The following is a 115,343-nucleotide window of genomic DNA, read 5'->3' as shown; positions in this document are numbered from 1 at the left end:
GGCGTGGCGGCGGCGACCGCGGCCGCCTACCTGGACCTCGAGTGCGTGGTCTACATGGGTGAGCTCGACACCGAGCGCCAGGCGCTCAACGTGGCCCGCATGCGGATGCTCGGTGCCACGGTCATCCCGGTGACCAACGGCTCGCGGACGCTGAAGGACGCGCTCAACGAGGCCCTGCGGGACTGGGTCGCCTCGGTCGACGAGACCCACTACCTCCTGGGTACGGCGGCCGGCCCGCACCCCTTCCCGGAACTGGTCCGCGACTTCGTGGGCGGCATCGGCCGCGAGGCCCGCGCGCAGTCGCTCGAGCGGCTCGGCGGGCTGCCGGACGCCGTGGCCGCCTGCGTCGGCGGTGGGTCCAACGCCATCGGCATCTTCCACGCGTTCGTGCCCGACGAGGGCGTCCGGCTGTACGGCTTCGAGGCGGGCGGCGACGGCGTGTCGACCGGCCGGACGGCAGCGTCGATCACGGCCGGCTCGAAGGGCGTGCTGCACGGCGCCCGGACGTACGTGCTCCAGGACGCCGACGGCCAGACGCTGGAGTCGCACTCGATCTCGGCCGGCCTGGACTATCCGGCCGTCGGGCCCGAGCACGCCTGGCTCCACGACACCGGCCGCGCCGTCTACGAACCGGTGGACGATTCGGAGGCCATGGCGGCCTTCCAGCTGCTCTGCCGCACCGAGGGGATCATCCCGGCGATCGAGAGCGCGCACGCGCTGGCCGGTGCCCTGCGGATCATCCCCGCGCTGCGCGCGGAGCTCGGCCGGGAGCCGGTCATCGTGGTCAACCTGTCCGGCCGGGGCGACAAGGACGCGCACACCGCCGGCGAATACTTCGGGATCCTCTGATGACTATCGCTGTGGCGTTCGAGAAGGCCCGTGCCGAGGGCCGGGCGTTGCTGATCGGCTGCATGCCGGCCGGGTTCCCGACCGTCGACGGCAGCATCGCGGCGATGAAGGCCATGGTCGAGGCCGGCGTCGACGTCATCGAGCTGGAGATTCCCTACAGCGACCCGGTGATGGACGGCCCGGTGATCCAGAAGGCCAGTGACATCGCGCTGGCCAACGGGGTCCGGGTGGCCGACGCGATCAAGATCGTCGAGGCGGTCGCGGCCACGGGTGCCCCGGTGGTCACGATGACCTACTGGAACCCCATCGAGCAGTACGGCGTCGACCGGTTCGCCCGCGACTACGCGGCGGCCGGCGGCACCGGGCTGATCACGCCCGACCTGATCCCGGACGAGGCCCACGACTGGCTGGCGGCGTCCGACGCGCACGCGCTGGACCGCACGTTCCTCGTCTCGCCGTCGTCGACGGACGCCCGGCTCGCGATGACCCTGGCGCATTGCCGGGGCTTCGTCTACGCCACCGCGCTGATGGGCGTCACCGGCGCCCGCGAGCAGACCTCGACGGCCGCGCCGACCCTGGTCGCGCGGATCCGCGCGGTCGACCCTGACCTGCCGGTCGGGGTGGGTCTCGGCGTACGCGACGGCGCACAGGCCGCCGAGGTCGGCTCGTTCGCCGACGGGGTGATCGTCGGCAGCGCGTTGATCCGGTGCGTGCTGGACGCACCCGACGAGGAGTCGGGCTTGACGGCCCTGCGTGCCTTGTCGGCGGAGTTGGCCGCCGGCGTGCGGGCGGTTGATCGCTGAGCCGCCGGCGTGCGGGCGGTTGATCGCTGAGCCGCCGGCGTGCGGGCGGTTGATCGCTGAGCCGCCGGCGTGCGGGCGGTGCGGCGCCAGTTAGCCGGCGAGACCGACGACGACGTCCTGACTGCGGACGTCGGCGGTTTCGGCGGCGTCCGGATAGTCGGGCTCCGCGTCGCGGTCGACCCGGCTGAGCACGCCGGAGCGGCCGGCCAGCGCGTCGGCGATCGCCATGCGCGTGGTCGGCGTCATCGGCCCGGGCAGGTCGCCGGGGTCGTGGTAGCTGAGGCGACAGATCCGCCCGGGCGCGTTGTTCAGAGCCTCGCCGCGCGCGCGGCAGCGGAACACGTGCACCACGAGGTCGGGCAGACCCTGGCCGCACAGTTCGTAGAGACCGACCAGATCGACGATCTCCACATCCATGCCGGTCTCTTCGCGGATGTCGCGCACCGCGGCATGGATCGGGCTCTCGTTCTCACGGACCTTCCCGCCGGGCAGCCCCCACCGGCGGTGTCCCTGGCTCTGCTGACAGAGCAGCACGCGGCCGGCGTCGTCGGTGACGATCGCTCCGACCGCGGATGTGAGGGAGTTCATACCCCATCAAGCTACGCCGCTCGCGGGTTAACGTCAGCCATCGTGCGGTCGTCGAGCGGGATGCGTGCGGTGTCCGGATAGATCCGGGACGAACCCGGGGTGCCATCAGCACCATGCGCGACGGTACCGTGTTGTCCCGTGACCCTCGCCGCGATTCCGAGCCCCACTCACGCCGTGTGGCAGATCGGCCCGGTTCCGATCCGGGCATACGCCCTGTGCATCATCCTGGGCATCATCCTGGCCGCCGTCGTGACGGAATACCGGCTCCGGCAGCGCGGGGCGCACAAGTGGGCGATCCTCGACATCGCGGTCTGGGCCGTGCCGTTCGGCATCATCGGCGCCCGGATCTACCACGTGATCACCTCGCCCGGCGCCTACTTCGGTGAGGGCGGTGACCCGCTAGAGGCGTTCATGGTCTGGAAGGGCGGCCTGGGCATCTGGGGCGCGGTGGCCGGCGGTGCCGTCGGTGCGCTGTTCGCCGCCCGGCAGCTGGGCATGCCGCTGACCGTCGTCGCCGACGCGCTCGCACCCGGGCTGCCGCTGGCGCAGGCCGTCGGCCGGCTCGGCAACTGGTTCAACAACGAGCTCTACGGCCGGCAGACCACGCTGCCGTGGGGCCTGCAGGTGCACGAGATGGACTCGGCCGGCCAGCCGACCCTGGTCGACGGCGAGCCGGTGCTGCGGCCCGGCCTCTACCAGCCGACCTTCCTCTACGAGCTGATCTGGAACGTGCTGGTCGCCGGCGTCGTGCTCTGGCTGGACCGCAAGTTCAAGTTCGGCAGGGGCCGGGCCTTCGCCGTGTACGTGATGGGCTACACGCTGGGCCGGTTCTTCGTCGAGATGCTCCGCGACGACACGGCCACGCACATCCTCGGCGTCCGGATCAACGTCTTCGTCGCCGCGATCGTCTTCATCGGCGCGCTCGTCTACTTCCTGCGCGTCAGCGGCCCCCGCGAATACCTCGTCCCGGTCGGCGTCGACGCGCCGGTCCCGGCGCCGCGCGAAGGCGACATCTCCACCGTCGACGTCTCCGCGAAGCCGGCCGAGGCCGCCATCCCCAGCTCCTACCGGGTCGTCACCGAGGAGCAGTTCAAGGCGTACCAGGAGACCGGCGTCGTCCCCGACACGGACGAATCCGTCACCACCCCGGAGGAGGCTGGCGCTTCGACGGACGACGAGTCCGACGCCGTCTCCACCGGCGTCGCGGATGATGATGGCCACGACAGCGACACCACGGCCGCCGGCGCGGGCGGCCGCGCCGACGACCGCTGATCCGACCGACCACCCGGAGAGGCGGTACCGATGCGTACGGCCGTTGTGGTGGGCGCCGGGATCGGCGGCCTGGCGGCGGCCGGCGCGCTGGCCCGCGCGGGCTGGCAGGTCACCCTGTTGGAGCGCGCCGACCGGGTCCGGCCCGGCCGCACGGCGCTCGTGCTGTGGCCGAACGGCATCCGCGCACTGCGTGCCCTCGGCCTCGGTGACGGCCTCGACGCGATCGGCACGCCGCTCGGCGAGACCGGTGTCCGCCGCCCCGACGGCCACTGGCTGGTGCAGCCGCGCCCGGTCGCCGCACACCGCGGGCCGGTCGTCGTGCACCGGGAGGACCTGCACGACGCGCTGATCGCCGGGCTGGGTGACCGCGTCGACATCCGCACCGGCATCCGCGTCGACGACGTGCGCACCAGCGGCACCGAGCGTCCCGCGGTGAGCGCCGGCCGGCAGACGTTCGCCGCCGACCTGGTGGTCGCGGCCGACGGCACCGACAGTGCCGTCCGTGCCCGGCTCGCGCCGGAGTCGGCCGTGGTCAGCTCGGGCTGCACCGCCTGGCGCGCGGTCATCCCGTGGTACCGCGCGCCGCAGGATCTCGCGGGCCGGGTCGGTGGCGAGACGCTCGGCGCCGGCTACCGGTTCGTCGCCGCGTCGCTCGGCGAGCGCGGCTCGTCCGGCGCGTCCACCCGGGGCGGCGTCTACTGGGTCGCCACGGCGGCCGGCGCGCCCCGGCCGGAGCCGCCGGCCACCCAGCTCGCGCTGCTCCGCCGGTGGTACGCCGGCTGGCCCGCACCCATCGCCGACCTGCTCGCCGCGACCGAGCCCGAAGACCTCGTGCAGCAGGAGGTCCGCGAGCTGCGGCCGCTGCCGAGGGCGTACGCGTTCTCGTCGGGGCCGGGTGGAGTCGTGCTGCTCGGCGACGCCGCGCACGCCATGCCGCACCACCTCGGCCAGGGCGCCTGCCTCGCGTTCGAGGACGCCGCCACGCTGGCCGCCGCCGTCCGGGACGCGTCGACCGGCCTGCCGCTGCGCCGCGCCATCGAGGGCTACGACCGGGAGCGCCGGCCGCGCGCCGCGACGATGGTCCGCCAGACCCGGCGCATGTCCGCCGTCCTGCAGACCCGTGGCCGGCTCGCCCTGCGCGCCCGCGACGCGGCGCTCGGCCAGATCACGCCGCGGCTGCTCGGCAGCGCCGCGAGCACCGCCGCACAGTGGCGACCCCCCGCGTGACCGAGTGGTAAGCGGCCGAGCAACCCGATCGAGGGGGCCGAACGTGCCATGACCATCGGGCGGACGGGCGGGCAGACTACCGGCTACCGAACAGGGGGTCTTGCGTGGGCGACGACGGGTCGACGGCAGGCGGCGGGCAACGCCCGGTGCGCGCCGAGGCCTGCCTGCTCGGCCCTGTGCGGCTGCTCGCCGACGGTGTCCCGGTGCCACTGGAGCCGCCCGCCCGCGACCTGCTCGGCGTGCTCGCGCTCCGTCCAGGTGAGACGGTGCCCGACGACCAGATCGGCACGGCACTGTGGACGGTGCCCCGGCAGCGGGGTGCCGGCGCCGGCGACCGGCTCGCCGAGGCGACCGAGGCGCTCGCCGCGGCCCTGACCGGCGCGGGCTGCCCCCAGGCGCTCGGCCGGATGCCGGACGGGCTGGTGCTGCGGCTCCCCGGCCGGGCCGTCGACGCGAGCCGGTTCGCCCACCTGCTGCGCCGCGCCCGCGAGCTGATGACCGACGGCGACCTGGCCGGCGCGTCCGCCCGGTTCGCCACCGGGCTGCGGCTCTGGCAGGTCGACTTCGACGGCGACCCGCTGGCCGGCAGCACCGTCAACCCGCTGGGCTGGGTCCAGGCCGAGCGCACCCGGCTGGTGCAGATGCGGGCCGCCGCGACCGAGGACCGCTGGGAGTGCCTGCTGCGCCGGGTCGCCGCGGCGCTGACCGCCGCGGGCGCACCGGCCGCCGACCCCGACGCGGTCGCCGCCGGCACCGCCGCGCTGGCCGCCGCCGGGGAGGCGGTCGCCGAGCTCGAGCGCGCGGTGGGCCGCCACCCGCTGCGGGAGCGCCTCTGGGAGCTGCTCCTCACGGCTACGGCGTTCGCCGCCGGCCGGGGCGCGGCGGCCCAGGTCTACGACCGGGCGGTGCTGGCCATCGCCGACAACCTCGGCGCCACGCCCGGCCGGCGACTCGGCGAGATCGCCTCTCTGGTCCGCTCGGGCGGCCTGGCCACGTGGTGGGAGCAGCCGGAGCCATGCCCCCATCCGCCGCCGGCGACCACGCCGGCGCGGACCGGACTGCCCGTGCCCCTGACCCCGCTGATCGGCCGCGACGCGCTGGCGTCCCGGGTCGCCGGGCAGCTCACCGACCACCGGCTCGTGACGCTGACCGGGCCGGGCGGCAGCGGCAAGACCCGGCTCGCCGTCGCGGTGGCCGCCGGCCGCACCCCGGTCTGGTTCGTCGACCTGAGCGTCGTCGACGACCCGGCGGCCGTGGCCGTGGCCGTCGCCGGCGCGCTCGGCGTCCGTGACGAGCCGGGGCGTGCGATCGCCGACACCCTGGCCGACGCCCTCGGGACGGGCGAAGGCCTGCTGGTGCTCGACAACTGCGAGCACGTCCTCGGCGGCGCCGCCGAGCTCGTCACCGTGCTGCTCGAACGCTGCCCGGTGGGCGTCCTGACCACGAGCCGGGTCGCTCTCCGGCTGCCCGCCGAGGTGACCGTGCCGGTGCCACCGCTGCCCGGCCCGGCGCCGGACGGCGAGCACACGATCGCCGGGCTGGCCGCCCATCCCGCCAGCCGGCTGTTCCTGGAGCGCGCGCGGGCGCGGGCCGGCCGTCCGGTGCCGGAGTCCGACGCCGGCGCCGTGGCCCAGCTCTGCGCCGAGCTCGACGGGCTGCCGTTGGCCATCGAGCTGGCCGCCGCGCGTACCCCCGTGTTGTCGGTGCCGGAGATCGTGGCCCGGCTGCGGGCGGACCACAGCGTGCTGCGCAGCCCGGACCCGACCGCGCCGGCCCGGCACCGCACCGTCGCGGCCGCAGTCGAGTCCAGTGTGGACCAGCTCGACCCCGCCGCCCGGCGGCTGTTCGACCGCCTCGCGGTGTTCGCCGGCGGGTTCGACGTCGAGGCGGCCACCGCCGTCGCCGGCCCGACGGCGCCTGACGGCCTGGCCGCCCTGGTCGAGGCCTCGTTGGTCGAACGGCAGCGGCCCGGCGGCGACGCCCGCTACCGGATGCTGGTGCCGATCCACCGGCACGCCCTGGCCCGGCTGCGCGGGGCGGGCGACGAGAACGACGCCCGACAGACGCACGCCCAGCACTTCCTCGCGCTGGCGGAGCGGGCCGACGGCGGGCTGCGCGGCTCGGCGCAGGGCTGGTGGCTGGGTCGGCTCCGCCGCGAGGCGGCCAACCTGCGCGCCGCGATGAGCTGGCTGGCCGGGCCGGGCGCCGCCGCCGACCCGCACGGCGACCTGCGGCTGGCCGGCGCACTGGCCAACTACTGCCGGCTGGAGGGCTACTACCGCGACGGCCGCAGGTGGCTGGTGGACGCGCTCGCCCGGCACCCGGACGCACCCGCCGTGCTGCGCGCCCGCGCCCTGGCCGGTGCGGCGATGCTGGCCATGCTGCTCTGCGACTATCCGGCCGCGGCCGGCGACGCGGCGGCGGCCCGCAGCGCCTGTCGGGCCTCCGGCGACCCGCTGGGTGAGGCCCGGGTCGAGCTCACGCTGGGCTCCGTGGCGCGGGAGCGAGCGGAATACAAGGCATCCGCGGTGCATCTCGACGCGGCCGCCCGGTTGTACGACGTGCACGGCGACACCTGGGGCATCGCCCAGTCGGCCCTGCTGCGCGGCTTCACCGCCTGGCTGGCCACCGACCTCGACCGTGCGGAGGCGAAGCTGCGCCTGGCCCTGGACGGCTTCGAGCGGCTCGGCGACCCCGAGGCGGCGGCCACCGCGCTGATGAACCTCGGCGCGGTCGCCCTCTACCGGGGCGACGGCGACCGCGCGGCCTCGCTGCTCGACACCGCCCTCGACCGGTTCACCGCGCTGGGCTTCCCCGAGGGCCTCGGCTGGGCGCACAACCTGCGCGGCCTGGTCGAGCTGCGGGCCGGCCGGACCAGCCTGGCGGTGTCCCACCTGATCCGCAGCCTGGCGACCCACCGCCAGGTCGGCGACCGGTGGCGCACCGCCAGCGTGCTGGAGGCACTGGCCGAGGCGGCCCGCGTCGTCGGCGCCGCCGAGCGTGGCGCGGCGCTGCTCGGCGCCGCGGCGACGATCCGCACGGAGCTCGGCACGCCGGTGCCGGCCTGCGAGCTGTACGACCTGGCCGCGACCGCCGCCGGCCTGCGCACGCTGCTCGGTGTGGAGGCCTACGCGCAAGCCCACGGCGAGGGACAGACCGCGAGCCTGGACACCCTGGTCACGTCGCCGGTGGAGGCGTCCGTGCCGGCCCTGCCCAGCGCGGCTACGGCCGATCCCAGCTGAGCGCGGCAGTTTTGTCGAGGTCGCGCCTACGGCGCGGCGACTGGGGCGGGCTCGGCGATGCAGGCCGTCGCGATGCGGCGGAAGCCGACGCTCAGGTAGACCCGGGCCACGTCGTCGCTGCTGGCTGACAGGAAGACCAGGTCGGCGCCGGAGTCGACGGCATGCCGGGCCAGCGCCAGGGTAAGCGCCGCACCGAGGCCGCGGCGGCGGTACGCGGGCAGGGTCGCCACGCCGGCGATCTCCACCACGTCGCCCGCGCGCATGCCGATGCCGCTGGCGACCTGGCCGGCGTCGGCGACCTCGGCGACGGCGGTGAACCGGCGGCCCTCCCGGATCGCCTGGCGCTCGCCCTCGACCGAGCCCGGGTCGGCCTCCACCCGGGCGGCGTCGCGCTCGGCCGGGCCACCCGCGCCCTTGTCGGTGCCCGGTGTGCCGAAGCCCACGTGGGCGACCGCGCGGGACAGCTCCAGGTCGGCCTGGAAGGCGTCCGACGCAGGGTCCAGCAGCCGCACCCCGGCCGCCGGCAGCGTGGGCAGCGCGGCCGGGTCGAGCACCATCAGCGGCGCCTCCAGCACGGCCAGCCCGGCCGAGCGCGCCACCGCGAGCAGGTCGGGGGTGGTCTCGTGGACCCACTCGAACGCCTCGGGAAGGCCCAGGTCACGCTGCCGCTCGCGGGCGGCCATGACGTCGGCCGCCGACGGGGGCTCGCCGCCGTCGAGGCGCGGACGGGCGTAGAACGGCCAGCCCGCACCCTCGCGAACGAACAGGACGAGGCCGCCGAAATCCTCTGCTCGTGCCGAGAACCGGGGCAAGGCATCGTAGAAGGTCTCGAGGCGGCGCAGGAGGGCAGGATCGGGGGTGGTCATCGCGCGAGAGTACACATCTCAAAGTCTGGGCGTGTGATCAATACGTCCTGGCGGATGAGGGCCGGCATTCACGTAAACTCAGAAGACCCAGCAGGGCCGACGTCGTCCCGAACCCGAAACACGCGTGACTGAGACGACCGTGGAGGCCCCGTGGCATTTCCGCATCCCCAGGGTTTGTACGACCCGGAGAACGAGCGTGACTCCTGTGGCGTCGCGTTCGTAGCCGACCTCGCCGGCCGCCGCTCCCACGACGTCGTGGCGAAGGGGCTCTCGGCGCTCGTCCGGCTCGACCACCGGGGCGCGCGGGGCGCGGAGCCCAACACCGGTGACGGCGCCGGCATCATGATCCAGGTGCCCGACGAGTTCCTGCGGGCAGAGGTCGACTTCACGCTTCCGCCGGCGGGCTTCTACGCCACCGGCCTCGTGTTCCTCCCCACCGAGGACGCCGAGGCCGCCCAGGCGGTCACGGTGATCGAGAAGTACGCCATCGTCGAGGGCGCCGAGGTGCTCGGGTGGCGCGACGTGCCCGTCGAGCCGGAGGGCCTCGGCACGACCGCGGAGCTCGTACGGCCGCGGATCCGGCAGGTGTTCCTGGCCGCGCACCGGCTGCACGACGGCCCCGACGGTCCGGCCGGGACCCCGGTCAGCGACCTCGACCTCGACCGGGTCGCCTTCTGCGTGCGCAAGCAGGCCGAACGGGAGACCGCCGAGCGGGGCATACCGGCCTACTTCCCGAGCCTGTCCGCCCGCACCATGGTCTACAAGGGCATGCTCACGCCCGACCAGCTGCCGGCCTTCTTCCCGGACCTCACCAACCGTCGGGTACGCAGCGCGATCGCCCTGGTCCACTCGCGGTTCTCGACGAACACGTTCCCGTCGTGGCCGCTGGCCCACCCGTACCGTTTCATCGCCCACAACGGCGAGATCAACACCATCCGTGGCAACAAGAACTGGATGAACGCGCGCGAGGCGCTGCTGTCCTCGCCGAAGATCCCCGGCAACATCCGTCGGCTCTTCCCGGTGTGCACGCCGGCCGCCTCCGACTCGGCCAACTTCGACGAGGTGCTCGAGCTCCTGCACCTGGCCGGCCGCGAGCTGCCGCACGCCGTGCTGATGATGATCCCGGAGGCGTGGGAGAACGACACCGCGATGGACCCGGCCCGCCGGGCGTTCTACCGCTTCCACGCGAGCCTGCTCGAGCCCTGGGACGGCCCCGCCAGCGTCGCGTTCACCGACGGCACGCTGGTCGGCGCCGTGCTCGACCGCAACGGGCTGCGGCCGGGCCGCTGGTGGCGCACGGAGGACGGGCTGGTCGTGCTCGGCAGCGAGGCCGGTGTGCTCGACCTCGACCCGACCACGGTGGTCGCCAAGGGCCGGCTCCAGCCGGGCCGGATGTTCCTGGTCGACACCGCCGAGGGCCGGATCGTCGAGGACGACGAGATCAAGGCCGAGTTGGCCGCCGCGCACCCGTACGACGACTGGCTGCACGCCGGCCTGATCGACCTCGAGGACCTGCCCGCCCGCGAGCACATCGTGTTCACGCACGACTCGGTGCAGCGCCGGCAGCAGACCTTCGGCTACACCGAGGAAGAGCTCAAGATCCTGGTCGGGCCGATGGCGCGCAGCGGCGCCGAGCCGCTGGGCTCGATGGGCACCGACACCCCGATCGCGCCGTTGTCGACGCGGCCGCGGCTGCTCTACGACTACTTCCACCAGCTCTTCGCCCAGGTCACCAACCCGCCGCTCGACGCGATCCGCGAGGAGCTGGTCACCAGCCTCTCGTCGACCATCGGTCCCGAGGGCAACCTGCTCGACCCGAACGCGGCCAGCTGCCGGCAGATCGTGCTGCCCCGGCCGGTGCTCGACAACGACGAGCTCGCCAAGCTGCTGTCCATCGACGACGACGGCGACCTGCCGGGCTTCAAGGCGGTCCGGGTCTCCGGGCTCTACCCGCTGCGCAACGGCGCGGCCGGCATCAAGGCCCGGCTGACCGAGATCTGCCGGCACGTCTCCGAGGCGATCGAAGACGGCGTGCGGATCCTGGTGCTCTCCGACCGGGACTCGACGGCCGACCTCGCGCCGATCCCGTCGCTGCTGCTCACCGCCGCCGTGCACCAGCACCTGGTGCGCGAGCAGACCCGCACCCAGGTCGCCCTCGTGGTCGAGTCGGGCGACTGTCGCGAGGTGCACCACGCGGCACTGCTCATCGGGTACGGCGCCGCGGCGGTCAACCCTTATCTGGCCTTCGAGTCCGCCGAGGACCTGATCGCGACCGGTGCGCTGACCGGCGTGGCCCCGGCCGACGCGATCCGCAACTACGTCAAGGCGCTCAGCAAGGGCGTCCTGAAGATCATGTCCAAGATGGGCATCAGCACCGTCTCGTCGTACTGCGGTGCCCAGGTCTTCGAAGCGGTCGGCCTGGACGCCCGGGTGGTGCAGCGCTACTTCGCCGGCACGCCGGCCAAGATCGGCGGTGCGCGGCTGGCCGACATCCACACGGAGGTCGCGGCCCGGCACGCCCGCGCCTACCCGGCCAACGAGGCCGAGCGCAGCCACCGCAAGCTCGACGTGGGCGGCGAATACCAGTGGCGCCGCGAGGGCGAGCTGCACCTGTTCAACCCCGAGACGGTGTTCCTACTCCAGCACGCCACCCGCAGCCGGCGCGAGGACATCTTCGCCCGCTACACGTCCACCGTGGACAAGCTGGCTGCCGAGGCCGGTTCGCTGCGCGGGCTGTTCCAGCTGCGCGTCGGTGACCGGCCGGCCGTGCCGATCGAGGAGGTCGAGCCGGTCAGCGCCATCGTCCGGCGGTTCGCCACCGGTGCGATGTCCTACGGGTCGATCTCCGCCGAGGCGCACGAGACCCTCGCGGTCGCGATGAACCGGCTGGGCGGCAAGTCCAACACCGGTGAGGGCGGCGAGGACGTCGAGCGGCTCTACGACCCGGAGCGCCGGTCGGCCGTCAAGCAGGTGGCCAGCGGGCGGTTCGGCGTCACCGCCGAATACCTCGTCAACGCCGACGACATCCAGATCAAGATGGCGCAGGGCGCCAAGCCCGGCGAGGGCGGCCAGCTGCCCGGCAACAAGGTGTGGCCGTGGATCGCGAAGACCCGGCACGCCACGCCGGGCGTCGGGCTGATCTCGCCGCCGCCGCACCACGACATCTACTCGATCGAGGACCTGGCGCAGCTCGTACACGACCTCAAGATGGTCAATCCCGCCGCCCGGGTGCACGTCAAGCTGGTCTCCGAGGTCGGTGTCGGCACGGTCGCCGCCGGTGTCGCCAAGCTCAAGGCCGACGTCATCCTGATCTCCGGCCATGACGGGGGTACGGGCGCCAGCCCGCTCAACTCGCTCAAGCACGCCGGCACCCCGTGGGAGCTGGGGCTGGCCGAGACCCAGCAGACGTTGCTGCTCAACGGGTTGCGAGACCGGGTCACCGTGCAGGTCGACGGCCAGCTCAAGACCGGCCGCGACGTGATCGTCGCCGCGCTGCTCGGCGCCGAGGAGTTCGGCTTCGCCACCGCGCCGCTGATCGTCTCGGGCTGCGTGATGATGCGGGTCTGCCACCTCGACACGTGCCCGGTCGGCATCGCCACCCAGAACCCGAAGCTGCGGGAGAAGTTCACCGGCAAGCCGGAGTTCGTCGAGACGTTCTTCGAGTTCCTCGCCGAGGAGGTCCGCGGCTACCTGGCCGAGCTGGGCTTCCGCAGCATCGACGAGGCGATCGGCCACGCCGAGCTGCTCGACCTGGCGCCGGCGATCGACCACTGGAAGGCCAACGGGCTCGACCTGACGCCCGTGCTGCACGTGCCCGACCTGCCGTCCGACGCGGCCCGCCGCAAGATCCAGGAGCAGGACCACGGCCTGGCCAAGGCGCTCGACAACGAGCTGCTGAAGCTGGCCGAGCCGGCGCTCCGCGACGGCACGCCGGTGCGCGCCACCGTCGCGGCCCGCAACGACCAGCGCAGCGTCGGCGCGATGCTGGGCGGCGCGGTCGCCCGGAGGTACGGCGGCGAGGGCCTGCCCGAGGACACCATCGAGCTCGACCTCGTCGGCACCGGTGGCCAGTCGTTCGGCGCGTTCCTGCCGCGCGGCGTGACCATCCGGCTGCACGGCGACGCCAACGACTACGTCGCCAAGGGACTGTCCGGCGGCCGGGTCGTGGTGCGCCCGCACCTCGACGCGCCGTTCGTGGCGGAGCACCAGATCATCGCCGGCAACACCATCCTCTACGGCGCGACCGGCGGCGAGCTGTTCCTGCGCGGGCGGGTCGGCGAGCGGTTCGCCGTGCGCAACTCCGGCGCCACCACGGTGGTGGAGGGCGTCGGGGACCACGGTTGCGAATACATGACCGGCGGCACCGTCGTGGTGCTCGGCCCGACCGGCCGCAACTTCGCCGCGGGCATGTCCGGTGGCACCGCCTACCTGTGGCGCGCCGACCCCGCGCGGGTCAACCCCGAGCTGGTCGACCTGACCCCGCTCACCGACGACGAGCAGGTCACCGTGCAGGCGCTGGTGCAGCGCCACTTCGCGGAGACCGACTCGGCCGTCGCCGCTGACCTGCTCAAGCGCTGGCCGGAAGCGGCTCGCGAGTTCACCGCCGTCGTGCCGCGCGACTACAAGCGCGTCATGGCGGCCATCAGGGCCGCCGAGGCTGCCGGCCATGACGTCGACGAGGCGGTCATGGAGGTCGCACGTGCCTGATCCACAGGGTTTCCTGCACCACGAACGCCGGCTGCCGGAGCGGCGGCCGGTGCCGGTGCGCATCCAGGACTGGCGCGAGGTCTACCCGTCCGCCGACGACGGGCTGATCCGCGAGCAGGCCAGCCGCTGCATGGACTGCGGCGTCCCGTTCTGCCACCAGGGCTGCCCGCTCGGCAACCGGATCCCGGACTGGAACGACCTGGTCCGCACCGGTCAGTGGGCCTCCGCCGCGGAGTCGCTGCACGCCACCAACAACTTCCCGGAGTTCACCGGGCGGCTCTGCCCGGCGCCCTGCGAGGCCGCCTGCGTGCTGAGCATCGCCGGCGGCGCGCCCGTGACCATCAAGCAGGTCGAGGTGGAGATCGCCAACCGCGCGTTCGACCTCGGCCTGGTGATGCCGCAGCCGGCCGGGCACGCGTCCGGCAAGCGGGTCGCGGTGGTCGGCTCCGGCCCCGCGGGCCTGGCCGCGGCGCAGCAGCTCGCCCGGGCCGGGCACGCCGTCACCGTGTTCGAGCGGGACGACCGGATCGGCGGGCTGATGCGCTTCGGCATCCCCGACTTCAAGCTGGAGAAGTCCCACATCGACCGGCGCCTCGCGCAGCTAGAGGCCGAGGGCGTCGCCTTCGAGACCGGGGTCAACGTCGGTGTCGACGTGACCGCCGACCAGCTCCGGGCCGAGTACGACGCGGTCCTGCTCGCCTGCGGCGCCCTGCTGGGCCGCGACACCCCGGCGACTCCGGGGCGCGGGCTGCGTGGCGTACACCTGGCCATGGAGCACCTCGTGCCGGCCAACCGGGTCGCCGCCGGGCTGCAGTCGTCGACGCCGCTGGACGCGGCCGGCAAGCACGTCGTGATCATCGGTGGCGGCGACACCGCGGCCGACTGCCTCGGCGTCGCGCACCGGCAGGGCGCGGCGGCGGTCTACCAGCTCGACCTCTACCCGGAGCCGCCCGCGGTCCGCGACGAGGCCCGTGACCCGTGGCCCACCTGGCCGTGGATCCTGCGCAACTACCCGGCCCACGAGGAGGGTGGCAACCGCGACTTCGCCGTCGGCGTGCAGGAGTTCGTCCACGACGGCACCGGTGCGGTGCGGGCCGTGCGGATCGCCGAGGTCGAGGTGACCAAGGTCGACGGTCACCGGCGGATCCACGTGAAGCCGGGGTCCGAGCGCGAGCTGCCGGCCGACCTGGTGCTGCTGGCGATCGGCTTCGACGGCACCGAGCCGCAGCCGCTGCTGGACCAGCTCGGAGTGTCGCGCAACGCGCGCGGCGCGGTCGACGCCCGTTCCGACTGGCAGACCGGCACCGACGGCGTGTTCGTGGCCGGCGACATGCACCGCGGCGCGTCGCTGATCGTGTGGGCGATCGCCGAGGGCCGGGCGGCGGCCGCCGCGATCCACTCGTACCTGGGCGGGGAGGGCGAGCTGCCCACCCCCGTCGATCCGGCTGCCGTCCCGCTGGCGGCCTGAGCGCATTAACGGTGATCAACGGACAGGTGTTGCCAAGGGGCCTTTCCTATGCGAAATCCGTTAACAAGGGGCCCTTGCTTCGGGTTCCGCGCGGGCGCGAGTAGGCTCGCTCACGGCCCACTGGCGGGTGACAAGGCCGGTGGGCGGCAACTGTTCGGATTCCCGACAGAAGCCGGTTACGAGGACGATCCGGGAAAGAGACTAGCCTCATGGGCGTGACACGCCGCGCGAAGATTGTCTGCACTTTGGGCCCAGCCACCTCCTCGCCGGAGCGGATCCGTGGCCTCGTGGACGCCGGGATGGACGTGGCACGGCTCAACTTCAGCCACGGTGACCACGCGGACCACGAAGCGGTCTACAAGCTGGTCCGCGAGGCCGCTGACGCCGCCGGCCGGGCGGTCGCGATCCTGGCCGACCTGCAGGGCCCCAAGATCCGGCTCGGCCGGTTCGCGGACGGCCCGCACGAGTGGCGCACCGGCGACTCCGTGGTCATCACCAGCGACGACGTCGCCGGCACCGTCGACCGGGTCTCCTGCACGTACAAGAAGCTGCCGCAGGAGGTCAAGCCCGGCGACCGGCTGCTGATCGACGACGGCAAGGTCGCGGTCGAGGTCACCGAGGTCACCGGCAACGACATCCGCGTCCTGGTCATCGAGGGCGGCCCGGTCTCCAACAACAAGGGCGTCTCGCTGCCCAACGTCGCGGTGAGCGTGCCGGCGCTGTCCGAGAAGGACACCGAAGACCTGCGCTTCGCGCTGCGCCTCGGCGTCGACCTGGTGGCGCTGTCGTTCGTCCGCTCACCCGACGACGCCAAGCTGGTCCACCAGATCATGGACGAGGTCGGCGTGCGCCGCCCGGTGCTGGCCAAGGTGGAGAAGCCCGAGGCCGTCGAGCGGCTCGAAGAGATCGTCGACGCGTTCGACGGCATCATGGTCGCCCGCGGCGACCTGGGCGTGGAGCTTCCGCTCGACCAGGTGCCGCTGTGGCAGAAGCGCGCCGTGCAGATGTGCCGCGAAGACGCCAAGCCGGTCATCGTCGCCACCCAGATGCTCGACTCGATGATCGAGAACGCGCGCCCGACCCGCGCCGAGGCCTCCGACGTGGCCAACGCGGTGCTCGACGGCGCCGACGCCCTGATGCTCTCCGGTGAGACCAGCGTCGGTAAATACCCGGTGCTGACGGTCAGCACGATGGCGAAGATCATCTCGACGACCGAGGGCGGCGGCCTGCCGATCCCGCGGCTCCAGCACGACCCGCGCACGCACGGCGGCGCGCTCACCATCGCCGCCTCCAACGTCGCGCGCGCCGTCGGCGCCAAGGCGCTGGTCGCGTTCTCGCAGACCGGCGACACGGTCCGCCGGCTCGCCCGCCTGCACTGCGAGCTTCCGCTGCTGGCCTTCACCCCGGTCTCCGAGGTGCGTGCCCAGCTCGCGCTGAGCTGGGGTGTGGAGACCTTCCACATGCCGTTCGTGCAGCACACCGACGACATGTTCCGCCAGGTCGACCAGGCGCTGCTCGGCCTCGGCCGCGCGGAGCCCGGCGACTACGTGGTCGTCGTCGCGGGCAGCCCGCCCGGCACGCCGGGCTCGACCAACACGTTGCGGGTGCACCTGATCGGCTCGCTGGTCGACCCGGCCAGCGTGCCGCGCCAGACCCCGTGACCGCAGCCATGCCCGAGGGTGGGCAGTCGGCGGTCGACTATCTCGTCGAGATGCTCGACCTCGAGCGGCGTGACGAGAGCACGTTCGTCGGCACCACCCCGGTGGTCGGCCTGCAGCGCGTCTACGGCGGGCACGTGGCCGCCCAGGCGTTGGTGGCGGCCGGCCGCACGGTGGATCCGTCGCGCACGGTGCACTCGCTGCACGGCTACTTCGTGCGGCCCGGGGAGTCCGGCGCGCCGATCGAGTACCACGTCGAGAACATCCGCGACGGCCGGTCCTTCTCGGTGCGCCGCTCGGTGGCCGTACAGAACGAGAAGACCATCTTCTTCATGTCGGCGTCCTTCCACCGGCAGGAGGAGGGCCTCGACCACCAGGCACCGCTGCCGCCCGACGTGCCCGGCCCCGACGAGGTGCCGACGATGCGCGAGCGGCTGTCGGCCTACCCGGAGCGGCTCGGCATCTGGAAGTCCGTCCCGTGGTCGCTCGACGTGCGCTATGTCGGCGAGCCCGGCTGGGTGCCGCCCGGCGACCGGCGCGCGGACCCGCACCAGCGCGTGTGGATGCGCATCGACGGCAAGCTGCCGGACGACCCGCTGCTGCACGCCTGCGCGCTGACCTATGCCTCCGACATGACCCTGCTCGACTCGGTGCTGTCGGTGCACGGCGAGGTCTGGGGACCGGGCGGGGTGATCGGGGCGAGCCTCGACCACGCGCTCTGGTTCCACCGCCCGTTCCGGGCCGACGAGTGGTTCCTCTACGACTGCTGGAGCCCGACCGCCTCGGGCGGCCGCGGCCTGGCCACGGGCCGGATGTTCGCGGCCGACGGAGCCAACATCGCCACCGCGGTCCAGGAGGGCCTCCTCCGCCGCGTGGGTGCATGATCCTTTCGCGTCTACGTACCCGATAGGCTTAGTGGCATGCGACTGTCCGCACGGGTCGACTACGCACTACGCGCGATGGCTGAACTGGCCGCGGCCGCCGACCAGCACAGCGACGGCCCGGTGCCGATGACCGCCGAGCAGGTGGCCAAGGCACAGGACATCCCGCCGAAGTTCCTGGAGAGCATCCTGCTCCAGACGCGGCGGGCGGGCCTGGTCCACGCCCAGCGCGGCCCGGAGGGTGGCTACTGGCTGGCCCGCCCGGCCCGCGAGATCACCCTGGGGCAGGTGATAAGGGCGATCGACGGCCCGCTGGCCAACGTCCGCGGGCAGCGTCCGGAAGATCTGGGTTATCAGGGCGCCGCGGCGGCCCTGCAGGACGTGTGGATCGCGCTGCGCGCGAGCGAGCGCGAGATCCTCGACCTGGTCTCGATCCACGACGTGGCTACCGGCAAGCTCCCGGACCGCGTCCGCGACCTGACCGCGGACCCGGCCGCCTGGGCGTAAGGCCGCGTCGTCCACCACGGTGAGCCTCGTCCGCGGCCTGAGCGCGGATCAGGCCGCCTGGTCTTGGAGCCGCGGTGTAAGGCCCACGACGGTCCGGAGGTCGCATCTCGGACCGCCGCGGGTACGCACATCGAACCATCTTCGGCAGCGCTCCGATCCGGAACGGCCGCCTGCGCCTGATCGCCCGCTCTGCGCCGGACGTCCCCGGAGTCCGTTTGCTCTGCACCCGAATACACACCACCCCAGCTCGGAGGTGGTGCGTATGTGGGTGCAGAGCAAAGCATCCAAAGACTGTCGTCTTTCCGCGCATCCCCGAGCGCGGGGTGGCCGGTCGCGCGCCGGTGCTCGTGGGCGCGCCTGAGGTATCCGCCGCGCGGCCCCCAGTAGCGTGCACGCGTGGAACGCGCTGAACTGATCTCGCTTCTCGCCGACGAGGCGCCGGCCCAGCGGGCCTGCCGGGCTGCTCTGGAGGGCGGAGCGATCTTTCATGTCCAGCCGGGCGACGGGATCCCGGCCAACGAGCTCGCCCCCAGCTATCGCGTGCGTGAGGCGCACATCAGGAAGGTCGGCATCCCGTCGGTCGGGTTCGCCGAGGCCGTCGAGACGCTGGCCGCGCTCGAGGAGCGGCCGGTGCTGGTCGGCAGCGTCGCGCAGGAGGCCTCACCGCGAAGCTTCGTGGTCTTCCTCGCCGCCGACGCTACCGCGGTGCTCGCCTGCATCGGTGTCGGCTGAGCTAGTCAGCCAGGATCTCGGTGGCCGCCGCGGCCAGCACCGACCACGCCTCGTCCACATGGGACTCCGCCGTCTGGGGCGCGCCGACCGCGAGCCGCAGGACGTAGGCGCCGTTGACGCGCGTGTGGGTCAGATAGAAGCGGCCCGTGGCGTTGACCCGGGTCAGCAGCGCCTCCGACGCCGCGTCGCCCGCCTTCAGGCGGAAGCAGACCAGCGAGAACGGGTGCGGCGCCGCGATCTCGAAGCGGTCGTCGGCGGCCACGTGGGCCGCGAAGCGTTGGGCCAGGGCCACCCCCGACCGGATGTGCGCGCGGAGCCCCTCGGCGCCGTACCAGCGCAGCACGAACCACAGCTTCAGCGACCGGAAGCGGCGGCCGAGCGGTACGCCCCAGTCGCGGTAGTCGATCACCGCGCCGGACTCCGTCGCCACGTTGCGCAGGTATTCCGGCATGACAGTCAGGGCGGACACCAGCGCCTCGCGGTCGGCTACCCAGAAGGCGTCGCAGTCGAAGCCCGTCAGCAGCCACTTGTGCGGGTCGAAGCAGTAGGAGTCCGCGTGTTCCAGGCCCGCGTGGCTCCAACGCAGCTCAGGGCAGACCGCGGCCGCGCCGGCATAGGCCGCGTCGACGTGCAGCCACACCCCGAACTCCTGGCAGATCCGCCCGATCTCCGCGAGCGGGTCGACCGCCGTCGTCGAGGTGGTGCCGATCGTGGCCACGACGACGGCCGGCCGGGCACCGGCCGCGACGTCAGCGGCCAGAGCTGCCCGTAGCGCCGACGGGCGCATCGCCAGCGTCGAGGGGTCGACCTCGACCTGCCGCACCCCCGCGTCACCGATGCCGGCGATCCGGGCCGCCTTCTCGATCGACGAGTGGCCCTGGGTCGAGGTGTAGACCGTGTAGCGGGTGTCGCCGATGCCCGAGACGCGCCACGTCCCACTGCCGGCCCGGTGCAGGCCGGCCAGCGTGGCCACCAGCGCGGCCGAGGAGGCCGAGTCCTGGATGACGCCGCCGCCGGTCGAGGTGGACCGGAACCGCTGCGGCAGGTCCAGCAGCTCCGCCAGCCAGTCGAGCATGACGGTCTCGACCTCGGTCGCGGCCGGCCCGGTGGCCCACAGCATCCCCTGCACCCCGAGCCCGGCACCGACCAGGTCGCCGAGCACGCTCGGGCCCGAGGTGTTGGCCGGGAAGTACGCGAAGAAGCCCGGGTGCTGCCAGTGCGTCATGCCGGGCAGCACGACCTCGTCGAGGTCGGCCCGCAGGCCGGCGAAGCCGTCACCCTCGTCCGGCGGACCCGCCGGAAGGCGCGCGGCGACCGCACCGGGTGCGTCCGTCGGGCGCACCGGGAGCGAGCCGACCGACTCCCAGTAGTCGGCCACCCAGTCGACCAGATCGTGCCCGTGCCGGCGGAACTCGTCGGCGGTCATGTGCCCTGCCATGCCCTGAGTCGATCAACCACCACCCTCCGAGCGCAACACGCTCCCGAAGAACGCCGCTATGTCGCTCGCCACCAGGTCGGGCTCCTCGACGGCGGCGAAGTGCCCTCCCCGCGGGAACACCGTGCGCCGCCGCACGTCGTAGAGCCGCTCCGCCCACGACGCCGGCGGCACCCCCTCGGGCACGAACTCGTTGGCGAACACCGCCGTCGCGGTCGGCACGCGGACCCGGTCCGCGGGGCCAGGTGAGACGCCCTGCCAGCGGTTGTCGTAGTAGTCGCGGATCGACGTGGTGATCGACCCCGTCGCCCAGTAGACGGTCAGCAACGTGCACAGGAAGTCACGGCCGAAGCGGCCGTCGACGTCGCCGCCCGTGTCGCCCCAGGCCCGCCACTTCTCCACGATCCAGGCGGCCAGCCCGGCGGGGGAGTCGGTCAGCCCGTAGCCCAGCGTCTGCGGCCGGCTGCTCTGGATGGCCGTGTAGCCGCGCTCGGTGCTATCCCAGGCCGCCAGATGGTCGACGTAGGCCCGCTCCTCGGGCGTCAGCGGCGCCGAACCCGGCCCGAGGTAGGGCGAGACCTCCGGCGTGGTCAGATGGAGGCCGGTGACCCGCTCCGGGGCCGTCAGCGCCATCCAGGTGGCCACCCCGGCACCGAAGTCGCCGCCGCCCGTCCCGTAGCGGGGATAGCCCAGCGCGCTCATCAGCCCGTGCCACAACCCCGCCACGTAACGCGTGGTGACGCCGGTGTGCGCGGGACGCGGGGTGAAGCCGTAGCCCGGTAGGGAGGGCACCACCACGTCGAACGCCGGGCCATCGATGCCGTGTGCCGCCGGGTCGGTCAGCCGGGAGACCAGCGGCAGGAGCTCGACCCAGGCGCTCGGCCACCCGTGCGTCAGCACCAGCGGCACCCCGCCGCCACCGACCGCCCGAGCGTGCACGAAATGGACCGGAACCCCGTCGACCACCTCGACGAACTGGGGGTAGGTGTTGAGCCCGCGCTCCGCCGCCCGCCAGTCGAACCCGTCGGCCCAGAACGCGACCAGCTCGCGGAGATAGGCGAGATCGGTGCCCTGCTCCCACGCCGCCCCGGGCGCGGGCGACGGCCACCGGGTGGCCCGGAGACGGGCGCGCAGGTCGTCGAGCACAGCCGCGGGGACCTCGACGAGAAAAGGCCGACTCATGTCCGGGACGCTACGTCCGGGGTGTGACAATGCCACCCGTGAAGGTCACCATCGTTACCGGCGGATCGCGCGGCATCGGTGCCGCCACCTGCCGCCGCCTCGTCGCCTCCGGCCACGCTGTCGCGGTCGGCTACCGCAACGACGCCACCGCGGCGAAGACCGTCGTCGACGAGCTCACCGCGAAGGGCGGCACCGCACAGGCGTACGCCGTCGAGACGGCCGACTCGGCCCAGGTCGCGACGCTGTTCGCGCGGGTAGCCGAGGACCTCGGCCCGGTCACCGGCCTGGTCAACAACGCCGGGGTCGGCAGCCGGATCGGCCCCTTCGTCGACCTCGCCGACGACGACCTGCGCCGGGTCATCGAGGTCAACGTGGTCGGCGCGATCTTCTGCGCGCGCGAGGCCGCCCGGCGGATGACCGGGGGCGGCGCGATCGTCAACATCTCCTCGGCCGCCGCGACGCTGGGGGCGCCGTTCGAGTACCCCCATTACGCGGCCAGCAAGGCCGCGATCGACGCGCTGACGGTAGGACTGTCAAAAGAGCTCGGGCCTTCCGGAATTCGTGTCAACACGGTCCAGCCCGGCATTATCTACACGGATTTTCACGGCACACAAAGCGGCGAGGCCGGCCGCCCGGACCGGCTCGGGCCGAGCTCTCCGCTGGGTCGCTCGGGCCAGCCCGACGAGGTCGCCGCGGCCATCGCGTGGCTGCTCAGCGACGACGCGTCCTATGTCACCGGTGCCACGATCAGGGTCGCCGGTGGACGGTAGTTACTAAAACGTTATATGCAAATACGTCGCGCAAGACTTGTTTTTGCGTTGATCCACAAGAGTTAATCGTCTGGCAGCGATCATCCAACCTGGGCACTCGGTCTTCGGCGAGCCGAGAACCCGGGCCATTACCGCTTGCGGAGGAGTGCCTTCGTGTCCGTCCATCGCCGTGTCCAGACCAGACTCAAGACAAGACTCAAGACCAGCGTCAGACCCCTCATCACCCTCGCGTCCAGCCTCGCCCTCGTGCTCGGCGTGCTCGTGGCCGGCCCCACGCCCGCCGGCGCCGCGCCGGCAGCGCCGGGCGACCCGTACAACGTCCTCGTCTTCTCCAAGACCGCCGGCTTCCGGCACGACTCGATCCCGGCGGGCATCGCCGCGATCCAGCAGCTAAGCGAGGACCACGGCTTCTCGGTGACCGCCACCGAGGACGCGGCCGCGTTCACCGACGCCAACCTGGCCAACTTCGCCACCGTCGTCTGGCTCTCGACCACCGGTGACGTGCTCAACACCGACCAGCAGGCGGCCTTCGAGCGCTACGTCAAGGCCGGCGGCGGCTACGTGGGTGTGCACGCGGCGTCCGACACCGAGTACGACTGGGCCTGGTACGGCCAGCTCGTCGGCGCGTACTTCTCGGCGCACCCGAGCAACCAGAACGCCACGATCAAGGTCGAGGACCCGGCGCACCCGTCGACCGCGGGCCTGCCGGCTGAGTGGAACCGCTTCGACGAGTGGTACAACTTCCGCACCAACCCGCGCGCCAACGTGCACGTGCTGGCCAGCCTCGACGAGACCAGCTACTCGCCGGGCTCCGGCGCGATGGGTGCCGACCACCCGACCGCGTGGTGCCAGGACTTCGACGGCGGCCGCTCCTGGTACACGGGCAGCGGGCACACCCAGGAGTCGTACGCCGAGCCGAACTTCCTCAACCACCTGCTCGGCGGCATCGAGACCACCGCGGGCGTCGTCGACGCCGACTGCTCGGCCAGCAAGACGAGCAGCTTCGAGAAGGTGACGCTCGACAGCAACACGCAGAACCCGATGGAGCTCGACGTGGCGCCCGACGGCCGGGTGTTCTACGCGGAGCGCGACGGGCGGCTGCAGGTCATCTCGCCGACCACCGGCCTGACCACGACGGCGGCCACGCTGGACGTGTTCACCGGCAACGAGGACGGCCTGATCGGCGTACGCCTGGACCCGGACTTCGCCACCAACAACTGGATCTACCTGTACTACGCGCCCGACGGCGGAGCACCGCGCAACTACCTGTCGCGGTTCACCGTCAGCGGCAACACCGTCGACCTCGCCACCGAAAAGGTGATCCTGCAGGTCGACACCCAGCGCAACACGTGCTGCCACGCGGGCGGCAGCATGGTCTTCGACAGCGCCGGCAACATCTACCTGGCGACCGGAGACAACACCAACCCGTTCGAGTCCAACTCGTTCAACCCGATCGACGAGCGCCCGGGCCGGCAGGACTTCGACGCCCAGCGGTCGAGCGGCAACACCAACGACCTGCGCGGCAAGATCCTGAGGGTCCACCCCGAGGACGACGGCACGTACACGATCCCCTCGGGCAACCTGTTCGCACCGGGCACCGCGCTGACCCGTCCCGAGATCTTCGCGATGGGCTTCCGCAACCCGTTCCGGATCGGCATCGACCCGAAGACCGACACGCTGGTCGTCGGTGACTACGGTCCGGACGCCGGCGCCGCCGACCCCAACCGGGGTCCGGAGGGCACGGTCGAGTGGAACATCGTGGAGCGGCCCGGCTTCTACGGCTGGCCCTACTGCCACGGCAACAACTACGCCTACAACGACTACACGTTCCCGAGCGGACCGAGCGGGCCGAAGTTCGACTGCGCCGCGATCGTCAACAACTCGCCGAACAACACCGGCCTGCAAAACCTGCCGCCGGCGATCCCGGCCACCATCGACTACGACTACAGCGGCAACCCGCTGTTCCCGGAGATCGGTGGTGGTGGCGCCCCGATGGGCGGCCCGGTCTACCGCTACGACGCGGCCAGCACGTCGGACCGCAAGTGGCCCGCCTACTACGACGGCAAGGCCATCTTCGGTGAGTGGAACCAGAACAAGATGTACACGTTCCAGCTCGCCGCGGACGCGCACAGCGTGGTCGACATCAACCAGCTGCTGACCGGGATGAGCTTCCTGCGCCCGATGGACTTCGAATTCGGGAAGGACGGCGCCCTCTACCTCATCGAGTGGGGCAGCGGGTTCGGCGGCAACAACGACAACTCCGGGATCTACCGGATCGACTACGTGGCGGGCGACCGTGCCCCGATCGCGGTCGCCTCGGGCACGCCGACGAGTGGTCCGTCGCCATTGAGCGTCCAGTTCTCCAGCGCCGGGTCGCGTGACCCGGACGGCGAGGAGATCACCTACGCCTGGACGTTCGGCGACGGCGGCACCTCGACCGACGCCAACCCGAGTCACACGTACGCTGCCGCGGGCAACTACACCGCCCAGCTCACCGTGACCGACCCGGGCGGGCGCACCGCGGTGGCCAACGTGCCGATCACGGTGGGCAACACCGAGCCGACAGTGTCGATCTCGTTCCCGCCGGACGGTGGCTTCTTCAACTGGGGCGACCAGGTCGAGTACACGGTCACCGTGACCGACCCCGAGGACGGCGACATCGACTGTTCCCGGGTCAAGCTCCAGTACTACCTGGGCCACGACGAGCACGCCCACCCGCTGCAGAGCCAGCAGGGCTGCACGGGCAGCATCCAGACGTCGCTCGCCTCCGGCCACGGCGCTGACGCCAACGTGTTCGGCGTGTTCGAGGCGACCTACACCGACGACGGCGGTGCCGGCGGGTCCAACCCGCTGACCGGTCGCGACATCGAGCAGCTCCAGCCCAAGCGCAAGCAGGCGGAGTACTTCTCGGCGACCGGCCGCTCGCCCGACGGCGTCGGCGGCGGCGACCCGGGTGTGCAGCGGGAGACGACCGGCGACACGCAGGGCGGCTTCCAGAACATCGGCTTCATCGAGGACGGTGACTACTGGACGTTCGACCCGGCCAACCTGACCGGCATCACCAGCCTGCGCTTCCGGGCTGCCTCGGCGGTCAACGGCGGCCGGATCGAGGTGCGGTCCGGTGCGGTCGACGGTGCCGTGCTCGGCACGGTCGACGTGCCCGGCACGGGCGGATGGCAGTCCTACGTGGACGTCACGCTGCCGCTCGACAACCCGCCGACCACCAGCGGGCCGCTGTTCTTCATCGCCCGCAACCCGGCCGGCACCACCGGCCAGGGCTCGGTGTTCAACGTCAACTGGGTCGACTTCCTCGGCCGCGGCGTGACCGACAACGCGCCGCCGGTGGTCACCGCGTCCGGCAACCCGACGACCGGCACCACGCCGTTGGTCGTCGAGTTCAGCGGCACGGCGACCGACGAGGAAGGCGACGCGATCACGTACGCGTGGGACTTCGGTGACGGGTCCAGCGCCACGACGGCCAACGCGTCGCACACCTACACCACACCCGGCACGTTCACGGCGACCCTGACCGCGACCGACGCCCGGGGTGCGGCGGCGTACGCCACCGTGCCGATCCGGGTCGAGGCGCCGAACACGTCCTGCTTCGGGGCGCGCTCGGACAACTTCGACGGCACGGCGCTCGACCGTGAACGGTGGAGCACGATCATCCGGGAGAACCAGACGTACTCGGTCGCGAACGGCGCTCTGCGCCTGCCGACCCAGGCGGCTGACCTCTACGGCTCCCGTGCCGACGCCGGCAACCTCGTGCTCCAGCCGACACCGGCCGGTGCCTGGGAGGCCACCACCAAGGTGACCGTCCCGTTGACCGGCAACTACCAGCAGGCCGGCCTGATCCTCTACGGCGACGACGCCAACTGGGCCAAGCTCGACCTGCTGTTCGCCGACTACAAGCGGGTGGAGTTCATCCGCCAGACGGCCGGCACGCCACGCAACGAGGCGGCCGACAGCGTGCGGGCGGACACCGACACCGCGTTCCTGCGGCTCACGTCCGACGGCACGAACCTCACCGCGGCGTTCTCGACCGACGGTGTGACGTTCACGCCGGCCGGTCGTTCGGCCGCGCTGGCGGGGATCAACAACCCGAAGATCGGCCTGTACGCGGTCAACGGCGGCCAGTCGTCGCCGGTGGTCAACGCCGAGTTCGACTGGTTCCAGATCACGCCGGACGAGGCCAGTGGCGAGGTCGACCCGTCGGACGAGTTCGACGGCTCGGCGCTCGACAAGTGCCGGTGGGACGCGGTCGTCCGCGAGGACGCCACGGCCTACCAGGTCGGCGGCGGCTCGTTGACGATCGACGTGCCGAACGGCGACATCTACACCGGCAACAACACCGGACCGACCAACTTCATCCTGCAGAACGCTCCGGCGGGCGACTGGACGATCGAGACCAAGGTCGACGGCAGCCAGCTCAACGAGCAGTACCAGCAGGGTGGCCTGATGGTGTACCTCGATGACGACAACTACCTCAAGTTGGACTTCATCGCGGACAACACGGCGGGTCAGCCGGTCTCCCGGCGGATCGAGTTCCGCAGCGAGATCGCCAGCGTGGTGCAGAACCCGCAGCCGCAGGTCACCAACCTGACCAACGCGGTGTGGCACCTGCGGCTGGCCAAGGTGGGCGACACCTACACGGCGTCGTACTCCGCGGACGGCACCAGCTGGACCACGTTCCCGGAGACGCTGACCAACGCCGCGGTCGCGACCGACACCAAGGTCGGTCTGTTCAGCCTCGGCGCGGCACAGCAGGCGTCGAAGCCGATCTCGTTCGACTACTTCCGCCTGTCGACGGGCCCTGAGGAGCCCGACGACACCACGGCGCCGGTGACCACGTCCGTGGTCTCGGGCACCGCCGTCAACGGCTGGTACACCGGCCCGGCGACGGTCACGCTGACGGCGGCGGACGAGGCCGGCGGCAGCGGGGTGGCGAGCACCGAGTACCAGGTCGACGGTGCGACCACCTGGACGCCGTACACGGCGGCGGTTGTCGTGTCGGGTGACGGGTCGCACGAGGTGCGGTTCCGGTCGACCGACGAGGCCGGCAACGTCGAGGCGACCAAGTCGGTCGCGGTGAAGATCGACGCCACGGCGCCGGTCACCGCGGCGACGTTCGCTCCGGCGACCGACGACGGTTGGCACAACGGTGCCGTCCCGGTCACGCTGACCTCGACCGACGCGGGGTCGGGGGTGGCCAAGGTCGAGTACTCGCTCGACGGCGGCGCCTGGACCCCGTACACGGTGCCGGTCGACGTCTCCGGCAACGGCGAGCACGAGCTGCTCTACCGCGCGACCGACACGGCCGGCAACGTGGAGACGCTCAAGTCGGCGATCATCAAGATCGACGGTACGAAGCCGACGGTGATCATCGGCGGGCTGGCCGACGGCCAGCTCTACGGCGACAGCCAGGACGTCCGCGTGACGTACGAGGCGGTCGACCCCACCTCCGGCCTCAAGAGCGTCGTCGGCACCCTCGACGGCGCGGCGTACCCGGCCAACAAGCTGCAGGCCATGTTCGAGCTTCCGCTCGGCCTGCACGAGCTGACCGTGACCGCGACCGACAAGGCCGGCAACGTCACCGCCACTTCCGTGCGGTTCTACGTGACCACGTCGTTCCGCGACATGCAGTTCCTGCTGGACCGCTTCAAGGCGACCGGTTGGCTGACGCAACAGGCACACAAGCAGCTCGGAGCCAAGCTCCAGGCGGCGCGTGACGCCGAGGCGAAGGGCAACGACACCAAGGCGATCAAGCACCTGCGCGAGCTCGTCACCCTGGCCTCGAACACCACCCTGGTGCCGAACGCCGAGGTACGGGACGTCATGATCCGAGACGCCAACGCGATGATCGTCCGCCTCGGCGGCGAAGCCAGCGCGGCGGCGAAGACGGCCAACGAAGGCAAGCCGCTGAAGGGCACGGGCCGCGTGCCCGGCGACCCGGCGCGGCAGGTCTCCGGCGGACCGCTGAAGTAAGGGAGCTCCCGGGATGAGCGTCATTCGGTTCGTGGCGGCGGTGTTCGCCGCGGCACTGCTGGCGCTCGTCCCGGGCCTTCCGGCCTACGCACACGACGGACCCGTCACGCTCGACGTAGCCGGAGACGGCGCCGGGGGCGTGACGGTCCGGGCTGTCTACACGAAGGACAAACACCCGGTCGAGCAGGCTGTCGGGTTGGTTCTGACCGCGACGGGCGAGGGTGGGCGGTCCGTGGGGCCGATCCAGCTGCGGCCGTCCGCCGAGGGTCAGGGATTCTATTCCAGCGGACCGGTGCTCACGCCGGGGGAGTGGTCGGTCTCGGTGACGGCCCCGGACCCGCACCCGGGCACGGCAAAGGTCAAGGTCCAGGCGAAGACCGCGCAGCAGATGCCCCCGGTGGCCACGGAGCCGGAGTCCACGACGTTCACCGACCGCTTCAGCTGGCTGTGGTGGCTCGGCGGCGCGGTCCTGGTCATCGCCGTGCTCGGCGCCATCGTCCAGAAACGGGCTGCCCACCCAGCTGACCGATCCCGCTAGCCCAGCGGACGTCGGACTGTGCCCGCAGCCCTGACCGCGCGGGGGTTCTCCGCCAGATGGACGCCACCGACGGCCGGTGACGCGGGCGGAGGACCTCGTTTCACTCAGCCCAGTTGCCCAGGCTGAGCGGGCCGGTCATCGCGCCTCCGTCGACCGGCAGGACGATGCCCGTGATCCAAGCTGCGTCGTCCGACGCCAGGAAGGCGACCGCTGCCGCGACGTCTTCCGGCTCGCCCACGCGACCGGCCGGGTAGCGCCCCGCCAGCCGGTCGAGGACCTCCAATCCCTCGGGGCCGCTCATCGTCCACGCCCGCGTCCGGACTGTGCCTGGCGCGACCAGGTTGAAGCGGATCCCGCGCGACGACGAGCCCTGCCGGGCCAGCTCACGCCGCGAGTACAACACCGCCAGGTTCTGGTTGAGGCTCACCAGACCCGCCTTCGCCGTCGAGTAGACCACCTCGCCGAAGGCCGCCAGGCCGTTCACCGAGCCGATGCTGACCACGTTGCCGCCGACGGGCGAGGCCAGCAGGTGCGGCAGGGCCGCCTGGATGCAGCTGACCGCGCCGTGCAGGGTCGGGCCGGACTCGATCTTCCACGCCGCCTCGTCGATCTCGAGGAACGGTGTCGCGGCGGAGACGCCGACGTTGTTGACGAGGACGTCCAACCGGCCGTGCCGGTCGACCACCGCCGCGACCATGGCGTCCACCAAAGCGCGGTCCGTGACGTCACAGACCAAGGGCAGCCCGCCCACGTCGGCGGCGGTCGCCTCGACCGCGGAGGCGTCGACATCGGCCAGGGCCACCGCTGCTCCCTCGGCCGCGAGCCGGGCCGCGATGGCCCGGCCGATCCCCCGGGCCGCCCCGGTCACCAACGCCACGCGCCCGTCGAACCGCCGCATGACCACGATCATCGAGGGTGATCGGGACCGGCGCCAGTCACGGCAGCCGGCCGACTCCGGCCCACACGCACGACAGCCGCGGGTCGTCCGCGAAGTCGGTCGGGTCGTCGGGGGCCGGACGCCACGCCGCGGCGCACGAAGGCCCGGTTGGCCTTGGCCATCGCGGGCGCCGACGGCATCATCGCGACCACCTTCGCGGCGGCCTCGCGGTCGGCGGGGAAGTTGTGCACCCCGTCAACCAGGCGTACACCTATCCGGCGAACCCGGGGCAGGGTGCGACCGTCTACGTGCTCGACACCGGCCTCAACGCGAGCCACGTCGACTTCACCGGGCGGGTCAGGCAGGGCACCGACATGGTCGACAACGACAGCAACCCCGCGGACTGCCACGGCCACGGTACGCACGTCGCCGGCACCGCCGTCGGCACCAGCTACGGCGTGGCCAAGAAGGCGAGCGTGGTGGCCGTACGCGTGCTGAACTGCCAGGGCAGCGGCACCAACGACGACCTGATCGCCGGCATCAACTGGGTGCGCACCAACGCGCAGAAGCCGGCGGTCGTCAACTACAGCATCGGCTGCCAGAGCCGGTGCAGCAGCCAGGCGATGGACAGCGCGGTGTCGAGCCTGATCTCGTCCGGCGTGCAGTTCGTCCAGGCGGCGGGCAACTCGTCCGACGACGCCTGCTACTACAGCCCGCAAGCGGTAGCGGCGGCGGTCACTGTCGGCAACACCAACAGCTCCGACGCGCGCAACGGCAGCAGCAACTACGGCTCGTGCCTGGACATCTTCGCGCCGGGCACGAGCATCGTGTCGGCGTCGTACTCCAGCAACACCGGCAGCGCCACGATGACCGGCACCTCGATGGCCTCGCCCCACACGGCCGGGGCGGCGGCGGTCTATCTGAGACTCAACCCGTCGGCGACGCCGGCTCAGGTGCGGGACGCGCTCGTCAACAACGCCAGCACCGGCAAGGTGACGAGCCCGGGCAGCGGGTCGCCGAACCGCCTGCTCTACACGGGCTTCATGAACGGCGGGACCAACCCGAACAACCCGTCGGTCACGAACCCGGGCAACCAGAGTACGGCCGTCGGCGCGTCCGTGAACCTCCAGCTGCAGGCGTCCGGCGGGACGGTCGAGCCGCTTTCGAACTCGTACTCGATGAACGCCGTGTCTCCCTGCGCGAGCATCCGGTCGAAAATGATCTCCGCGGCCAGCAGCCCGGTGCCGGGATCGGACCGCACCCGCCCGACCCGGCAGTTCCGCCGTGGATGCACGCTGACGGGTGCGTGCGGGTCGTCGGTGTGGAAGATCCCGACGGTACGGGACACGCGGTCGACGTTGGCCCGGAGCACCTGCCGGCAGACGAGACCGCGCTCCTGCCGGTCAGCCCCGACCAGATAGAGGTCGTGCATGCTGACCCGGCTGAGCTCGTGGTACATCCACCGATCGAGCTCACTCATAATCTTGGCGACGCTGGCGCCGTTGGCGAACAGCCGGTCGATGTCGATGGTGCCCGGGGGTTGGTTGAGCCAACGGCCGCGCGGGCGGCGGGGGCCGAGCTGCGCGATGAGCGACTCGGCGGGCAGGTTCAGGATCTCCTCCATGAGCCGCACGGCGCGCATGGACTCCGGCCGCTTGGGCCTGCTGCGCCCGCGACGCCAGTAGCTGAGGGTCGCGAGGGAAACGCTGACCCCGGCGGCGGAGAGGCGGGCCTGGATCTCCTCGGGCCGGATGCCGCGGTCCTCGATGGCCAGGTGAAGGGCGGCGGAGAACGGCCCGGTACGCAGCGCGTGCGCGAGGTCGCGACCGAGAGTCCCGGATCGGGCCTTTTCCATGGCTGAGTATCACCACGTCTCGGCCCGTACGCCAGCGTATCGTGCCCTGAATGATCTTCGACCGAGGACAGACGATCATCCGCCGGAACTTGCTCCCCGACGGCCGGATCGGCTCGGTGCTGTGCGGCCGGGTCGTGAGCGACGACGAGCGCGGGCTGGCGATGTGGGTGGAAGCGGGCTCGCAGACACTGCGGCGGGTCGACGCCGCGGGCCGACCGACGCGGCACCTGTCGCTGCTGACGTCGCTGCGGATCACGACGACGCTGAGCCTGAGCACCTGGGAGCCGTTCCGAACCCTGATGCTGATGCCGCGGGGTGTGGCGCACTCGATCTGGTGGAGCTGGCTGCCGGGGGAGGGATTCAACGCCTGGTACGTCAACCTGGAACGCCCGGTCATCCGCTGGGCGGGCGGTGTCGACGTCTACGACCAGGAGCTGGATCTGCTCGTATATCCGGACGGCCACTGGTCCTGGAAGGACGAGGAGGCGTTCGCGGCCTACACGGGCCATCCGGCGTTCTGGGACGAGGCGGAGGCCGCGGCCGTCCGAGCCGAAGGCGAGCGCCTGCTGTCCCTGGCCCGCACGGGAGCGGCTCCCTTCGACGGCCAGTGGCTGGACTTCCAACCGGACCCGACCTGGCAACCGACCCGGATGCCGCACTGGTACGACGTGCCCGCGACCGCGACCTGCTGGGACCTCGAGTATTTCCAGCCCTGACCGGCTGTGGCACGGAGTAGGCCGACGCCCGGGCGTGAACGTCGGCGTTGGCGCTCGACGGCACAGGCTCACCGTCGTCGACGTCCTCAGGTTGAGAGGGTGCGGCTCAGGCCGCGGAACTCCGCCACCAGGCGCTCGCCGCAGCGGACGGTGACGTCGTAGATGCCGGACCTGCCCGCGCGGTGTCGCTCGGTGGCGGTCGCGGTCAGGCGTTCGCCCTCGCGGGCGGCCGAGACGAACACGATCTCGGCCGACGCCGCGACGGTGACCGCGCCCGGGTAGTTGCACGCGCCGGCGAAGGCCGAATCGGCCAGCAGGAACACGAAACCACCGTGGGCGATCCCGTGGCCGTTGACCATCTGGCCGGTCACCGTCATCTCCAGCACGGCATGGCCGGGATCGAGCTCCACGACCGACATCCCGAGCGACCGCGAAGCCTTGTCCCGGCCAAACATCGCAGCGGCACCGTCCATGCCCGCACCCTATGCGCATTCCGGCATCAAGGACAGGCCGGATAACGTTGTCGCCCAAGCGGCGGAGGAGCCGCAGGAACGCCGGTGGCGGCGTTCGTCGGCCCGCCAGGCCGCCTCGGGAGCTCGTCCGTCCGGCCGGCCTGGCGCCCGGTGATGGCCGTTCGTCGCGTTTCCGGTGATCAACGCGGTTGCCGGCGACGGGCCGGACAAGACTGCGGCCAACGCCGAGGCCACCTGCGATGACGTCACCACCCCGGGTGGACCATCCCCGACAGCGGCCCACCGCTGGCGGCGACACAGGCACGAAAGGCCGCCGCCCGCTCGCGACCAGTGAAGATTCGCTCGTCGTCACCGATATAAGCGATCCGCCGGTGACCGTGCACCGAGAGCTGCCCATACAGGACAACAGCTTCCCGAAGGTGTTCACCCAGGCGGCCCGGGTCGGCTACCCCGCGCAGAGCCTGATCGACAAGTTGAAGGCCCAGATCACCGCCAAGTCGGACCCGAACCTGCGGATCCGGGACCCGTGGCACGGGTTGGAGAAGTCCGGCGCCACCGAGGCGGTCAACAACCTGCTGCTCCAGAGCGACGACGGCGTCGTCCGGGTCTTCCCGGTCTGGCCGACGGCGAAGAACGCCAGCTTCGTCAACCTCCGCGAGAAGGACGCGTTCCTGCTCTCCAGCGCCCTGTCCGGCGGCTGGGTGTCCTATGTCGACGTCACCAGCGAGGCGGGCCGCCAGCTCCGCCTGCGCAACCCGTGGCCCGGCAGCCCGGTCACGGTGACCAGGGTCGGCGGCGGCACGGTCACGCCGTCGATCAGCGGCGACGTCATCTCGTTCGCACGCAGGCGGGAGCGACCTACACGGTCACCTCGCCGTAGGGCGTGTCTCGGGGATCACCACCGGTCCGGCTCCGTGCCGGGCCGGCGGTCCTGCGGCGACTCCTCGACGGCGGCGGCCACGTTGCGCCGCAGCTCGAGGGGGATCAGCTCGAGCAGCTGGTCCGGCCGCAGCGGCAGGTCGAGCAGGCTGAGCCGCACGCGGCTGCGGTTGGCGTAGTCCCGCGGGGACAGGCGGACGACCTGCGCCAGGTCGGGTCGCAGCGCGACCTCCAGGGCGTCGCCCTCGGCCAGCGGCAGCGCACCCGTGCCGTCGGGGTCGACGGTGAGCGTGCCCTGGGCGTGGAACGAGACGCGGTCGTCGCCGCCCAGCACCACCGGCCGGCTGATGCCCGACATCGGCGCGACCGGGGTCACCACCATCGCGTGCGACGACGGCGACAGCACCGGCCCGCCGGCGGAGTAGTTGTAAGCCGTGGAGCCGGTGGGCGTCGCGAGGATGACCGCGTCGGCGCGGTAGTAGCCGTAGTGCACCTCGTTGACCGTCAGGTCGACGTCCGTCGTCCGCCCCGCGCCGGTGCGGCCGAGGACGACGTCGTTGAACGCGCACCGGTGCGCCTCGCCGACCCGGAGCTCCAGGCCGGCGTGCTGCTCGATCGTGTAGTCGCCGGCACCCAGGCGGCGAAGGGCGTCCGGCAGGCCCGCCGGCGTGACCTCGACGAGGAAGCCGAGGTTGCCGTGGTTGACGCCGAGGATCGGCACCGGGCGGTCGACCATCAGGCGCATGGCGCCGAGCATCGTGCCGTCGCCTCCGAGCGCCACGATGCCGTCGACCCGGTCGTGAAACTCCTCGTCGGGGACGATCTCGACGCCGTCCGGGACGCGCGCGCGGTCGGACTCGCGTGCGGCGACCCGGACCTCGTCGTCGCGGGCGGAGCTGACGATCAGGCGGAGTGACTGCTCGATCGGCTTCGTCGGGTGGAGCACCAGACCGACGGTGATCACCTATCTACTTTATTGCCGGAAGTAGTCCCGCAGGTGGCTGATCAGGCCATCCCGGACCCGGAAGATCTGCACCAGCGACATCGTGGTGTCCGACATCAGGGTCGTGTCGATCTCGGCGACGAAGACGTCCGGGTCGGCGGTGGTGTGCAGCGTGAACGACGTGCGGATCGGGTCCACCGGGTCGTCCTCGGCAGCCGGCATGCGCGCGTACGCCGCCGCCATGCCGGCCCGGATGGCCGCGCGCCCGACCAGCCGGCGCGGGAACGGGTCGCCGGGACCGGCGAGCGGCGCCTCGTAGACGCCGTCCTCGGTGAACAGCGCGGCGAGCGCGTCAGGATCCCGGCTCAGCGCGCCCGCGTACACGTACCGCTGGAAGATCTCCTCTTGGGTGCTCACATCCGGAGATGGTCCCAGTCGAGAAGGCCCGCGCCAAGGTCACGGACGGTGGCCAGCAGGCCGAGGCGGGCGCGGCGCAGCTCAGGCTCCTCGGCCATCACGTACACCTCGTCGAAGAAGGTGTTGACCGGCTCGGTGACCCGACCGGCGGCCGCGAGGAAGTCGGCCAGGTCCGGACCCGGCACCTCGATGCCGCGGACCACCTCGCCCAGCCGGAGCTCGGCCGGCTCCACCAGGACGGACGCGTCGTACTCGGCGGGCGTGCCGGCCGGCACGATCCGCCGCGCCCGCTGGATCGCCTCGACCAGCGCGCGGAACCGCTCGTCCTTGTCGAGCTCGTCGAGCTGGTGCAGCAGCCGGTCGGCCAGGGCCGGGCGGTCCGCGTGCGGCAGGACGGCGCGTACGCGGTCGACCGGGTGGCCCTCCTCGACCAGCACCTGCTCCAGGCGGCGCGTCAGGAACTCGGCCGTGTCGGCCAGGACCTGGTCGGAGACGTCGACCGGCTGCAGCGCGGCCGCCGAGGCCAGGCCGTCGGTCAGGCTCGTCGGCACCAGGCCGGTGCGGTGCACGGCGAGCAGGCCCAGCACCGCCCGGCGCACGGCGAACGGGTCGCTGCTGCCGGTGGGGAGGCCGACGGTGGCGGCGAGGCCCGCGACCAGGTCGAGCCGGTCAGCCAGGGACAGCACGGCGCCGGGTGCGTGCGCGGGCACGGCGTCGCCGGTGTTGCGGGGAAGCTCGCTCTCGAAGACCGCCTCGGCGACCGCGGCGGGCTCGCCCGCGTGGGTGGCGTAGTCCCGCGCCATCACGCCGGCCAGGCTGGTCATCTCGGTGACGAGCTGCGCGCCGAGGTCGAACTTCACCAGCTCCGCGGCGCGGCCCAGGGTGTCGCGGTCGTGACCGCCCAACCCGATGTCGGACGCGAGGGTACGGGCCAGCGTGCTGATCCGGGTCGCCCGGTCGGCCATCGAGCCGAGCTTGTCGGTGAACGTCAGCCGCTCCAGCCGGTCGCGCATGGCGTCGAGCGGGGTGTCGCGGTCGGCGCGGTAGAAGAAGGCGGCGTCCTCGTAGCGGGCGCGCAGCACGGCCTCGTTGCCGGCCCGCACGAGGTCCTCGTCGATGGCGCCGTTGGCCACCGCGACGAAGCAGGGCAGCAGGTCGCCGTCGGCGTCGCGGACCGGCAGGTAGCGCTGGTGCTTGCGCATGACCGTGGCCAGGACCGCCTCCGGCAGGCGCAGGTAGCTCTCGTCGAACCGGCCCAGCAGCGCGTTCGGCTGCTCGACCAGGTAGCTGATCTGGTCGATCAGCGCCCGCTCGCCCTCCACGTCGACCTGCCCGCCGACCGCGGCGGCCAGCCGCTGTGCGGAGGCGACGATCTCGGCCCGGCGCTCGTCGGGGTCGGCCACGATGCCGTGCGCGCGGAGCGTGTCGAGGTGGATCTCGGCGCTGTTCACGGCGACGACCGGTGCCTCGGCGGTGCGGTGCACCCGGGTCTCGCGTCCCGAGGCCAGCGACGAGACCGCGAACGGCACGACCTCGTCGCCGCGCAGCGCGAGCAGCCAGCGGATCGGGCGGGTGAACGACAGCGAGGGGTCGTTCCAGCGCATGTTCTTGGCCGAGCGCAACGCGGTGACCACCTTGGCCAGCACGTCGCCCAGCACCTCGGCGGCGGGGCGGCCGTTCTCGTGCTTCACGACCGTCACGTGCGGCACGCCGTTGACGTCCTGCTGCTCCAGGTCGGCGAGCTCGACGCCCTGGCCCCGGGCGAAGCCGCGCACCGCCTGGGTGGGCTCGCCGGCGGCATCGTAGGCGGCGGAGACCCGCGGCCCCTTCACCGTGCGGACGTGGTCCTGCTCGCGGTCGGCGACGGCCTCGACCAGCGCGATGATCCGGCGCGGTGTGGCGAGCACCCGGACGTCGCCGTGCGCCATGCGGGTGGCGGCCAGCCGCTCGGTCAGCTCGCGGCGCACCTGCTCGCGGACCGCCCGGGCCTCGGCCGGCGGCATCTCCTCGGTGCCGATCTCGAAGACCAGCTGCCGGGTTCCCGCGCTTTCCCGCCCGGCGGGCGCGGTGGCCGGCTCGAGCGTGGGCGCGACGCCGAGCGGGTGGCCGAGCTCCTCGCGGCGGGCCATCCAGAGCTTGGCGACCTCGCCGGCCAGCCGGCGCATCCGGCCGAACTCGGCGGCCCGGTCCGAGGTGGAGACGGCGCCGCGCGAGTCGAGCACGTTGAACGCGTGCGAGCTCTTCAGCACGTACGTGTGCGCGGGCACCGGGAGCCCGGCGTCGAGCATCCGCTGCGCCTCGCCGGCGTAGAGCTCCAGCAGCTCGCGGTTGGCCGCGACGTCGGCGTCGTCGAGGTAGTAGCGGGACATCTCGTACTCGCCCTGGCCGAACACCTCGCCGTAGCTGACGCCGGGCGCGTACTCGATGTCCTTGAAGTGGCGGACGCCCTGGAGCGCCATGATGATGCGCTCCATGCCGTAGGTGATCTCCACCGACGGCGGGTCCAGGTTGATGCCGCCGGCCTGCTGGAAGTAGGTGAACTGGGTGATCTCCAGCCCGTCGAGCCAGACTTCCCAGCCCAGGCCCCAGGATCCGACGGCCGGCGCCGCCCAGTTGTCCTCGACGAACCGCACGTCGTGCGCGGCCACGTCGATGCCCAGGGCGGCCAGGCTGCCCAGGTAGAGCTCCTGCGCGTTGCCCGGGTCGGGCTTGAGGATCACCTGGAGCTGGGTGTGGGTCTGCAGCCGGTTGGGGTTCTCGCCGTAGCGCGAGTCGTCCGGGCGCACCGACGGCTCGACGTAGACGACCCGCCATGGCTCCGGGCCGAGCACCCGCAGGAACGTCGCGGGGTTGAGCGTGCCGGCGCCGACCTCGGTGTTCATCGGCTGGACCGTGAGGCAACCCTGCTCCACCCAGTAGGCGGTGAGTCGGGCCAGGGCGTCCTGCATGGTGAGCATCGATGACTCCTTGATGGTGATTTGTCCCGAGTCTACGCAGCGCTGCGTCTGCCCCTTACGGGGCGGGCGACCACCGGGACGCCTGGGGCGGGTGGTGCCCCCGGTCGGATTCGAACCGACACTGTCGGAGGTTTGAGCTCCGTGCCTCTGCCATTGGGCTACGGGGACCGCGGGTCCGAAGGCACCGCGAGGATGAAGCGCACTCAGCCTACCTACTACGCTAAGGAGCGCGACACCGGACAGGCCGGTCGCGGATTGCACACCTGGGGAGAGGCTTCGTGGGCGAGTCGTCGGAGACTGCCGAACGTCGGCGCGTGCTGATCGCCGAGGACGAGGCCCTGATCCGGCTCGATCTGTCGGAGATGCTCACGGAAGAGGGCTACGACGTCGTCGGCGAGGCCGCCGACGGTGAGACCGCGGTGCGGCTGGCCGAGGAGCTCAAGCCCGACCTGGTCATCCTCGACATCAAGATGCCGATCATGGATGGACTCGCCGCGGCCGAGCGGATCGCCGCCGGCCGGATCGCACCTGTCGTCATCCTGACCGCGTTCAGCCAGCGCGACCTGGTCGAGCGCGCCCGCGCCGCGGGGGCGATGGCCTACCTGGTCAAGCCGTTCCAGAAGAGCGACCTGGTGCCGGCGATCGAGATCGCGCTGTCGCGCTACGCCGAGATGGCCTCGCTCGAGTCGGAGGTCGCGGGCCTCGCGGACCGGCTCGAGACGCGCAAGAGCGTCGAGCGGGCCAAGGGCGCGCTGATGACCACCTACGGGATGACCGAGCCGCAGGCGTTCAAGTGGATCCAGCGCACCGCGATGGACCACCGGATGACCATGCGGGAGGTCGCCGACCGGATCGTCGCCGAGGGCGCCGGAGGCACTGCGCCCGAGACTCCGACCGACGCGGATTAGCCCGGCGCATGCGCACACCGACCAGGTTCGCGCTCGCGTTGCTTCTTCTTGCCCTGGCCGCCTGTGACTCCGGGCCGCCGGATCCGCCTCCGGTGCCGCCTCCCGTGCATCCACAGTGGAAGTCGGTCGAGCTGCCGTTGCCGCCAGGCCCGGCCGGCCGGGTGCTGGCGCGCGACGCGATCCGGTGCGGACAGCGGTGGTACGTCGGCGGCGGCGTCGGCACGCCGGCGGGTGACACGCGGCCCGCGCTCTGGTCGACCGCCGACGCGGCCGCCGCGAGCGGCTGGGCGCCGGTGCCCGTCGACACGGTGGACGACTACTACGCGATCCGCAGCGTCCTCTACGCGCTCGGCTGCCAGGACGGTCGGGTCGCCGCGATCGGTGCGAAGAGCGGCGGGGCGCACGGCAACCCCCGCGTGCGCACCTTCTACTCCCGCGCCGACGGCACGCTCGTCGCGGTGCCGTCCCGGGACTTCGAGCTCTACGGCGGTGCAAAGCAGGTCAGTGTCAACCGGATCGCGGCCGGGCCGGGCGGCTGGCTGATCGCCGGCAACCGGGCCGGCGGCGCGACGGTGTGGACCTCGCCGGACGCCACCGCGTTCACCATCCACGAAGACCTGCCGACGCTGGCCAACTCGCCGTCGCTCTACACCTTCGCGTCCGACCTCACCCGGTTGCCGGCCGGCTGGCTGGTGGTGGGCGGCGGGCGGTCGGCCGACCGAATTGACCGCGATCCCTATGTTTGGACCTCGGCGGATGCGAATGTCTGGAACCGCGTCCCACTACCTGGAACGGCGGACGACGAGACGGCGCAACGGTTGGCGCGTACCCCCGATGGCCTTGTTGCTCTAGGTGTCGCCGGCACGGCGTACGCGGCGTGGCACGGTGACGCCTCCGGTACGGCCGAATCCTGGTCCGGCGCGACGCGGTTCGGTGCAACGGGAACCGGTGCGGTGGCTTCTATCGACGGCGTTGCCGTGCTGTCAACCGTTTCCCGACTGGTGGTTTCGACCGTCGGGGCCGACGGCCATCGGTTGTGGACAGCTGATCTTGCCGGTAAGGGCTGGCAGAGCGTGGCCACCCCTGTCCAGGTCGGACCGGGCGGAAACACCGCTGTAACAGTCGGAGGAGCGGGCGACACGATGGTGTTGCTGACCGACGACGGCACAGCGGGTGGCCTGTGGGCCAGCCAATTTCCAAGAGGGTGACCTCGGCGGACGACCGTCGACTGTGACACCCACAGGGCCAATTCCGACACCCTAAGTAACGGTTGCGTCAACGCGCCTAGTGAGGCCTTACGTTGGTCGCTGTAGTGGGATAACGTCCCGGCCCAGACCGGGTGAACGGTCCGGTTCGTCGTTGCAACCTCCCGGCCCGCGACGACGGGCTGATGGACGGAGAGAGGGCTTCAGCCTTGAGGCAGATTTTCGTACGCGCTATCGGCGGGGTCGCGCTTGCGGCACTCGTCATGGGCGGCGCGGCCGCATGTAAGCAGGATGATGGCGGTTCCGGCGGCGACACGGCCGGCGCCAAGGTGTGCGACCTCAAGATCGGCTTCTTCGGCGCGCTCTCGGGCGCTGACGCCGGTCTGGTGACACCGGGCAAGCAGGCCGCCGACATGGCCATCAAGCAGTACAACGCCGAGCACAGCGACTGCAAGGTCTCCCTGCAGGAGTACGACTCGCAGGGCAAGCCGGAGCTGGCCGGCGGTCTCGCCACCAGCGCCGTCAACGACGCCAAGGTCGTCGCGATGGTCGGCCCCGCGTTCTCCGGCGAGTCGGAGACCGCGAACCCGACGTTCCAGCAGGCGGGTCTGCCCGTCATCAGCCAGTCGGCCACCCGGCCGAGCCTGTCCGAGCAGGGCTGGAAGATCTTCCACCGCGGCGTCGGCAACGACTTCTCGCAGGGTCCGGCGGCGGCCGCCTACATCAAGGGCCTCAACCCGGCCAAGGTCTTCGTCGTCGACGACCAGTCGGCCTACGGCGCGGGTCTCGCGGACGAGGTCAAGAAGGCCCTCGGCCCGCTGGTGAGCGCCTCCGACAAGGCGACCGACAACCAGCAGGACTTCAGCGCGATCGTCACCAAGGTGACCTCGAGCGGTGCCACGGCCCTCTTCTACGGTGGTTACACCGAGGAGGCCAGCCCGTTCCTCAAGCAGCTCCGCCAGGCCAACTGGAAGGGCACCTTCGTCGGCGGCGACGGCATCTACGACGCCAACATGCTGTCCGTGACCGGCAACGCCGACGTGGAGGGTGCGGTCGCGACCTGCCCCTGCGCCCCGGCGACCGCCGCCAAGGGCACCTTCGTCGAGGACTTCCAGAAGGAGTACAACGCCGCCCCCGGTGTGTACGCCGACGTTGCCTACGACCTCACCAAGATCTTCCTCGAGGCCATCGGCGAGGGTAAGTCCACCCGTGCCGACATCCAGGCGTTCCTGACCAGCTACAACAAGGCCGGCTCGGCCACCGGTGTCACCTACAAGTGGACCGACAAGGGCGAGCTCGACCCGTCCCAGGTCCGCGTCTGGGCCTACGTGGCCAAGAACGGCCAGTGGGCGCCCGACAAGGAGATCCCGAAGGCCTGATCGATCGGTTGAGCCGGCCCTCCGGGGCCGGCTTCTTCCATCAGGCACAACGGTCGCGTCAAACCCATGCCGGTGCGGCCGGGCGCACAACGAGCCCGGCCGCACCGGCCTTGACTGAGGGATCTCCCGGGAGAACCTGTTGCAATTCAACGATCTGATAAATGGTTTCCCGGTGCTGACGGTCACCGGGCTTACCCAGGGCGCGATCTACGCACTGATCGCCCTCGGATACACGCTCGTCTACGGCGTCCTGCGCCTGATCAACTTCGCCCACTCGGACGTCTTCATGATCGGCACCTTCGGTGCCATCTGGACCTGGTCGGCGTTCGGCTTCGACGCCAACTCTCCCCGGCCGTCCCTCGGTGAGGCCCTCGGCTTGATCGCCTTGGCGATCGTGGTCGCCGCACTCCTGTGTGGATTGTTCGCGATGCTCGTCGAGATAACCGCGTATCGACCTCTGCGAGCGCGCAACGCGCCACCCCTGGCCTTCCTGATCACCGCCATCGGTGCGTCGTTCGTGCTGTCCGAGGGCATGGGCGCGTTCACCAACCGCCGCCAGTTCGGCGTGCCGGCGATGCTGCCGACCGACCCGGTCGTCAGCCTCGGCGGGTGGTCGCTCACCCCGTTGCAGATCTCGACGCTCGCCGTCGCGGTCATCGCGATGGTCGCGCTGGACTGGTTCGTGCAGCGCACCCGGTTCGGCCGGGGCATCCGGGCGGTGGCGCAGGACTCGAACACCGCCGCGCTGATGGGTGTCAACAAGAACCGCGTCATCCTGCTGGTCTTCCTGATCGGCGGCCTGATGGCCGGCGTCGCCGCGGTCATGTCCGACATGAAGGCGGCCAGCACCCGCTTCAACGTCGGCTTCCTCATCGGCCTCAAGGCTTTCGCGGCCGCTGTCCTCGGCGGCATCGGCAACCTGCGTGGCGCCGCCCTCGGCGGCATCCTCCTCGGCCTGGTGGAGAACTACGGCTCGGCGGTGTTCGGCACGAACTTCCGTGACTTCATCGGCTTCCTCGTGCTGATCCTGCTTCTGATGTTCCGCCCGACCGGCCTGTTGGGCGAGTCGCTCGGGAGGGCACGCGCATGACCGACGTCCGTACCCGATGGCGGAACTTCCGCCACGGCGTGAGCCAGCGCTGGGACCGGCTGCCGAAGGCCAGCCGGATCGGCATCGTCCTGGTCTTCGTGGTGTTCCTTTACGCCCTGCCCAACAAGGGCTTCTACGAATACCTCGGCCTGCCGCTGGGTGAGTACATCCCGCTCTACACCACGCGCAACGACATGGCGACGGTGCTGTTCCAGTGCGGCTACTACATCCTGCTGGCGCTGGGCCTCAACATCGTGGTCGGCTACGCCGGCCTGCTCGACCTCGGCTTCTTCGGCTTCTTCGCCGTCGGCGCCTACACGGTCGCGACGCTCACGTCGCCGCAGAGCAAGATCTTCACGGAGTACAACTGGCTGGAGAGCCCGTGGCCCTGGTTGGCCGCGCTCCCGTTGGCGATCGCGCTGTCGTTCGCGGCGGGGGTGATCCTGGGCTTCCCTGTTCTGAGACTCCGCGGTGACTATCTCGCGATCGTGACACTCGGCTTCGCCGAGATGATCCGGATCGTCGCCCAGCAGAACGACTGGATCTTCAACGGTGACCGGGGCATCCCGAACATCGGCCGCCCGCCCGGCAGCAACGCAAACGGGTCGCCGATCTTCCAGTTCGACGCCAAGCCGTACTACTGGCTGATCCTGACCGTGATCATCGGAATGGTCTTCCTGATCCGGAACCTCGTGCGCAGCCGGGTCGGTCGGGCCTGGATCGCGATCCGCGAGGACGAGGACGCGGCCGAGCTCATGGGCGTGCCGACGTACAAGTTCAAGATCTGGGCGTTCGCGATGGGCGCCGGCATCGGCGGGTTCTCGGGTGCGCTGTGGGCGGGTCAGATCGGCTTCGTCAACGCGTCGACGTTCAAGCTGGAGCAGTCGATCCTGGTGCTCGCGGCGGTGCTGCTCGGCGGCGCCGGCAACATCTTCGGCGCGATCCTGGGTGGCTTCCTGGTCATCTACGTGCCCGAGTGGCTGCGGTCGGTCGGCGACGTGTTCGGCCTGCCGGAGCAGGTGCGGATCGGCGGCGAGCCGTACGACATCAGCGCGACCAACCTGCGTTACCTGTTCTTCGGCATCATCCTCATCGTGGTCATGATCTTCCGACCACAGGGGTTGTGGCCCAACCGGCGGCGTGCCGCCGAGCTCAAGGATCGTGAGAAGGAGGCGATGGTCGGTGCCTGAGACGCCTCCCGAGCCGCAGGACGCTCCCGAGCGCGACGTCACCAGCGAGCGCGACGCGGCGCCCGACGCCCGCACGACGGTCGGGGTGCCGGCCGAGCCGCCGACGGGTGACTCGACGGATGACTCGCCGGCAGGCGGGTCGACGCCGGCTGTGCCGGCGACGCCGGTCCCCGCCGGGCGTGAGGCCCTGCTCGAGGTCGACAACGTGACGCTCCGCTTCGGCGGGGTCGTCGCTCTCGACAAGGTCAACTTCACGCTGTACAAGGGCGAGATCCTCGGTCTGATCGGCCCCAACGGTGCCGGCAAGACCACCTGCTTCAACGCCATGACCGGCGTCTACACCCCGACCTCGGGCGAGATCCGGTTCCAGGGCCAGAAGCTGAGCGGCCGCGCCCGCTACAAGATCACGAAGATGGGCATCGCCCGGACGTTCCAGAACATCCGGCTGTTCCCTGAGATGACCGCGTTGGAAAACGTGATGGTCGGTGCCGACGCGCACCACAAGACCAGCGTGCCCAGCGCACTGCTGCGCCTGCCGCGGTACTGGCAGGAGGAGCGCAGCGGCCGGGAGCGGTCCCGCGAGCTGCTCGACTTCGTCGGCATCAGCCGGCACGAGGAAGCGGCCCGCAACCTCTCCTACGGCGAACAGCGCCGGCTCGAGATCGCCCGCGCGCTGGCGACGAACCCGACGATGCTCTGCCTCGACGAGCCGGCGGCCGGCTTCAACCCGGCCGAGAAGGACTCGCTTCTCCAGCTGATCCGCGACATCCGCGACACCGGCGTGACCGTGCTGCTCATCGAGCACGACATGCGCCTGGTCATGGGCGTCACCGACCGGATCGTGGTGCTCGAGTTCGGAAAGAAGATCGCCGAGGGTTCGCCGGCCGAGGTCCGCGAAAATCCGAAGGTGATCGCGGCTTACCTGGGGGTGCCCGCAGATGCTGCTTGAGATCGACAACATCACGCTGCTGTACGGGCGGATCCAGGCGCTGCACGGCATCTCCGTCAACGTCGAGCAGGGCGAGATCGTGGCCCTGATCGGCGCGAACGGCGCGGGCAAGACCACGACGATGCGGGCGATCTCCGGGTTGCGCGCGATCGCCAGCGGCCGCATCCGCTTCGACGGCGTAGACATCACCAAGATGCGCGCCGACCTGCGGGTCATCCAGGGCATCTGCCAGTCGCCGGAAGGTCGGGGAGTCTTCCCCGGCATGTCGGTGAAGGACAACCTGGAGATGGGCGCCTACACCCGCAAGGACAGTGCCAACATCGCCAAGGACCTGGAACACGTCCTGGACCTGTTCCCGCGCCTACGCGAACGCTTCAAGCAGCCGGGCGGCACGCTGTCCGGAGGCGAGCAGCAAATGCTGGCGGTCGGGCGGGCCTTGATGAGCCGCCCGAAGCTGCTGCTGCTGGACGAGCCGTCAATGGGCCTGGCCCCGATGCTCATCCAACAGATCTTCGAAATCATCACGGAGATCAACGAGCGCGACGGCACGACCATCCTCCTGGTCGAGCAGAACGCTCAGCAGGCACTGTCCCGCGCCCACCGGGCGTACGTGCTGGAAACCGGAAAGATCGTCAAGGAAGGCACGGGCCGCGAGCTCCTGAACGACCCCGCGGTCAAGGACGCCTACCTCGGCGTGGCCTGACAGAACGACCGGTGGAGGCCCGGTCCCGCTACGGCGGGACCGGGCCTCACCCGTTTCTGGCCAGGTGTTCGCGGCAGACGCGCGCATGCTGCTGCGGGCCGCCGCCGGGCGCTCGCGTCAAGCGTTCCCGTTCCGTCTGTATCCCGCCCGTATGGGCGTCACCGCATGAGGCGCTGGGACGCGTCACGCGGTCGGCGCCGCGTCTTACGACCGCGGCTTGGCCGCCGCGGGCCAGGCGTGCTTCGCGACCCGACCCCGCAGAGGCCAATAGGCGTAGCCTCCATTGGCTCGGCGTGGTGGCGCTTCGCGGTCACGACCGCGTGCGACTGCGGCTTGGCCGGGGTTGGCCGCGTGCGGCCGGCGTTGGCCGCGTGCGACTGCGGCTGGCCGGCGTAGACCGCGTGCCGCCGCGGGTTGGCAGGCGTTGGCCGCGTGCGACTGCGGGTTGGCAGGCGTTGGCCGCGTGCGGCCGGCGTTCGCCGCGCACGACCGCGGCTTGGCGCCGCAGGCCGGGCTTGGTCGTGCTTCGCATCCCGGGCCGGCAGATGAATTGTGCGTCGTTTCCGTGGCCTGGCGTGGTGGCGCTTCGCGGCCACCGACAGCCTGCGACTACGCCTGGCGCCGCTCGCAGCGCGCGCCCGTGGGTTCGCCGCCGCCGGCGACCAGGTGCGACCGTGCTTCGCGACAAACCCGGCGGAAGGGATCGTGCGTTATCCCGCCGAGGCGGGCGCGGTGACACCTCGCGCCCACCGAGCGAGCACGATCGCGGCGCGCGATCGCGCGTCCCGTGCCCACCGAGCAAGTGGAACCGCCCCGACCGATGGTTGACCCGCAGCAGCGGATCGGGGCTAGGAGTCGGCCCGGGCAGTCCGGCGTCTATGCGCCCACGTACGCCGCGAGGTGTTCGCCGGTCAACGTCGACCGCTGGGCCACCAGATCAGCCGGCGTGCCCTCGAAGACGACGAGGCCGCCGTCGTGGCCCGCTCCCGGACCCAGGTCGATGAGCCAGTCGGCATGGGCCATGACCGCCTGGTGGTGTTCGATGACGATGACCGACTTGCCGGCGTCGACCAGGCGGTCAAGGAGCCCCAGCAACTGCTCGACGTCGGCCAGGTGCAGGCCCGTGGTCGGCTCGTCGAGGATGTAGACGCCGCCCTTTTCGCCCATGTGCGTGGCTAGTTTCAGGCGTTGGCGTTCGCCGCCCGAGAGGGTGGTCAGGGGCTGGCCCAGGCGTAGGTAGCCCAGGCCCACGTCGGCCAGGCGGTCCAGGATCTTGTGTGCCGCCGGGGTGTTCGCCTCGCCCTTCGAGAAGAACTCTTCCGCCTCCGTCACCGACATCGCCAGGACTTCGCTGATGTCGCGGCCGCCCAGGCGGTATTCGAGGACCGACGCCTGGAAGCGCTTGCCCTCGCACTCCTCGCACGTCGACTCGACCGTGGCCATGACGCCGAGGTCGGTGTAGATCACGCCCGCGCCGTTGCAAGTCGGGCACGCGCCCTCCGAGTTGGCGCTGAACAGGGCCGGCTTGACCCCGTTGGCCTTGGCGAAGGCCTTGCGGATCGGCTCCAGCAGCCCCGTGTAGGTAGCCGGGTTGCTGCGCCGCGAACCCCGGATGCCGGTCTGGTCGATCGTCACCACGCCCTCGCCGCCCGACACCGAGCCGTGGATCAGCGAGCTCTTGCCCGATCCCGCCACCCCCGTCACGACGACCAGCACCCCCAGCGGGATGTCGACCGAGACGTCGCGCAGGTTGTGGGTGTTGGCACCGCGGACCGGCAGCTTGCCGGACGGCTTGCGCACCGAAGGCTTCAAGGACGCTCGGTCGTCCAGATGGCGGCCCGTCAACGTGTCCGAGGCGCGCAACCCTTCCAGCGAGCCCTCGAAGACCACCTCGCCGCCGAAGCTGCCCGCGCCCGGCCCGAGGTCGACCACGTGGTCGGCGATCGCGATCGTCTCAGGCTTGTGCTCGACGACCAGCACCGTGTTGCCCTTGTCGCGTAGTCGCAGCAGCAGGTCGTTCATCCGCGCGATGTCGTGCGGGTGCAGCCCGATGGTGGGCTCGTCGAAGACGTAGGTGACGTCGGTCAGCGCCGACCCCAGGTGGCGGATCATCTTGGTGCGCTGCGCCTCGCCACCGGACAGGGTGCCGGCCGGCCGGTCGAGCGAGAGGTAGCCCAGGCCGATCTCCGCGAACGAGTCCAGCAGGTGCTGCAGGCCGGCCACGAGCGGCGCCACAGACGGCTCGTCCAGCGAACGGATCCAGTCGGCCAGGTCGCTGATCTGCATCGAGCAGACGTCGGCGATGTTCTTGCCCTTGATCTTCGAGGACCGGGCCTCGGGGGCCAGCCGGGTGCCGTCGCAGTCGGGGCACGTCTGGAAGGTGACCGCCCGCTCCACGAACGCGCGTAGGTGCGGCTGGAGGGCGTCGACGTCCTTCGACAGAATCGACTTCTGGACCTTGGGGATCAACCCCTCGTACGTCAGGTTGATCCCCTCGACCTTGATCTTGGTCGGCTCCTTATGCAGCAGGTCGTGCAGCTCGCGCTTGTTGTACTTGGCGATCGGCTTGTCCGGGTCGAAGAAGCCCGAGCCCCGGAAGATCCGCCCGTACCAGCCCTCCATGCTGTATCCCGGCACCGTCAACGCGCCCTCGTTGAGCGACAGGCTGGCGTCGTAGAGCGCGGTCAGGTCGAAGTCGGTGACCGACCCCATGCCTTCGCACCGCGGGCACATGCCACCGAGCCGGTTGAAGGTCGCCTTCTCCGCCTTGGTCTTGCCGCCACGCTCGACGGTGATCGCACCGCTGGCCCGCACGGACGGCACGTTGAACGAATAGGCATTAGGCGAGCCGATGTGCGGCTGCCCGAGCCGGCTGAACAGGATGCGCAACATCGCGTTGGCGTCGGTGGCGGTGCCGACCGTGGAGCGGGGGTTGGCGCCCATCCGCTCCTGGTCGACGATGATCGCGGTGGTCAGGCCGTCGAGCAGGTCGACCTCGGGCCGCGACAGGTTGGGCATGAACCCCTGCACGAACGCGCTGTAGGTCTCGTTGATCATCCGCTGCGACTCGGCCGCGATCGTGCCGAACACGAGCGAGCTCTTGCCAGAGCCCGAGACCCCGGTGAACACCGTGAGCCGGCGCTTGGGGATCTCGATGGTCACGTCCTTGAGGTTGTTCTCGCGCGCACCCTGCACGCGGATCAGGTCGTGGCTGTCGGCGACGTGCGACCGGGTCTGCGACCTCGAGGCCGTGCTCATCGTGTCTCCATCCTCAGGTGGCGGGGGTGGGGCAGGTAGTCAAGGTACCCGTGGGGTGCGACAAAACCCGAGCGGTCAGCTGTCCTGCACGAGGCCGAGCACGTTGCCGTCGGGGTCGGAGAACGTGGCCACCAGCCGGCCACCGCCGACGTCCCGCGCGGCCTCGTTCACGGTCGCCCCGGCGGCGGTCACCTCGGCCAGCTTCGCCTCGATGTCGTCAACATGCCAGTAGGCAACAGGACCGGCGGTCGTGCGCCCGGGCACCAGCCCGATGTGCTGACCGTCGACGTCGTACCCGACGTAGTACGGCGCGTCCGCCTGCGGCTCGATCCCGAGCAGGGCTGTATATACCTCCTTGGCCTTGGCGAGGTCGGAAACGGGGTGCAGCACGGTCTTGATACTCATCGTCACTCCTGACGTCGTCGTTCGGTTCGGCTCCGACGCTAGCGGCGACCCCCTGACCAGGGCTTCTCGAATCCTGACCGGTATGACGCCGCAAGCGCGAAAGAGTGAGGCCCAACCGCTGAAGACCGAGAGCGAGATCAAGATCAGATCTTCTTCCCGGGTCCGCGGTGGTCCGGACCGTTGCTCCCGCCGGAGACCGCTCGCTTCGCTTCGCTGCCAGGTCCGCGGCACACCCCCGAGAACCGGACCGCGGATCTGGACCGCCCTGGCGTACCGTGTGATGGATCTTGGTCGTTCCTGGCACGGAGGAGGTGACGGCATGGCGGACGGTCCGCCCGATGGTCTGCCGCGGTATCGCGTGCTCACCGGGCCTGACGACGAGAGCTTCTGCCGGCGTGTCAGTGCGGCGCTCGACCTGGGGTTTCAGCTTCACGGCGGGCCGAGTGTGACCTTCAACGGCGTACACGTCGTCGTGGCCCAAGCCCTGGTCTGGCCGGACGCCTGACCGACCTCCGCGCGCAGAGTTCGGTGATCCGGACAACCGGGACGAAACTGCTCGGGTCCGGTCGGCATCTTGTCGGACCCTCCGACTAGCATCGCTCGGGTGAGCGACCAGCCCCGGATCCTGCTGCTTGATGGCCACTCGTTGGCCTACCGTGCGTTTCACGCCCTGCCGGTGGAGAACTTCTCCACCGCGACCGGGCAGTCGACGAACGCGGTGTTCGGGTTCACGTCGATGCTGATCAACATGCTGCGCGACGAGAAGCCGACGCACATCATCGTGTCGTTCGACGTGTCGCGGCAGTCGTTCCGCACCGAGCGCTACTCCGAATACAAGGCCGGGCGGTCCGAGACGCCCAAGCCGTTCCAGGGGCAGGTCAGCCTGGTCAAAGAGGTGCTCGCGGCGCTGCGGATCCCGGTGGTGGAGAAGCCGGGCTACGAGGCCGACGACGTGATCGGCACGCTGACCACGCAGGCGCGCGCGGCGGGCATGGAGGTGATCATCTCGACCGGCGACCGCGACGCGTTCCAGTTGGTCGACGAGCATGTCACCGTTCTGTACCCCGTGCGCGGCGTGTCCGAGGTGTGGCGGATGAACCCCGAGGCAGTCGAGGCCAAATACTTCGTGCCGCCGGCGCGCTACCGCGACAAGGCGGCCCTCGTCGGGGAGACCAGCGACAACCTGCCGGGCGTGCCCGGCGTGGGTGACAAGACCGCCGCCAAGTGGATCAAGGAATATGGCGGCATCGACGGTGTGATCGCCAACGCCGACAAGATCAAGGGCAAGGCGGGCGAGAACCTGCGGGCCAACCTGTCCAACGTCATAAGGAACTACGAGCTCAACGCGCTGGTCTGCGACCTCGAGCTGCCGATGGGTCCCGAAGACGCGCGCTGGCACGGCTGGGACCGCGAGGCCGTCCACGAGATCTTCGACGCCCTCGAGTTCCGGGTGCTGCGCGAGCGCCTCTACCAATACCTCGACGCGGTCGAGCCCGAGGCCGAGGCCGGCTTCGACCTGTTCGGCGAGATCCTCGCGGCCGGCGGCGTCGCCCCCTGGGTGGCCGAGCACGTGCGACCCGGCGTGCCGACCGGCGTGGCCGTCGCGGGGCGGTTCGGCCGGGGCACCGGCGAGCTGACCGGCATCGCGCTGGCCACCGCCGACGGGCCGGCCGCCTGGTTCGACCCCACCCAGCTCGAGCCCGCCGACGAGCAGGCGGTGGCCGACTGGCTGGCCTCCGCCGAGCACCCCAAGGTGCTGCACGACAGCAAGCCGGCCCGGCTCGCGTTCGCCGCCCGCGGTTGGGACCTGCGTGGGCTCACCCGCGACACGGCGATCGCCGCCTATCTGGCCCGGCCCGACCAGCGCACCTACGACCTGGCCGACCTGGCGCTGCGCTACCTGCACCGCGAGCTACGCGTCGACACGCCCGAGACCGGCCAGCTCACGATCGACGGCCTGGGTGACGAGGGCGTGGCCGAGCAGAACCTCATGCTCCACGCCCGTGCCACCCTCGACCTGGCCGACGCGATCGACGCCGAGCTGTCGCGCGACGGTGAGCTCTCGATCCGCCTGATGGCCGACGTCGAGCTGCCGCTCTCCGAGGTGCTGGCCCGCATGGAGCAGGTCGGCATCGCGGCCGACACGCATTACCTCTCCGACATAGAGGCGCACTTCGCGGCCGAGGTGAAGGCGTCGGCCCAGGCGGCCTACTCGGTGCACGGCCGCGAGTTCAACCTGGGCTCGCCCAAGCAGCTCCAGGAGATCCTGTTCACCGAGCGCAACCTGCCCAAGACCCGGCGGATCAAGTCGGGCTACACGACCGACGCCGACGCGTTGCAGGGGCTGTTCGCGCAGACCGGCGACCCGCTGCTGGAGCACCTGCTGCGGCACCGCGACGTGGCCAAGCTCAAGTCCACGGTGGACGGGCTGCTCAAGTCGGTGTCCGATGACGGCCGCATCCACACCACCTATTTCCAGACGGTCGCGGCCACGGGCCGGCTCTCGTCGACCGACCCCAACCTGCAGAACATCCCGATCCGCACCGAGGAGGGCCGGCGGATCCGGCGGGCCTTCATCGTGGGCGAGGGCTACGAGACGCTGCTGACGGCCGACTACAGCCAGATCGAAATGCGCATCATGGCCGACATGTCCAAGGACCAGGCCCTGATCGACGCCTTCAACTCCGGCGCCGACTTCCACGCCGCGACCGCGTCCTCGGTCTTCGCCATGCCACTCGAAGACGTCACGGCCGACCACCGCCGCAAGATCAAGGCGATGAACTACGGCCTGGCGTACGGCCTGAGCGTCTACGGCCTATCGCAGCAGCTAGGCATCCCGACGGAAGAGGCCCGCGGCCTCATGGACGAATACTTCGACCGCTTCGGAGGCGTCCGCGACTACCTGCGGGCGATCGTCGACCGGGCCCGGCAGGACGGCTACACGGAGACCATCCTCGGCCGCCGCCGCTACCTACCGGACCTGGTCAGCGACAACCGCCAACGCCGCGAGATGGCGGAGCGGATGGCGCTCAACGCCCCCATCCAAGGCTCAGCCGCCGACATCATCAAGGTCGCGATGCTCCGCGTCGACGCGGCGATCAAGGAAGCCGGGTCGCGGTCGCGGATGCTGCTGCAGGTCCACGACGAGCTCGTCTTCGAGGTCGCGGAGGGGGAGCGGGAGCAGCTCGAGGCACTGGTCCGCGAGGCGATGGGCGGGGCATATCCGCTCGCGGTGCCGCTCGAGGTGTCGGTCGGCCTGGGCCGCGACTGGAACAGCGCCGACCACTAGGAACAGCGCCGAGGTGCCATAGGCAACCGCCGCCGCGTGGTCGTGCCAGCGACGACGTGTGGTGGCGCCGCAGGCAAGGGGCGGCCAAGCCGCGGGCAGCGACGGCGCGCACGTCGTCGGGGTCTCGCGACCATCGGTGCGCAGCGGCTCCCCGTCGTGTGCTGATCGCGGTCCATGTCCGCCAGAAGAGTGCGCCGCCACGCTGGGTGCGTCGCACGGATCCATAGGAGTTAGCGGGGCGGTGAACGTGCTTCGGCTGATCGGCTACTGGGACGGACGTATGCGAAGGACGAGGACTGGCCGGACGTTCGCGGCTTCGTCGACCCCTCGCTCGACGCGGGGGAGCGGGAGGCGTTGGTGGCTTACCCGCGCTCCGGCACCTGCTTCGTCGCGGCCGCCGGGTTCTCGACGTGTCGCTTCTGCGCCGCCCGCAACGGCAGCGTCGAACTGACCGACGGCGAGCATTTCATCTGGCCCGACGGGCTGGCGCACTACGTGGAGACGCACCAGGTCAGCCTGCCGCCCGACGTGCGCGCCGTCGCTGCCCGCGGCCTGGCCGCCCCGTTCGACAGTGCCGCCCTCGCCGCCCTGGAGAGCGACTTTCTCGACAGCGACGAAGCAGCCGTCGACATCGACTGGTGGCTGAGCCAGAGCGTCACGACTTGAGGGGGTCGTGGCCCCAGTTCATCAGGGAGTGGCGCCACGTCGTGTCACTGACGTCGCCCTTGGGGCGTTGGGCTGAGTGGCGCTTCACGTAGCCCACCACCTTGCGCATGTGGGCTCGGTCTTCGTCCGTGAGGTCCGACTTCTTCGTGCGCAGCAGCGTCACGATCCGCCGACCCGACTCGTGGCCCGTCGACTCTCCGCCACCCGATGGTTTCTGGCCTACCGCGCGTGAGTCGTCCGTCGCCAGCCAGCGCTCCAGTTCCCCCGCTGTCATGTTGACCGCCGCGCCGAAGTCCGTCACCTCGTCACTCACGGCGCAGCGCCTCCTCCGTGTGCACCGCGTCCCGGCCCGTCTTGTCGCTGCGGACCCGGTACTGCGGCTCGTCGGCCGACGCGTCCACGGTGCGGCCCGCCGCGGATCGACGCGACGTGATCCGCTCCTCGACCGTCCCGTGTACTCGCTGGCCGTGGCTCTGCCAGCTCACCTTGTCGCCCTTGTGGAGTCCCATGCCGCGCGTATACCCGGCAGAAAACGGACAAAACCTCATGCATGCGGGCGCGAAGACGGGGTCGGCAGCTCGGCCTCCTCTTCCGCCGCGCGGCGGCGGCCGGCCGCGTGCATCCCGTACGCGAAGTAGAGCACGAAGCCAACGGCCATCCAGATGACGAACCTGATCCACGTGTCGACCGGCAGGTTGATCATCAGCCAGAGGCACGCCACGACGGCGAGGATCGGGACGACCGGGACCCATGGCGTACGGAACGCCCGCGGTAGCTCCGGTCGGGTCCGGCGCAGGATGATCACACCGAGCGCCACCACCACGAACGCGAACAGGGTGCCGATCGACGTGAGCTCCGACAGCTTCGCCAGCGGCACGAAGCCCGCCATCAGCATCACCACGACGCCCGTGCCGATGGTGATCAGCCACGGCGTGCCGAACCGCGGGTGGACCCGGGCCAGGGCCGGCGGCAGCAGGTTGTCGCGCGACATGGCGAACAGCACCCGCGCCTGGCCGAGCAGCAGCACCAGGATCACGGTGGTGATGCCGCAGATCGCCCCCAGGGAGATCACCTTGGCCGCCCACTCGACGCCGACGTCAGAGAAGGCCTTCGCCAACGGCGCCCCCGTGTCCAATGACGAGTATTTGGCCATTCCGGTCACCACGAACGCGACCGCCATGTACAGCACTGCGCAGATGCCGAGTGACCACAGGATGCCGCGCGGCATGTCGCGCTGCGGGTGGCGGGTCTCCTCGGCGGTGGTCGCGACCACGTCGAAGCCGATGTAGGCGAAGAACACGATCGACGCCGCCGCCACGATGCCGAAGAAGCCGAACTGCTGCGGCACGATCCCGAGCAGCGCCTGCAGCAACGGCTCCTCGCCGCCGGATGCGCCCGAACTGGGCTGCGCCGGCGGCACGAACGGCGTCAGGTTGGCCGACGAGACGTAGAAGAGCCCGAGACCGATCACGAACAGCACCACCGCGACCTTGATCGCGACCAGCACGCCGGTGACCCGTCCGGACAGCTTCGTGCCCACCACACCGACGACGGTCAGCAGCGCCACGATCGCCATCGCACCCCAGTCGGGCGTGGCGGCGTCACCGGCGAGCCACGGGGGCAGGTCGAAGAGCGTCTGCAGGTACGCGCTCCAGCCCCGCGCCACCACGGCCGCGCCGAGGCCCAGCTCCAGGACGAGGTCCCAGCCGATGATCCAGGCGACGAGCTCGCCGAGGGTCGCATAGCCGAAGGTGTACGCGCTGCCCGCCACCGGCACCGTCGAGGCGAACTCGGCGTAGCACAACGCCGCCAGCGCGCAGACGATCGCCGCGAGCAGGAACGAGATGACGATCGCCGGGCCGGCGTTGCGGGCCGCCTGTTGGCCGGTGAGCACGAAGATTCCCGTACCCACGATGACCCCGACCCCGAAGACGGTGAGGTCGAGCGCGCTGAGCTCGCGCTTGAGCTTGTGGCCCGGCTCGTCGGTCTCCGCGATGGACCGCTCGATGCTCTTGGTGCGCAGGACGGAGATGGACATGGATGCGATTCTCATCCCAAAGGCCGACAACCGCAGCGTGAGCAGCGACCTACGGGCGCGACGCCACGAAGATCGCTGTGCCGGGGAAGAGCCGGCCACGCAACGGGCTCCACTGCCCCCAGATCGCCTCGTGCCCCTCGGGCCATTCCGGCTCGATCAGGTCCTCGAGGACGAAGCCGGCGGCGACGAGCTCGCGGATGCGGTCGCCGAGGGTACGGTGCTGCTCGACGTAGGTCGGCACCCCGGCCGCCGTGGTCTCGACGTAGGGCCGCCGGTCGAAGTAGGAGTGGACCGCCACGAGCCCGCCCTCGCCCGGGTCGTCCAGGAAGATCCACCGCATCGGGTGCGTCACGGCGAACACCCACCGCCCACTCGGACGTACCACCCGAAACACCTCGCGCATCAGTGCCGCGGAGTCGGCCACGAACGGCACCGCGCCGAAGGCCGTGAAGGCGATATCGAACGATTCGTCGCCGAACGGCAGCGCCAGCGCGTCGGCCTGGACCAGGGGCATGCGTACACCTGATGCTGTGTTCCCGGTCACAGCGTGCCGCAGCATGCCGGCGGACAAATCGGTCGCGACGACCGTGGCACCCTGGGCGGCCAGCCAGCGCGAGGCGGCCGCGGCACCCGCGCCGACCTCGATGATCCGCCGGCCGGCGACCGGGCCGAGCAGGTGCGCGTCCGACTCCCGCAACCCCTCGGGGCACCAGCGGAACTCGACCTCGCCCAGGAAGGCGCCGTGCTCGGCCTGGTAGGCGTCGGCATCCTTGTCCCACCAGCCACGACTGGCTCGCCGGGCCTCCGCGTCGGTCACCGCGTGCCGGCCCACTCCCGGATCGTCGTCAGACACGGTGACCACCCCATCACGCGGTACGTTGACGGCGCGGCTTGGGGAGGGCTTGCACGCTGTGGTAATGCGCACGGTAAGCTAGTCGATGCGCACGCGGATTGTGTGCCTCGGCAGGGAGCAGGCGTCCGCGGTCCACGGACACCATCAATGATCATGGGCGATCGTTGCGGTGTGCCTACGACCATTTCGCGGGCGCACACAGGTCATTAGCTACCCGCACCGCAGCTGTGACACACCATCCGACCGGAGCAACCGCCCACATGACGAGCAGCATCGAGGCCACCTCGAGCGCCAACAAGGTCACCATCGACGATCTCGGTTCCGAGGAGGCTTTCCTCGCCGCGATCGACGAGACCATCAAGTACTTCAACGACGGCGACATTGTCGAAGGCACCGTCGTCAAGGTCGATCGGGACGAGGTCCTGCTCGACATCGGCTACAAGACCGAGGGTGTGATCCCCTCTCGTGAGTTGTCGATCAAGCACGACGTCGACCCCGCCGAGGTGGTGTCGGTCGGTGACCACATCGAGGCCCTCGTCCTCCAGAAGGAGGACAAGGAAGGTCGTCTGATCCTCTCGAAGAAGCGCGCGCAGTACGAGCGGGCGTGGGGCACCATCGAGAAGATCAAGGAAGAGGACGGGGTCGTTCGCGGCTCGGTCATCGAGGTGGTCAAGGGTGGTCTGATCCTCGACATCGGTCTGCGGGGCTTCCTGCCCGCGTCCCTCGTCGAGATGCGGCGGGTCCGGGACCTGCAGCCGTACGTGGGCCGCGAGCTCGAGGCGAAGATCATAGAGCTCGACAAGAACCGCAACAACGTGGTTCTGTCGCGCCGCGCCTGGCTCGAGCAGACCCAGTCCGAGGTGCGCACCGAGTTCCTCAACAAGCTCCAGAAGGGCCAGGTCCGCAAGGGCGTGGTCTCGTCGATCGTCAACTTCGGCGCGTTCGTCGACCTGGGCGGCGTCGACGGTCTGGTGCACGTCTCCGAGCTCTCCTGGAAGCACATCGACCACCCGTCCGAGGTTGTCGAGGTCGGCCAGGAGGTCGAGGTCGAGGTTCTCGACGTCGACCTCGACCGGGAGCGGGTCTCGCTGTCGCTGAAGGCGACGCAGGAGGACCCGTGGCGTCAGTTCGCTCGCACGCACGCGATCCAGCAGATCGTGCCCGGTAAGGTCACCAAGCTGGTGCCGTTCGGTGCGTTCGTCCGGGTCGACGACGGCATCGAGGGTCTGGTGCACATCTCCGAGCTGGCCGAGCGCCACGTGGAGATCCCGGAGCAGGTCGTCCAGGTCGGCTCCGACGTCATGGTCAAGGTCATCGACATCGACCTCGAGCGCCGGCGGATCTCGCTGTCGCTCAAGCAGGCCAACGAGGGCTTCGTCGAGGGCGAGGAGCACTTCGACCCGACCCTCTACGGCATGGCCGCGACCTACGACAACGAGGGCAACTACATCTACCCCGAGGGCTTCGACCCGGAGACGGGTGAGTGGCTCGAGGGCTACGACAAGCAGCGCGAGACCTGGGAGACGCAGTACGCCGAGGCTCGTCAGCGGTGGGAGGCGCACACCAAGCAGGTGCAGTCGTCCCGCGCCGCCGACGCCGAGGCCGCCGCGGCCCCGCCGGCTCCGGCCGGTCAGGGTGGCGGAGCGTCGTCCTCCTCGTCCTCTTCCTCGCCGGCTCGCGCCGCCGAGGAGCCCGCTGGCACGCTCGCGACCGACGAGGCGCTCGCCGCGCTTCGCGAGAAGCTGGCCGGTAAGTAGGTAACACCGCAACATCAAGAGCAGCGGCCCCGCACCGTACGGTGCGGGGCCGCTTGCTTGTTAGCCTGGCGGGCGTGTTGCAGGTGGGGTTGACCGGTGGGATCGGTGCCGGGAAGAGTGCGGCGGCGGCGCGGTTCGCCGCGGCCGGGGCATTGGTGATCGACTCTGATCGGCTGGCCCGCGAGGTGGTCGAGCCGGGCACCCCTGGGCTCGCCGAGGTGGTCGCGACGTTCGGGCCGGACGTGCTCTCCGCAGACGGCTCGCTCGACCGGGCGGCGCTCGGCCGGGTCGTGTTCGGCGATCCCACCGCCCGCAAGCGGCTCGAAGGCATCCTGCACCCGCTGATCCGGGCGCGCAGTGCCGAGCTGGCCGCCGCGGCGCCACCCGACACGATCATCGTCAACGACGTGCCGCTGCTGGTCGAGGGCGGGCTCGGCTCCGCGTACCACCTGGTCGTGGTCGTCGACGCCGCGCCGGAGGTGCGGATCGAGCGGCTGGTCCGCGACCGGGGGATGACGGCGGACGACGCCGCGGCCCGGATCGCGGCGCAGATCGACGACGCCACCCGGCGCGCGGCCGCCGACGTGGTGCTCGACAACAGCGGCGCCCCGGAGGCGCTGGCTGCCGCGGTCGACGCACTGTGGACAGACCGGTTGGTCGAGTTCGAGGCGAACGTGCGCGCCGGCCGCTGGGCCGACAAGGACCCGCTGGCGACGGTGGTCGACTACGACCCGACGTGGCCGGAGCAGTACGACCGGCTGGCGGCCCGGATCCTGCGGCGCGCCGGCCTGTCGCACCGGATCGACCACATCGGCTCGACCGCCGTGCCCGGGCTGCCCGCCAAGGACGTCGTCGACATCATGTTGACCGTCGACTCGCTGGACGAGGCCGACGCCCTCGCCGAACCGCTGACGCAGGCGGGCTTTCCGCGTAAGCCCGGCGTCTACCAGGACCGGCCGAAGCCGCCGCACCCCGGGCCGTGGGAGAAGCGGATGCACGCCAACGCCGACCCCGGACGCCGGGTCAACCTGCACGTCCGGGTGGCGGGCTCGCCGGGCTGGCGGACGGCGCTGCTGCTGCGCGACCACCTGAGGGCCGACGCCGCCGACCGCGAGGCGTACGCCGCGATCAAGCTGGCCAACGCGGGCCGGACGATCGACGACTACCTGGACGCCAAGGAGCCGTTCTTCGACGAGCTCTACGTCCGCGCCGGCGCGTGGGCGGCGCGGACGGACTGGCGTCCTTAACCGAGCTGGCCGGTCGGCAGGTTCGGCACCGTACCGTCGACGAAGTCGATCTGGCCGAACGTGCCGGCCCGCGTGCGCGCCTCCAACCGCTGGATCGCGCCGGTCTTGTCGAGCCAGTAGCGCATCCGGGCCTGGCCCCGGCCGATGTCGCCCTGCTCGGCCGGCTTGGCGATCTCGAACACCGTCACCTTGACACCGCCGACGGTGTCCTTGCGCAGGTACGACGCGTGCTCCTCGAAGAAGCTCGCACTGTCCTGGGTCGGTGCGGCCACCGCGAGCGCCTCGCCGAGCAGCAGGTCGATGTCGAGACCGCCGCGGGCGTCGGCCCGCTGCGCCCAGGCCTGGAACGTCCAGCCGCTGTCCGGCGCCGGCACGGGCGGCTCGTCGATCGCCTTTCCGGACTTCGTCTGGTACGCCACCCCGGCCGGGTCGGCCCGCATGAACGCCACGTCGGTGGGCTTGCGGACGTCGTGCACGGCGACGTACGCCACCGTGGTGTTCCAGTCGAGCCACCCGGTGCCGCGCAGCTGCGCGACCGGCAGGGTGGGCACGTCGACGGTGAACTTCGCGCCGTTGCGGGCCTGGTTGCGCTGGCGCATCTTGGCCAGCAGGGCGGCCTCGGTCTTGTTGGGCGCGCGCGGCGTGATCGCGCGGCCGCCGAACGCGGCGACGGCGTTGACCTCGGTGCGGTTCGTGCGGTCGAGGTCGACCCGCGCCGAGATGTTGCCCGGCAGGAGCGCCTCGAAGCGGCGCAGCTTGGCGGTCGGGTCGAGCCAGTAGCGCATGGCGCCGCCGAGCTCGTCAAGGGCGGTCGGTGGGGCGGTGCGCGAAGGGCTGGGGCTCGCGGTCGGCGTGGGTTTCGTGGCCGTCGCTGTCGCTGTCGCCGTTGCTTTTGCCTTGGCCGACGGGGTGGCGGTGGTCGTGGGGAGCGGCTGCGGTGGGACCGCGGGGCCGAGCAGCACGTCGACCGTCGTACCCCCGATGCGGTCCTGGCCCATCCATCGCGCGTCGCTCCTGGCCAGCAGGTCGGCGTGGTCGGCCTTCGGGCTGGCGACGACGAACACCAGCGAGAGGAAGGTGTCCAGCGAGGTGGCGGACTTGCCGGAGGGGGACCAGCTGCGCAGCTGCCAGCCGTCGGCCGGTGGATCCGCCGGCGGCTCGGCGACCGGTGGCGCCGGCTTCGTGGCGTCGCTCGGTCGTGGGGCCTCGGCCTCCGCGGCCGCTTCGGCCGGCGTCGCGGGCCTGGTCGCCACCACGCCGGGTACGGCCTGGAGCAGCCCACGCTGGTCGCCCGCGCCGGGACCGCCGACCCGCAGGTAGGCCAGCGCGCGCTTCCAGTCGACCCAACCGGCGACCCGGACCTGGGCGTCGCCCTCGCCCCAGACCGCGTTGACGCCGGAGCGCTCGTCGCGGAAGTTGGTGACCCGCATCTCGGACAGGCGTTGCGCCTCGGCCGCGGACAGCGGCCGGGACTGGGTGGCCGCCTTGTCCGGCCCCCAGGAGACCAGGCCGCCGATCAGACCGGCGAGCGATCCGAGGGAGATGCAGACGAGGGCGACCAACGCGATGATGCGCCGGCGTTCCGCGGGACGACGAGAAAGGGTCACGCGTGGTTGAACGGGGCATGCGTGGCTGAGGTGACGTGGGTACGCGTAAAGGGCGCTCGCGGCGGCCGGTCTGCGCATCGCGCGACCGCGTCGGGTGCGCACGCCGACGATGTGCCGGGGCTGCAACCACAGCGCCGGGGACGACCGGCCGGTGTGGAGGCCCGATCATGCTCCCGGTCGGCCGCCGCGAGCGGCCTACGCTGAAACGGTAGCGCGGTGACCTATCCCACACAATGACAATATCGAAGCCGATCACGCACGCAACGTCCCGTCCGGGGAAGATGTCGTACCCCCGACGTAGTTTTAGAGGCATGACCCTGGACATCCCCCGCACCGACCGGCGGTTCGAGGTCGTCAGCGAGTTCAAGCCCGCGGGCGACCAGCCGGCGGCCATCGACGAGCTTGAGCGGCGCGTGCGCGCGGGTGACCGGCATTCGGTGCTTCTCGGCGCCACCGGCACCGGCAAGAGCGCGACCACCGCGTGGCTGATCGAGCGACTACAGCGGCCCGCGCTGGTGCTCGCGCCCAACAAGACACTCTGTGCACAGCTGGCCAAGGAGTTCCGCGAGCTGCTGCCCAACAACGCGGTCGAATACTTCGTCTCCTATTACGACTACTACCAGCCCGAGGCCTACATCCCGCAGACCGACACCTACATCGAGAAGGACTCGTCGATCAACGAGGAGGTCGAGCGGCTCCGCCACTCGGCCACGATGTCGCTGCTCACCCGGCGCGACGTGGTGGTGGTCGCCACCGTGTCGGCGATCTACGGCCTGGGCACGCCGTCCGAATACCTCGACCAGGCGGTGCGGCTCAAGCGCGGCGCCGAGATCGACCGTGACAAGGTGCTGCGGCAGCTGGTCGACATCCAATACACGCGCAACGACATGTCGTTCACCCGCGGCACGTTCCGGGTGCGCGGCGACACGCTCGAGATCATCCCGGCTTACGAGGAGCTGGCCGTCCGGGTCGAGCTGTGGGGCGACGAGATCGAGAAGCTCTACTACCTGCACCCGCTGACCGGTGACGTGATCCGCGAGGTCGACGACCTGTTCATCTTCCCGGCGTCGCACTACGCGGCCGGCGCCGAGCGGATGGAGCGGGCGATCGGGCGCATCGAGGTCGAGCTGGCCGACCGCCTCGCCGAGCTCGAGGGTCAGAACAAGCTGCTCGAGGCACAGCGACTACGCATGCGCACGACCTACGACGTCGAGATGATGCGCCAGGTCGGCTTCTGCAACGGCATCGAGAACTACTCGATGCACATCGACGGGCGCAACTACGGTGACCCGCCGTTCTGCCTGCTCGACTACTTCCCGGACGACTTCGTCACGGTGATTGACGAGTCGCACGTGACGGTCCCGCAGATCGGCGCGATGTACGAGGGCGACGCGTCCCGCAAGCGCCTGCTGGTCGAGCACGGCTTCCGGCTGCCCAGCGCGGCCGACAACCGGCCGCTGCGGTTCGACGAGGTGCTCGAGCGCGTCGGCCAGATGGTGTTCCTCTCGGCGACGCCCGGGCCGTGGGAGCTGCGCGAGGCCGGCGGCGAGTTCGTCGAGCAGGTCATCCGGCCGACCGGCCTGATCGACCCCGAGGTGGTGGTCAAGCCGACCAAGGGCCAGATCGACGACCTGATGCACGAGATTCGGCTGCGCACCGAACGCGACGAGCGGGTGCTGGTCACGACCTTGACCAAGAAGATGGCCGAGGACCTGACCGACTACCTGCTGGAGCACGGCATCCGGGTGCGTTACCTGCACTCCGAGGTCGACACGCTGCGCCGGGTCGAGCTGCTGCGCGAGCTGCGCAAGGGCGACTACGACGTGCTGGTCGGCATCAACCTGCTGCGCGAGGGTCTCGACCTGCCCGAGGTGTCGCTGGTGTCGATCCTCGACGCCGACAAGGAGGGCTTCCTGCGCAGCGGCCGCTCGCTGGTGCAGACCATCGGCCGCGCCGCGCGAAACGTGTCCGGCCAGGTCCACATGTACGCCGACAAGATGACCCCGTCGATGGCCGAGGCGATCGACGAGACCAACCGCCGGCGGGCCAAGCAGGTGGCGCACAACGAGGCCAACGGCATCTCGCCCGAGCCGCTCCGCAAGAAGATCCACGACATCCTCGACGACATCTACCGCGAGGCCGAAGACACCGAAGGGGCCCTCGGCGGCCACGGCCCCGGCGGCGCGATCGTCGGCGGCGGCGGGCGGCAGATGTCCCGAGGCAAAGGCCCCGTGCCGGAGACCCGGTCCAAGGGCAAGCCGGCGGCCGCGCGACCGTCCCGCGAGGGCATGGCGCGGCACGACCTGGCCCAGCTCATCCAGCAGCTCAACGACCAGATGCTGGCCGCGGCGCGCGAGCTCCAGTTCGAGCTGGCGGCCCGGATCCGCGACGAGGTGCACGAGCTCAAGAAGGAGCTACGCGGCATGGACGTGGCCGGAGTCAAATGATCGGCTACACCGTCGGAGCGCCCGCGGGGGCGCTCCGACGGGCCGTCGGCCCCTACGTCGGCTATGCCGAGCGGGCCGCGGATCCGCTCGCCCGCCGCGAGATCGCGGTCTCCCGCTGCGTCCTGGTGCTCGGCTGGGGCGCACCGCTGGACGTCCGCGATCCGCGCGGCCCGTCCGGCGGGGCGACCGGCGTCGCCTCGTTCGCGGCGGGCCTGTCCGACAGCTACGTCGACACGGTCACGGCGCCGGGCACCGCTTCGGGGGTGCAGGTGATGCTCGACCCGCTGGTCGCGGCCCGCATCCTGGGTCGCCCGTTCGGCGAGGTCGCCAACCGGGTGGTCGGGGTCGACTCACTCGACGGCGGGGCGCTGCGCGACTTCCGCGCGCTACCGGCGCGGCTGGGAGCCGCGGCCGGCTGGGACGAGCGGTTCGCACTGCTCGATCGAACCTTCGGCGCCCGGCTGGCCGACACTCCGGAGCCGGACCGCCGGCTGGCCGGCGCCTGGCGCCGGCTGCGGCTCAGCGGCGGCGCGATTCCGGTCGACCAACTGGCCGCCCTGACGGGCTGGAGCCGCCGCCATCTGGCCGCGGTCTTCCGGCGAGAGCTCGGCCTGCCCCCCAAGGTGCTGGCGCGGCTGGTTCGCTTCGAACGCGCTTACGGGCTCGCGGGGCGGGCGGCCGAGGAGGGGTGGGCTTCGGTCGCGGCGGAGGCCGGCTATTACGACCAGGCGCACCTGATCCGCGACTTCCGCACGTTCACGGGCTCGACCCCGACCCGACTGGCCGGCCCGTCGCCCGACAGCCCGGCCCTCCTGACCGCCGTCGACGCTTGAGGGCTCGTCGCCGCTGAGGCCGGTGGGCGCGGAGATCGTGCGCCGTCCCGGCCGGGAGCACCGCCTCACACGGTGCTCAGGCGTACCGGTCGAAGCCGCCCTCCGAGTCGATCACCTGGCCGGTGACCCAGGATGCCTCGGGTGAACAGAGCCACCCAACCACCCGCGCGGCGTCGTCCGGGGTGCCCCAGCGCCCACCGGGGAAGAGCTGCGCCGCCGCCGATTGGTCCTCAGGGGAGGCCCAGCCCGTATCGGTCGGTCCCGGGTTCAGGCAGTTGATGGTGATGCCGCTCCGCATCAGCGTGGTGGCGAGCTGCTTGGTCAGGTTCTCCACGGCGGCCTTGCTGACCGCGTACGGGATCTCTCTCGTCATCGGCCCCAGTCGTTGGCCGCTGGAGAACAGCACGACGCGGCCGGGACCGGTGTCGTGCGCCGCCGCGTACGCCTCGATCAGCAGCATCGTCGCCCGCACGTTGACGATCAGGTGCCGGTCGACCTCGCCCGCGTCGAGCTGGCCGAACGTGTTGTCCGTCGAGTAGGCGTGCACCACGACGAGCGTGTCCACGCGGCCGAACCGCTCGACCGTCGCCTTGACCAGCGCGGCCGGGGCGGCGGGGTCGGTCAGGTCGGCGGGGGAGTAGTGGTGCGGGCCGCCGGGCAGCTCGGCCAGGAGAGCCGGGATGCCGTCGGGGTCGCCGCCGTGGGGCTGGTCGTCGTCGTAGGACGGCAGCCCGCTCAACAGCAGCTGATGCCCGTCGCCGGCCAGCCGCCGGGCGACCGCCGCCCCGATCCCGGCCCGTCGGCTGACCCCGGTCACGAGCGCCACGCGATCCGTCATCGGGCGACTAAAGCACATGTCGATCTCCGACCGCGCGTCTAATATGACGCGATGCCCGACCTCCAACGGCTCGCCGCGGGTCATGCCGCCGCCCTGCTCCGGTTCGAGCTGGAGAACCGGGCGTACTTCGCGCGATTCATCTCCGACCGCGGAGACGCGTACTTCGCCGACTTCGCCGCCCGCCACGCGGCCATGCTGGCGGACCAGGCCGCCGGCCTGGACCACTTCCACCTGCTGATCGACGATGACGGCGAAACGGTCCTGGGCCGTTTCAACCTGGTCGACGTCACCGACGGCAGCGCCGAGCTCGGCTACCGTGTCGCCGAACAGACGTCCGGCCGCGGCGTCGCGACGGAAACGGTCGGCCGGGTGTGCGAGATGGCCCGGGACGACTACGGCCTGCGTCAACTGGTCGCATCGGCGGCGCTGGACAACATCGGCTCCCTGACGGTCCTGCGCCGCAACGGCTTCACCCCGGTCGGCGAGATCGACCTGCCCGGCCGCCCGGGCCTCCGCCACGTCCGCGATCTGGTCCAGACGGGTCGGTCCTGACTACCGCGGGTGGGTGTGGCGGGGGTGTTCGGTGGTCCGGTTCTGACCGTAGATCAACATCTGTTTGGCCTGGCCGTGAGGTCGGTGACTGGCTCGGACGGCCGTGACGGGTTGGTTGCTCGGGCTGCGGCGGGGTGGGTCGTGGCCCGGGTGGTTCTTGGTGGCGCGGGCTGTGATCGGGTGTGGCTGGTCTGGTCTCGGAGGGGGCTGGGCCGTGATCGGGTGTGGCTGGTCTGGTCCTCGGGCGGCGTGTCGCCCAGATCTGGCGCACACGATCAACGTTTCGGCCCTGGATCTTCCAGATGGCTCACACACGATCACGGGCCAGCGCTGACGGCCCACGGCCCACGGCCCTACGGGCCAGGGCCCACACCACACCGGCCACGGCAGGCCTTCAACGCGGGGCCGTTAGGACGTACGCGTCGAGACCTCCGTCGGCACGTCCGTGAAGTGTTCGACGACCGGGGGAGTGGCGAAGTACGGCCCGATCAGGGCGCGCCATTCGGTGAAGCGGTCCGAGGCCCGGAAGTTCTCCAGGTGCGCCTCGACGCTGTCCCATTCGACCAGCAGCACGAACCGCGACGGTGACTCCACGCCCCGGGTCATGCGGATGGAGCGGAAGCCGGGCGTACCCCGGACGATCGGGTGGGCCTTCCGGTAGGCGGCGGCGAACGCCTCCTCCTCGCCCGGTCGGATGTCGATCAGCGCAACCTCGAGGATCATGGCTGGCAGCCTCCCACGAGCCGGTGGCGACACCCGAAACATCCTAGGACGGCGTACGCGCAGTGTGATGTCGCACCAGATCACAGGCGAGTCGCGATGGTCGATGTGTCAAAACCGGGTCCGATGGGGGAGAATGGCGCTCGAGGAGGGGAGTATTCCCCCGCAGGCGTTGTCGTCAACACGGCAGTCACCCAGCGTGAGCTGGGCGACCACCCGGCATCGTCGGTCGCAGAGCCAACCCAGGCCCGGCGATGGAAGAGACCTCCCGACAGTCACGACCCAGCACTTCGTCATTCGGCGATGTGGTGTGCCTGCCGGAGGTCTATTTGAACGCGCCGTCCTTACACGTGACCCCGCTCGTCTGGGCCATCACCCTCGTGGTGATGGTCGCGGTCTTGCTGGCCGACCTTTTGATCATCGGTCGACGGCCACACGAACCGAGCATCAAAGAGTCGACGATCTGGGTTTCGATCTACGTCGGCCTGGCCCTGTTGTTCGGGCTGGGGCTGTGGTTCACCTCGGGCGCCACCTTCGCCGGTGAGTTCTATGCCGGCTGGCTGACCGAATACAGCCTGAGTGTCGACAACCTCTTCGTATTCGTGATCATCATGTCGCGGTTCGCCGTGCCCAGACATCTGCAACAGGAAGTGCTGCTGGTCGGCATCATCCTGGCGCTGGTGATGCGCGGTGGCTTCATCGCGGCGGGGTCGGCGCTGATCAGCCAGTTCTCGTGGGTCTTCTACATCTTCGGCGCGTTCCTGGTCTACACGGCGATCAACTTCGCGCGTCAGGGCGAGCCCGAAGAAGAGGACTTCAAGGAGAACATCGTCATCCGATGGGTACGGCGTGCGGTCCCGTTCTCCCGCGACTTCGACGGCGCCCGGATCACCACGCGGGACAGCATGGGCAAGCGCCTGTTCACGCCGATGCTGGTCGTGATGATCGCGATCGGCACCACGGACCTGATCTTCGCGCTGGACTCCATCCCCGCGATCTTCGGCGTGACCAAGGAGCCCTACCTGGTCTTCACCGCCAACGTCTTCGCGCTGATGGGCCTGCGCCAGCTGTACTTCCTGCTCGGCGGCCTCCTCGACCGGCTCGTCTACCTCAACATCGGCCTGGCCTTCGTGCTCGGCTTCATCGGCGTGAAGCTGGTCCTCGAAGCTCTGGCGGACAACAACCTGCCGTTCATCAACGGCGGCGAGCACATCAGCTGGGCACCGCACATCCCGATCTGGCTGTCGCTGACAGTCATCCTGGGCACGCTGCTGATAGCGACGATCGCCAGCCTGGCGAAATCAGCGAGCGACAAACGCAAAGGGCGCGAGCTGACCAGCATCGGCAGCTAATGCGTAGCGACGACCCCCGGCGGCCTTCAGGCTGCCGGGGGTCGTCGCATGTCCGCCGTGGCCGCGTCCGGGCGTGGCCGCCCCCGGGCGGCTGCGCAAGTGGGTCGATCATCGGAAAGACGAAAACGCCGCTCCCGGTGTTGGCCGGGGCGGCGCTCTCAGGTGTCGGTGTGCAGGTCGCCTCTCGGCGAGTGGCGCGACGCGGCTCCAGCCGAACGGTATTCCGCGAAGGCAATTTAGGTGAGGCCCGGGGACACTGAACACACCGACACTGATCACAACCACGGACCCGGTCCACCCATTCCCGCGCCGGGAAGAGAGCTCAGCCGGCCACCCGGTGCGCCGCCACCAGGGTTGCCTCGCGGGCCTCCGGGAGCGGCTCCTCGACCACCCGCCGCTGGGTGTAGCAGGCGTGCAGCATCCGCCGCGACCCCGTCACGATGCCCACGTGGTGGATGCGGCGGCCGGGGCGCGCGAAGAAATAGAGATCACCCGGACGCTCCGAGCCCAGCGGAACCGAGCGCGTCGCCTCCGCCTGGTCGGCCGCGTCGCGGGGGAGCACCACCCCGCACCGGCGCCACGCCAGATGGACCAGACCCGAACAGTCGATGCCGTACGCCGACAGCCCGCCCCAGACGTAGGGCACGCCTTGGAACCGGGAGGCTACGTCCAGCGCGACCACCGGCTGACCGGCCAGGGACACGTCCGCGGCCGACACCCACATCAGCCCGTCGCCGGCACCGACCGGCCACCAGCCGTCGACGAGCTCGCCCAGGGGCAACAGCCGGGTGCCGATCATGACGTTGGCCAGTACGACCGGGCCGCCCGGTGTGGCGCGCAGGTCGGTCGAGGTCGCGTCGACGACAAGGGTGGTGTCGTCGACCGCAGGGGTGTCGCCGGCCGCGACGAGCTGCGACGCCGGGATCCATCCCGGATAGCCGCGCCGGTCGCGGGCGCCCGGCTGCTGCAGCGCGACCACCCGGACCCAGCCGTCGTCGCGTACCTCGTCGACGCGTACCCGCTCGCCCAGCAGGAGCTGGCTGAGCACGCCGTCGCCGATCTGCTGCTCCGCCGACATCGACGCCACCCAGGAGGGGATGTCGGCGGTGCGCCCGAGCGCGCGGCTGTCAATCGGACGAAGCGCGTCTGGTGTGGACCACAGTGTCGCGACGGCGACTCGTACCATCGCGTCGCTGCCTGCCCGCACCTCGCGCTGCCTGTCCGTTCGCACTCGCCCGCCCCCCGTCCGCACCGCCGACGGGGTCCCCACCCCTGTCAGCCAGGCTACGAAACTCTTCGCCGCCGCTCAATCGCCTGCTGCAACTCTCCTTCATTCTGCCCACATGGCCGACCCCGATAGCCCGACCGGGCAGTGGTTCCAGCTCATGAGACGAAAACGCGTTTCGATGACAACCGGGACGGGCGCCTAGAGATTCAGGGTCAGTCCGAGCCCGGGCGCGTCCGGCAGGATCACCGCTCCGGGCTCGTAGGTCAGGCCGCCCTCGACCGGCGAGCTGGCCAGCCACCAGGCGGCGTCGAGGTCGGCGACCGCGGTCGTGCCGTAGGCCGCCACCAGGCTCGCGGCGGCGCCTACCCCGACCGGGCTCTCCATCATCGTGCCGACGATCGTGCCCATGTCGTGCGCCTCGGCCAGCGCGAGCAGCGTGCGCGCCGGGCCGAGCCCGCCGCACTTGGCCAGCTTCACGTTGACCATGTCGGCCGCCCGGTTGCGGATCACGGTGACCAGGTCGCGGATCCCGTACACCGACTCGTCGGCGAGGACCGGCACGTCGACCCGGTCAGTGACCCAGCGCAGGCCCTCGAGGTCGCGGTGGTGCACCGGCTGCTCGACCAGCTCCAGGTCGGCACCGAGATCCTGGGCGGCCCGGATGATCCGGACGGCCTCCTTGGCGCCCCATCCCTGGTTGGCGTCGAGCCGGATGCGCGCCCCCGCGCCCGCCGCCGCCCGCACGTCACGGATCCGGGCGAGGTCCGTCGCCGGGTCGGCGCCGACCTTGACCTTGAGCACCGTGAAACCCTCGGTGACCCGAGCGCGCGCCGCGTCCGCGACGCCGATCTCGTCCGCCGCGGTCAGCGTCACGTCGGTCGGCACCCGCCGGGCCGTGCCTCCGAGCAACCGCGCCAGGGGTACGCCGAGCCGGCGCGCGGCCAGGTCGTGCAGCGCGACGTCGACCGCCGCCTTGGCCGCCTCGTTGCCGGCGACGGCTCCGGCGGTCGACCGGGTGAGCGAGACCAGGTCGTCGGGGTCCCGGCCGAGCAGCAGTGGCCGCAGGATCGACGTGACGCACGCCTCCGAGCCGGCCAGCGACGCCCCGGTTACCTGCCAGACCTGCGGCGCCTCGCCGAAGCCGGACCGGCCGTCCTGGTCGACGATCTCGACGACCAGCGTCTCCACCGACGTCGCCCGGCGCAGTGCCGTGACGAACGGCGTGTGCAGGGGGGCGCGTACCCGGTGGGTTCTGACATCCTCGATCGTCATGTGCGGCACCCTATCCGGAGGGGCTGAGAGCGACGGAGGGATCGTCCATGGCGGTGGAATGGTCGTTGTCGGGTGCGCCGAACGCCCGTGACCTCGGTGGTTACGTGGGGGCGGACGGGCGCCTGGTGCGGTTCGGCGCCCTGATCCGGGCCAGCGGGCTGGGCCGGCTCGTCGACGACGACCTGCCGACGCTGAGCAAGCTGGAGCTGTCGTGCGTGGTCGACCTGCGCAGCGCCCACGAGATCGAGGTCGCGCCGCCGGACCGGCTGGCCGGTGAGCCGCGGGTCGTGCACATCCCGATCCACGACCCTGGGCACCCGGTCTTCACGTACGTCTCGGCGGTGATGCTCGGCCACGACCTCTCCGCGTACGAGGCCCTGGCCCGCGAGGGCACCGTCGGCGCGATGGAGGCGATCTACCGCTGGTTCGTCGCCGACCCGGCCGCGATCGAGGCGTTCACCCGCGCCGTGCGGACCGTCGCCGACGCCGACAACCTGCCCCTGCTGTTCCACTGCAGCGCGGGCAAGGACCGCACGGGCTGGCTGTCGGTGATCCTCCTGACGGCCCTGGGCGTCGACGCCGCGGCGATCCGGGCGGACTACCTGCGCACCAACGACCTGGCCGACAGCGTCAACGAGTCGATCATGGGGGCCATGCTGGTCCGCCGCCCGAGCCTCGACCTCGACGCGATCCGGCCGGTCCTGGAGGCGCGCGAGAACTACCTGGACGCGGCGTACGACGAGGTCGCCCGCCGGCACGGCGACATGGACACGTACCTGCGCGACGCCCTCGGCATCGACGACGCGGTCAAGGCCGCCCTGCGCGAACGGTTGCTGGAACAGCCCTAGCGCGCCCGCCACGCGGCGGCCGAGACCGAGGCGACCAGTGAGCAGGCGGCCTCGTCCGGCAGCGTCGTCGTGGTGCAGACGACCACCGTGTACGGGGGAGCGTCCCCCGGGAAGACCACGCCGGCGCCGTGCCGTACGCCGGTGATCCAGCCGTTCTTGTGGGCCACCCGGGTGCCGTCCGGGAGGCCGGCGACCAGGTCGTCGCGGTGCTCGTTGGCCTCCAACAGGGCCAACACCTGGCGCCGCGATCCCGGTGGGACCAGGTCGCCGGCCACCACGGCGGCGAAGAGCGCCGCCAGGTCGCGGGCGGTGACCAGGTTGTCGATGCCGGCGAGCCGGGCCGCCGTGTCCTCGATGCCGCGGCCGGTGACGCTGTGGGTGGCGCCGGCCAGGCGCCACACCTCGTTGACCGCGGGCAGGCCGACGGCGCCGAGGCAGAGGTTCGTGGCCAGGTTGCCGGATCGGACGATCATCTGGCGGGCCAGGTCGCGCAGGGTGCTGGTGCCGTCGAGCAGTGCCCAGGTCGCGGTGTCGCTGTCCTCGGCCGGGTCGTTGGCGAAGGGCTCCGCGCCGGGCAGCGCCGACCGGTGTCTGTTGTGGACGGCCACCGGCGCGTCGAGGTCGAGCCCGGCGCGGTGCAGGGCGACCAGCACGCCCACCTTCATGGTGCTCGCGGCGTAGTGCGGCGCGTCGGCCGACCGCGTGTAGACCGGTGCGCCACCGAGCGGCCCGATCCACGCCGAAGCCGTGCCCGGTGCGGCGGCCAGCGCGTCGTCGACATCGTCCCAGCTCTTCATCGGGTCAGACGATAGTGTGCGCCCTCCGCGAACATCGGCCCACCCGTCCCCGCCGCCGGGTTAGCGTGCCGGCATGACCGCCCCTCCCGCGTACGACGCCTATGCCGACTGGTACGAGGACTACACCAGGGTCGCCTCGTCCTATATGGAGCGGATCCGCGCGCACCTGGCCGACCTGCTCGGCCCCGGCTCGGGGCGCTGCCTCGACCTGTGCTGCGGCGGGGGAGCGCAGGCCGGCACGATCCGCGGGCTCGGCTGGACGCCGGTCGGCGTCGACCTCTCCCAGGGCCAGCTCCGCTGGGCGCAGGGGCGGCTCCCGGTGGCGGCCGCCGACGCGGCCCGGCTGCCCATGCGCGACGGGAGCGTGCCGGCGGTCGCCTGCGTGCTGGCGCACACGGACCTGCCCGACTACGCGGCCGTGCTGCGGGAGGCCGCCCGGGTGTTGGCGCCCGGCGGCCGGCTGGTGCACGCCGGTGTGCATCCCTGCTTCGTGGGTGCGTTCGCCGACCGCTCCGACGCCGACCTGATCACGATCAACACCCGCTACGCCGAGACGGAGCGCACCTTCGACGCCTGGGCGCCGCACGGCGTGCGGGCCAGGGTCGGCGCCTGGCACGTGCCGCTGGCCGACCTGCTCAACGCCGTCACCGGTGCCGGGCTGCGGCTCGACCGGGTGGCCGAGTCGAGCCCGAACGGGATCGCGGACACCTTCGCCTTCCGCGCCATCAAGACCTAGAAGTCGAGGCACTCGCAGTTGGTCATCAGCGAGCGGACGTTGTCGACGTAGCGCGGGTTCGGGATCACCAGGCCCTCGGGGGTGTCGACCGCGTACGGTCCGTAGTTGTAGGCCGCGATGACCACGTTGAGCATGCACAGGTCCGTGTGGCTGGCACAGTCGGCGGGGTCGACCGTGTAGTCGTCCTCGAAGTAGACCTCGCCGAAGTATTTGATCAACCAGGCCAGGTAGTTGGCGCCGAGCTGGGCGTTGTCGCGGTAGGCGTTGAGGTCGTAGCTCTTGTCGAACCGCTGGTTGACGAAGGCCGCCGTGTCCGGCATGACCTGCATCAGCCCGATGCCGCCGTCGCAGGCGATGATGTTGGACTGCCAGCCGCTCTCCTGCCAGGCGGTGGCCTTGACGAGGTCGAGCGACACCCGCAGGTCAGGCGCGCTGTTCGGCCAGTACGCGATGGCGGCGGCGTCGGTCAGCGCGATCTTGACGTCGGCCTGGCTCTGCCGGGCGCCCTCGTAGCGGGGCCGGGTGCAACCCGGCTGGTTCGGCGGCGGCTTCGGCGGGAGCTTCTCGGTCGTCGGACGGCGGGGCGGGCTCGGCTTGTTGACGGTGGCCCTGGGGCGCGGCGACGGCGGTGTCTTCGTCGGCACGGCAGCCGCGGCACCGAGGCCCGCGACGGACTTCTGCTCGGCGGTCTCGGGGGAGCCATCCGAGGTGTCAGCATCAAGGTCGGTCGTCGTCGACGCGTGCTCGACAGCACCGTCGGACTTCTGCGCCGAGCCGCCACCGCTACCGTCACCGCTTTGACCACCGCAACCGGTGGCCAACAGAGCCAGAGCCAACGCACAAACCGCGACCGAAAGACGACGTGACCGTCGCATCGCACCTCCCCGTGACCAGGGGGACGCTATCAGCCGTAGCCGCTCCTTACCGCCCCGGCTGCGCGGCCTGTGGGGCGGGGGACAGCCCGCCACCGTCCGTTTCGGAAGCTGTCGACGCGTACTCCGCCGGCTCCTCGGTCGTCCCGTCGTCGCGGCTGGCGAAGGCCACCATGAAGAAGAGGGTCCACATCACACCGAGCAGCACCGACGTGGCGGTCTCGCTGGCCACGCTCCACCCGAGATAGAGGCGGGCGCCGCTGAGGCTCACGATCGCGGCGGCCGCCACCGTCCAGAGGGCGACCCGCAGCGGCCAGTGCCGGCGCCGGGACAGCAGCCAGGCCAGCGTGCAGAAGCCGGCGGTGATCACCGCGTTCTGGCTCGGGAACAGGCCCGACACCGAGGAGCTGGCCGGGGTCAGATCGCCGGCCCGGGTCAGGTCCGAGATCACCGCGAGCAGCACCAGCGGCACGAACGCGCCGGCCGTGGTGACCACGGTGACCAGGTCGCCGCGCAGGGACCGGTGCCGCCAGGCGAGCAGGGCCGCGACCACGGCGACCGCCAGGATCAGCAGGGAGCCGCGCAGGATGCCGAGGGTCTCGCGGGCGGCGTCGACGACCGGGTCGGTGCGGCGCAGCGCGAACCAGCCGGCGATGTTGTCGTCGATGACGCTCAGGCCGCTCTGGTCGACCGCCCACTTCATCACGAACGCGAGCCCGAAGCCGATGCCGAAGAGCAGGGCGACCCCGGCGACCAGGTTGGCCAGCAGTGCCCAGCCCCGGCCCAGTCGCATCGTGAGCAGGAAGAACAGCACACCGAAGCGCTGGTTGACCCAGCGCAGGGGAGGCAGCGCGCCGGCCCGCGTGACCAGCGCCCGCCACGGGTCGGGGTTGCGGCCGAGCCACCGGCCGGCCAGGACGATCACGACGATCGTCAGGAGCAGGACCAGCACCGCGCCGGTGGCCTTGCCCAGGTATTCGGAGACCGTCTCGTAGGACTCCCCGGCCACGTAGCCGACCAGCACCGAGGCACTGACGAAGAGCACGACCCCGGGCACGTTCCAGGCCACGAACCGGCGGTACGGCATGTCGGCGGCACCGGCGAGCCGAGGCACCAGCGTGCGGCCGAACGCCACGAACCGGGCGCCCAGGATGCCCCGCCCGCCGAGGCGGTGCAGCATGCCCTCGGCCTTGGCCCAGCGCTGCGCGCCGACCCGCTCGCCCCAGCGCCCCTCGCGCAGCCGGGTGCCGTAGCGGCGGCCGGCCCGGAAGGCCAGCGAGTCACCCAGCAGCCCCGCCAGCACCATCAGCCCCAGCGTCACCGGCAGGTCAAGGGTCCCCGTGAAAGACAGGAACCCGACGAGCAGCAGCGTCGCCTCGGCCGGAAAGACCAGCCCCAGCAACACCGCGGTCTCGCCCGCGATCAATGTGAAGGCGATCACGTAGATGACGGCTGGCGGCAGATCTGCCAGCCGTGTCAGTAGATCGACCATTGCGTCCCCCGGCCCACCGGTCCAGCATGCCAGCGCGGGATGTCGGAAAATAGCGGATAACCAGAGATCCGGGCCACCTCCGGGATACCCCGACGGGGTCGTTCATCGGCATCCGGGAGGATGGAGGCATGCCGACCCGTTCCGATCTCCGCAACGTCGCCATCGTGGCCCACGTCGACCACGGCAAGACAACTCTTGTCGACGCGATGCTGCGCCAGGGCGGCCAGTTCCATGCCCGCAACGAGCTCACCACCGACCGCATGATGGACTCGATGGATCTTGAGCGCGAGAAGGGCATCACCATTCTCGCCAAGAACACCGCCATCACGTACGCGCCGGCCGACGGCGACCCGGTGGTCATCAACATCATCGACACCCCCGGCCACGCCGACTTCGGCGGCGAGGTCGAGCGCGGCCTGACGATGGTCGACGGCGTCGTCCTGCTGGTGGACGCCAGCGAGGGCCCGCTGCCGCAGACCCGCTTCGTGCTGCGCAAGGCGCTCAAGGCCCGCCTGCCGATCATTCTGGTGATCAACAAGGTCGACCGGCCGGACGCCCGCATCAAGGAGGTCGTCGACGACACGTACGAGCTGTTCCTCGACCTCGACGCCGACGACACCCAGATCGACTTCCCGATCGTGTACGCCTGCGCCCGCGACGGCATCGCCTCGCTCGGCCAGCCCGTGGACGGCACGGTGCCGACCGACAGCGACTCGCTGGAGCCGCTCTTCCAGACCCTGCTCGACACCATCCCGGCGCCGTCGTACGAGGAGGGCGCGCCGCTCCAGGCGCACGTGACCAACCTCGACGCGTCGCCGTTCCTCGGCCGGCTGGCCCTCTGCCGGGTCCGCGAGGGCACGATCCGCAAGGGTCAGACGGTCACCTGGTGCAAGATCGACGGCACCACCGAGCGGGTACGCATCTCCGAGCTGCTGATGACCGAGGGCCTGGAGCGCAAGCCGGCCGAGTCCGCCGGCCCCGGCGACATCATGGCTGTCGCGGGCATCCCGGAGATCATGATCGGCGAGACCCTGGCCGACCCCGAGGACCCGCGCCCGCTGCCGCTGATCACAGTCGACGAGCCGGCGATCTCCATGACCATCGGCACCAACACCTCGCCGCTGGTCGGCCGGGTCAAGGGCGCCAAGGTCACGGCCCGGATGGTCAAGGACCGCCTCGACCGCGAGCTGATCGGCAACGTCTCGCTGCGGGTGCTCCCGACCGACCGCCCCGACGCGTGGGAGGTCCAGGGCCGCGGTGAGCTCGCCCTGGCGATCCTGGTCGAGCAGATGCGGCGCGAGCAGTACGAGCTGACCGTCGGCAAGCCGCAGGTGGTCACCCGGGAGATCGACGGGAAGACCTGCGAGCCGGTCGAGCGCCTGACCATCGACGCCCCCGAGGAATACCTCGGCGCGATCACCCAGCTCCTGGCGACCCGCAAGGGCCGGATGGAGCAGCTGGTCAACCACGGCACGGGCTGGATCCGGATGGAGTGGCTGGTCCCGGCGCGCGGCCTGATCGGCTTCCGCACCGAGTTCCTGACCGACACCCGGGGCACGGGCATCCTGCACCACGTGTTCGAGAGCTACGAGCCGTGGTTCGGCGAGCTGCGTACCCGGGGCAACGGCTCCCTGGTGGCCGACCGCTCCGGTGCGGTGACCGGATTCGCGATGCTCAACCTCCAGGAGCGCGGCACGCTGTTCTGCGAGCCGGGCACCGAGGTGTACGAGGGCATGATCGTCGGCGAGAACTCCCGCTCCGACGACATGGACGTCAACATCACCAAGGAGAAGAAGCTCACCAACATGCGGGCGTCCACCTCGGACGAGACCGAGAAGGTCATCCCGCCGCGGAAGCTCTCCCTGGAGCAGGCCCTCGAGTTCTGCCGCGAGGACGAGTGCGTCGAGGTCACCCCGACCGCCGTGCGCATCCGCAAGGTCGTCCTGGACCAGACGGCCCGCGGCCGGGCCGCCGCCCGCCGCAAGCACGCCGGCTGATCTTTTCACGCCTGAAGAGGCCGCACGGTCGAACATCGACCGTGCGGCCTCTTCACAGTGGAGGATGATCGCTCCATCATGGCTCCGGGAGCCGAGTAAGGGGCGAGATGGCGGATCTGTCGTACGACGTCATTGTGGTCGGAGCGCGTTGTGCGGGCTCGCCGTTGGCGATCCTGCTGGCCCGGCAGGGGCACCGGGTGCTGCTGGTGGACCGCGCGACCTTCCCCAGTGACACCGTGTCCACCCACGTCATCCACCCGCCGGGCGTCGCCGCGCTCCGTCGGTTCGGGCTGCTCGACCAGGTCGTGGCGACCGGCTGCCCGCCCGTCGGCCGCTACTCGTTCGACTTCGGGCCGATCGTGGTGGCCGGGGCGCCGGGCGATGCCGGGTTGCCCTACGCGTACGCCCCGCGGCGCCAGCTGCTCGACAAGATCCTGGTCGATGCCGCCGTGGCCGCCGGCGTCGAGGTGCGCGAAGGGTTCACCGTCGACGAGGTGCTGGTCGACGACGGCCGGGTCACCGGGATCCGGGGCCACGACCACGGTGGAGCGTCCGTTGTGGAGCGTGCCCGCGTCGTGGTCGGCGCCGACGGCCGCAACTCGGTGGTGGCCAGGACCGTGGAGCCGCCGGTCTACGAGGACCGGCCCGCGCTGACGGTCGGCTACTACTCCTACTGGAGCAACCTGCCGACCGACACCTTCGAGGCGTACAGCCGGCCGGGCCGTGGCTTCGCGGTGTGCCCCACCAACGACGACCTGACCCTGGTCATCGGCGGCTGGCCGCACGCGGAGCTCGCCGACCACCGCAACGACGTCGAGGCCGAGCTCATGGCGACCTTCGAGCTGTCGCCCGGGTTCGCCGAGCGGATCCGGGACGCCAAGCGCGAGGAGCGGATCGTCGGCACCTCGGTGCCGAACTACTTCCGGCTGCCGTACGGCCCCGGTTGGGCGTTGGTCGGCGACGCCGGCTACAGCCGCGACTTCATCACCGCGCAGGGCATCACCGACGCCTTCCTCGACGCCGAGCGGCTCGCCGAGGCGCTGGAGGCGGCCCTGGCCGGCACGGAGGCCTACGACTCGGCGCTGGCCGGCTACCACGCCGCCCGCGACACCCGCGCGATGCCCGTCTACCAGCTGACCCTGCAGATCGCCGCCCTGCAGCCGCCGGACGAGCAGATGGTCCAGCTGATGTCGGCGATCGCCGGCAAGCAGGACGCGATGGACGCGTTCGCCCGACTCAACTCCGGCGTCACGTCGCCCGTGGAGTTCTTCGCGCCGGAGCACCTGGGCCGGCTGATGAGCTAGCGCCCCCGGCGGACGGTGGTTCCGAGGCGAAGGGCGCGGGGGATCTCGGCGATCTCGTCGACGTGGAGCACCAGACGGGCCAGGTCCTCGGTGGCCTCGGCCGAGTCCAGCTCCACCGTGTACGTGATGCCGGTCGACGCCCAGCTGTCCGGCTCGAAGCCGCCCCGCGCGGTGACCAGCACGCCGTCGAGCGTGAGACCGCGCTGCGCGGCCTCGCGGTAGAGGTCGTTGAGGACACAGCCCGCCGCGGCCAGGTGGAGCAGGTGGGCGCCGGTGAAGTCGGCCTCGACCGTGACACCCTCCGGCGTCCAGCGGTGCGGGAAGCCGACCACCGCCCCGTCGGATGACCGCAACGAGCCCGCACCGACGGCGACCGCGAACTGTTCCACGCCGTACAGGCTACGCGCCACGGTCGGACGCGAGCGCGAGCACGTCGTCGAGCGCGAGACCAGCTCCCCGGGCGGTCAGCCGGCGGTACGGCTCGTCGCCGAGCCGGTTCCGCAGGCGCTCGGCGGTCTCCGCGTGGGCCTCCTGGTCGATCCCCCAGACGTCGCTGCCGAGCGTGCCGCGTACGCCGGGAAAAGACCGCGCGTGGGGGCCGGCTCCCGTGTGAGGATGCTCGGCATGTCTTCGCGTGCGCTGAGTTTCGGGTCGGTGGCCGAGGCGTACGAACGGTTCCGCCCCGGCTATCCCGCGCAGGTCCTCGACCTCGTCCTGGCACACGCGGGCCGGCCGATCGCGACCGCCATCGAGATCGGCGCCGGCACCGGCAAGGCGACCCGGCTATTCGCGGGTCACGGGATCGCCGTCACCGCGACCGACCCCGACGAGGCCATGCTGGCCGAGCTTCGCCGCCAGGTGACCGTCACGACTGTGCGTGCCACGTTCGAGGAGCTGCCGCTCGGGCAGACCTACGACCTGTTCTACGCCGCGGCCGCGCTCCACTGGACGAGTCCGGCCGGGCGGTGGGAGAAGGTGGCCGCGCTGCTGAAGCCCGGCGGGGTCTTCGGCTCGTTCGGCGGGCCGTTCCTGCTGGCCGATCCGGCCGTCGCGGAAGCCGTGCGGGTGGCGCGGGCGCCGTTCCTGGAGTCCGACGAGATCCCGTCGCCCGACGGGACGCCACCCGAGCACGAGATGCAGTGGCCGGGCACCGAGCTGCTGGCGTCAGCGCTCTTCACCGACGTCCGGCAGTCCGTCGTGGAGCGTCGGCTGACCATCAGCGCGGACGACTACGTCGGCTATCTGTCGACCGTCTCGGCCTATCTGGAGCTGCCGGCCCCGGCACGCGAGCAGGTCTTCGAGGAGATCCTGCGGGTGCTGCCCGCCACCGTGGAGCTCACCGCCGACATCTGGGTCCATCTCGCGCGCCGCACGTCGCATAGCATGGCGCGATGACCGATGGGGTGGCGGCACAGCTGAACTCGGACCGGCCGCATCCGGCGCGCGTCTACGACTATCTGCTGGGCGGCAAGGACAACTTCGAAGCCGACCGGGCCGCCGCCGCGCAGGGTCTGCGGGCCAACCCCCACAGCCGGATCCCACCTCGGGAGAACCGCGCCTTCCTGCGCCGGGTGGTGCGCCACCTCGCCGCCGAGGCGGGCATCCGCCAGTTCCTCGACATCGGCACCGGCATCCCGACCTCGCCCAACGTGCACGAGGTCGCCCAGGGCGTGACGCCGGACGCCCGCGTCGTCTACGTCGACAACGACCCGATGGTGCTCGTGCACGCCCGCGCCCTGCTGGCCAGCAGCCCGCAGGGCCGCACCGAATACCTCGACGCGGACCTGCGTGACGTCGACGCCCTGCTCGCCTCGCCGGCGCTGCGCTCGACCATCGACCTGGACCAGCCCGTCGGCCTGCTGCTCATCGCGATCATGCACTTCGTCGGTGACGACGACGACCCGCACGGCATCGTCCGGCGTCTCCTCGACGCGTTGCCCTCCGGCAGCTACCTGGCGCTGTCGCACCTCACCGGCGACTTCGACGCGGCGGCCTGGGAGGGCGTCGCGGCGGTCTACCGGCGCAACGGCGTGACCATGCAGGTGCGCTCCAAGCCCGACATCGAGCGGTTCTTCACCGGCCTAGACCTGGTCGAGCCGGGGGTGCGGGTGCTGCCGGCCTGGCGGCCCGACGCCGACGCGGGCGAGCCGCCGACCGACACCCAGGTGTCCGTCTACGGCGGGCTCGCCCGCAAGCCGTAGCACTCAGTACTCACCCACCAGGCTTTCCATCACCCACAGCGAGCCGCCGTTCGGCGACGCGCCGCCGCCCTCGACCGTGCTCTTCGGCTTGGCGTTGTAGGCCAGGGTGAAGAACCGCCCTGCGGAGACCTCCACACTGGACGGGTTGGCCTGGTCACCGGACCCTGAGTTGTAGATCGGCACCTTGGTCAACCCGCTCGTGGGCCACGGCGCGAGCGGGGTGTCGATCAGGATGCCCTGCGTCGGGCGCAGCGCCACGGCCTTGTCGCCGAAGGTGAACAGCACCTTCTTCTGGCTGGTCACCAGCAGGTGGTGGGAGCTGGCCCAGACCGGGATCTCCTGCACGTCGTAGTAGCTCGCGGTGCCGGTGAACGTGGACGGGTCCCACTTCAGCACCTTGGCGGGCGCGCCGTTGGACACCGACCCCTTGTTGAGCTCGTGCCGCACCACCGCGACCACCGTGCCGTCGATCTGCACGAAGCTGGGCTCGGTGTACGTGTGGGTGAAGCCGTCGGCCGCCGCGGTGTTCGCCGCTAGCTGGAACGCGTCGCCGACCAGCAGGCGCGGCGCGGTCACCGGTCGCCACGTGGCCCGTACGAACCAGGCTCCGGTGTTGTTGTAGACGGGGACGAGCACCTGGTCGCCCAGGTTCGGGATCGCCAGGACGCCGCCGTGCTGGGCCAGCGCGCTGCCGGGGATCCCCGGCACGGTGAGCTTCTCCGGGTCGTCGAATCTGGTCCAGCCCGGCTTCCAGACCGACGAGTAGACCCCGTCGCCCGGCACGAAGAACGTCATCACGATCGCGCCGTCGGTCATCTTGCCGAGCTTGGGGTCGCGCACGTCCTTGCCGGACATGAGGGAGGGGTGCGCGAGCGCCGGCACCGGCGTGGTCCAGGAGGTGCCGGTGCCGTACGAGAGCTGGACGGTGCCCGGGTCACCGGCGTGCGACTTCGCCCGGTGCCAGACCGCCATCAGTCGGCCGTCGTCGAGCTTGAGGATGTCGGGGAAACGGGCCTCGTAGTCGCCGGGCTCCTGGTAGAGCTTCATGAGCTGCGTGACGGCCGCGGCCGGAGCCGGGTTGGCCACCACCAGGGCCATGACGGCCACGAGCGCGGCGAGCAGTGTGGTCCTACGCATCGACAGATGTTCGTATGGAATATCGTTCCATGTCAACGCCTGCTAGTTCAGGCCGGGGGAGCGGCGGCCGCCTCGTGCGTGGCCGCCGCCGGCACGGCCTGGGGCACGACCCGGTGCGCGGTCGCCAGCACCGAGGCCACCACGAGGCTGGCCGTGCCGGCGATGCCCAGCGCGCCGCCTCCGTACGCGACCAGCAACCGGGTCCGGCTCAGGTCGTCGACCGGCGTCGTGCGCACGTGGTCGGTCAGCGCCAGCGCACCGGCCGCGCCGGCCAGCAGGAGCAGCCCACCGAGGCCGAGGACGATCAGCGCCACCCGGTTGCCCGGCCCGTAGACCACGTCTCCGTGGCCGCGTTGGGCGATCACGATGAACAGGCCGGCCACGCACGCCCAGACGCCGACCACCAGCAACGCCGCCACCACGTCGCTGGGCCGGTGCCAGCCGGCCGACAGTGTCGCGACCCCGACGGCGGCGGCCGCGACGGCCCCGACCACGGCGCCGACCCCGCGCAGCCGGGCCGGCAGCACCAGCAGGAGGCTGACCGCCACGGCCGCGGCGATCGTCGTGTGGCCGCTCGGCAGGCTGTTGCCGGCCGCCGCCCGTTCCATGTCGACGCCGAGCTCCGGGCGCACGAGGAGGCGCTTGAGCACCTGGGTCGTCACGTTGGCGCCGAGGATGAGCAGGATCGCGCCGACGGCCAGCGCGAGCCGCCGCCGGATCAGCGCGATGAAGCCGATGGAGGCGGTGGCGGCGAGCAGCGACACGACCGACACGGTGTTGAGGATCGTGTCGACCGCGCCGCCGATCCTGGCCTGCCCGATCCAGTTGGCGCCCAGCGCGACGCTGTCCAGCAGCTGCCCGTGCTCGGACAGAACGAAGAAGCGGACCACCGCCACCAGGGCGGCGACCTCGGCGGCCGCCAGCACGAGGAACCAGAGGCCAAGTCCGATCGGCCACCTACGCATGGGCAGCAACCTAGCCCACGCGAAGATCAGGGCGATCGCGACCCGGCGGTACGGGCGTGGGCGCCCACCGGCCGAGCCGGCAACCCGTCGAGGATCTCGTCGAGTCGCTTCACCATCGGATCGTCGGCGTCCGCGACGTAGTCGTCCGGCGTCGTCTCGTCGCGGCCCCGCGGGACGCGCAGCAGCCGCAGCAGCAGCGTCAGCACGGTGACGACGAGCAGGTTCACGCCGAGGGCGACGACTCCTACGTAGACGGTCGACCCCGTGTCGCCGACCGGCATGCTGGACCCGCCGAAGTGCGCCTTGACGACGACCCCGCCGGCGCCGACCTGCTGGATGTCCCAGAGCAGGACCAGTCCGGCGGCCAGGCCCGTGATTATGCCGGCGACCAGGGCACGCCAGTCGAACCAGCCCGTCGCGAGCCCGACGAACACCGCCGGGATCGTCTGCAGGATGATCACCCCGCCGATGAGCTGCAGGTCGACCGCGTACGACGGCTGGAGCAGCAGGATGACGCCGAGCGCGCCGAACTTGACGACGAGCGACGCCCAGCGGCTCACCCGGGCCTCCTCGGCCGTGGTCGCGCCCGGCCGCAGATAGGTGCGGTAGATCGAGCGGGTGAAGGCGTTCGCGGCCGAGATCGACATGACCGCCGCCGGGATGAGCGCGGCCACGCCGAGGGCCGCGTACGCGATGCCGGCTGACCAGTCCGGGAAGAGCTTCTGGAACATCTGCGGCATGACGGTGTTGAGGTCGCCGTCCAGCGGCCGGATGCCCTCGGTCAGCGCGAAGAAGCCGAGCAGCGCCATCAGCCCGAGGACCAGGCAGTAGATCGGCGAGGCGGCGATGTTGCGGCGTACCGTCGCGCGGTCCTTGGCCGCGAGCATCCCCGTCACGGCATGGGGGTACGCGAAGACCGACAGCACCGAGCCGGCCACCAGCGTCACGAAGCCGAGCTGGCCGGTGTCGCTCAGGATCAGACCGTCGTTCGGCGACGGGGTGGTGGCGAACCAGCCGCCCGCCCGCCGGAAGATCTCGCCCCAGCCGCTGGACATGGTCACGACCAGCAGCGCGGAGAGCACGACCCAGGCCAGCAGGATGTCCTTTGCGATCGACAGCAGCGCCGGTGCGCGCAGCCCGGACCGGAAGGTGCTGAGCGAGACCATCACGACCGCGATGAGCAACGGCCACTCGCCCGTCACGCCGACCGTCCTGAACACGGCCTTCAACGCCAGGAGCTGGACGGCCACGTACGGCATGGTCGCGACGATCCCGGTCAGCGCGACGAGCGCGCCCAGGCTGGGCGAGCCGAATCGGGCGCGGGCGAACTCGCCCGGGGTCAGCAGGCCGTGCCGGTGCGCCACGGACCAGATCCGGGCGGTGAAGACGAAGGCCAGCGGCGTCGTGATGATCGCGAACGGGACGGCGAAGAAGCCGACGGCGCCCACGCCGTACGTCAGCGCCGGAACAGCGACGAAGGTGTAGGCGGAGTACATGGTGCCGCCCAGCAGGAACCAGCTCACCCAGTTGCCGAACGCGCGGCCGCCGACGCCCCACTCCTCCAGGCTGTGGATGTCGTCGGGCCGGCGCCACCGGGCCGCCGCGAAGCCGAGCAGCAGCATCGCCCCGAGCAGCGAGAGGAAGACCGTCACTGCCATCCGTGCCGCCGCTCGCGCGTCGCCAGGTGCACGAGGGTGATGAGGACGATCGCGAGGACCGCGCACATCAGCTGGTACCAGTAGAAGAACGGCAGTCCCCACAGCGTCGGTTCGATCCGGTTGTACAACGGCGTCAGCAACGGGGCCACCGTCGGCGGAACCAACAGCAGGTACCAGATCCGGGATGCGCGAGCGCGCCGCGCCATCGGCTCCTCCTCGATGTCGACCGACGGGACGCGCTCGATCACAAACGGTGCGCAGTGAGAAAGCAAAGACGAAATTCCACTGTCCCCATAGGCGCATCACATGGATCTATGCGGATGCGCTCATCCGGTCGACGAGGAGGCGGGCGGTCGGTGCCAGCGCGCCCTTGCGGAACAGCAGGCCATAGGTGACGTCGATCGGCGGGTCGAGGCGCCGGACCACGGCACCGCAGGCCGCTGCTTCCTGGGCGTAGCGGTCCGACACGAAGGCCACGCCGGCGCCGGCGAGCACGAGCGGCACGATCGCCTCGCGGTGGGCGCTGCGCACGGCGGGGCGCATGACCACCCGGTGCGCGGCCAGCGCCGCGCGGATCGTCGCCCGGGCGGCGGTGAACTCCTTGAGGGTGTCGACGAGCGCCATGCCGGCGAGAGCGGCCAGGGGCAGCGGGTCAGGCGGGCTCGCGCCGGTCGGCGGCAGGACGAGGCGGACGCCGCGCGTGCCGAGCACGTGGCCGTGCAGGTCCGGGTGGCGCACCGGCAGGTAGGTCAGGGCGACGTCGCAGTGCCCGTCGACGAGCAGGCGGACGATGTCGTCCTCGTCGCGGGCCGCGAACAGCCGGGCCGTCAGATCCGGGCTCGACTGCCGGAGGTCGGCCAGCACCTCGGTCAGGTCGACGGCCAGGACGTCGTGCACGGCCAGGTTGAGCACGCCGAGCGCCGGCACGTCCGCATCGTGTACGGCCGCGCGGGCGGCGGCGACGTCGTCGAGCACCCGCCGGGCGGGTGCGAGCAGCGCCTCGCCCTCGGCGGTGAGCGTGAGCCCGCGGTGCCGCCGATCGAACAGCGTCACTCCCAGCTCGCGCTCCAGCGCGCGGATCGACTGCGACAGCGACGGTTGGGCGATGTGCAGCGCCGCCGCCGCGCCACTCACGCTGCCGTGCTCGACGACGGCCACGAAATGTCCGAGGCGCCGGATGTCCACACTCACCCGCGCACGTGCCGGAGGAAGGCCTCGGCGATGGCGGTGAGCGGGGCGGGCCGGTGCACGAGGCCGTACGCCAGGTGCAGCGGTGGGTCGACGACGCGCACGACGGCGCCGCGGGCGGCGATGGCGGCCGCGGCGGCGTCGGGCAGGAACGCAGCGCCCACGCCGGCGAGGACCAGGGCCGCGGACAGGTCCCGTTGGCCGTTCTCCACCACGACGCGCGGCCGGACACCCCGCGTGTGCAGGGCCGTCTTGATCAATCGCCGCTGGCTGGCGCCGGGCGGCACGCCGATGAGTGGTCCGTCGTCGAGGACGCTGAGCGGCACCCGCCGGTCGGGCAGCCGCGTGCCGGGCGGGAAGGCCAGCACGAACCCGTGCCGGCCGAGCTCCACGGTCCGGAGCTCGTCGACCGGCCCCGACAGGTAGGCCAGGCCGAGCTCGCTGGCGCCGTTGCGGACCCGCGCCAGCACCGGGTCCTCGTCACCCGCCGACCGGTCCGGCACCCGGTCGACGTGCACGAGAACGTCCGGATGCGCGGCGACGAAGGAGCCGACGAGCTCCGCGCCGGGATGGGTGGCGAGCGGCGCACCGGCGACGAGCTGGAGCACGGGCTGCTTGTGCCCGCCGACCGAGGCGCCCAGCCGCGCCATGTCGTGCATGAGCTGCCGGGCCGGGCCGACGAACCGGCCTCCCGCGCCGGACGGCACGGCGCCCTGCGAGCCCCGGCGGAACAACGCCACACCGAGCTCACGTTCCAGGGCCTTGACCGACTGCGACACGGTCGGCTGCGCGAGCCCGAGCGCGGCGGCGGCGCGACCGAACCCGCCGTGCTCGACCACGGCCAGGAAGTAACGGACCTGACGCGGATCCATGGCGACCAGTGTTACGCCCATGTGTCGCGCACGAAAGGGCCGACCGGCCGCCGCCCCACCGTCGCCCGGCGGTTCGGTCACCGTCCGCGGGGGGCCCGAGCCCGCTACGCCGGTGCGTGGTCCAGATCGACGATGTCGCGGCCGAGGGGCCAGAAGGCGACCGGCACCAGCTTGAAGTTGGCGATTCCGAACGGGATTCCGATGATCGTGACGCACTGCGCGACGCCGGCGACGATGTGGGTGAGGGCCAGCCACCAGCCGGCGACGACGACCCACACGATGTTCGCGAGCCCGGTCGCCACGCCGGCCTCGGGCTTGCTGACGACCGTGCGCCCGAACGGCCACAACGAGTAGCCCGCGAGCCGCAGCGCCGCGACGCCGAACGGGATAGTGATGATCAGTGCGAAGCAGATGAGCGCGGCCAGACCGTACGCGAGGGCGAGCAGAAACCCACTGCCGAAGATGAACCAAAGGACATTGAGGATCAACCGCATACCCCCAGCATGACCGACGCCCGCCACGTGGGGTGGTCGCGGCGGATCGGTGTACGTCATGATCGGCTCCATGTCGGAGCATGAGCTCGCCGGGGTGTGGCGTCGGATCATCCGGGGTGAGGGCAAGTCCTGGGGCGTCTGGGGGCATCACCACGACGTTGACAAGCGCGGATGACCTACAGCGAGCTCCGTGCCGACCACGACGCGATCTGGGACCGGTTCTACGCCGACTTCGAGTTTCGGCCCAGCATGGAACGGTTTCCCGCCATCACGGAACCGGCGCCGTCGGTCACCTGGTCGCTCGCCGGTCTTGACGACGATCCCGGCTACCTGCGGCTCGACCGGTTCACCGACACCGTGCACGCGGCGTTGTCGGCGCTGGCCGGCGACGGATCGGTGCTGTTCCTCGACTGGCAGCACACCGGCTACCGGATCTGGCCGGGTCGCGCCGGGATCGACGTCGACCGGCCCGGATGGCCGCTGTCGCCGTATCCGGACGGTGACTACTTCATCTACCTGGCCGAGGACTTCCGCTTCGGCACGTTCGGCCATCCGTGGGAGGCATCGTTCTGCGTCTTCGGCGCCGATCTGCTGTCGCTGGTCGAAGCGGACCTGAACGAGCTTCTGGGCAAGCCGATCCGTCGCCGATCGGACTAGTCGGTCGGGTACGCGCATTCGCGTATCGCTAAGGCCATCACCGCTCCGCACAGTTATCCGCACCGATCCCGCGGTGGGGTCGGCGTGCGAGGGGGGATGGTGCGTGAGACGCATGCGTAAGAGGGTGCGGTCGCTGCTGGCGGTCGCGCTCGCGGCGGTCGTGGGGGCGGCCGTCCTGGTGGCGACCCCGGCGGCCGCCAGCTTCGGCTCCACCGTGACCGTCACGGCCAACGAGATGCATACGACCGAGTGCCTCGACCGGATCTGGCTCGTCATCTGTGACACGCCAGAGCTGTTCGGGGTCGCGGTGATCACACAGGACAACGGGCAGCAGTTCCGGTGCGAGATGGCGTTGCCCGCTGCCGGTGGGGCGGACATCACCACGCCCAACACGATCTGCACCACCCCGCAGACGATCACCGGGGAGTTTCGGGTCAACTTCGAGCTCTGGGAAGACGACTCCATGGAGGGTGGCAGTCGCGAGCAGGCCGACCTCAATCCCGGCACCGCCAAGGACTGGGCTACGACGAGCATCCTCGGCGGGCGCGACAGCACCTCGACCTGGATCACCAGCGCCGGCCCGTCGCGGGCCGTCTTCAGCGTCGGCGTGACCGCCCGGCCGACCACCATCACGCTCAACTCGCCGCCGACCGGGAGTGTGCCGCCTGACTTCGACCCCAGGCTCGGCGAGACGCTGACGATCAGCGGCTACCTGTCGGTGCCGTCGGCGCTGCGGTTCGTCATCACCTCGCTGGCGACGGGTTCCAGCTTCGTCCTCTACGAGGCGCCGTTCTACGGCGGCATCTTCAACATCACCTGGGACGGGCGGATGCCGGACGGGACCTACGCACCCGTCGGCGCGTACGACGTCACGGTCGTCGATCCGGTCGACGCGGGCACCGCCCGGATCGGTCATGCCCGGGTGATCCAACGGGCCGGGCTCAGCTTCACCAACATGGCCAGCCAGCCGGTGTCGGGGTGGCAGTACCGCAGCGGCCCGATCACGGTCAGCGCCGTCGCGTCCGTCACCGGCACGTTCCGCATGGTCGTGTTCCGGGCCGGCGTGGAGGTCTTCCGCACCGGCGACCAGCGCAGGGCCGCCGGCCCGATCTCGTTCCTGTGGAACGGCCGGCACGCCGACGGCACCTGGGCGCAGCCCGGCTCGTACGTCTTCACCCTCCAGGGCAACGCCGACGACGGGCGGCCGTTCCCGGCGACCTCGCTCACCACGAGCGCGGTCAACCCACCCCCGGGCTTCGAGGTGTACGCGCTGGCCGAGCCGGGCGTACCCGCCGTCAACCCGCAGGCCGTCCCCGGCACCTCCATCCGCGCCAAGGTGGTCGCGGGCGACCACAACCCGCGGCCGGCGGCCCGGATCACCGTCGAGATGAGCCCGGCCGGCTGGATCACGCGGCCCGTCGCGCTGGCCCCGCGGGTCGTGAAGACCTGCGTCCAGGCCACCGAGTGCCAGGCGGTCATCCCGTCGGACATCCTCGCCGGCGATGCCGTGGCCTACCGGATCACGGCGAGCGAGGCCGAGGGCGTGCCGGACATGGCGACCGCGTCGGCCGACTGGCGGATCACCGACCTGAACCCGCCCGAGCCGTCACAGGGCCCCGAGGTGACCCTGTTGCCGTTGTGGCGGGCCAGCGTGCCGGCGGCGGTCAACAAGGACGGGAAGCTCACCAACAGACCCCTGAACCAGACCCTCGACGTGGCGTACGCGCCGGGCACGGGCTACGACACCTCGACGCTCGCGGGCGCGCGGCAGTTCGGCAACGCCGTCGACGACAACGCGTGGCAGTTGCTCGGCGTACGCGGACGGATCTTCCCGAGCTCGGTCGCCACGCACTGGTCGCAGGTGGGCATCTGGGTGCAGAACATCCCGGTCGAAGTGAAGGTCGACCCGGACACGCTTTGCGCACGCGGACCGTTCAGCCCCGTGAGCTTCGCCGAGGCGAACGGGATCCTGCACACGGTCAACTGCCGCGACAACGCCACCGGCAACATCTTCACGGCGGACTCGCCGACCGTGGGGTGGCACGAGTTCCACCACGACGCGTACCACGAGGGCGACGAGTACTGCTGCGACGGCGGCTACTCGTTCGGCGCGGGCATCAACACCTACAGCTCCCAGGCCGACTGCCAGCGGGACGGCTCCGACGCGAGCACCTGCAACGAGATCAGCGACTCGACCGGACGGACCGGCTGGTGGCGCAGCGACGCACCGCTGTCCGACGTGATGATCAGCAACACCGTCGAACGCGCCGATGACCTGCGAGCGGCCGAGGCGGCCTTCGCGAAGTGTGGGAGGGCACAATGCTGAGCCGACGTACCCGACTGCTCGCCGTGCTGGTGCTGGCCCTGCCGGTGCTCGCGGTCGGCGCCATCGCGGCACAGGGCGCGCCACCGCGACTCGCCCCGGTCCAACCGGCGCCGTCGGTCGACTTCACCGACCCGAGCAAGGGCGCGCACCTGCGACTCGGGTTGCGCCTCTCGGAGGCCACGGTCGCGCTGATGATGCTGGAGATCGGCCCGGGCTTCACCTCGTCGCTGCGCGGCTCGACCGGGCCGTTCACACTGCGGCTGCGGGACAGCGCCGGTGCCGTGCTGGACACGCTCACGATGGACGACCCGCTCGCCGTGCGCACGTACACCTCGAAGCAGTACGCGCACGGGACGCTGCGGCTCGAGGAGGCGGACGTCATCGTGGACCTGCCCTACATCGACACCACCGCGACCGTCGACGTGGTCCTCGGGCGCAAGCGGGTCGGGTCGATCGAGGTCGGCTCGCTGATCCAGGCGTGCATGGGCAAGCGGTTGCCCTGCGCGTTCAGCTAGCCGCGCCGGCCGGGCACCTCCAGGATGCCGAGCTCGACCGCCCTCATCACGGTGGCGACCGGCCCGGAGGTGCCCAGCTTGCGGTGCACGTTCTCCAGGTGCTTACGTACCGTGCCGGCCGCCAGCCCCAACCGGCGCGCCGTGGCCGGCACGGTCAGCCCGTCGGCGATCGCCCGCACGACCTCCACCTCGCGACCGGTCAGCGGCCAGGGACCCGGTGAGAGAGCCGGCGGCGGTCTCCGGCGGTGCAGGGCGATCAACGCCGGCTGGATGCGCCCCAACAGGTCCATCTCGCGGGCGTCGAAGACCCGGTCGCGGTTGAACTGGTACCAGGTCAGCAACGGCGGCGAACCCACCACGAGCGCGACGGTGTGCGCCCCGATGCCCTGTGGGGCGTGGATCTCGCGGTAGAGCGCGTGCTGCCGCCACTGCCGCTCGGGCAGCACGTCCGTGACCTGCAAGGGCGGTCCAGGGTACGGACGAGACGCGCGCACGGTGGCGGCGAACAGCGGGTGGGCTGTGAGCTGGTCGTGCATCCGCTGGACCAGCGCCCGCTCGACCGGCCGGTCGGCGGCGAGGTCGGGCAGCCGCAGCGTGGCCAGGTCGAGCTCGGCGTACGTGGCGAGGTCGGTCCCGAGGCGACGCCCGATCGCGGTGATGGCGGCGTCGGCGAGCGGACGGCCGCGCAACGCACTGACCTCGGTCGCGACGGCGCGTACCCACGCCTGGTCGTTGTGAAGGGTCACGGCCGGACGATAAGAACTGCGGCCCGCGCGGCGCGTCACCGATTGGACAGCGGTCGGCTTTGCGTCAGCGCGGACCGCAATTGGGTTGCGGCCTGGCCGACCCGTCCGGTAGACCTTTGCCCCGGACGGCCCCGCGCGGGGCCATTGAAGACGAAGGGAGGAACGAGCAGATGAACGCCACCATCGTGCCCGGGCCTTCGTTCGCGTCGCACTCGCGCTGACGCGACACAGGACGGGCACACCAGCAAGCAAGGAATGTGCCCATGACATCGCTGACTCTCCGCCCGATCACCGGGCCGGACGAGCTGCCCCTGTTCTGCCAACTTCGCTATCAGCTCGACAAAGAGCTCGACCGTGACCTCGCCGAAGGGCGCCGCCGGCCCGAATGGCTGTGGGTCGCCGTGCGCGGTGACCGCGTCGTCGCCCGGGTCGGCTGGTGGACGTTCCGCGCCGGGGAGGACCCGTACGCGCTGGACTTCTTCGACTTCGACGATTCGCCCGACAGTGTCGAGGTCGCCCTGGAGCTGTTCGCGGCCGCCACCGCCGCCGTGTTCGGCCCTGGTGCGAGCCTGCCGCAGTACATCCGGTTCACACCGCCGGACTGGCATGACGACCCGGCCGCCAACCAGGTAGTCACCGGCCGGATCGCCGCCCTCGAACGCACCGGCGCCCGCATGCTCGTCGAGCGGCTCCGCCTGGAATGGCGCCCCGATGCCGGCGTCCCCGAAGGAGACGGGCGGCTGTCGTTCCGTCCCGTCGCGGGCCGGGACGAGCTCGTCGGGTTGATGACCGCCGTGCTCGACGGGACGCTCGACGCGCACAGCCAGGCCGAGCTGACCCGGGTGAGCCCTGCCGAGCAGGCCAACGCGCAGTACGACGAGGAGCTGCTCGGCTATCCGTCGCCGCGCGAGTGGTGGCGGGTCGGCGTGCTCGGTGACGGGGCGCCGGTCGGGTTCGTGATCCCGGCCCGCAACTCCTACAACCCGATCATCGCTTACATCGGGGTCGTGCCGGCGCACCGCGGCAAGGGCTACATCGACGAGCTGCTGGCCGAGGGCACCCGGGTGCTGGCGGCGCAGGACGTGCCCCGGATCCGGGCGGCGACCGACGTCGGCAACGTCCCGATGGCGAAGGCGTTCGCCCGGGCGGGTTACCGGGTCTTCGAACGCCAGGTGGACATGACCTGGCAGTGATGCGCTAGATCGGCAGCCGCGAACGCGTCGGAGCCGGGTCTTCGCCATGTGGGCTATGCCCGCGGCGCGTACATGATTACCGCCACGCCGGCCAGGCAGAGGATCGCGCCGGCCACGTCGTAGCGGTCCGGCCGGAACTTGTCCACGACGATGCCCCACGCGAGCGAGCCGGCCACGAAGACACCGCCGTACGCGGCCAGCACGCGGCCGAAGTGCGCGTCGGGCTGGAAGGTGGCCACGAAGCCGTAGAGGCCGAGCGCGACGACGCCGGCACCGACCCAGAGCAGCCCCCGGTGCTCGCGTACGCCCTGCCACACCAGCCAGGCGCCACCGATCTCGGCGAGGGCCGCGGCGACGTACAGGGCGATGGACCGGGCAACCGTCACTCGATCTTGCCGATCGGCTCCCGCTTCTCGGCCTGGAACACGTCCTCGGTGCGGCCGCGCGCCCAGTAGCCGGAGATGGAGATCGCCTCGCGCGGCACCTCGCGGGTGCGCAGGACCGCGCGGATCGCCTTGACGGACTCGCGCTCGCCGTGGACGAAGACCTGGACGGTGCTCGGGTCCGGCCACGGCCCGCCGTCGACGGCGCGCGCGAGGAACGCCGTGTCGTCGAAGTCGGGATTGACCAGCCAGTTCAGGGCCACGCCGGTCGGGCACTTCAGGTCGAGGATGTCGTCCGGGGCGGCGACCTCGAGCCAGGCGGCGCCCTGGGCGTCGGCGGGCAGGGCCTCCAGGGCCGCGCTGATCGCGGGCAGGGCGGAGAGGTCGCCGGCGAACACGTGCCAGGCGGTCGCCGGATTCGGAGCGTACCCACCGCCCGGGCCGGACAGGACGAGCTCGTCGCCCGGTGACGCCTTCATCGCCCACACCGCCGCGATGCCGGTGTCACCGTGCGTCACGAAGTCGATCGCCAACCGGCGGGCGGCCCGGTCGATCCAACGGACCGTGTACGTACGCGTCACCGGCCGCTGCTCGGGGTCGGTGAACTGCAGCTTCACGTACGCGTCGGTGTGCCCGTCGCCGCCGAACTCGGCCAGAGAGTCGCCGGAGAGGACCACCCGCACGAGGTGGGGGCCGACCTGCTCGGTCGAATCCACAGCCAGCACGTGCCGTGCTCGTCCTTGCCGCGTAGGCGTCGTCATGCCGTACCTTCCGTCGGGTCGTTAGGCCACCCTAACCCCTGGTCGCGCGGGTGCGGCGCACGGCGACGTAGCGGCGCATCTTCTCGGCGGTGCCGCAGTCCTCCATGCTGCACCAGCGGCGGCTGCGGTTCTTGCTCTCGTCGACGAACAGGAATCGACAGCCGCCGCAGCCCTTGACCCGGTCGCGCGGGCCGGCGGTGAGCAGGTCGACCGCCGCGTGCACCACCGGCCACAGTGGCCGGTCGAGGCTGCTGTCGTCGCGCCAGGTCCACGTGAAGTCGCGGTCGAGTCGCGCGCGGGCGATCGCCTCGGCCTCGTCGTCGCGGAGGCGGGTCAGCGCTTCGGTGCTCGGGGTGCTCCCGGTGGCCAGCGACCGGAAGAGGTCGTCCAGGTAGTCGCGGGTCCGCACCGCGCGGTCGAGGGCGGCCTGCTCGACGGCCTGGTCGTGGTGGGCCGTCCGCGCGGCCTCGGCCTCGGCTTCCGACAGGATGCCCGCGTACGCGGCCCAGGCGACCAGCTCCGAGTAGCTCGTGAGCACGTCGTCGTCCGGCGGGCCGGTGGGCGGCCCGCTGCGCGTGTTGACGAAGTCCAGGGCGATGGTGCCGCCCACCAGACGCATCCGCTCGACTGTTTCCATCAAAACAGACTTTACCAGTAGCGCCGCGTCGAACGTGCCCGTTAGTCTGTTTCCGCCAAAACTTCTTTAGGAGGTAACTCATGGGGCACAGGCGCGCGGTGGGAGCCCTGATCGGCCTGGCGGGCGGCACGTTCCTCTACACCACCGCCGAGGCTCTGCCGATCGGGCTGCTGTTGCCGATGGCCGCGGACCTCGGTGTCCCACCGACGCGGGTGGGCGCGCTCGTCACCGCGTACGGCGCGGTGGTCGTCGTCGCCTCGATCCCGTTGACCGCACTGGCCAGGCGGATTCCACGGCGGCGCCTGCTGTCCGCGCTGCTGGCCGGTTTCGTGGTCAGCACCCTGACGACGGTGTTCGCGAGCAGCTTCGCGCTGGTCATCACGGCGCGCATCGCCACGGCCGCGACCCACGCGCTGTTCTGGGCCGTCGTGGTGCCGGCCGCGGCCGAGCTGTTCCGGCCAAGCCTGCGCGGGCGGGTGGTCGCCGTCGTGTTCGCGGGCGGCAACATCGCGCTGGTGCTCGGGGTGCCCGCCGGCACGTGGCTCGGCGAGCACGCCGGCTGGCGGGCGTCGTTCCTGGCGGTGGCCGGCCTCGGGCTGATCGTGCTGGCCACCGTGGCGGCGCTGCTGCCCTCGACCCGGCCCGACGAGGGGCACGCGGCCCGCGGTGCGACACCCGACGCGCGGCGGTTCTGGCTGCTGGTCGGCGTCGCGATCCTGACGACCGCCGGCGCCATCGCGGCGTACACCTATGTCGCCCTGTTCGTCACCGACGTCAGCGGGATGGCCGCCGCCTCCCTCGGAGCGGTGCTGCTCGTGCGCGGCATCGCCAGCGTGCTCGGGATCCTCGCCTTCGGCGGGTTCGTCGACCGCCGGCCGTGGCCCGCCCTGGTCGTCACCGTCGGCCTGCAGGCGGTGGCCCTGGTCGGCCTCTACGCGCTGGGGGATCGACCGGCCGCCGCCGTCGTGCTGCTCGCGGTGTCCGGGCTCGCGTTCGCGGCGTTCACGGCGGCGCTCGGCGGGCTCGTGCTGCGGGTGGCGCCGGGGCGCTCCGACCTCGCCGCCGCCACGCTCTCCGCCGCGGTCAACGTCGGCGTCACCGCCGGCGCCTGGCTCGGTGGTCTCGTGCTGCCGAGCCACGGCGTGCGGAGCACGGTGCTGGTCGGCGCGCTGCTCGGCATCGTCGCGCTGGCCCTCGCCCTCCTGCCCTACGCAGATCGGCGTACGGCCGACGCCGCTCCCGAGCCGACGACGGTGCCGCACGGCGCGCGCACGCTGTGAGGCATGAACCTCTCGAATCGGGTGGCCCTGGTGACCGGCAGCTCACGCGGGATCGGCGCGGCGATCGCGGAGACGTTCGCCGCGGCCGGCGCCGACGTCGTGCTGCACGGCCGCTCGGCGAGCGCGCTGGCCGCGGTGCGGGAACGGATCGGTGGCGACACGCTGGTCGTGACCGGTGACATCACCGTCGCCGCTGACCTCGACCGGATGCACGACCAGATCATGGAACGCCACGGGCGGGTCGACGTCCTGGTCGCCAACGCCGGCAACACCACCAGCCGGCCGGCGCCGATCGAGGACATCACCGAGGAGAGCTGGCGCGCCGACCTCGACCGGAACCTGACCGGCACTTTCCTGACGGTCCGGCGCTTCCTGCCCGGCATGAAGCAGCGCCGCTCCGGCACCATCCTCACGCTGTCGTCGGCGGCGGGCCGCAAACCGAGCGAGCGCACGATCGTGGCGTACGCCGTGGCCAAGGCGGGTGTCCAGCTCTTCACCCAGGATCTGGCCGCGCAGGTCGGACCGTTCGGCATCCGCGCCAACTGCATCGCGCCGGAGACCATCATGACCGAGACCAACGAGAGTTGGATCCCGGCGGACACCCAGCGCGCGCTGGCGGAGGCGCACCCGCTGCGCCGCCTGGGCACGCCGGCCGACGTCGCCGCGACGGCGCTGTTCCTGGCGTCGGACCAGTCGAGCTGGATCACCGGCGTCATCGTCGACGTCGCGGGTGGTGCCGTGCTCTCCTAGCGACGCCCGCCGAAGGTCCAGTTGTGCACCTCGACGGCGGCGTACCGGTCCGCCGTCAGGACGGTGCGTGCTTGTCGCGCGTCTGTCGCCCGGACCAGTGCCGCCGTGCCCAGCCAGGCCGTGCCGTCGTCGGAGAGCAGTGGTCCGTACGCGATCAAGTCGTCACCGTCGGCCGGGATCTCGCGGTCGAGGGCCGGTCCCGTGCCGAAGCCGAGCACCAGGTAGCGGTTGCCGTCGGTCGGGCCGCCGGGGAAGTCCCACATCGTGCGGCCGAGGGCGTTGTGCCAGCGGCGCAGGAGCACGTCGCGGTAGACGCCGGCCTGGTAGTTCGGCTCGTCGAAGGCGAACGCGCGGGCGGCTGCGGGATCGGGCAGGTCGAGGATGTGCACGCTGCCGGTGGCGGTCTCGCCGTCGTCGGTCAGGGTCGGGCCGCGGGCGATCATTCGCTCCGCGTATCCGTCCATGTAGGACCAGTGTCGCTCGCCGAGCTCCTCGCGCAGCGGCATCGAGCCCGGTCGGTCGCGGTGGTAGCAGAGGAACTCCATGGCCCCGATCCTGGCATCTGCGCAAGCGGCCATGATCACCGACCGGGCCGAGGATAATTGCCGCATAGGGGGGTGAACCCATGTCAGTTGCCACGGAACACCAGGCGCACCTCGCGACCCACGAGCACATCCACGGCGTCGACTGCGGCCACGAGGCGTTCGAACACGTGGGCCACATCGACTATCTGCACGACGGCCACCGCCACCACTCGCACGACGGGCACTACGACGAGTGCGAGGCGTCCGAGCACGCGAGCACCGAGGGCCACCAGCACCAGCACGGCCAGAGCTGCGGCCACGTCGGGTTGAAGCACGACGGGCACGTCGACTACCTGCACGACGGGCACGCGCACACCAAGCACGGCGACCACTACGACGAATGCTCCGTCAAGGACCACGTCGAAGCGGAAGCGCACACCCACGTCCACGGTGACGGCTGCGGGCACCCGTCGGTGGCGCACGGCGACCACGTCGACTACCTCCACGAGGACCACCGGCACGCGGCCCACGAGGGCCACTACGACGAACACTGACCCGGCCGGCGCGGAGTGGCGTCATAAAACGAACGCTCGTTCTTCGATATAACCGGTTTGAGCTCCCGTACGGGGGGACCTCAACGTCATCGAGGAGCGAACGTGAAATCTCCAACCCGACGCCGGGTCGGACGCGCGCTGGCCGTCAGCGCCGCGGCCGCCGCGGTGCTGTTGGCCTGCGGGAGTTTCGCCCAGGCCGAACCCGAGGCGGCGTCCGTCATCAACGCCTGCGTCAACCGCAAGACCGGTGACGTGCGCATCCCCAACCCGCCTCGCGAGGGCGGGTCCGGCTGCGACCGATGGGAGCAGAGCGTGCGCTGGAACGTCAGGGGACCGCAGGGCCCGCCCGGCGAGATGGGGACTCCCGGGGTCATCGCGGACACGGCACCGATCCCGGCGAACACGTCCGACGAGTCGATCCTCGTCTTCTGCCCGGACGGGACCGCGTTGAGCGGCGGCGGGTTCGAGGTGGACCAGGGCGATCTGTCGGTCGTCGCGAGTGCGCCCGTCGTCAGCCCGCAGGGTGCGCTCGTCGCATGGCGGGCGAGCTTCACCAACCCGACCGACGCCGTCGGCCAGGGCACCGTCTGGGCGGTCTGTTTCCGACCGGCGAGCTGAGCGGTGGGGCGCTACGGCGCCCCACCCCATCTACCAGCCTCGGGCGCGCCACTCCGGCACCGACGGGCGCTCGGCGCCCAACGTGGAGTCCTTGCCGTGGCCCGGGTAGAACCACGTCTCGTCCGGCAGCGCGCCGAACAGCTTGGTCTCGACGTCGCCGATCAGGGACGCGAACGCCTCCGGGTCGTCGTGGGTGTTGCCGACGCCGCCGGGGAAGAGGCTGTCGCCGGTGAACAGGTGCGGCGTGCCCTTCGGGTCGCGGTAGAGCAGCGCGATCGAGCCCGGCGTGTGGCCGACCAGGTGGATGACCTCGATCTCGCAGTCGCCCAGCGGGATCCGGTCGCCGTCGACCACCGGCGAGGTGCTGATGGGCAGGCCCTCGGCGTCGTCGGGGTGGGCCAGCGCGCGGGCGCCGGTCGCCGCGACGACCTCCTCCAGCGCCACCCAGTGGTCCATGTGCTGGTGCGTGGTGACCACCGTGGACAGTGCACGATCGCCGACCAGCTCGAGCAACCGCGGCGCCTCGTTGGCGGCGTCGATCAGCAGCAGGTCCCCTGTGGACACACATTCCAGCAGGTACGCGTTGTTGTCCATCGGGCCGACCGAGAGCTTGGTGATGCGGAGGCCGGGCAGCTCCCGGACGTCCGGCGCACCGCCGGTCTCGACGTTTCCGGTGTACGACGACATGGCGGAATCCTTACATCCAGAAGGGCGGGGTGGGCAGTGGACCGTCGGGCGTGACAGTGAGGCCGGCGCCGTCGGAACGGCCGGTGAGCCAGGCGGCCAACGCGCACGCGGAGCCGGAGACGACCGGGCCGCCGGTGCCCACCTCGAGCGGGTGGCCGGTGTCGCCGGGCCGCAGCACCAGCGGGGTCGAGCCGTCCAGACCGCTGACGACCTCGTGCAGCAGGCGGTGGGCGAACGCGTCCGGCCAGTCCTCGTGACCGTAGCCGGCCGCCAGGTCGACGTGGTGCACCTCGACCTCGCGCAGCCGGCGCCAGACACCGAAGACGGCGGGTTGCGGCTGGCCCGGCACGTCCAGGACGGTCGACCACTGCTCGGGACTGAGCGCCTCGGCCGCCTCCGCGTACGCCCGGGTCGACTCGCGCAGGTCGGCGAGGTGCGCCGCGGCGGGCCGGTCGGCGTCGCGCTCGATGTCGCTCGCGCGCTGTCCGGGCTGGTACTGCGGGGTGACCACCCCCGTGCGGGCCCAGGTCAGCAGGTTGCGCATGCCGTCGGCGTTGCGCGCGACGTGCGCCAGCACGTGTCCCCGGGTCCAGCCGGGGAGGGCGGAGGGCGCGGCCACGGCGGCGTCGTCGAAACCGGCGGCCGTCGTGATCAGGCGCGCGGTGGCCCGGTCGACCTCGGCCATCAGTGCCAGCGGATCCGTGCTCACAGCACAAACCCTAACCGGGCGCGGGCCGGAATTCGGTTTCGGCCCCACCGGGCGCGGCCTACCGTCGATACCAACGAAGAAAGGCACCCATGACCTTTGATCTCGCGTCCCTCGGTTGGGACGCCGCGTACTCCGCCGACCTGCCGGCGTTCGACGCCGACGTGGTGCCGGGCCGGGTGGCCCGGGTCGACCGCGGCGTCTGCACCGTGCTGTGCGCCGACGGCTTGGTGCGGGCCAGCCTGGCCGGCGCGGTGCTGGCCGCCGCGTCGCGCGACACGGCCCGGCTGCCCTGTGCGGGCGACTGGGTGCTGGTGCGCGTCTGGCCCGACGACCGGGTCACCATCGAGGCGGTGCTGCCCCGGCGCACGGCGATCATCCGGCGCACCGCCGACAAGGACTCGTCCGGCCAGGTGCTGGCGGCCAACCTCGACGTCGCGGCCGTGGTCGAGCCGTTGGAGCCCGCGCCCGACGTCGGCCGCATCGAACGGCTGCTCGCGCTCGCCTGGGACTCCGGCGCCCGCCCGATGGTCCTGCTCACGAAGTGCGACGCCGTGCCGAACCCGGCCGCGGTGGCCGACGACCTGGCCCGGTCAGCGCCCGGCGTCGAGGTGTTGACCGTGAGCTCCCGGCTCGGCACGGGCCTCGACCAGGTGCGCCCGCTGGTCGCCGCCGGCCGCACGCTCGGCCTGCTCGGTCCGTCCGGTGCCGGCAAGTCCACGCTGGTCAACGCCCTGGCCGGGGCCGCCGTGATGGGCACCCGGGCCGTCCGCGAGAGCGACGGCAAAGGTCGCCACATGACGACCTACCGCGCCCTGATCCCGATCCCCGGCGGCGGCGCCGTGCTCGACACGCCCGGCATGCGCCAGGTCGGCCTGCTGGACGGCGCCGAGGGCCTCGGCCAGGCGTTCGCCGACGTCGCCGAGATCATCGCGGCCTGCCGGTTCGCCGACTGCGCCCACCAGGCCGAGCCCGGCTGCGCGGTCCGCGCCGCGCTGGAGTCCGGCGACCTCAGCCCGCGTCGGTGGGAGAGTTGGCAGCGGCTGGCCCGGGAAATCGCCTACGAGACCCGCCGGCGCGAGTCCCGCAAGGCCGCCGTGGAGCGGGCCCGGCTCAAACAACACCGGGTCCGCGACACGAGCCGTCACACCTGAGCCTTCTTCTTCGCCGGCGGGTCGTACTTGTAGAGGTTGTACGCCTTCATGATCTCGATCAGGTCGTTCGCGTACGAGGGAGACGTCGCGTACCCGGCCTTGTGGATCTCCTTGGCGAACTGGTTCGGGTTGTTGCTGTACTTGAACGCCGGCTTGTAGCGGTCGTTGACGGTCAGGAAGTAGCCGTGGTCGGCGAACGAGGCGGTCGCGTTGCGGTACGCCCGGAACGACGCCGAGGTGTCGTAGCAGCTATTGCCCTCGCACTCCTGCGTCGCGTACGACCGGCAGCCCAACGCGATCGTCCCGGGGTTGCCGAAGCACTTGATGCCGAAGTAGCTGTGGTCGCGCCGGGTCAGGTAGGAGCGGCCCCAGCCCGACTCGAGGATCGACTGCGCGATGGTCACCGACGCCGGCACCTTGTATTTCTGGAAGCCCAGCTTGGCCGGCTCGGCGACCCGGGCGAGGAACTGCGCCGCGCCCGACGCCGGGACGGTGGGCGGAGCCTGGCCGCACCAGGGCAGGTTCGGCATGCCCTTGCTGTACGCGACCAGCGCGTCCGACACGTACCGGCCGTCCGTCAGCCGGTTCCAGGCGTACGTGGTCCGGACGTGCCCGGTCACCTTCTGGCCCCAGACCTGGCAGTTGATCGCCAGCCCGGTGCCGTTGGTCAGTGTGCCGACCCGGGTGCTGCTCGTGCTGGCGCCCGCGCGCACGTTGACCGAGCCGCCGCCGCTGCTGACCGTGGCGACGCTGGCTCCCTTCGGGGTGCACCAGGGGAGCCAGGGACGCGACGGCGACCAGCGCAGGTAGGCGTCCGCGACGTAACGACCGTTGGAGAGCCGGTCCCAGTACGGTGTCGCGCGCTGCGTTCCCTTGATCTGCTCGCCGAACTCCTGGCAGACCGCGGTCACCCTGCTGCCGTCGGCGACCGACCCGGCGCGCGTGTCGGCCGTGGACGGTCCACTGCGCAGGTTGAGCGGCCCGCCGGCGACGACGGTGGCGGTCGGCGCGGCGGCTGCTGTTCCCGGCAGTAGGGCGACCGCGGCGGCACTGGCCAGCACGCCGGCGGTCAGCGCACGCATCAGAGCAGACTTCATCGTCGGTCCCCCTTCCGACCTGACCGGTGGCGGTCCACGCCGCCATCGGTCAATTCAGGCTATTTGCCAGAAATGGGGTTGGTGGGAGAAGAGAGGAATTCGCGAAAAGGCGGGCTCAGGGTGCGACCGTGAACCGAACCGCCGAGGGCCGGGTCCGGTCGTGGAACACCCAGCGCTGCCCGCCGCGCAGCCCGACCGCGCTGCCGAGCGGCTCCCCGGTGCCGGGATTGCGCGCCCAGCGCGGATGCGACCCGCCGGCCACCTGCACCCGCAGCCGGTGCCCGGGCTCGCAGCGGTACGCGGTCGGGTACATCGGCACCCGCACCTCGGTCACCCCGTCGGCATCGCTCCGGAAGCGCCCCGGCACCACACGGACCAACCCGTCGCAGATGTTCCACGACCGGCCACGCGGGTCCACGTCGCAGAGTCGCACGAACACGTCGAAGAACTCCGGCTCGCCGTGCGTGTAGATCGTCGCTTCGACCTCGCCGACGAGGTCCAGCGGTGTCTCGAGCGGCTCGCTCGTGAAGACCAACACGTCGTCGCGGCTCTCCACAAGCCGGTTGTCGACCCGCCCGGCCTTGTTGGCCGCCAGCACCGCACCGCCGGCGGAGGGGGTCGGGTCGGCCGGGTCGTAGTAGAAGCGGGACGGCTCACCGGTGTCGTTCGGCTCGCCGCCGAGACCGCCGTCGGGTCGCAGGAAGATCTCCCCGGCGCGCCCGGCCGGCGGCCACTCGGGCACGTCGCGCCAGCCGGCGTTGCCCACGTGCAGCCGCACCGCGCCGTTCCGGGACTCTGGCCGCAGCGCTTGCGCGGCCGACTCGCCGCGCGGCATCCGCTCGCACAGGAACGCCAGCCCTTCGCGCATCCAGGCGCCGAGCAGCCCCGGACTGCCGTGGGTCCACGGCCCGATCATCAGGTGCGGGTCGGCGCCCGCGGCCTTCAGCGCCGCGTAGTCGCGTAGCTGCGCGGGGAGGAAGATGTCGTGCCAGCCGGTGATCATCGCGATCGGCGCGCGCACGTCGGCGACGCTGGAGTCGAACCGCCGGTCCGCCCAGTACGCCGCGTCGGGCTCGACCTCGCGCAGCCACTCCTGGAAGAACTGCACCGGCGCGCCCACCGCGGCCAGGTCGGCGGCGTCGAGTGGCAGCGTCGCCAGGCCACGCATCAGCTTGGGCTGGCCGCGCTTGAGCTCGCGCTGCCGGGCGAAGAAAGGCTGCCCCTCGGCGGCGAGCAGTTCGGCCCAGGTCAGCGCGGTGTCGAGGGAGAACGCCTCGCCCGCGTACGTGGAGTCGCGCGCCGACGAGGTCGTGCAGACCAGCACCATCGCGCGCAGCTCGTCGCCGACGTAGGGCGCCACCGCCCACTGCGTGAAGCCCTGGTAGCTGGAGCCGAACATCCCCAGGTGGCCGTTGTACCAGGGCTGCCGGCGCAGCCAGTCGACCGTGTCCATGCCGTCGGTGCGCTCGTGCAGCATCGGCTCGAAGCTGCCGCCCGACCCGTACGTGCCGCGGCAGGACTGGATCACGGTGTGCAGCCCGCGCTCGGCGATCAGCCGGCCGAGCAGCGTGACCACGCCACTGCGCCCGTACGGCGTGCGGATCAGCACCGTGCCCGCGTCGGCGACGTCCGTCGCGTAGTGGTCGGTCACCAGCACGACGCCGTCGCGGGCGCGTACCCGCTGATGTCGGCGGGCGGTGACCTTGCCCGGCACGGCCGGGGGCAGACGGAGCGCACGGGCGGCGGCGAAGGTCGCGACCTGGGCGAGCACGGTCCCACCGTACCCAGCCGCCGCCCGTCTCTGCTTCTCAGACGCCGATTCGGCGCCAGTCTCCCCAGATCGCGAACGTCATCCCGGCGCTGGCCTGGATGTTGACGAACAGCGTGCCGCCGTCGGGGCTGAACGTGGAGCCCGCGAACTCGTCGTTGGTGCGGGACGCGCCGGTGCTCGACGTGAGCCGGTTGAGCGCGATGTCGAACAGCTCGCCGTCGCGACCGAGACCGCGCAGGTAGTTGTCGTTGGTGTTGTCCTCACAGACCACCAGCGTGCCGCGCGGGCTGGTGGTGACGTTGTCGGGGAAGTCCAGGGTGTCCGGCCCGGGCGACTGGTAGACGGCCCGCAACACCTCGTGCTTCGGGTAGTACGCCCAGATCTGTCCGTGGCCGTTGCCGTACCCGTCGGTCGCGTGTGGTCCGAGCTCCGTCTCCGCCTCGCCGCCACCCTGGGTGGACGTGAAGTAGATGACACCGTCGTCGTACACGGCGCCCTCGAGTCTCGAGAAGTAGGCCGCGCCCTGCTCCCAACCCTGCCTGGGCACGTGGATGGTCGCGTCGTCGTTGGTCGTCGGCGCGGTCTGCCCCGGCGTGTAGGGGAACTTCGGCGCGGGATCGTCGATGTCGACCCACTTGACGTCGTACGTGGCCCCGCGCCGCTGGTCGGCCTCCAGGTGGATGTTGGGCCGCTTGCGGACGGCGAGCATCTGCAGGCGACCCCGGTTGTCGAGATGGCCGAGCCGCATCGGGTCCTTGCGTGGCTTGTAACGGAAGAACCCGGACGGGAACTCGAAGCTGTCCTCGGTCAGGTAGAGGTAGCCGGAGTGCGGGTCGTAGGCGACGGCCTCGTGCGTGAACCGCCCGGCCGCCGTGATCGGCTCGCCGCTGGCCTCACCGCGCACGGGCACCTCGAAGACGTACCCGTGCGGCTGGGTGAGCGGCACGTTGGACGCGCCGGTGAAGTCCGGGCCGACGTCCGGCCCGTTGACGGTCTCCTCGCAGGTCACCCAGCTGCCCCAGGGCATCCGCCCGCCGGAGCAGTTCATCATGGTGCCGTTGACGCTGGTGTACGCGCGCCGGACCTCGCCGTGCGGCGAGACGTGGACGGTCGTGGTGCCGCCGCGGGCCATCGGGTCGTAGGGGGTTCGCGGACCGAACGCCGGTCCGGGGTTGTTGACCTCGTGGTTGCGGATCAGGACGATGTCGTCCCTGCTCTTGTCGCGGAAGGCGCCCATGCCGTCGTGCCGCCCGGGGAGCGCGGTGCCGTCGTCGAGGGTCACGGGTGACTCGGTGTCGTGGAAGGAGCGGTAACGGAACCCGGCCGGCACGTGCAGCCGGACTTTCCCGTCCCGCAGGTCGGCGATGTTGTCGACCAGAGGCGCCTTGGGGTGCTTGGGGTGGGCCGAGGCGGCGGCCCGGTTGGCGAACCCGAGGAACGGCCCACCGAGCGCCGCGCCTCCGGCCGCGGCCGCGGCACCTCGCAACAACGTGCGACGATCGAGATCAGACATCGAGGCCTCCTTTGTCGGAATCCATCGATCCTCACGACGCCGGGCCACCGCCGCAACCGCTGGTTGGCCTGGAGTTAACCTGCCGTCCATATCGTTAGCTCGTCCACGAACAGGGCCGGTTGCTCCCAGGCTCCGAAGTGGCCGCCGCGGGGCGGTTCGCCCCAATGGACGATGTTCGGGAACCGGCGCTCGGCCCAGCGGCGGGACGGGCGTGGCACCTCCTTCGGGAAGACGGTGCAGGCGGTCGGCACGCGTACCGTGTCGGTGGTCTCTTCCGTGAACCAGCGCGAGACCTCGGCGATGCTCTCCCGGTAGAGGCGGGCCGACGACGTGGCCGTGCGGGTCAGCCAGTACAGCGTGATGTTGTCGAGGACCTGGTCGTCCGTGAGCACCGCGGACAGGTCGCCGTCGTGGTCCGACCACGACCAGATCTTCTCGACGATCCACGCGCAGAGGCCGGCGGGGGAGTCCACGAGGGAGTAGCCCAGGGTCTGCGGCCGCGTGGCGTGCATGACGGAGTAGCCGTCGCGTCCCGGCCTGTCCAGGTCATCGAGGGCTTTCGCCTCGTCCGCCGTCAGGTCCGTGCGGATCGGAGCCACCAGCGGGGGTACGAGGTGGATGCCCAGCAGGCGCTCCGGCGCCTGCATCGCCAGGCTGGTCGAGATGCTGGTGCCCCAGTCGCTGCCCGCCGCGATGAACCGGTCGTAGCCGAGCGCGGTCATCAGGTCCGCCCAGGCTCGGGCGATGCGGTGGATGTCCCAGCCCTGCTCGGTGGGCGTGCCGCTGAAGCCGTAGCCGGGCAGCGACGGCACCACCACGTCGAAGCCGGCCCCGGTCAGGGGCTCGAGCACGGCCTCGTACTCGAAGAATGATCCTGGCCAGCCGTGGGTCACGAGCAGCGGGAGGCCGCCTCGGTTGGGTGCGCGCAGCGCGTGGATCCCCAGGCCGTCGACGGTAACCGTTACCTGCGGGATCTGGTTGATCCGGTCCTCGGTGGCGCGCCAGTCGTAGCCGTCGGCCCAGTATTCGGTGAGGCTTCTCAGGTATTCCAGGGGTACGCCCTGCGCCCACGCGTCTTCGTCCGGCGGCGCCGGCTCCGGCCATCGGGTGGCGTGGAGCCGGCGGCGCACGTCGTCTAACGCTGCCTGGGGTTGGCGCACTGGCGCACTCAGAAGCCCGGGAAGACCCGGCGCAGGTCGTCGAGGCTGAGCGGGCCGTCGAGCTTGACCGATGCCGGCGTGAACTCGGGCTTGAGCCGGCCGGTGACCAGCCGCAGCCAGGTCTCGGCGGGCAGCCGCAGCGTGCCGTCGGGGTCGGTCGGGGTCGCGGCCAAAGCGATCTCGGGGCCGAGGGTCAGACCGAACGTCTCGGGTACGTCGGTGATCTCGACGGCCAGCGTCGCGGTCCTGCCGTCGAGCTGCTCCGGCTTGGCGAGCCAGCCGAACATGTGCGCGGCCTGGCCGAGCAGCAGCTCCGCGGCGGCGGCGTCCACGGTGGCCGCCGGCTCGAAGGCGACCGCGACGTCCCACGCGTGCAGTGCGAACTCGTTGAGTCGCATGGTCCCGGCGGCTGCGACGTCGACCGGTGCCGGCATCCAGGCGTACGTGATCCGGACCGACTCGCGCTCCGCTTCGTCGAGTGCCTCGAAGCGCCTGACCAGCGCCTCGTTGGCGGTGACGACCCAGTCGGCGCGCTCCTGCCGGGTCGCGTTGTCCCACTTGGCCCAGACGCTCTTGTTGAAGTCGCCGTCGGGCGGGGTGCTGCCGGTGATCCCGGCCTCGAGAATCGCCAGGTTGATCTCCGCGCCGCTGCCCAGGTGGCTGAGCACCTGGGAGACGTCCCACTCACTGGCGCCGGAGGGCCGGGCGAGATCGTCAGCGGTGAACGCGGCGACCTTGGCTGTCAGGTCGTCGTGACCGGCGCGTAGCACCGCGATGACGCGGTCGGCTTGGGATGCCATCGAAAGTTCGCTCCAAACGGGAGGGGGGTTCGCGCCGAGCCTATGTCGGCTGTGGTGTGGCGAAAAATGTCACAGGTCACCGATAGCTTCACTTGCATCACCGACGAGAGGGGCATGGAGATGTTGCGGGGATTCGCGACGATCAACTACTGGACGGACGATTTGGCCGGGGCCGCCCGCTGGTATGCCGATGTATTGGGCGTCGAGCCCTACTTCGAAGTGCCGGGTGGCTACGTGGAGTTCCGCTTCGGTGACTATCAGCAGGAGCTGGGGCTGGTCTCTCGTGCGTACGCACCGGACGGGGTGCCGACCGGCGCGGGGGGTGTGGTCGCCTACTGGCACGTCGACGACATCGATGCCGCTCTGGCGCGGTTGACCGAGCTCGGTGCCACGGTGCGGGAGCAGCCACGCGACCGGGGCAAGGGCTTCATCACCGCCACGGTCACGGACCCCTTCGACAACATCCTGGGAATCATGTTCAACCCCCACTACCGGGAAGTCCTAGCCGGCCGTAATCAGTAGCGATTTCGATTTGTTGAGCGGCAGTCTGCTTGACATGACGCCTACCACGATCGAGCCGGACGGCCCGCTGCGAGATCGGCGGGAATGGTCAGGCGAACTTGGCGAAGACCGTCGCCGCGATCTCGGCGGGTGCGGGCATCGCGGCGATCTCCGTGGCCACCTCGGCCGAGGCGGCGCGCAGCGAGGAGTCGTCAACCAGGCGGCGCAGGGCGTCGGCGTCGATCCGCTTCGTCGGCACGGCGAGCCCGGCCCCGCGGGCGGCGACCAGCTGGGCGTTGTGGGCGCGGTCACCGGGTCCGGGCGTGACGAGCTGCGGCACACCGGCGGCCAGCGCCGCGAAGATGGTGCCGGCGCCGCCGTGGTGCACGATCGCGCTGGCCGTTTCCAGCGCCTCGGGGAGCGGTGCCCAGCCGACCGCCCGGACGTTGGGCGGCAGGGTCCGGCCGGCGAGCCGGTCGGCGGCGCGGATCAACACGAACTCGGCGTCGACGGACGGCGCGAGCCGCACGATCCGGTCGAGCACCGCGGTCGACCCCGGGCCGGCGATGGTGCTGTGGCTGACCAGGATCCGGGGACGACTCCCCGGCTCGCGCAGGGAGGACGGGAGGGTGGCGCCGCCTCCGTAGCCGACCGGTCGCATGGGCTGGCCGCTCGCGCCGGGCACCAGGCTGTCGGGGCTGATCCTGAGCACCGCGGCGCTGGCCGGCACGTCGACCCGCGGCCGCATCTTCGCGGTGGTCACCGCGAGCAGCAGCGCGTCGTCGAAAAGCGTGTTGCCGTGCAGCACCGCCGGCACGTCGTGGCGCCCGGCGGCGACGGCGCCCGCGCCGGCCAGCGGCTCGTGGACGACCACGTCCGGGCGCCAGCGCCCGACGAGCTCGGTGGTTGCGCCGACGAACCGGTCGTTGACCGCACCGAAGATGTGCCCGACCGCGTCGGTCCCGGCCCGGCCGGCGAGCTCGCGTACCAACAGCTTCGGCCGGCTCAACATGGTGCCCAGCGCGATCCGCCCGAAGTTGAACGGCCCGACCACGTCCTCGACCGGAAAACCGGCCGGCGGTCTGGTCGCGGCGTCGCCCCCGGAGGCGACGAGCACGTCGTGCCCTGCGGCGCGCAGCGCCTCGGCCAGGGGGATCATCGGGTAGAGGTGACCGATCAGCGGGGCTGCGACGAACAGGATCCGCACGGGTGGTCCTCATCTCTTCGACCTTGCCGCGTTCCAGCTCGACCCTAGCCCGCGATGGCACGGACGGCCGCCGACCAACACGACGCGACGACCACGAGACCCGACCGCTAAGAGCTGCACCACCCGCGGCCAACATCACGAGGCCAGCGGCCCGCAGAGCCGATCTGACCACCATCCCCGCTGGTAGGTTCGAGGTCATGGCCAAGGTGATCTTCGGTATGACCGTGTCGGTCGACGGCTACGTCGAGGACGCCGACGGCAGCGCCGGCGCGCTCTATCCGGACCTGGCCGAGCTTCGGCCGACCCATTACATGACCGAGATGATCGACGAGACGGGCGCGGTCCTGATGGGTCGCCGGACGTTCGCGATGGGCGAGCCCGACGGCTACGCCGGCACGTACGAGTTCCAGGTCCCGATCTTCGTCGTCACCCACGAGCCGCCGGCCACTCATCCCCACGAGGGCGGCGGGCTGACCTTCACCTTCGTCACGGACGGCGTGGAAGCGGCGGTCGTCAAGGCCAAGGCAGCGGCCGGCGACCGCGACGTCACCGTGGTCGGCGGCGTCGACCTGGGCCACCAGCTCCTCACCAAAGGCCTGGTCGACGAGCTGCGCCTGGACGTGATGCCGGTGTTCCTCGGCGGCGGCCGCCGCCTCTTCGAGCCCGACGCCGACCTCGCCACGCTCGGCCTGCGGACGACCCGAGTGGTCGAGGTCGGCGTGCGTACCTCCCTGCGTTTCTCGGTCTCCCGTTGAGGCACATCGCCTTCGACCGGCTGCACAACTTCCGCGACGTCGGCGGCTATTCCACATCGGACGGCAGCACCGTGCGCTGGGGCAGGCTCTACCGGTCCGACGGCCTGGGCAAGCTCGCCGGCGCCGACTGGGTGAAGTTCCAGACGCTCGGCGTACGCACGGTGATCGACCTCCGCTACCCGGAAGAGGTGGCCCGCCGCGGCCGGGTGCCCGAGTACGACGGCCTGGCCTACTACAACCTCTCCATCGAGCACCGCCCCTGCCGGCAGGCGACCGTGGCGCCCGACGTCGAGCCGGTCCGCTTCCTGGCCGACCGCAACGCCGAGGTGCTCTCCGACGGCACGACAGAGATCAGCCAGGCACTGGCGGTGATAGCCGCCGCGGGCAGCGCCCCGGTCGTCATCCACTGCGCGGCCGGCAAGGACCGCACCGGACTCCTGGCCGCCCTGGTCCTTCGCCTGGTAGGCGTGAGCGACGACGACATCATCGCCGACTACGCGCTCACGGAGCTGGCGGCCGCGAAGTTCATCGCCGACTGGCAGGCCAACCCGGCCAACCCGGCGATCACCTGGCCGGGTTACGGCCTGGCCCCGGCGGACGCGATGCGGCTGACGCTGAAGGAGCTGGCGGCCACCTACGGATCGGTGCTCGACTATGCCCGCGAGCACCTCGGCGTCGACGAAGCCCTGCTGGCCGGGCTGAGGGCCACCCTGCTCGACCCGTAGGCTGGGCATCATGAGGGTGGCGTACGGAGCGGACGACGCGAACGAGACCACACGAGCCGTGCAACAGGCCCTCGAAGACCGGGGCATCGAGGTAGTCGACGTGACCGGCGACCGCCAGTGGCCGGACATCGGCGCCGCGGTGGGCCAGGCGGTCACCGACGGCACCGCCGACCTGGGCGTGGTCCTCTGCTGGACCGGCACGGGCACGGCGATCGCCGCGAACAAAGTAACGGGAATACGCGCCGCCCTCGCCTGGGACCCGTGGATCGCCTCGGGCGCGCGGAAGTGGAACGACGCGAACGTGCTGGCGATGAGCCTCAAACGCCTCGCCCCGGACGTGGCCGTCGAGGTGCTCACCGCGTTCCTCGACACCCCGGGTCCGGACCCCGACGAGAGCGCCAACATCGCCCGGCTGGGTGCGCTGGATGACTGAGCTACGCCGCGCGACCCCGAAAGACCTGGCCGCGATCCTGGCCGACCTCCCCGCGTACTGGGGCGACCGCGACGTCCGCCACCTTCACCACCCGATGTTCGTCCGCGAGTTCGGCGACACAGCCTTCGTCGCCGGCGACGTCGACGGCTACCTGTTCGGCTTCGTGGCCCCGGCCCACGTCGGCTACATCCACGCGGTCGCGGTGCACGAACGCAGCCGCGGCACGGGCCTGGGCCGCCACCTGCACACAGCCTTCGCGGCAGCAGCCCGAGCCCGCGGCGCCACCCGCCTCAAAGCCATCACGGGCCCGGCCAACGCGGAGTCGATCACCTTCCACGAACGCCTCGGCTTCACCGCGTGCCTGACCCCTGACTACAGCGGCCCCGGCCAACACAGGATCGTCCTGACCCGCGACCTGATCTGAACCGCTCAAGCAAGCGGTCCCGGGTCCGTCGGGGGCACGACCGTCGCTCCCGCCGGAGACCGCTCCGCTTCGCTCCGCTGCCATGCCCGTCGCGGGGCGCGGCCAGAGAAGGGAAGGGCCAAACCGCCACCCCAGCGACCGGGCGCGTCGAGGCCAGGCTTCCAGGGTGGCGGCGAACGGCCGTCGGCGTCGGGGCTTGGACCGCCAGGTGCCGGCGGCGGCCGGATTCCCCTCCGCCGGGGCGTAGCCGTGGTGGCCGTGAGATCGAGGTGCCGGTGGCGGCCGGTTCTGGTCGCGCGAGGACCGGCCACCATTTCTACGGCGTCAGAGCGCCACGGCGCGGGCCGAGGTCGGGTCTTCGGTGGCAAGGACCGCGGTGGCCAGGCGTTCGCAGTCCGCTTTCGTGTGTGCGGCCAGCGCGTCGCGTACCGCCGGGATCGCTCGGGCCGGCATCGACAGGCTGCTGATTCCCAGGCCGGCGAACACCGGCGCCAGTCCCGGATCGGCTGCCGCCTCGCCGCAGATGCCGACCGGCTTGCCTGCCGCGCGGCCGGCGTGGGCGCACGTCGCGATCAGGTCCAGCAGTGCCGGCTGCCACGGGTCCAGCAGTTCCGCGAGGTCACCGCACATGCGGTCGGCGGCGAACGCGTACTGGCTCAGGTCGTTGGTCCCGATCGACACGAAGTCGACCTCGCGCAGCAGCGCGCGGATCCGGAGGGCCGCCGCCGGGATCTCGACCATCACCCCGGCGGACGCCAGGCCCGCGGCGCGCGCTCGGGTCACGAAGTCGCGGGCTTCGGCCGGGGTCGCGATCATGGGTGCCATCACCCAGGCCGTCGCGCCGGTCCGGGCGGCGGCGGCCGCGATAGCCGCGAGTTGGCCGTCCAGGAGAGCCGGGTCGCGGCGGGCCAGGCGCACCCCGCGTACCCCTAACGCCGGGTTCGGCTCGCCGGTCTGCTCCAGGAAGGGCAGCGGTTTGTCGGCACCCGCGTCCAGAGTGCGCACGACCACCTTGCGTCCGCCCAGGGCGTCGAACACGGCCGCGTACGCCTCGACCTGCTCGTCATGTCCCGGCGCCTTCTCGCGGTCGAGGTAGAGCAGCTCCGTGCGGAACAGCCCGACCCCCTCGGCGCCGACCACCGGGTCGGCCGCCGAACCTACGTTGGCCAGCAGCTCGACCGCCCAGCCGTCGGCGGTGCGACCCGGACCCGTCGACGCGGCGGCGCGGGCACGGCGGTCCTGCTCGCGCCTGCGGGTGTCGGCGACCGTAGCCTCGTCGACCCCCACCCGCACCGCACCCGCGGCGCCGTCGACGGCCACCACCATGCCGTCGCGAAGGCCGACCGCCCCGCCGCAGCGGACCACGGCCGGTATGCCCAGCGACCGGGCCAGGATCGCGGTGTGGCTGGTCGGCCCGCCCGCCTCGGTGACCAGCGCCAGCACGAGCTCAGGATCGAGGCCGGCGGTGTCGGCAGGGGCGAGGTCTGTCGCGACCAGCACGAACGGGTACCCGGGCGACGGGATGCCCGGCATCGGCTCCCCGCTCGACACCGCCACCGCGCGGTCGCGAAGGTCGTCCAGGTCCGCGACCCGCTCGGCCAGGTAGCCGCCGGCCTCCAGGAAAGCCTGCCGGTGCACGGCGAACGCGGCATCGATCGCGTGGGGCGCGTCGGAGCCGGCGCGGATCGCGTCGGCCACCGCCTCGTCGAGCACCGGGTCCTTGGCCATCATCACCTGGGCGCGGAGGATCTCGGCGGCGGTGGCGTCACGGGTGGCGTCCGCGCGGCGGCCGAGCTCGGCCGCTACCGCCGCCAGCGCCGCGGCCGCGCCGGCCAGCTCGGCCTCCACATCGGAGACGGTGCGGGGTGCGGGCATCTTCGGGGCTGCGCCGGCCCTGCACACCGGACCCGCCGCGAACCCGGGGGAGACCCCGATGCCCCGCATCGGCTCCGCGCTGGGCTCGCGTGGAGCGGTCACGCCAACCGATTGGCCGTCGGCCCGGTCCGCCGGCTGCGGCGCACTGGACGGCTGCCGAACCAGTCCGCCCGCCGGCCCGCCGGCAGGCGGCCCACCCCGTCCGCCCACAGGCGGCGCGCTCGGGCCACCCGCCGGCGGCCCGACCGCCTCACCCATCGGATCCACCACCCTCGTCCGCGTCCAGGTCGCGGGCCAGCAGCGTGGCCAGGTCGTCCAGGACGGCGTCGGCGCCGTCGCCCTCGGCCGAGATGGTCACGGCCGTCCCGCATTTGGCGCCGAGGGACAGGACCGAGAGCATGCTGTTGGCGGGTACGGGCTTGCGGCCCTCGACATTGATCTTCACCGGCAGGGGTGCGGCGCCGGCGGCGGCTACGAACAGGGCCGCCGGGCGGGCGTGCAGGCCCGTGCGCGAGCCGACGGTCACGGTGCGGGACGGCATAGCGTTCAACCCCCTCAGGGCTCGATGGTGACCTTGATGGCTTCGCCGCGCGCGACGATGTCGAAGGCGTCCAGCGCCGCCGCGACGGGCAGGCGGTGGGTGATCAGGTCGGCTACCGGCACCGCACCCGACGCGATCAGGTCCAGTGCCTGCTTGTTGTGCGCCGGGCTGGACCCGTTGGCGCCGACGATCGTCAGCTCCTGGTAGTGCACCAGGTTGCTGTCCACCCTGATCACCGGGTCGTCCTTGGGCAGCCCGCCGAAGAAGCTGATCCGGGCCTGCCGGGCGCAGAGCGCGAACGCCTGCTCCTGCGCCGCCTTGGAGGCGGCGGCGGTGATCACGACGTCGGCGCCACGGCCGTCGGTCAGCTTGCGTACCTCGTCGACCACGTCCGTGTCGGCACCGCAGATCGCGAAGTCCGGCTGGACCCGTTCGGCCGACAGCGCCAGCCGCTCCCGGTTGAGGTCGACCAGGAACACCCGCGCGGCGCCCCGCGCCCGGGCCAGCCGCACGTGCAGGCAGCCGATCGGCCCCGCGCCCATCACCACGACGTCGTCACCCTCACCGACCCGGGCCAGCGTCTGCCCGTTGAGGACACACGCCAGGGGCTCGGCGACGGACGCTTCCGCGTACCCGATGCCCGAAGGGATCCGGTTGAGGCCGTCGACGGCGAGGACCTTCGCGGGTACGAGCATCAGCTCCGCGAAACCCCCGTCGTAGTGGTAGCCCATCGACTCCTGGTTGGGGCACACCGTCATACGACCGCGCCGGCACTCGCCGCACTGTCCACAGGGGATGGCGGCGATCACCTGCACCCGGTCGCCGGCCCGCCACCCGGTGTCGCCACCGTCGACCACCTCACCGGCGATCTCGTGGCCCATCACCCGGGGTGGCCGGATGTGGTGGTGCCCGAACTTGAAGATCTTGACGTCGGTGCCGCACGTCGAGCAGTTGTGCACCCGGATCAGCACGTCGCCGCCGGTGCGCGTGGGTTCGGGAGCGTCCTCGATGCGTACGTCGCCGGGCGCGTGGAAGCGCACGACCTTCATGCGGTCTCCTCGATCGGGGTCAACAGGTCGTAGACCGTGGCCTGGTCGGTGGCCGCACGCAGCGCCGCGGCCCGGTCCGGGTCGAGCAGGATCTGGGCGAGCTCGCCGAGCACCTCGACATGGCCGTCGCCCCGCGCCGCGATCGCGACGCACACGGTCACCGGCTGGCCGCCCCAGTCGACGCCGTCGGGGAAGCGCAGCACGGCCAGGGCGTCACGCAGCACCGTCTCCTTGCCGGCCAGGGTGCCGTGCGGGATGGCCACACCCTCGCCGACGTACGTCGAGACGGACTGCTCGCGTTCGAGCATGGCGGACACGTACGCGGGAGCGACCGCGCCCACCTCGACCAGCACCTCGCCGCAGCGGCGGATGGCCGCGTCCCGGTCGGCGGCGGTCTCGGCGAGCCGGATGGCGGCCGGGTCGAGCAGCGCGCCGAGGCCCTCAGCCATTGAGCTCGCCGCCGGACTCGACGGCCTTCACCAGCCGCGTCACCGCCGGGTCGCCGATGAACACCTGCACCGGCACGATCACCTTGTCAGGCGCGCTGCCGCGGGCGCGGTCGGCGAGTCCGGCGTGGCAGACCACGACGTCGGCGTCGGCGGGGATCGAGTTGACCGGGGTGTGCTCGACGGTGACCTGGTGCTTCTTGAGCTGGCGCCGGAGCTGGCTGGCGAGCATGACGCTGCTGCCCATGCCGGCGTCGCAGGCCACGACGACCTTCTGGATGTCGCTGCCCTTGATGTTGGCCATGACGATGCCTCTCGGGGGTGGGGGAGGGACCCTTGCGGGAGGGTCCCTCCCCGAGGGTCAGGGGGTGCGTTGTTCGGGGACGTTGCCGGCGATCGCGGGCTCGCGGGCCGGTTCGGGCTGGGTGCCGGGCTGTGGATCGGCATCCGGGGGTACGGCGGCAGCGTCGCCATCCGCGGTGGTCGGGTCTTCCTTGGGTTCGAGGCGGCCGAAGCCGAGCAGCGCCGCGGCGACCGCGAACGTCACGCCGGCGGCGATCGCGATGCCGAGCAACATGGGCACGTAACCGCCGCGCGGCGTCACCGCGAAGTAGGCGAAGATGCTGCCCGGCGACGGCGTAGCGGTCAGCCCGGCACCGGTGACCATGAAGGTGCCGACGCCGGCCGCGCCACCAGCGATCATGGCGATGATCAGGCGGGGCTTCATCAGCACGTACGGGAAGTAGATCTCGTGAATGCCGCCGAGGAACTGAATGATCATGGCGGCCGGCGTGGTGGCGCGCAGGTTGCGCGGGCCGAAGAAGAAGAACGCGAGCAGCAGACCGAGGCCCGGCCCCGGGTTCGACTCGATCATGAACAGGATGGACTTGCCGGTCTCAGCGGCCTCGGCCACGCCGAGCGGACCGAACACACCGTGGTTGATGGCGTTGTTGAGGAACAACACCTTGGCCGGCTCGACCAGCACGGACGCCAACGGGAGCAGGTTGCGGTCGACCAGCCAGTTGACGGCGTCGCCGGCCCCGTTGGTGACGGTACGCATGACGGGGCCGATGGCCCAGGCACCGAGCAGCGCCATCCCGCCGCCGATGATGCCGGCGGAGAAGTTGTTGACGAGCATCTCGAAGCCGGGCCGGATCCGGTCCTCGACCAGCGCGTCGAACCGCTTGAGCAACCAGGCGGTGGCCGGGCCGATAATCATGGCGCCGAGGAACATCGGCGAGGCGTTCTCGAGCTCGGTGCCCATCACGGCACCGGCGCCGACGGCCACGCCGACGGTAGCGACGGCACCGACCACGGCCCCGCGCTGCCCGTGTACGAGCCGGCCGCCGGTGTAGCCGATCAGAATGGGCAACAGGAAGAA

The 115,343-nt window shown here is 71.4% G+C and carries 102 protein-coding genes and 1 tRNA gene (2 of these 103 running past the window's edge); 52 read left to right on the top strand and 51 right to left on the bottom strand.

Annotated features, from left to right (window positions below):
• On the top strand, positions 1-849 hold the 3' portion of the coding sequence (gene trpB, locus AB0J88_RS34965) for a tryptophan synthase subunit beta (protein WP_364348757.1). Its footprint begins 357 nt before the window's first position; the window shows 849 of its 1,206 coding nt (coding positions 358-1,206); the start codon falls outside the window, past its left edge; the stop codon is at positions 847-849.
• Positions 846-1,652 (top strand): tryptophan synthase subunit alpha, encoded by an 807-nt coding sequence (gene trpA, locus AB0J88_RS34960; protein WP_364349409.1) that lies wholly within the window; start codon positions 846-848, stop codon positions 1,650-1,652. Before trpB ends, trpA begins: the two co-directional genes overlap by 4 nt.
• Before the next feature lie 90 nt (positions 1,653-1,742).
• Here trpA and AB0J88_RS34955 read toward each other — a convergent pair whose 3' ends face one another.
• Positions 1,743-2,240, bottom strand: coding sequence for an NUDIX domain-containing protein (locus tag AB0J88_RS34955; RefSeq protein ID WP_364348760.1), 498 nt, complete (start codon positions 2,238-2,240; stop codon positions 1,743-1,745).
• A gap of 138 nt (positions 2,241-2,378) precedes the next feature.
• Here AB0J88_RS34955 and lgt point away from each other — a divergent pair, with 138 nt between their 5' ends.
• From lgt to AB0J88_RS34940, 3 genes are all read left to right on the top strand, one after another.
• A complete protein-coding gene (gene lgt, locus AB0J88_RS34950) occupies positions 2,379-3,512 on the top strand; it encodes a prolipoprotein diacylglyceryl transferase (protein WP_364348763.1) in 1,134 nt (377 codons plus the stop codon).
• Between the two features lie 30 nt (positions 3,513-3,542).
• Positions 3,543-4,739 carry an NAD(P)/FAD-dependent oxidoreductase gene (locus tag AB0J88_RS34945; RefSeq protein WP_364348766.1) on the top strand — a complete coding sequence of 399 codons (1,197 nt, stop codon included), beginning with the start codon at positions 3,543-3,545 and terminating at the stop codon, positions 4,737-4,739.
• Positions 4,740-4,843: 104 nt separating this feature from the next.
• The gene (locus tag AB0J88_RS34940; RefSeq protein WP_364348769.1) at positions 4,844-7,981 is read left to right on the top strand and encodes a BTAD domain-containing putative transcriptional regulator; all 3,138 of its coding nucleotides are present in this window, start codon (positions 4,844-4,846) and stop codon (positions 7,979-7,981) included.
• A gap of 26 nt (positions 7,982-8,007) precedes the next feature.
• On the opposite strand, the gene AB0J88_RS34935 is transcribed toward AB0J88_RS34940, so the two are convergent.
• Entirely contained in the window at positions 8,008-8,847 is an 840-nt protein-coding gene (locus tag AB0J88_RS34935; RefSeq protein ID WP_364348772.1) for a GNAT family N-acetyltransferase, read from the bottom strand.
• Positions 8,848-8,997: 150 nt separating this feature from the next.
• On the opposite strand from AB0J88_RS34935, the gene gltB reads away from it, so the two are divergent.
• The 6 genes from gltB to AB0J88_RS34905 all read left to right on the top strand — a co-directional run bounded on the left by gltB (position 8,998) and on the right by AB0J88_RS34905 (position 18,800).
• Positions 8,998-13,554, top strand: coding sequence for a glutamate synthase large subunit (gene gltB / locus AB0J88_RS34930; protein WP_364348775.1), 4,557 nt, complete (start codon positions 8,998-9,000; stop codon positions 13,552-13,554).
• Positions 13,547-15,022 carry a glutamate synthase subunit beta gene (locus AB0J88_RS34925; RefSeq protein ID WP_364348778.1) on the top strand — a complete coding sequence of 492 codons (1,476 nt, stop codon included), beginning with the start codon at positions 13,547-13,549 and terminating at the stop codon, positions 15,020-15,022. The genes gltB and AB0J88_RS34925 overlap by 8 nt, the downstream gene beginning before the upstream one ends.
• 209 nt (positions 15,023-15,231) lie before the next feature.
• Positions 15,232-16,683: a pyruvate kinase gene (gene pyk / locus AB0J88_RS34920; protein ID WP_364348781.1), complete on the top strand. Its 1,452-nt coding sequence runs from the start codon at positions 15,232-15,234 to the stop codon at positions 16,681-16,683.
• Positions 16,680-17,564 (top strand): acyl-CoA thioesterase II, encoded by an 885-nt coding sequence (locus tag AB0J88_RS34915; protein WP_364348784.1) that lies wholly within the window; start codon positions 16,680-16,682, stop codon positions 17,562-17,564. Before pyk ends, AB0J88_RS34915 begins: the two co-directional genes overlap by 4 nt.
• Before the next feature lie 36 nt (positions 17,565-17,600).
• Complete coding sequence (locus AB0J88_RS34910; RefSeq protein ID WP_089251592.1) at positions 17,601-18,068, top strand: Rrf2 family transcriptional regulator; 468 nt, start codon at positions 17,601-17,603, stop codon at positions 18,066-18,068.
• 396 nt (positions 18,069-18,464) lie between these two features.
• Positions 18,465-18,800 carry a hypothetical protein gene (locus AB0J88_RS34905; protein WP_364348787.1) on the top strand — a complete coding sequence of 112 codons (336 nt, stop codon included), beginning with the start codon at positions 18,465-18,467 and terminating at the stop codon, positions 18,798-18,800.
• Position 18,801: 1 nt separating this feature from the next.
• Here AB0J88_RS34905 and AB0J88_RS34900 read toward each other — a convergent pair whose 3' ends face one another.
• Positions 18,802-20,238, bottom strand: coding sequence for a pyridoxal-dependent decarboxylase (locus tag AB0J88_RS34900; RefSeq protein ID WP_364348790.1), 1,437 nt, complete (start codon positions 20,236-20,238; stop codon positions 18,802-18,804).
• 12 nt (positions 20,239-20,250) lie between these two features.
• Positions 20,251-21,417, bottom strand: a complete 1,167-nt coding sequence (locus AB0J88_RS34895) for an epoxide hydrolase family protein (RefSeq protein ID WP_364348793.1) — start codon at positions 21,415-21,417, stop codon at positions 20,251-20,253.
• 29 nt (positions 21,418-21,446) lie between these two features.
• Between AB0J88_RS34895 and AB0J88_RS34890 the strand changes: the two genes are divergently transcribed.
• The 3 genes from AB0J88_RS34890 (at position 21,447) to AB0J88_RS34880 (ending at position 28,710) form a co-directional block, all read left to right on the top strand.
• Positions 21,447-22,187, top strand: coding sequence for an SDR family oxidoreductase (locus AB0J88_RS34890; RefSeq protein ID WP_364348796.1), 741 nt, complete (start codon positions 21,447-21,449; stop codon positions 22,185-22,187).
• A 153-nt stretch (positions 22,188-22,340) separates the two neighbouring features.
• Entirely contained in the window at positions 22,341-28,172 is a 5,832-nt protein-coding gene (locus tag AB0J88_RS34885; RefSeq protein WP_364348798.1) for a ThuA domain-containing protein, read from the top strand.
• A gap of 13 nt (positions 28,173-28,185) precedes the next feature.
• The gene (locus AB0J88_RS34880) at positions 28,186-28,710 is read left to right on the top strand and encodes a hypothetical protein (RefSeq protein ID WP_364348801.1); all 525 of its coding nucleotides are present in this window, start codon (positions 28,186-28,188) and stop codon (positions 28,708-28,710) included.
• Between the two features lie 100 nt (positions 28,711-28,810).
• Here AB0J88_RS34880 and AB0J88_RS34875 read toward each other — a convergent pair whose 3' ends face one another.
• On the bottom strand, positions 28,811-29,608 hold the full coding sequence (locus AB0J88_RS34875) for an SDR family oxidoreductase (RefSeq protein WP_364348804.1): 798 nt from the start codon (positions 29,606-29,608) through the stop codon (positions 28,811-28,813).
• Between the two features lie 224 nt (positions 29,609-29,832).
• On the opposite strand from AB0J88_RS34875, the gene AB0J88_RS34870 reads away from it, so the two are divergent.
• Together AB0J88_RS34870 and AB0J88_RS34865 are read left to right on the top strand one after the other, a co-directional pair.
• The gene (locus AB0J88_RS34870) at positions 29,833-31,008 is read left to right on the top strand and encodes a S8 family peptidase (RefSeq protein ID WP_364348807.1); all 1,176 of its coding nucleotides are present in this window, start codon (positions 29,833-29,835) and stop codon (positions 31,006-31,008) included.
• 484 nt (positions 31,009-31,492) lie between these two features.
• The gene (locus tag AB0J88_RS34865) at positions 31,493-32,158 is read left to right on the top strand and encodes a DUF402 domain-containing protein (protein WP_364348810.1); all 666 of its coding nucleotides are present in this window, start codon (positions 31,493-31,495) and stop codon (positions 32,156-32,158) included.
• Between the two features lie 86 nt (positions 32,159-32,244).
• Here the strand turns inward: AB0J88_RS34865 and paaI are convergent, their stop codons facing one another.
• The 5 genes from paaI to AB0J88_RS34840 form a co-directional block, all read right to left on the bottom strand.
• Positions 32,245-32,631, bottom strand: a complete 387-nt coding sequence (gene paaI / locus AB0J88_RS34860) for a hydroxyphenylacetyl-CoA thioesterase PaaI (protein WP_364348813.1) — start codon at positions 32,629-32,631, stop codon at positions 32,245-32,247.
• Between the two features lie 895 nt (positions 32,632-33,526).
• On the bottom strand, positions 33,527-34,474 hold the full coding sequence (locus tag AB0J88_RS34855; protein ID WP_364348816.1) for an NAD(+)/NADH kinase: 948 nt from the start codon (positions 34,472-34,474) through the stop codon (positions 33,527-33,529).
• Between the two features lie 9 nt (positions 34,475-34,483).
• On the bottom strand, positions 34,484-34,870 hold the full coding sequence (locus AB0J88_RS34850; RefSeq protein ID WP_364348819.1) for a nuclear transport factor 2 family protein: 387 nt from the start codon (positions 34,868-34,870) through the stop codon (positions 34,484-34,486).
• A complete protein-coding gene (locus AB0J88_RS34845) occupies positions 34,867-37,827 on the bottom strand; it encodes a glycine--tRNA ligase (RefSeq protein WP_364348822.1) in 2,961 nt (986 codons plus the stop codon). The genes AB0J88_RS34850 and AB0J88_RS34845 overlap by 4 nt, the downstream gene beginning before the upstream one ends.
• 92 nt (positions 37,828-37,919) lie before the next feature.
• Positions 37,920-37,995 (bottom strand) — tRNA-Leu (locus AB0J88_RS34840).
• A 110-nt stretch (positions 37,996-38,105) separates the two neighbouring features.
• Between AB0J88_RS34840 and AB0J88_RS34835 the strand changes: the two genes are divergently transcribed.
• The 7 genes from AB0J88_RS34835 to AB0J88_RS34805 all read left to right on the top strand — a co-directional run bounded on the left by AB0J88_RS34835 (position 38,106) and on the right by AB0J88_RS34805 (position 45,251).
• Complete coding sequence (locus tag AB0J88_RS34835) at positions 38,106-38,735, top strand: response regulator (protein WP_364348825.1); 630 nt, start codon at positions 38,106-38,108, stop codon at positions 38,733-38,735.
• Positions 38,736-38,743: 8 nt separating this feature from the next.
• Positions 38,744-39,943, top strand: coding sequence for a hypothetical protein (locus AB0J88_RS34830; protein WP_364348828.1), 1,200 nt, complete (start codon positions 38,744-38,746; stop codon positions 39,941-39,943).
• Positions 39,944-40,149: 206 nt separating this feature from the next.
• Positions 40,150-41,319, top strand: coding sequence for a branched-chain amino acid ABC transporter substrate-binding protein (locus AB0J88_RS34825; RefSeq protein ID WP_364348831.1), 1,170 nt, complete (start codon positions 40,150-40,152; stop codon positions 41,317-41,319).
• Between the two features lie 139 nt (positions 41,320-41,458).
• Positions 41,459-42,409: a branched-chain amino acid ABC transporter permease gene (locus AB0J88_RS34820; RefSeq protein ID WP_364348834.1), complete on the top strand. Its 951-nt coding sequence runs from the start codon at positions 41,459-41,461 to the stop codon at positions 42,407-42,409.
• Positions 42,406-43,599 (top strand): branched-chain amino acid ABC transporter permease, encoded by a 1,194-nt coding sequence (locus tag AB0J88_RS34815; protein WP_364348837.1) that lies wholly within the window; start codon positions 42,406-42,408, stop codon positions 43,597-43,599. Before AB0J88_RS34820 ends, AB0J88_RS34815 begins: the two co-directional genes overlap by 4 nt.
• Before the next feature lie 151 nt (positions 43,600-43,750).
• Positions 43,751-44,548 (top strand): ABC transporter ATP-binding protein, encoded by a 798-nt coding sequence (locus AB0J88_RS34810; protein WP_364349412.1) that lies wholly within the window; start codon positions 43,751-43,753, stop codon positions 44,546-44,548.
• Positions 44,538-45,251, top strand: a complete 714-nt coding sequence (locus AB0J88_RS34805) for an ABC transporter ATP-binding protein (protein ID WP_364348840.1) — start codon at positions 44,538-44,540, stop codon at positions 45,249-45,251. The genes AB0J88_RS34810 and AB0J88_RS34805 overlap by 11 nt, the downstream gene beginning before the upstream one ends.
• A gap of 876 nt (positions 45,252-46,127) precedes the next feature.
• Here the strand turns inward: AB0J88_RS34805 and AB0J88_RS34800 are convergent.
• Both AB0J88_RS34800 and AB0J88_RS34795 read right to left on the bottom strand, forming a co-directional pair.
• Positions 46,128-48,509 carry an excinuclease ABC subunit UvrA gene (locus AB0J88_RS34800; protein ID WP_364348843.1) on the bottom strand — a complete coding sequence of 794 codons (2,382 nt, stop codon included), beginning with the start codon at positions 48,507-48,509 and terminating at the stop codon, positions 46,128-46,130.
• Positions 48,510-48,584: 75 nt separating this feature from the next.
• Complete coding sequence (locus tag AB0J88_RS34795; RefSeq protein WP_364348846.1) at positions 48,585-48,914, bottom strand: VOC family protein; 330 nt, start codon at positions 48,912-48,914, stop codon at positions 48,585-48,587.
• Positions 48,915-49,233: 319 nt separating this feature from the next.
• Between AB0J88_RS34795 and AB0J88_RS34790 the strand changes: the two genes are divergently transcribed.
• The 3 genes from AB0J88_RS34790 (at position 49,234) to AB0J88_RS34780 (ending at position 52,869) form a co-directional block, all read left to right on the top strand.
• Complete coding sequence (locus tag AB0J88_RS34790; RefSeq protein WP_364348849.1) at positions 49,234-49,419, top strand: DUF1737 domain-containing protein; 186 nt, start codon at positions 49,234-49,236, stop codon at positions 49,417-49,419.
• Between the two features lie 99 nt (positions 49,420-49,518).
• The gene (gene polA, locus AB0J88_RS34785) at positions 49,519-52,203 is read left to right on the top strand and encodes a DNA polymerase I (protein WP_364348852.1); all 2,685 of its coding nucleotides are present in this window, start codon (positions 49,519-49,521) and stop codon (positions 52,201-52,203) included.
• Between the two features lie 357 nt (positions 52,204-52,560).
• Positions 52,561-52,869: a hypothetical protein gene (locus tag AB0J88_RS34780; RefSeq protein WP_364348855.1), complete on the top strand. Its 309-nt coding sequence runs from the start codon at positions 52,561-52,563 to the stop codon at positions 52,867-52,869.
• On the opposite strand, the gene AB0J88_RS34775 is transcribed toward AB0J88_RS34780, so the two are convergent.
• From AB0J88_RS34775 to AB0J88_RS34760, 4 genes are read right to left on the bottom strand one after another with little or no spacing between them, the layout of a single operon-like run.
• The gene (locus AB0J88_RS34775; RefSeq protein WP_364348858.1) at positions 52,859-53,182 is read right to left on the bottom strand and encodes a DUF3140 domain-containing protein; all 324 of its coding nucleotides are present in this window, start codon (positions 53,180-53,182) and stop codon (positions 52,859-52,861) included. The two genes, AB0J88_RS34780 and AB0J88_RS34775, sit on opposite strands and share 11 nt — an antisense overlap.
• On the bottom strand, positions 53,175-53,378 hold the full coding sequence (locus tag AB0J88_RS34770) for a DUF2945 domain-containing protein (RefSeq protein WP_364348861.1): 204 nt from the start codon (positions 53,376-53,378) through the stop codon (positions 53,175-53,177). The genes AB0J88_RS34775 and AB0J88_RS34770 overlap by 8 nt, the downstream gene beginning before the upstream one ends.
• 35 nt (positions 53,379-53,413) lie before the next feature.
• Positions 53,414-54,907 carry an amino acid permease gene (locus tag AB0J88_RS34765; protein ID WP_364348864.1) on the bottom strand — a complete coding sequence of 498 codons (1,494 nt, stop codon included), beginning with the start codon at positions 54,905-54,907 and terminating at the stop codon, positions 53,414-53,416.
• 49 nt (positions 54,908-54,956) lie between these two features.
• Positions 54,957-55,760, bottom strand: a complete 804-nt coding sequence (locus tag AB0J88_RS34760; RefSeq protein ID WP_364348867.1) for a class I SAM-dependent methyltransferase — start codon at positions 55,758-55,760, stop codon at positions 54,957-54,959.
• Between the two features lie 260 nt (positions 55,761-56,020).
• Here AB0J88_RS34760 and rpsA point away from each other — a divergent pair, with 260 nt between their 5' ends.
• Both rpsA and coaE read left to right on the top strand, forming a co-directional pair.
• The gene (gene rpsA / locus AB0J88_RS34755) at positions 56,021-57,517 is read left to right on the top strand and encodes a 30S ribosomal protein S1 (RefSeq protein WP_364348870.1); all 1,497 of its coding nucleotides are present in this window, start codon (positions 56,021-56,023) and stop codon (positions 57,515-57,517) included.
• 74 nt (positions 57,518-57,591) lie between these two features.
• Complete coding sequence (gene coaE / locus AB0J88_RS34750; RefSeq protein ID WP_364348873.1) at positions 57,592-58,764, top strand: dephospho-CoA kinase; 1,173 nt, start codon at positions 57,592-57,594, stop codon at positions 58,762-58,764.
• Here the strand turns inward: coaE and AB0J88_RS34745 are convergent.
• A complete protein-coding gene (locus AB0J88_RS34745; RefSeq protein WP_364348876.1) occupies positions 58,761-60,371 on the bottom strand; it encodes a hypothetical protein in 1,611 nt (536 codons plus the stop codon). The genes coaE and AB0J88_RS34745 overlap by 4 nt on opposite strands.
• Positions 60,372-60,682: 311 nt before the next feature.
• Between AB0J88_RS34745 and uvrB the strand changes: the two genes are divergently transcribed.
• Both uvrB and AB0J88_RS34735 read left to right on the top strand, forming a co-directional pair.
• Positions 60,683-62,818, top strand: a complete 2,136-nt coding sequence (gene uvrB / locus AB0J88_RS34740; protein WP_364348879.1) for an excinuclease ABC subunit UvrB — start codon at positions 60,683-60,685, stop codon at positions 62,816-62,818.
• Positions 62,815-63,651: a helix-turn-helix domain-containing protein gene (locus AB0J88_RS34735; RefSeq protein WP_364348882.1), complete on the top strand. Its 837-nt coding sequence runs from the start codon at positions 62,815-62,817 to the stop codon at positions 63,649-63,651. The genes uvrB and AB0J88_RS34735 overlap by 4 nt, the downstream gene beginning before the upstream one ends.
• Positions 63,652-63,727: 76 nt before the next feature.
• Here AB0J88_RS34735 and AB0J88_RS34730 read toward each other — a convergent pair whose 3' ends face one another.
• Positions 63,728-64,489, bottom strand: a complete 762-nt coding sequence (locus AB0J88_RS34730; protein ID WP_364348885.1) for an SDR family oxidoreductase — start codon at positions 64,487-64,489, stop codon at positions 63,728-63,730.
• 51 nt (positions 64,490-64,540) lie between these two features.
• On the opposite strand from AB0J88_RS34730, the gene AB0J88_RS34725 reads away from it, so the two are divergent.
• A complete protein-coding gene (locus AB0J88_RS34725) occupies positions 64,541-65,041 on the top strand; it encodes a GNAT family N-acetyltransferase (protein ID WP_364348888.1) in 501 nt (166 codons plus the stop codon).
• A gap of 408 nt (positions 65,042-65,449) precedes the next feature.
• Here AB0J88_RS34725 and AB0J88_RS34720 read toward each other — a convergent pair whose 3' ends face one another.
• Entirely contained in the window at positions 65,450-65,764 is a 315-nt protein-coding gene (locus AB0J88_RS34720; protein ID WP_364348891.1) for an antibiotic biosynthesis monooxygenase family protein, read from the bottom strand.
• 347 nt (positions 65,765-66,111) lie between these two features.
• Here AB0J88_RS34720 and AB0J88_RS34715 point away from each other — a divergent pair, with 347 nt between their 5' ends.
• The gene (locus AB0J88_RS34715; protein WP_364348894.1) at positions 66,112-67,113 is read left to right on the top strand and encodes a TerC family protein; all 1,002 of its coding nucleotides are present in this window, start codon (positions 66,112-66,114) and stop codon (positions 67,111-67,113) included.
• A 322-nt stretch (positions 67,114-67,435) separates the two neighbouring features.
• Here the strand turns inward: AB0J88_RS34715 and AB0J88_RS34710 are convergent, their stop codons facing one another.
• The gene (locus AB0J88_RS34710) at positions 67,436-68,299 is read right to left on the bottom strand and encodes an NlpC/P60 family protein (protein WP_364348897.1); all 864 of its coding nucleotides are present in this window, start codon (positions 68,297-68,299) and stop codon (positions 67,436-67,438) included.
• A gap of 240 nt (positions 68,300-68,539) precedes the next feature.
• A complete protein-coding gene (locus AB0J88_RS34705; RefSeq protein ID WP_364348900.1) occupies positions 68,540-69,613 on the bottom strand; it encodes a dipeptide epimerase in 1,074 nt (357 codons plus the stop codon).
• 47 nt (positions 69,614-69,660) lie between these two features.
• Between AB0J88_RS34705 and AB0J88_RS34700 the strand changes: the two genes are divergently transcribed.
• Entirely contained in the window at positions 69,661-70,461 is an 801-nt protein-coding gene (locus AB0J88_RS34700; RefSeq protein ID WP_364348903.1) for a tyrosine-protein phosphatase, read from the top strand.
• On the opposite strand, the gene AB0J88_RS34695 is transcribed toward AB0J88_RS34700, so the two are convergent.
• Positions 70,458-71,258 (bottom strand): serine hydrolase, encoded by an 801-nt coding sequence (locus tag AB0J88_RS34695; protein WP_364348906.1) that lies wholly within the window; start codon positions 71,256-71,258, stop codon positions 70,458-70,460. The two genes, AB0J88_RS34700 and AB0J88_RS34695, sit on opposite strands and share 4 nt — an antisense overlap.
• A gap of 73 nt (positions 71,259-71,331) precedes the next feature.
• Here AB0J88_RS34695 and AB0J88_RS34690 point away from each other — a divergent pair, with 73 nt between their 5' ends.
• Positions 71,332-71,994, top strand: a complete 663-nt coding sequence (locus AB0J88_RS34690; protein ID WP_364348909.1) for a methyltransferase domain-containing protein — start codon at positions 71,332-71,334, stop codon at positions 71,992-71,994.
• On the opposite strand, the gene AB0J88_RS34685 is transcribed toward AB0J88_RS34690, so the two are convergent.
• On the bottom strand, positions 71,991-72,830 hold the full coding sequence (locus AB0J88_RS34685) for a lytic transglycosylase domain-containing protein (RefSeq protein WP_364348912.1): 840 nt from the start codon (positions 72,828-72,830) through the stop codon (positions 71,991-71,993). The genes AB0J88_RS34690 and AB0J88_RS34685 overlap by 4 nt on opposite strands.
• Before the next feature lie 85 nt (positions 72,831-72,915).
• Complete coding sequence (locus AB0J88_RS34680) at positions 72,916-74,358, bottom strand: VTT domain-containing protein (RefSeq protein WP_364348915.1); 1,443 nt, start codon at positions 74,356-74,358, stop codon at positions 72,916-72,918.
• 128 nt (positions 74,359-74,486) lie between these two features.
• On the opposite strand from AB0J88_RS34680, the gene typA reads away from it, so the two are divergent.
• Together typA and AB0J88_RS34670 are read left to right on the top strand one after the other, a co-directional pair.
• Positions 74,487-76,355: a translational GTPase TypA gene (typA, locus tag AB0J88_RS34675; protein ID WP_364348918.1), complete on the top strand. Its 1,869-nt coding sequence runs from the start codon at positions 74,487-74,489 to the stop codon at positions 76,353-76,355.
• Between the two features lie 107 nt (positions 76,356-76,462).
• Positions 76,463-77,659 (top strand): NAD(P)/FAD-dependent oxidoreductase, encoded by a 1,197-nt coding sequence (locus AB0J88_RS34670; RefSeq protein ID WP_364348921.1) that lies wholly within the window; start codon positions 76,463-76,465, stop codon positions 77,657-77,659.
• On the opposite strand, the gene AB0J88_RS34665 is transcribed toward AB0J88_RS34670, so the two are convergent.
• Positions 77,656-78,048 (bottom strand): OsmC family protein, encoded by a 393-nt coding sequence (locus tag AB0J88_RS34665; protein ID WP_364348924.1) that lies wholly within the window; start codon positions 78,046-78,048, stop codon positions 77,656-77,658. The two genes, AB0J88_RS34670 and AB0J88_RS34665, sit on opposite strands and share 4 nt — an antisense overlap.
• Positions 78,049-78,283: 235 nt before the next feature.
• Between AB0J88_RS34665 and AB0J88_RS34660 the strand changes: the two genes are divergently transcribed.
• Positions 78,284-79,054, top strand: a complete 771-nt coding sequence (locus AB0J88_RS34660; protein ID WP_364348927.1) for a class I SAM-dependent methyltransferase — start codon at positions 78,284-78,286, stop codon at positions 79,052-79,054.
• Positions 79,051-79,860 carry an SAM-dependent methyltransferase gene (locus AB0J88_RS34655; RefSeq protein ID WP_364348930.1) on the top strand — a complete coding sequence of 270 codons (810 nt, stop codon included), beginning with the start codon at positions 79,051-79,053 and terminating at the stop codon, positions 79,858-79,860. Before AB0J88_RS34660 ends, AB0J88_RS34655 begins: the two co-directional genes overlap by 4 nt.
• Positions 79,861-79,863: 3 nt before the next feature.
• On the opposite strand, the gene AB0J88_RS34650 is transcribed toward AB0J88_RS34655, so the two are convergent.
• The 7 genes from AB0J88_RS34650 to AB0J88_RS34620 form a co-directional block, all read right to left on the bottom strand.
• Positions 79,864-80,997 (bottom strand): exo-alpha-sialidase, encoded by a 1,134-nt coding sequence (locus tag AB0J88_RS34650; RefSeq protein WP_364348933.1) that lies wholly within the window; start codon positions 80,995-80,997, stop codon positions 79,864-79,866.
• A gap of 47 nt (positions 80,998-81,044) precedes the next feature.
• A complete protein-coding gene (locus tag AB0J88_RS34645) occupies positions 81,045-81,962 on the bottom strand; it encodes a phosphatase PAP2 family protein (RefSeq protein WP_364348936.1) in 918 nt (305 codons plus the stop codon).
• Positions 81,963-81,988: 26 nt separating this feature from the next.
• On the bottom strand, positions 81,989-83,620 hold the full coding sequence (locus AB0J88_RS34640) for a sodium:solute symporter family protein (protein ID WP_364348939.1): 1,632 nt from the start codon (positions 83,618-83,620) through the stop codon (positions 81,989-81,991).
• A complete protein-coding gene (locus AB0J88_RS34635; protein ID WP_364348942.1) occupies positions 83,611-83,826 on the bottom strand; it encodes a DUF3311 domain-containing protein in 216 nt (71 codons plus the stop codon). Before AB0J88_RS34635 ends, AB0J88_RS34640 begins: the two co-directional genes overlap by 10 nt.
• A gap of 106 nt (positions 83,827-83,932) precedes the next feature.
• Positions 83,933-84,811, bottom strand: a complete 879-nt coding sequence (locus AB0J88_RS34630; protein ID WP_364348945.1) for a LysR family transcriptional regulator — start codon at positions 84,809-84,811, stop codon at positions 83,933-83,935.
• Entirely contained in the window at positions 84,808-85,680 is an 873-nt protein-coding gene (locus tag AB0J88_RS34625) for a LysR family transcriptional regulator (RefSeq protein ID WP_364348947.1), read from the bottom strand. The genes AB0J88_RS34630 and AB0J88_RS34625 overlap by 4 nt, the downstream gene beginning before the upstream one ends.
• Before the next feature lie 104 nt (positions 85,681-85,784).
• Positions 85,785-86,174 carry a YccF domain-containing protein gene (locus AB0J88_RS34620; protein WP_364348950.1) on the bottom strand — a complete coding sequence of 130 codons (390 nt, stop codon included), beginning with the start codon at positions 86,172-86,174 and terminating at the stop codon, positions 85,785-85,787.
• A gap of 171 nt (positions 86,175-86,345) precedes the next feature.
• Between AB0J88_RS34620 and AB0J88_RS34615 the strand changes: the two genes are divergently transcribed.
• The 3 genes from AB0J88_RS34615 to AB0J88_RS34605 all read left to right on the top strand — a co-directional run bounded on the left by AB0J88_RS34615 (position 86,346) and on the right by AB0J88_RS34605 (position 89,672).
• Positions 86,346-86,831, top strand: coding sequence for a DUF2716 domain-containing protein (locus tag AB0J88_RS34615; RefSeq protein WP_364348953.1), 486 nt, complete (start codon positions 86,346-86,348; stop codon positions 86,829-86,831).
• A 112-nt stretch (positions 86,832-86,943) separates the two neighbouring features.
• Positions 86,944-89,157 carry a hypothetical protein gene (locus AB0J88_RS34610; protein ID WP_364348956.1) on the top strand — a complete coding sequence of 738 codons (2,214 nt, stop codon included), beginning with the start codon at positions 86,944-86,946 and terminating at the stop codon, positions 89,155-89,157.
• Complete coding sequence (locus AB0J88_RS34605) at positions 89,151-89,672, top strand: hypothetical protein (protein WP_364348959.1); 522 nt, start codon at positions 89,151-89,153, stop codon at positions 89,670-89,672. Before AB0J88_RS34610 ends, AB0J88_RS34605 begins: the two co-directional genes overlap by 7 nt.
• On the opposite strand, the gene AB0J88_RS34600 is transcribed toward AB0J88_RS34605, so the two are convergent.
• Positions 89,669-90,418, bottom strand: a complete 750-nt coding sequence (locus tag AB0J88_RS34600; RefSeq protein ID WP_364348962.1) for a LuxR C-terminal-related transcriptional regulator — start codon at positions 90,416-90,418, stop codon at positions 89,669-89,671. The genes AB0J88_RS34605 and AB0J88_RS34600 overlap by 4 nt on opposite strands.
• A 263-nt stretch (positions 90,419-90,681) precedes the next feature.
• On the opposite strand from AB0J88_RS34600, the gene AB0J88_RS34595 reads away from it, so the two are divergent.
• Complete coding sequence (locus tag AB0J88_RS34595) at positions 90,682-91,611, top strand: GNAT family N-acetyltransferase (protein WP_364348965.1); 930 nt, start codon at positions 90,682-90,684, stop codon at positions 91,609-91,611.
• Positions 91,612-91,664: 53 nt separating this feature from the next.
• On the opposite strand, the gene AB0J88_RS34590 is transcribed toward AB0J88_RS34595, so the two are convergent.
• The 3 genes from AB0J88_RS34590 to AB0J88_RS34580 form a co-directional block, all read right to left on the bottom strand.
• The gene (locus AB0J88_RS34590) at positions 91,665-91,997 is read right to left on the bottom strand and encodes a YnfA family protein (RefSeq protein ID WP_364348968.1); all 333 of its coding nucleotides are present in this window, start codon (positions 91,995-91,997) and stop codon (positions 91,665-91,667) included.
• Positions 91,994-92,719: a siderophore-interacting protein gene (locus AB0J88_RS34585; protein ID WP_364348971.1), complete on the bottom strand. Its 726-nt coding sequence runs from the start codon at positions 92,717-92,719 to the stop codon at positions 91,994-91,996. Before AB0J88_RS34585 ends, AB0J88_RS34590 begins: the two co-directional genes overlap by 4 nt.
• 67 nt (positions 92,720-92,786) lie before the next feature.
• Complete coding sequence (locus AB0J88_RS34580; protein ID WP_364348974.1) at positions 92,787-93,392, bottom strand: ABATE domain-containing protein; 606 nt, start codon at positions 93,390-93,392, stop codon at positions 92,787-92,789.
• Between the two features lie 80 nt (positions 93,393-93,472).
• Here AB0J88_RS34580 and AB0J88_RS34575 point away from each other — a divergent pair, with 80 nt between their 5' ends.
• Both AB0J88_RS34575 and AB0J88_RS34570 read left to right on the top strand, forming a co-directional pair.
• On the top strand, positions 93,473-94,672 hold the full coding sequence (locus AB0J88_RS34575; protein ID WP_364348977.1) for an MFS transporter: 1,200 nt from the start codon (positions 93,473-93,475) through the stop codon (positions 94,670-94,672).
• A 3-nt stretch (positions 94,673-94,675) separates the two neighbouring features.
• Positions 94,676-95,422, top strand: coding sequence for an SDR family NAD(P)-dependent oxidoreductase (locus AB0J88_RS34570; RefSeq protein WP_364348980.1), 747 nt, complete (start codon positions 94,676-94,678; stop codon positions 95,420-95,422).
• Here the strand turns inward: AB0J88_RS34570 and AB0J88_RS34565 are convergent.
• A complete protein-coding gene (locus AB0J88_RS34565; protein ID WP_364348983.1) occupies positions 95,419-95,967 on the bottom strand; it encodes a YciI family protein in 549 nt (182 codons plus the stop codon). The genes AB0J88_RS34570 and AB0J88_RS34565 overlap by 4 nt on opposite strands.
• Positions 95,968-96,047: 80 nt before the next feature.
• Here AB0J88_RS34565 and AB0J88_RS34560 point away from each other — a divergent pair, with 80 nt between their 5' ends.
• Both AB0J88_RS34560 and AB0J88_RS34555 read left to right on the top strand, forming a co-directional pair.
• The gene (locus tag AB0J88_RS34560; RefSeq protein ID WP_364348986.1) at positions 96,048-96,500 is read left to right on the top strand and encodes a hypothetical protein; all 453 of its coding nucleotides are present in this window, start codon (positions 96,048-96,050) and stop codon (positions 96,498-96,500) included.
• Between the two features lie 102 nt (positions 96,501-96,602).
• Positions 96,603-97,118 carry a hypothetical protein gene (locus AB0J88_RS34555; protein WP_364348989.1) on the top strand — a complete coding sequence of 172 codons (516 nt, stop codon included), beginning with the start codon at positions 96,603-96,605 and terminating at the stop codon, positions 97,116-97,118.
• A gap of 30 nt (positions 97,119-97,148) precedes the next feature.
• Here AB0J88_RS34555 and AB0J88_RS34550 read toward each other — a convergent pair whose 3' ends face one another.
• Entirely contained in the window at positions 97,149-97,805 is a 657-nt protein-coding gene (locus AB0J88_RS34550; protein WP_364348992.1) for an MBL fold metallo-hydrolase, read from the bottom strand.
• Positions 97,806-97,815: 10 nt separating this feature from the next.
• The gene (locus tag AB0J88_RS34545) at positions 97,816-98,514 is read right to left on the bottom strand and encodes a maleylpyruvate isomerase family mycothiol-dependent enzyme (RefSeq protein ID WP_364348995.1); all 699 of its coding nucleotides are present in this window, start codon (positions 98,512-98,514) and stop codon (positions 97,816-97,818) included.
• An 89-nt stretch (positions 98,515-98,603) separates the two neighbouring features.
• Between AB0J88_RS34545 and rsgA the strand changes: the two genes are divergently transcribed.
• Entirely contained in the window at positions 98,604-99,665 is a 1,062-nt protein-coding gene (rsgA, locus tag AB0J88_RS34540) for a ribosome small subunit-dependent GTPase A (protein WP_364348998.1), read from the top strand.
• On the opposite strand, the gene gsmA is transcribed toward rsgA, so the two are convergent.
• The 5 genes from gsmA to AB0J88_RS34515 form a co-directional block, all read right to left on the bottom strand.
• On the bottom strand, positions 99,656-100,762 hold the full coding sequence (gsmA, locus tag AB0J88_RS34535) for a sporangiospore maturation cell wall hydrolase GsmA (protein ID WP_364349001.1): 1,107 nt from the start codon (positions 100,760-100,762) through the stop codon (positions 99,656-99,658). The genes rsgA and gsmA overlap by 10 nt on opposite strands.
• Before the next feature lie 115 nt (positions 100,763-100,877).
• Positions 100,878-102,533 (bottom strand): CocE/NonD family hydrolase, encoded by a 1,656-nt coding sequence (locus AB0J88_RS34530; protein WP_364349004.1) that lies wholly within the window; start codon positions 102,531-102,533, stop codon positions 100,878-100,880.
• Between the two features lie 37 nt (positions 102,534-102,570).
• Positions 102,571-104,046 (bottom strand): alkaline phosphatase PhoX, encoded by a 1,476-nt coding sequence (locus AB0J88_RS34525; protein WP_364349007.1) that lies wholly within the window; start codon positions 104,044-104,046, stop codon positions 102,571-102,573.
• Between the two features lie 74 nt (positions 104,047-104,120).
• Positions 104,121-105,206: an epoxide hydrolase family protein gene (locus AB0J88_RS34520; RefSeq protein WP_364349010.1), complete on the bottom strand. Its 1,086-nt coding sequence runs from the start codon at positions 105,204-105,206 to the stop codon at positions 104,121-104,123.
• 8 nt (positions 105,207-105,214) lie between these two features.
• Positions 105,215-106,006 carry a maleylpyruvate isomerase family mycothiol-dependent enzyme gene (locus AB0J88_RS34515; protein WP_364349012.1) on the bottom strand — a complete coding sequence of 264 codons (792 nt, stop codon included), beginning with the start codon at positions 106,004-106,006 and terminating at the stop codon, positions 105,215-105,217.
• Between the two features lie 114 nt (positions 106,007-106,120).
• On the opposite strand from AB0J88_RS34515, the gene AB0J88_RS34510 reads away from it, so the two are divergent.
• Positions 106,121-106,528, top strand: a complete 408-nt coding sequence (locus AB0J88_RS34510) for a VOC family protein (RefSeq protein ID WP_364349015.1) — start codon at positions 106,121-106,123, stop codon at positions 106,526-106,528.
• A gap of 88 nt (positions 106,529-106,616) precedes the next feature.
• Here the strand turns inward: AB0J88_RS34510 and AB0J88_RS34505 are convergent, their stop codons facing one another.
• Complete coding sequence (locus tag AB0J88_RS34505) at positions 106,617-107,714, bottom strand: glycosyltransferase (protein WP_364349018.1); 1,098 nt, start codon at positions 107,712-107,714, stop codon at positions 106,617-106,619.
• Positions 107,715-107,911: 197 nt separating this feature from the next.
• On the opposite strand from AB0J88_RS34505, the gene AB0J88_RS34500 reads away from it, so the two are divergent.
• Genes AB0J88_RS34500 through AB0J88_RS34485 form a run of 4 tightly spaced genes read left to right on the top strand, consistent with a single transcriptional unit; the run spans position 107,912 to position 110,051 of the window.
• A complete protein-coding gene (locus AB0J88_RS34500; protein ID WP_364349021.1) occupies positions 107,912-108,469 on the top strand; it encodes a dihydrofolate reductase family protein in 558 nt (185 codons plus the stop codon).
• Entirely contained in the window at positions 108,466-109,194 is a 729-nt protein-coding gene (locus AB0J88_RS34495; protein ID WP_364349024.1) for a tyrosine-protein phosphatase, read from the top strand. The genes AB0J88_RS34500 and AB0J88_RS34495 overlap by 4 nt, the downstream gene beginning before the upstream one ends.
• Before the next feature lie 10 nt (positions 109,195-109,204).
• Positions 109,205-109,627: an RpiB/LacA/LacB family sugar-phosphate isomerase gene (locus AB0J88_RS34490; protein ID WP_364349027.1), complete on the top strand. Its 423-nt coding sequence runs from the start codon at positions 109,205-109,207 to the stop codon at positions 109,625-109,627.
• Positions 109,620-110,051, top strand: coding sequence for a GNAT family N-acetyltransferase (locus AB0J88_RS34485; protein ID WP_364349030.1), 432 nt, complete (start codon positions 109,620-109,622; stop codon positions 110,049-110,051). Before AB0J88_RS34490 ends, AB0J88_RS34485 begins: the two co-directional genes overlap by 8 nt.
• A gap of 324 nt (positions 110,052-110,375) precedes the next feature.
• On the opposite strand, the gene ptsP is transcribed toward AB0J88_RS34485, so the two are convergent.
• The 6 genes from ptsP to AB0J88_RS34455 form a co-directional block, all read right to left on the bottom strand.
• Complete coding sequence (gene ptsP, locus AB0J88_RS34480; RefSeq protein WP_364349415.1) at positions 110,376-111,995, bottom strand: phosphoenolpyruvate--protein phosphotransferase; 1,620 nt, start codon at positions 111,993-111,995, stop codon at positions 110,376-110,378.
• A 181-nt stretch (positions 111,996-112,176) separates the two neighbouring features.
• The gene (locus tag AB0J88_RS34475; RefSeq protein WP_364349033.1) at positions 112,177-112,467 is read right to left on the bottom strand and encodes an HPr family phosphocarrier protein; all 291 of its coding nucleotides are present in this window, start codon (positions 112,465-112,467) and stop codon (positions 112,177-112,179) included.
• A 14-nt stretch (positions 112,468-112,481) separates the two neighbouring features.
• Positions 112,482-113,516 carry a zinc-dependent dehydrogenase gene (locus AB0J88_RS34470; RefSeq protein WP_364349036.1) on the bottom strand — a complete coding sequence of 345 codons (1,035 nt, stop codon included), beginning with the start codon at positions 113,514-113,516 and terminating at the stop codon, positions 112,482-112,484.
• Positions 113,513-113,965 (bottom strand): PTS sugar transporter subunit IIA, encoded by a 453-nt coding sequence (locus AB0J88_RS34465; RefSeq protein WP_364349039.1) that lies wholly within the window; start codon positions 113,963-113,965, stop codon positions 113,513-113,515. The genes AB0J88_RS34470 and AB0J88_RS34465 overlap by 4 nt, the downstream gene beginning before the upstream one ends.
• A complete protein-coding gene (locus tag AB0J88_RS34460; RefSeq protein WP_364349042.1) occupies positions 113,958-114,266 on the bottom strand; it encodes a PTS lactose transporter subunit IIB in 309 nt (102 codons plus the stop codon). The genes AB0J88_RS34465 and AB0J88_RS34460 overlap by 8 nt, the downstream gene beginning before the upstream one ends.
• A gap of 57 nt (positions 114,267-114,323) precedes the next feature.
• Positions 114,324-115,343, bottom strand: partial view of a PTS mannitol transporter subunit IICB gene (locus AB0J88_RS34455; RefSeq protein ID WP_364349045.1) — the 3' portion only. 207 nt of this gene lie beyond the right edge of the window; only the last 1,020 of its 1,227 coding nucleotides appear in the window; its start codon lies off the right edge, out of view; the stop codon is at positions 114,324-114,326.

The organism is Asanoa sp. NPDC049475 (assembly GCF_040676915.1).
In the GTDB taxonomy this organism is placed as follows: Bacteria; Actinomycetota; Actinomycetes; order Mycobacteriales; family Micromonosporaceae; genus Asanoa.
Note: the sequence above shows the minus strand (reverse complement) of the source record. Positions and strands in the feature narration are given on the sequence as shown.

Coding starts and splice junctions, on each gene's coding strand:
- AB0J88_RS34955 (WP_364348760.1), bottom strand. CDS start 2,240: ATGAACTCCCTCACATCCGCGGTCGGAGCGATCGTCACCGACGACGCC.
- AB0J88_RS34945 (WP_364348766.1), top strand. CDS start 3,543: ATGCGTACGGCCGTTGTGGTGGGCGCCGGGATCGGCGGCCTGGCGGCG.
- AB0J88_RS34935 (WP_364348772.1), bottom strand. CDS start 8,847: ATGACCACCCCCGATCCTGCCCTCCTGCGCCGCCTCGAGACCTTCTAC.
- pyk (WP_364348781.1), top strand. CDS start 15,232: ATGGGCGTGACACGCCGCGCGAAGATTGTCTGCACTTTGGGCCCAGCC.
- AB0J88_RS34910 (WP_089251592.1), top strand. CDS start 17,601: ATGCGACTGTCCGCACGGGTCGACTACGCACTACGCGCGATGGCTGAA.
- AB0J88_RS34900 (WP_364348790.1), bottom strand. CDS start 20,238: ATGGCAGGGCACATGACCGCCGACGAGTTCCGCCGGCACGGGCACGAT.
- AB0J88_RS34895 (WP_364348793.1), bottom strand. CDS start 21,417: ATGAGTCGGCCTTTTCTCGTCGAGGTCCCCGCGGCTGTGCTCGACGAC.
- AB0J88_RS34890 (WP_364348796.1), top strand. CDS start 21,447: ATGCCACCCGTGAAGGTCACCATCGTTACCGGCGGATCGCGCGGCATC.
- AB0J88_RS34880 (WP_364348801.1), top strand. CDS start 28,186: ATGAGCGTCATTCGGTTCGTGGCGGCGGTGTTCGCCGCGGCACTGCTG.
- AB0J88_RS34875 (WP_364348804.1), bottom strand. CDS start 29,608: ATGCGGCGGTTCGACGGGCGCGTGGCGTTGGTGACCGGGGCGGCCCGG.
- AB0J88_RS34865 (WP_364348810.1), top strand. CDS start 31,493: ATGATCTTCGACCGAGGACAGACGATCATCCGCCGGAACTTGCTCCCC.
- paaI (WP_364348813.1), bottom strand. CDS start 32,631: ATGGACGGTGCCGCTGCGATGTTTGGCCGGGACAAGGCTTCGCGGTCG.
- AB0J88_RS34845 (WP_364348822.1), bottom strand. CDS start 37,827: ATGCTCACCATGCAGGACGCCCTGGCCCGACTCACCGCCTACTGGGTG.
- AB0J88_RS34830 (WP_364348828.1), top strand. CDS start 38,744: ATGCGCACACCGACCAGGTTCGCGCTCGCGTTGCTTCTTCTTGCCCTG.
- AB0J88_RS34815 (WP_364348837.1), top strand. CDS start 42,406: ATGACCGACGTCCGTACCCGATGGCGGAACTTCCGCCACGGCGTGAGC.
- AB0J88_RS34805 (WP_364348840.1), top strand. CDS start 44,538: ATGCTGCTTGAGATCGACAACATCACGCTGCTGTACGGGCGGATCCAG.
- AB0J88_RS34800 (WP_364348843.1), bottom strand. CDS start 48,509: ATGAGCACGGCCTCGAGGTCGCAGACCCGGTCGCACGTCGCCGACAGC.
- AB0J88_RS34795 (WP_364348846.1), bottom strand. CDS start 48,914: ATGAGTATCAAGACCGTGCTGCACCCCGTTTCCGACCTCGCCAAGGCC.
- AB0J88_RS34790 (WP_364348849.1), top strand. CDS start 49,234: ATGGCGGACGGTCCGCCCGATGGTCTGCCGCGGTATCGCGTGCTCACC.
- AB0J88_RS34770 (WP_364348861.1), bottom strand. CDS start 53,378: ATGGGACTCCACAAGGGCGACAAGGTGAGCTGGCAGAGCCACGGCCAG.
- AB0J88_RS34765 (WP_364348864.1), bottom strand. CDS start 54,907: ATGTCCATCTCCGTCCTGCGCACCAAGAGCATCGAGCGGTCCATCGCG.
- rpsA (WP_364348870.1), top strand. CDS start 56,021: ATGACGAGCAGCATCGAGGCCACCTCGAGCGCCAACAAGGTCACCATC.
- uvrB (WP_364348879.1), top strand. CDS start 60,683: ATGACCCTGGACATCCCCCGCACCGACCGGCGGTTCGAGGTCGTCAGC.
- AB0J88_RS34735 (WP_364348882.1), top strand. CDS start 62,815: ATGATCGGCTACACCGTCGGAGCGCCCGCGGGGGCGCTCCGACGGGCC.
- AB0J88_RS34730 (WP_364348885.1), bottom strand. CDS start 64,489: ATGACGGATCGCGTGGCGCTCGTGACCGGGGTCAGCCGACGGGCCGGG.
- AB0J88_RS34725 (WP_364348888.1), top strand. CDS start 64,541: ATGCCCGACCTCCAACGGCTCGCCGCGGGTCATGCCGCCGCCCTGCTC.
- AB0J88_RS34720 (WP_364348891.1), bottom strand. CDS start 65,764: ATGATCCTCGAGGTTGCGCTGATCGACATCCGACCGGGCGAGGAGGAG.
- AB0J88_RS34710 (WP_364348897.1), bottom strand. CDS start 68,299: ATGGTACGAGTCGCCGTCGCGACACTGTGGTCCACACCAGACGCGCTT.
- AB0J88_RS34705 (WP_364348900.1), bottom strand. CDS start 69,613: ATGACGATCGAGGATGTCAGAACCCACCGGGTACGCGCCCCCCTGCAC.
- AB0J88_RS34700 (WP_364348903.1), top strand. CDS start 69,661: ATGGCGGTGGAATGGTCGTTGTCGGGTGCGCCGAACGCCCGTGACCTC.
- AB0J88_RS34695 (WP_364348906.1), bottom strand. CDS start 71,258: ATGAAGAGCTGGGACGATGTCGACGACGCGCTGGCCGCCGCACCGGGC.
- AB0J88_RS34690 (WP_364348909.1), top strand. CDS start 71,332: ATGACCGCCCCTCCCGCGTACGACGCCTATGCCGACTGGTACGAGGAC.
- AB0J88_RS34680 (WP_364348915.1), bottom strand. CDS start 74,358: ATGGTCGATCTACTGACACGGCTGGCAGATCTGCCGCCAGCCGTCATC.
- typA (WP_364348918.1), top strand. CDS start 74,487: ATGCCGACCCGTTCCGATCTCCGCAACGTCGCCATCGTGGCCCACGTC.
- AB0J88_RS34670 (WP_364348921.1), top strand. CDS start 76,463: ATGGCGGATCTGTCGTACGACGTCATTGTGGTCGGAGCGCGTTGTGCG.
- AB0J88_RS34660 (WP_364348927.1), top strand. CDS start 78,284: ATGTCTTCGCGTGCGCTGAGTTTCGGGTCGGTGGCCGAGGCGTACGAA.
- AB0J88_RS34655 (WP_364348930.1), top strand. CDS start 79,051: ATGACCGATGGGGTGGCGGCACAGCTGAACTCGGACCGGCCGCATCCG.
- AB0J88_RS34650 (WP_364348933.1), bottom strand. CDS start 80,997: ATGCGTAGGACCACACTGCTCGCCGCGCTCGTGGCCGTCATGGCCCTG.
- AB0J88_RS34645 (WP_364348936.1), bottom strand. CDS start 81,962: ATGCGTAGGTGGCCGATCGGACTTGGCCTCTGGTTCCTCGTGCTGGCG.
- AB0J88_RS34640 (WP_364348939.1), bottom strand. CDS start 83,620: ATGGCAGTGACGGTCTTCCTCTCGCTGCTCGGGGCGATGCTGCTGCTC.
- AB0J88_RS34635 (WP_364348942.1), bottom strand. CDS start 83,826: ATGGCGCGGCGCGCTCGCGCATCCCGGATCTGGTACCTGCTGTTGGTT.
- AB0J88_RS34625 (WP_364348947.1), bottom strand. CDS start 85,680: ATGGATCCGCGTCAGGTCCGTTACTTCCTGGCCGTGGTCGAGCACGGC.
- AB0J88_RS34620 (WP_364348950.1), bottom strand. CDS start 86,174: ATGCGGTTGATCCTCAATGTCCTTTGGTTCATCTTCGGCAGTGGGTTT.
- AB0J88_RS34615 (WP_364348953.1), top strand. CDS start 86,346: ATGACCTACAGCGAGCTCCGTGCCGACCACGACGCGATCTGGGACCGG.
- AB0J88_RS34610 (WP_364348956.1), top strand. CDS start 86,944: ATGCGTAAGAGGGTGCGGTCGCTGCTGGCGGTCGCGCTCGCGGCGGTC.
- AB0J88_RS34605 (WP_364348959.1), top strand. CDS start 89,151: ATGCTGAGCCGACGTACCCGACTGCTCGCCGTGCTGGTGCTGGCCCTG.
- AB0J88_RS34595 (WP_364348965.1), top strand. CDS start 90,682: ATGACATCGCTGACTCTCCGCCCGATCACCGGGCCGGACGAGCTGCCC.
- AB0J88_RS34580 (WP_364348974.1), bottom strand. CDS start 93,392: ATGGAAACAGTCGAGCGGATGCGTCTGGTGGGCGGCACCATCGCCCTG.
- AB0J88_RS34575 (WP_364348977.1), top strand. CDS start 93,473: ATGGGGCACAGGCGCGCGGTGGGAGCCCTGATCGGCCTGGCGGGCGGC.
- AB0J88_RS34570 (WP_364348980.1), top strand. CDS start 94,676: ATGAACCTCTCGAATCGGGTGGCCCTGGTGACCGGCAGCTCACGCGGG.
- AB0J88_RS34565 (WP_364348983.1), bottom strand. CDS start 95,967: ATGGAGTTCCTCTGCTACCACCGCGACCGACCGGGCTCGATGCCGCTG.
- AB0J88_RS34560 (WP_364348986.1), top strand. CDS start 96,048: ATGTCAGTTGCCACGGAACACCAGGCGCACCTCGCGACCCACGAGCAC.
- AB0J88_RS34550 (WP_364348992.1), bottom strand. CDS start 97,805: ATGTCGTCGTACACCGGAAACGTCGAGACCGGCGGTGCGCCGGACGTC.
- rsgA (WP_364348998.1), top strand. CDS start 98,604: ATGACCTTTGATCTCGCGTCCCTCGGTTGGGACGCCGCGTACTCCGCC.
- gsmA (WP_364349001.1), bottom strand. CDS start 100,762: ATGAAGTCTGCTCTGATGCGTGCGCTGACCGCCGGCGTGCTGGCCAGT.
- AB0J88_RS34525 (WP_364349007.1), bottom strand. CDS start 104,046: ATGTCTGATCTCGATCGTCGCACGTTGTTGCGAGGTGCCGCGGCCGCG.
- AB0J88_RS34515 (WP_364349012.1), bottom strand. CDS start 106,006: ATGGCATCCCAAGCCGACCGCGTCATCGCGGTGCTACGCGCCGGTCAC.
- AB0J88_RS34510 (WP_364349015.1), top strand. CDS start 106,121: ATGGAGATGTTGCGGGGATTCGCGACGATCAACTACTGGACGGACGAT.
- AB0J88_RS34500 (WP_364349021.1), top strand. CDS start 107,912: ATGGCCAAGGTGATCTTCGGTATGACCGTGTCGGTCGACGGCTACGTC.
- AB0J88_RS34490 (WP_364349027.1), top strand. CDS start 109,205: ATGAGGGTGGCGTACGGAGCGGACGACGCGAACGAGACCACACGAGCC.
- AB0J88_RS34485 (WP_364349030.1), top strand. CDS start 109,620: ATGACTGAGCTACGCCGCGCGACCCCGAAAGACCTGGCCGCGATCCTG.
- ptsP (WP_364349415.1), bottom strand. CDS start 111,995: ATGCGGGGCATCGGGGTCTCCCCCGGGTTCGCGGCGGGTCCGGTGTGC.
- AB0J88_RS34475 (WP_364349033.1), bottom strand. CDS start 112,467: ATGCCGTCCCGCACCGTGACCGTCGGCTCGCGCACGGGCCTGCACGCC.
- AB0J88_RS34470 (WP_364349036.1), bottom strand. CDS start 113,516: ATGAAGGTCGTGCGCTTCCACGCGCCCGGCGACGTACGCATCGAGGAC.
- AB0J88_RS34465 (WP_364349039.1), bottom strand. CDS start 113,965: ATGGCTGAGGGCCTCGGCGCGCTGCTCGACCCGGCCGCCATCCGGCTC.
- AB0J88_RS34460 (WP_364349042.1), bottom strand. CDS start 114,266: ATGGCCAACATCAAGGGCAGCGACATCCAGAAGGTCGTCGTGGCCTGC.